The 115343-nt window shown below is 38.8% G+C and carries 115 protein-coding genes, 3 pseudogenes and 1 other annotated feature (2 of these 119 only partly in view); of the genes and pseudogenes, 90 read left to right on the top strand and 28 right to left on the bottom strand.

Features of this window, described 5'->3' with window-relative positions; all coding sequences use genetic code 11:
- The 9 genes from GPW69_RS06565 to GPW69_RS06525 form a co-directional block, all read left to right on the top strand.
- Window positions 1–22: the final stretch of a ZIP family metal transporter gene (locus tag GPW69_RS06565; RefSeq protein WP_024410284.1), read on the top strand. Its footprint begins 803 nt before the window's first position; only the last 22 of its 825 coding nucleotides appear in the window; its start codon lies off the left edge, out of view; its stop codon occupies window positions 20–22.
- A 97-nt stretch (window positions 23–119) separates the two neighbouring features.
- Entirely contained in the window at window positions 120–989 is an 870-nt protein-coding gene (gene rfbA / locus GPW69_RS06560) for a glucose-1-phosphate thymidylyltransferase RfbA (RefSeq protein WP_015646663.1), read from the top strand.
- On the top strand, window positions 989–1582 hold the full coding sequence (locus GPW69_RS06555) for a dTDP-4-dehydrorhamnose 3,5-epimerase family protein (RefSeq protein WP_024414854.1): 594 nt from the start codon (window positions 989–991) through the stop codon (window positions 1580–1582). The genes rfbA and GPW69_RS06555 overlap by 1 nt, the downstream gene beginning before the upstream one ends.
- On the top strand, window positions 1582–2067 hold the full coding sequence (locus GPW69_RS06550; RefSeq protein ID WP_074391873.1) for a phosphoribosylanthranilate isomerase: 486 nt from the start codon (window positions 1582–1584) through the stop codon (window positions 2065–2067). Before GPW69_RS06555 ends, GPW69_RS06550 begins: the two co-directional genes overlap by 1 nt.
- Window positions 2068–2243: 176 nt before the next feature.
- Complete coding sequence (gene rfbB / locus GPW69_RS06545) at window positions 2244–3290, top strand: dTDP-glucose 4,6-dehydratase (RefSeq protein WP_024411830.1); 1047 nt, start codon at window positions 2244–2246, stop codon at window positions 3288–3290.
- A 54-nt stretch (window positions 3291–3344) separates the two neighbouring features.
- Complete coding sequence (rfbD, locus tag GPW69_RS06540; RefSeq protein ID WP_074391874.1) at window positions 3345–4196, top strand: dTDP-4-dehydrorhamnose reductase; 852 nt, start codon at window positions 3345–3347, stop codon at window positions 4194–4196.
- Window positions 4197–4212: 16 nt separating this feature from the next.
- Window positions 4213–5256: an LPXTG cell wall anchor domain-containing protein gene (locus GPW69_RS06535; RefSeq protein ID WP_074391875.1), complete on the top strand. Its 1044-nt coding sequence runs from the start codon at window positions 4213–4215 to the stop codon at window positions 5254–5256.
- A gap of 37 nt (window positions 5257–5293) precedes the next feature.
- Window positions 5294–8401: a GBS Bsp-like repeat-containing protein gene (locus GPW69_RS06530; RefSeq protein WP_156697655.1), complete on the top strand. Its 3108-nt coding sequence runs from the start codon at window positions 5294–5296 to the stop codon at window positions 8399–8401.
- A gap of 68 nt (window positions 8402–8469) precedes the next feature.
- Entirely contained in the window at window positions 8470–8907 is a 438-nt protein-coding gene (locus GPW69_RS06525) for a glycoside hydrolase family 73 protein (protein WP_253182536.1), read from the top strand.
- Window positions 8908–8966: 59 nt separating this feature from the next.
- Here the strand turns inward: GPW69_RS06525 and GPW69_RS06520 are convergent, their stop codons facing one another.
- Entirely contained in the window at window positions 8967–11516 is a 2550-nt protein-coding gene (locus GPW69_RS06520; RefSeq protein ID WP_024389876.1) for an LTA synthase family protein, read from the bottom strand.
- A 213-nt stretch (window positions 11517–11729) separates the two neighbouring features.
- On the opposite strand from GPW69_RS06520, the gene cps2T reads away from it, so the two are divergent.
- The 15 genes from cps2T (at window position 11730) to GPW69_RS06445 (ending at window position 28095) form a co-directional block, all read left to right on the top strand.
- Window positions 11730–12878: a beta 1-4 rhamnosyltransferase Cps2T gene (gene cps2T, locus GPW69_RS06515; protein ID WP_074391878.1), complete on the top strand. Its 1149-nt coding sequence runs from the start codon at window positions 11730–11732 to the stop codon at window positions 12876–12878.
- Window positions 12875–13804, top strand: coding sequence for a glycosyltransferase family 2 protein (locus GPW69_RS06510; protein ID WP_024389878.1), 930 nt, complete (start codon window positions 12875–12877; stop codon window positions 13802–13804). The genes cps2T and GPW69_RS06510 overlap by 4 nt, the downstream gene beginning before the upstream one ends.
- Before the next feature lie 2 nt (window positions 13805–13806).
- Window positions 13807–14613 (top strand): ABC transporter permease, encoded by an 807-nt coding sequence (locus tag GPW69_RS06505; protein ID WP_024389879.1) that lies wholly within the window; start codon window positions 13807–13809, stop codon window positions 14611–14613.
- Window positions 14613–15830 carry an ABC transporter ATP-binding protein gene (locus tag GPW69_RS06500; protein ID WP_024389880.1) on the top strand — a complete coding sequence of 406 codons (1218 nt, stop codon included), beginning with the start codon at window positions 14613–14615 and terminating at the stop codon, window positions 15828–15830. The genes GPW69_RS06505 and GPW69_RS06500 overlap by 1 nt, the downstream gene beginning before the upstream one ends.
- Entirely contained in the window at window positions 15812–17575 is a 1764-nt protein-coding gene (locus tag GPW69_RS06495) for a rhamnan synthesis F family protein (protein ID WP_232051791.1), read from the top strand. The genes GPW69_RS06500 and GPW69_RS06495 overlap by 19 nt, the downstream gene beginning before the upstream one ends.
- Window positions 17576–17607: 32 nt before the next feature.
- Window positions 17608–18867, top strand: a complete 1260-nt coding sequence (locus tag GPW69_RS06490) for an MATE family efflux transporter (protein ID WP_074391880.1) — start codon at window positions 17608–17610, stop codon at window positions 18865–18867.
- Window positions 18864–20171, top strand: coding sequence for a DUF2142 domain-containing protein (locus tag GPW69_RS06485; protein ID WP_024384363.1), 1308 nt, complete (start codon window positions 18864–18866; stop codon window positions 20169–20171). The genes GPW69_RS06490 and GPW69_RS06485 overlap by 4 nt, the downstream gene beginning before the upstream one ends.
- 22 nt (window positions 20172–20193) lie before the next feature.
- Window positions 20194–21183: a glycosyltransferase family 8 protein gene (locus tag GPW69_RS06480; RefSeq protein WP_024384364.1), complete on the top strand. Its 990-nt coding sequence runs from the start codon at window positions 20194–20196 to the stop codon at window positions 21181–21183.
- A 2-nt stretch (window positions 21184–21185) separates the two neighbouring features.
- Window positions 21186–22166 (top strand): glycosyltransferase family 2 protein, encoded by a 981-nt coding sequence (locus tag GPW69_RS06475; protein WP_024389884.1) that lies wholly within the window; start codon window positions 21186–21188, stop codon window positions 22164–22166.
- A gap of 9 nt (window positions 22167–22175) precedes the next feature.
- Window positions 22176–24236 (top strand): rhamnan synthesis F family protein, encoded by a 2061-nt coding sequence (locus tag GPW69_RS06470; RefSeq protein WP_044669876.1) that lies wholly within the window; start codon window positions 22176–22178, stop codon window positions 24234–24236.
- Window positions 24236–25489: a glycosyltransferase family 4 protein gene (locus GPW69_RS06465; RefSeq protein ID WP_074391881.1), complete on the top strand. Its 1254-nt coding sequence runs from the start codon at window positions 24236–24238 to the stop codon at window positions 25487–25489. The genes GPW69_RS06470 and GPW69_RS06465 overlap by 1 nt, the downstream gene beginning before the upstream one ends.
- A 102-nt stretch (window positions 25490–25591) precedes the next feature.
- Entirely contained in the window at window positions 25592–26308 is a 717-nt protein-coding gene (locus tag GPW69_RS06460) for a glycosyltransferase family 2 protein (protein ID WP_044669874.1), read from the top strand.
- The gene (locus GPW69_RS06455) at window positions 26308–26664 is read left to right on the top strand and encodes a DUF2304 domain-containing protein (protein WP_074391882.1); all 357 of its coding nucleotides are present in this window, start codon (window positions 26308–26310) and stop codon (window positions 26662–26664) included. The genes GPW69_RS06460 and GPW69_RS06455 overlap by 1 nt, the downstream gene beginning before the upstream one ends.
- On the top strand, window positions 26654–27424 hold the full coding sequence (locus GPW69_RS06450) for a glycosyltransferase family 2 protein (protein WP_024401409.1): 771 nt from the start codon (window positions 26654–26656) through the stop codon (window positions 27422–27424). The genes GPW69_RS06455 and GPW69_RS06450 overlap by 11 nt, the downstream gene beginning before the upstream one ends.
- A 182-nt stretch (window positions 27425–27606) precedes the next feature.
- Window positions 27607–28095, top strand: a complete 489-nt coding sequence (locus GPW69_RS06445) for an EbsA family protein (protein ID WP_014637746.1) — start codon at window positions 27607–27609, stop codon at window positions 28093–28095.
- On the opposite strand, the gene GPW69_RS06440 is transcribed toward GPW69_RS06445, so the two are convergent.
- Window positions 28084–28278 (bottom strand): ferredoxin, encoded by a 195-nt coding sequence (locus GPW69_RS06440; RefSeq protein ID WP_044669890.1) that lies wholly within the window; start codon window positions 28276–28278, stop codon window positions 28084–28086. The genes GPW69_RS06445 and GPW69_RS06440 overlap by 12 nt on opposite strands.
- A gap of 50 nt (window positions 28279–28328) precedes the next feature.
- Here GPW69_RS06440 and GPW69_RS06435 point away from each other — a divergent pair, with 50 nt between their 5' ends.
- From GPW69_RS06435 to GPW69_RS06410, 6 genes are all read left to right on the top strand, one after another.
- On the top strand, window positions 28329–28811 hold the full coding sequence (locus GPW69_RS06435) for an SAG1386/EF1546 family surface-associated protein (RefSeq protein WP_044669873.1): 483 nt from the start codon (window positions 28329–28331) through the stop codon (window positions 28809–28811).
- 9 nt (window positions 28812–28820) lie between these two features.
- Window positions 28821–29498, top strand: coding sequence for a (d)CMP kinase (cmk, locus tag GPW69_RS06430; RefSeq protein WP_014637749.1), 678 nt, complete (start codon window positions 28821–28823; stop codon window positions 29496–29498).
- A gap of 26 nt (window positions 29499–29524) precedes the next feature.
- Window positions 29525–29653, top strand: a sequence feature (ribosomal protein L20 leader region).
- A 40-nt stretch (window positions 29654–29693) separates the two neighbouring features.
- Window positions 29694–30200, top strand: a complete 507-nt coding sequence (gene infC / locus GPW69_RS06425; RefSeq protein ID WP_002940606.1) for a translation initiation factor IF-3 — start codon at window positions 29694–29696, stop codon at window positions 30198–30200.
- Window positions 30201–30226: 26 nt separating this feature from the next.
- On the top strand, window positions 30227–30427 hold the full coding sequence (gene rpmI, locus GPW69_RS06420) for a 50S ribosomal protein L35 (RefSeq protein ID WP_012027223.1): 201 nt from the start codon (window positions 30227–30229) through the stop codon (window positions 30425–30427).
- A gap of 39 nt (window positions 30428–30466) precedes the next feature.
- A complete protein-coding gene (rplT, locus tag GPW69_RS06415) occupies window positions 30467–30826 on the top strand; it encodes a 50S ribosomal protein L20 (protein WP_012028296.1) in 360 nt (119 codons plus the stop codon).
- 226 nt (window positions 30827–31052) lie between these two features.
- Window positions 31053–33548 carry a pneumococcal-type histidine triad protein gene (locus GPW69_RS06410; RefSeq protein WP_074391883.1) on the top strand — a complete coding sequence of 832 codons (2496 nt, stop codon included), beginning with the start codon at window positions 31053–31055 and terminating at the stop codon, window positions 33546–33548.
- Window positions 33549–33741: 193 nt separating this feature from the next.
- Here the strand turns inward: GPW69_RS06410 and GPW69_RS06405 are convergent, their stop codons facing one another.
- Window positions 33742–35922 (bottom strand): LTA synthase family protein, encoded by a 2181-nt coding sequence (locus GPW69_RS06405; protein WP_074391884.1) that lies wholly within the window; start codon window positions 35920–35922, stop codon window positions 33742–33744.
- Window positions 35923–36037: 115 nt separating this feature from the next.
- Here GPW69_RS06405 and GPW69_RS06400 point away from each other — a divergent pair, with 115 nt between their 5' ends.
- From GPW69_RS06400 to GPW69_RS06350, 11 genes and pseudogenes are all read left to right on the top strand, one after another.
- Complete coding sequence (locus tag GPW69_RS06400) at window positions 36038–37201, top strand: class I SAM-dependent rRNA methyltransferase (RefSeq protein ID WP_044757876.1); 1164 nt, start codon at window positions 36038–36040, stop codon at window positions 37199–37201.
- Window positions 37198–37872, top strand: a complete 675-nt coding sequence (aroD, locus tag GPW69_RS06395; protein ID WP_074391885.1) for a type I 3-dehydroquinate dehydratase — start codon at window positions 37198–37200, stop codon at window positions 37870–37872. The genes GPW69_RS06400 and aroD overlap by 4 nt, the downstream gene beginning before the upstream one ends.
- 2 nt (window positions 37873–37874) lie before the next feature.
- Window positions 37875–39041 carry a chorismate synthase gene (aroC, locus tag GPW69_RS06390; RefSeq protein WP_002940623.1) on the top strand — a complete coding sequence of 389 codons (1167 nt, stop codon included), beginning with the start codon at window positions 37875–37877 and terminating at the stop codon, window positions 39039–39041.
- 7 nt (window positions 39042–39048) lie between these two features.
- A pseudogene (locus tag GPW69_RS06385) lies at window positions 39049–40152 on the top strand (prephenate dehydrogenase).
- Window positions 40153–40161: 9 nt separating this feature from the next.
- The gene (locus GPW69_RS06380) at window positions 40162–40500 is read left to right on the top strand and encodes a YlbF/YmcA family competence regulator (RefSeq protein WP_024401417.1); all 339 of its coding nucleotides are present in this window, start codon (window positions 40162–40164) and stop codon (window positions 40498–40500) included.
- A 262-nt stretch (window positions 40501–40762) separates the two neighbouring features.
- Window positions 40763–41908: an N-acetylglucosamine-6-phosphate deacetylase gene (gene nagA / locus GPW69_RS06375; protein ID WP_074391886.1), complete on the top strand. Its 1146-nt coding sequence runs from the start codon at window positions 40763–40765 to the stop codon at window positions 41906–41908.
- Window positions 41909–41931: 23 nt separating this feature from the next.
- Entirely contained in the window at window positions 41932–42933 is a 1002-nt protein-coding gene (lacD, locus tag GPW69_RS06370; RefSeq protein WP_074391887.1) for a tagatose-bisphosphate aldolase, read from the top strand.
- Window positions 42934–43575: 642 nt separating this feature from the next.
- Window positions 43576–44535 carry an ABC transporter substrate-binding protein gene (locus tag GPW69_RS06365; protein ID WP_024400040.1) on the top strand — a complete coding sequence of 320 codons (960 nt, stop codon included), beginning with the start codon at window positions 43576–43578 and terminating at the stop codon, window positions 44533–44535.
- Window positions 44536–44558: 23 nt separating this feature from the next.
- On the top strand, window positions 44559–45533 hold the full coding sequence (locus tag GPW69_RS06360) for an ABC transporter substrate-binding protein (RefSeq protein WP_044684205.1): 975 nt from the start codon (window positions 44559–44561) through the stop codon (window positions 45531–45533).
- Between the two features lie 55 nt (window positions 45534–45588).
- Window positions 45589–46482, top strand: a complete 894-nt coding sequence (locus GPW69_RS06355) for an ABC transporter permease (protein WP_074391888.1) — start codon at window positions 45589–45591, stop codon at window positions 46480–46482.
- Window positions 46483–46494: 12 nt separating this feature from the next.
- The gene (locus GPW69_RS06350; protein ID WP_002940641.1) at window positions 46495–47295 is read left to right on the top strand and encodes an ABC transporter ATP-binding protein; all 801 of its coding nucleotides are present in this window, start codon (window positions 46495–46497) and stop codon (window positions 47293–47295) included.
- Between the two features lie 353 nt (window positions 47296–47648).
- On the opposite strand, the gene aroB is transcribed toward GPW69_RS06350, so the two are convergent.
- The 4 genes from aroB to GPW69_RS06325 are packed head-to-tail and all read right to left on the bottom strand — an operon-like array spanning window position 47649 to window position 51716.
- Window positions 47649–48716: a 3-dehydroquinate synthase gene (gene aroB / locus GPW69_RS06340; protein WP_044763564.1), complete on the bottom strand. Its 1068-nt coding sequence runs from the start codon at window positions 48714–48716 to the stop codon at window positions 47649–47651.
- Window positions 48717–48728: 12 nt separating this feature from the next.
- Window positions 48729–49598 (bottom strand): shikimate dehydrogenase, encoded by an 870-nt coding sequence (locus tag GPW69_RS06335; protein ID WP_044763566.1) that lies wholly within the window; start codon window positions 49596–49598, stop codon window positions 48729–48731.
- Between the two features lie 45 nt (window positions 49599–49643).
- Window positions 49644–50669 carry a 3-deoxy-7-phosphoheptulonate synthase gene (locus GPW69_RS06330; RefSeq protein WP_074391890.1) on the bottom strand — a complete coding sequence of 342 codons (1026 nt, stop codon included), beginning with the start codon at window positions 50667–50669 and terminating at the stop codon, window positions 49644–49646.
- A 9-nt stretch (window positions 50670–50678) separates the two neighbouring features.
- Entirely contained in the window at window positions 50679–51716 is a 1038-nt protein-coding gene (locus GPW69_RS06325; protein WP_024395871.1) for a 3-deoxy-7-phosphoheptulonate synthase, read from the bottom strand.
- A 264-nt stretch (window positions 51717–51980) separates the two neighbouring features.
- Here GPW69_RS06325 and aroA point away from each other — a divergent pair, with 264 nt between their 5' ends.
- From aroA to GPW69_RS06290, 7 genes are all read left to right on the top strand, one after another.
- Window positions 51981–53261, top strand: coding sequence for a 3-phosphoshikimate 1-carboxyvinyltransferase (aroA, locus tag GPW69_RS06320; protein WP_074391891.1), 1281 nt, complete (start codon window positions 51981–51983; stop codon window positions 53259–53261).
- 8 nt (window positions 53262–53269) lie between these two features.
- Entirely contained in the window at window positions 53270–53761 is a 492-nt protein-coding gene (locus GPW69_RS06315) for a shikimate kinase (protein ID WP_074391892.1), read from the top strand.
- Window positions 53752–54579 carry a prephenate dehydratase gene (pheA, locus tag GPW69_RS06310; protein ID WP_002941297.1) on the top strand — a complete coding sequence of 276 codons (828 nt, stop codon included), beginning with the start codon at window positions 53752–53754 and terminating at the stop codon, window positions 54577–54579. The genes GPW69_RS06315 and pheA overlap by 10 nt, the downstream gene beginning before the upstream one ends.
- Window positions 54580–54590: 11 nt before the next feature.
- On the top strand, window positions 54591–55913 hold the full coding sequence (locus GPW69_RS06305; protein ID WP_074391893.1) for an LCP family protein: 1323 nt from the start codon (window positions 54591–54593) through the stop codon (window positions 55911–55913).
- Window positions 55914–55979: 66 nt separating this feature from the next.
- Entirely contained in the window at window positions 55980–57338 is a 1359-nt protein-coding gene (gene rlmD, locus GPW69_RS06300) for a 23S rRNA (uracil(1939)-C(5))-methyltransferase RlmD (protein WP_074391894.1), read from the top strand.
- A gap of 652 nt (window positions 57339–57990) precedes the next feature.
- The gene (locus tag GPW69_RS06295) at window positions 57991–58515 is read left to right on the top strand and encodes a GNAT family N-acetyltransferase (protein ID WP_024418928.1); all 525 of its coding nucleotides are present in this window, start codon (window positions 57991–57993) and stop codon (window positions 58513–58515) included.
- A 36-nt stretch (window positions 58516–58551) separates the two neighbouring features.
- Window positions 58552–58836 (top strand): hypothetical protein, encoded by a 285-nt coding sequence (locus tag GPW69_RS06290; protein WP_232051790.1) that lies wholly within the window; start codon window positions 58552–58554, stop codon window positions 58834–58836.
- A gap of 83 nt (window positions 58837–58919) precedes the next feature.
- On the opposite strand, the gene GPW69_RS06285 is transcribed toward GPW69_RS06290, so the two are convergent.
- The 5 genes from GPW69_RS06285 to GPW69_RS06265 form a co-directional block, all read right to left on the bottom strand.
- Entirely contained in the window at window positions 58920–59219 is a 300-nt protein-coding gene (locus GPW69_RS06285) for a DUF5960 family protein (RefSeq protein WP_074391896.1), read from the bottom strand.
- A complete protein-coding gene (locus GPW69_RS06280) occupies window positions 59206–59574 on the bottom strand; it encodes a hypothetical protein (RefSeq protein ID WP_074391897.1) in 369 nt (122 codons plus the stop codon). Before GPW69_RS06280 ends, GPW69_RS06285 begins: the two co-directional genes overlap by 14 nt.
- Window positions 59571–60986 carry a Y-family DNA polymerase gene (locus GPW69_RS06275; RefSeq protein ID WP_074391898.1) on the bottom strand — a complete coding sequence of 472 codons (1416 nt, stop codon included), beginning with the start codon at window positions 60984–60986 and terminating at the stop codon, window positions 59571–59573. Before GPW69_RS06275 ends, GPW69_RS06280 begins: the two co-directional genes overlap by 4 nt.
- Window positions 60987–61108: 122 nt before the next feature.
- On the bottom strand, window positions 61109–61336 hold the full coding sequence (locus GPW69_RS06270; protein WP_074391899.1) for a hypothetical protein: 228 nt from the start codon (window positions 61334–61336) through the stop codon (window positions 61109–61111).
- A gap of 2 nt (window positions 61337–61338) precedes the next feature.
- The gene (locus GPW69_RS06265; protein WP_074391900.1) at window positions 61339–62028 is read right to left on the bottom strand and encodes a helix-turn-helix domain-containing protein; all 690 of its coding nucleotides are present in this window, start codon (window positions 62026–62028) and stop codon (window positions 61339–61341) included.
- Between the two features lie 269 nt (window positions 62029–62297).
- Here GPW69_RS06265 and GPW69_RS06260 point away from each other — a divergent pair, with 269 nt between their 5' ends.
- The 3 genes from GPW69_RS06260 to GPW69_RS06250 all read left to right on the top strand — a co-directional run bounded on the left by GPW69_RS06260 (window position 62298) and on the right by GPW69_RS06250 (window position 65811).
- The gene (locus GPW69_RS06260; RefSeq protein ID WP_074391901.1) at window positions 62298–63497 is read left to right on the top strand and encodes a phospholipase D family protein; all 1200 of its coding nucleotides are present in this window, start codon (window positions 62298–62300) and stop codon (window positions 63495–63497) included.
- A gap of 104 nt (window positions 63498–63601) precedes the next feature.
- On the top strand, window positions 63602–65317 hold the full coding sequence (locus GPW69_RS06255; RefSeq protein ID WP_074391902.1) for an N-6 DNA methylase: 1716 nt from the start codon (window positions 63602–63604) through the stop codon (window positions 65315–65317).
- 128 nt (window positions 65318–65445) lie between these two features.
- Window positions 65446–65811, top strand: coding sequence for a restriction endonuclease subunit S domain-containing protein (locus GPW69_RS06250; protein WP_074391903.1), 366 nt, complete (start codon window positions 65446–65448; stop codon window positions 65809–65811).
- 144 nt (window positions 65812–65955) lie between these two features.
- Here GPW69_RS06250 and GPW69_RS06245 read toward each other — a convergent pair whose 3' ends face one another.
- The 3 genes from GPW69_RS06245 to GPW69_RS06235 are packed head-to-tail and all read right to left on the bottom strand — an operon-like array spanning window position 65956 to window position 68978.
- Window positions 65956–67599, bottom strand: a complete 1644-nt coding sequence (locus tag GPW69_RS06245) for a DUF2326 domain-containing protein (protein ID WP_029185875.1) — start codon at window positions 67597–67599, stop codon at window positions 65956–65958.
- On the bottom strand, window positions 67583–67813 hold the full coding sequence (locus GPW69_RS06240) for an ABC-three component system middle component 7 (RefSeq protein WP_029185874.1): 231 nt from the start codon (window positions 67811–67813) through the stop codon (window positions 67583–67585). Before GPW69_RS06240 ends, GPW69_RS06245 begins: the two co-directional genes overlap by 17 nt.
- The gene (locus tag GPW69_RS06235; RefSeq protein WP_074391904.1) at window positions 67797–68978 is read right to left on the bottom strand and encodes an ABC-three component system protein; all 1182 of its coding nucleotides are present in this window, start codon (window positions 68976–68978) and stop codon (window positions 67797–67799) included. Before GPW69_RS06235 ends, GPW69_RS06240 begins: the two co-directional genes overlap by 17 nt.
- 363 nt (window positions 68979–69341) lie before the next feature.
- On the opposite strand from GPW69_RS06235, the gene GPW69_RS06230 reads away from it, so the two are divergent.
- On the top strand, window positions 69342–69947 hold the full coding sequence (locus GPW69_RS06230) for a hypothetical protein (protein ID WP_074391905.1): 606 nt from the start codon (window positions 69342–69344) through the stop codon (window positions 69945–69947).
- Window positions 69948–69986: 39 nt separating this feature from the next.
- Here GPW69_RS06230 and GPW69_RS06225 read toward each other — a convergent pair whose 3' ends face one another.
- The 5 genes from GPW69_RS06225 to GPW69_RS10800 form a co-directional block, all read right to left on the bottom strand.
- Window positions 69987–71942 carry a DNA polymerase gene (locus GPW69_RS06225; protein WP_074391906.1) on the bottom strand — a complete coding sequence of 652 codons (1956 nt, stop codon included), beginning with the start codon at window positions 71940–71942 and terminating at the stop codon, window positions 69987–69989.
- 240 nt (window positions 71943–72182) lie between these two features.
- Window positions 72183–72731, bottom strand: a complete 549-nt coding sequence (locus tag GPW69_RS06215) for a DUF2815 family protein (protein WP_046391433.1) — start codon at window positions 72729–72731, stop codon at window positions 72183–72185.
- Window positions 72732–72735: 4 nt separating this feature from the next.
- Entirely contained in the window at window positions 72736–73857 is a 1122-nt protein-coding gene (locus tag GPW69_RS06210) for a DUF2800 domain-containing protein (RefSeq protein ID WP_074391907.1), read from the bottom strand.
- On the bottom strand, window positions 73850–74173 hold the full coding sequence (locus tag GPW69_RS06205; protein ID WP_074391908.1) for a hypothetical protein: 324 nt from the start codon (window positions 74171–74173) through the stop codon (window positions 73850–73852). Before GPW69_RS06205 ends, GPW69_RS06210 begins: the two co-directional genes overlap by 8 nt.
- A complete protein-coding gene (locus GPW69_RS10800) occupies window positions 74148–74282 on the bottom strand; it encodes a hypothetical protein (RefSeq protein ID WP_269472420.1) in 135 nt (44 codons plus the stop codon). Before GPW69_RS10800 ends, GPW69_RS06205 begins: the two co-directional genes overlap by 26 nt.
- A 310-nt stretch (window positions 74283–74592) precedes the next feature.
- On the opposite strand from GPW69_RS10800, the gene GPW69_RS06200 reads away from it, so the two are divergent.
- The 36 genes from GPW69_RS06200 to GPW69_RS06020 all read left to right on the top strand — a co-directional run bounded on the left by GPW69_RS06200 (window position 74593) and on the right by GPW69_RS06020 (window position 108803).
- Window positions 74593–76878: a phage/plasmid primase, P4 family gene (locus GPW69_RS06200; protein ID WP_074391909.1), complete on the top strand. Its 2286-nt coding sequence runs from the start codon at window positions 74593–74595 to the stop codon at window positions 76876–76878.
- A 283-nt stretch (window positions 76879–77161) separates the two neighbouring features.
- Complete coding sequence (locus GPW69_RS06195) at window positions 77162–77443, top strand: VRR-NUC domain-containing protein (RefSeq protein WP_074391910.1); 282 nt, start codon at window positions 77162–77164, stop codon at window positions 77441–77443.
- Complete coding sequence (locus tag GPW69_RS06190) at window positions 77424–78800, top strand: DEAD/DEAH box helicase (protein ID WP_074391911.1); 1377 nt, start codon at window positions 77424–77426, stop codon at window positions 78798–78800. Before GPW69_RS06195 ends, GPW69_RS06190 begins: the two co-directional genes overlap by 20 nt.
- Window positions 78793–79296, top strand: coding sequence for a hypothetical protein (locus GPW69_RS06185; RefSeq protein WP_000361943.1), 504 nt, complete (start codon window positions 78793–78795; stop codon window positions 79294–79296). Before GPW69_RS06190 ends, GPW69_RS06185 begins: the two co-directional genes overlap by 8 nt.
- Before the next feature lie 188 nt (window positions 79297–79484).
- The gene (locus tag GPW69_RS06180; protein ID WP_074391950.1) at window positions 79485–79667 is read left to right on the top strand and encodes a DUF6900 domain-containing protein; all 183 of its coding nucleotides are present in this window, start codon (window positions 79485–79487) and stop codon (window positions 79665–79667) included.
- A 47-nt stretch (window positions 79668–79714) separates the two neighbouring features.
- Entirely contained in the window at window positions 79715–80752 is a 1038-nt protein-coding gene (gene metK / locus GPW69_RS06175) for a methionine adenosyltransferase (RefSeq protein WP_074391912.1), read from the top strand.
- A 1-nt stretch (window position 80753) separates the two neighbouring features.
- Window positions 80754–81119: an HNH endonuclease signature motif containing protein gene (locus GPW69_RS06170; RefSeq protein ID WP_074391913.1), complete on the top strand. Its 366-nt coding sequence runs from the start codon at window positions 80754–80756 to the stop codon at window positions 81117–81119.
- Window positions 81120–81417: 298 nt separating this feature from the next.
- Window positions 81418–81879, top strand: coding sequence for a hypothetical protein (locus GPW69_RS06165; RefSeq protein WP_074391914.1), 462 nt, complete (start codon window positions 81418–81420; stop codon window positions 81877–81879).
- Window positions 81851–83104: a site-specific DNA-methyltransferase gene (locus tag GPW69_RS06160; RefSeq protein ID WP_074391915.1), complete on the top strand. Its 1254-nt coding sequence runs from the start codon at window positions 81851–81853 to the stop codon at window positions 83102–83104. Before GPW69_RS06165 ends, GPW69_RS06160 begins: the two co-directional genes overlap by 29 nt.
- Complete coding sequence (locus GPW69_RS06155; RefSeq protein ID WP_074391916.1) at window positions 83104–83694, top strand: HNH endonuclease; 591 nt, start codon at window positions 83104–83106, stop codon at window positions 83692–83694. Before GPW69_RS06160 ends, GPW69_RS06155 begins: the two co-directional genes overlap by 1 nt.
- On the top strand, window positions 83691–84950 hold the full coding sequence (locus GPW69_RS06150) for a DNA cytosine methyltransferase (RefSeq protein WP_074391917.1): 1260 nt from the start codon (window positions 83691–83693) through the stop codon (window positions 84948–84950). The genes GPW69_RS06155 and GPW69_RS06150 overlap by 4 nt, the downstream gene beginning before the upstream one ends.
- 93 nt (window positions 84951–85043) lie before the next feature.
- The gene (locus tag GPW69_RS06145; RefSeq protein ID WP_024409992.1) at window positions 85044–85292 is read left to right on the top strand and encodes an Nmad4 family putative nucleotide modification protein; all 249 of its coding nucleotides are present in this window, start codon (window positions 85044–85046) and stop codon (window positions 85290–85292) included.
- A 1-nt stretch (window position 85293) separates the two neighbouring features.
- Window positions 85294–85506: a DUF4314 domain-containing protein gene (locus GPW69_RS06140; protein WP_024407635.1), complete on the top strand. Its 213-nt coding sequence runs from the start codon at window positions 85294–85296 to the stop codon at window positions 85504–85506.
- 281 nt (window positions 85507–85787) lie between these two features.
- Window positions 85788–86261: a phage terminase small subunit P27 family gene (locus tag GPW69_RS06130; RefSeq protein WP_074391919.1), complete on the top strand. Its 474-nt coding sequence runs from the start codon at window positions 85788–85790 to the stop codon at window positions 86259–86261.
- The gene (locus GPW69_RS06125; protein WP_074391920.1) at window positions 86258–87850 is read left to right on the top strand and encodes a terminase large subunit; all 1593 of its coding nucleotides are present in this window, start codon (window positions 86258–86260) and stop codon (window positions 87848–87850) included. The genes GPW69_RS06130 and GPW69_RS06125 overlap by 4 nt, the downstream gene beginning before the upstream one ends.
- 70 nt (window positions 87851–87920) lie before the next feature.
- The gene (locus tag GPW69_RS06120) at window positions 87921–88178 is read left to right on the top strand and encodes a type II toxin-antitoxin system Phd/YefM family antitoxin (protein WP_044679088.1); all 258 of its coding nucleotides are present in this window, start codon (window positions 87921–87923) and stop codon (window positions 88176–88178) included.
- Window positions 88175–88546: a type II toxin-antitoxin system death-on-curing family toxin gene (locus GPW69_RS06115; protein WP_024399328.1), complete on the top strand. Its 372-nt coding sequence runs from the start codon at window positions 88175–88177 to the stop codon at window positions 88544–88546. Before GPW69_RS06120 ends, GPW69_RS06115 begins: the two co-directional genes overlap by 4 nt.
- Before the next feature lie 140 nt (window positions 88547–88686).
- Window positions 88687–89970 (top strand): phage portal protein, encoded by a 1284-nt coding sequence (locus GPW69_RS06110; RefSeq protein WP_074391921.1) that lies wholly within the window; start codon window positions 88687–88689, stop codon window positions 89968–89970.
- Window positions 89963–90658, top strand: coding sequence for a head maturation protease, ClpP-related (locus GPW69_RS06105; protein WP_074391922.1), 696 nt, complete (start codon window positions 89963–89965; stop codon window positions 90656–90658). The genes GPW69_RS06110 and GPW69_RS06105 overlap by 8 nt, the downstream gene beginning before the upstream one ends.
- An 18-nt stretch (window positions 90659–90676) precedes the next feature.
- A complete protein-coding gene (locus GPW69_RS06100; RefSeq protein ID WP_029173174.1) occupies window positions 90677–91882 on the top strand; it encodes a phage major capsid protein in 1206 nt (401 codons plus the stop codon).
- 2 nt (window positions 91883–91884) lie between these two features.
- Window positions 91885–92142, top strand: coding sequence for a head-tail connector protein (locus GPW69_RS06095; RefSeq protein ID WP_074391923.1), 258 nt, complete (start codon window positions 91885–91887; stop codon window positions 92140–92142).
- Entirely contained in the window at window positions 92142–92480 is a 339-nt protein-coding gene (locus GPW69_RS06090) for a head-tail adaptor protein (protein ID WP_074391924.1), read from the top strand. Before GPW69_RS06095 ends, GPW69_RS06090 begins: the two co-directional genes overlap by 1 nt.
- The gene (locus GPW69_RS06085; RefSeq protein WP_074391925.1) at window positions 92473–92841 is read left to right on the top strand and encodes an HK97 gp10 family phage protein; all 369 of its coding nucleotides are present in this window, start codon (window positions 92473–92475) and stop codon (window positions 92839–92841) included. Before GPW69_RS06090 ends, GPW69_RS06085 begins: the two co-directional genes overlap by 8 nt.
- Window positions 92842–92847: 6 nt before the next feature.
- Window positions 92848–93174 carry a hypothetical protein gene (locus GPW69_RS06080; protein ID WP_074391926.1) on the top strand — a complete coding sequence of 109 codons (327 nt, stop codon included), beginning with the start codon at window positions 92848–92850 and terminating at the stop codon, window positions 93172–93174.
- 1 nt (window position 93175) lies between these two features.
- Window positions 93176–93745, top strand: coding sequence for a major tail protein (locus GPW69_RS06075; protein WP_018374763.1), 570 nt, complete (start codon window positions 93176–93178; stop codon window positions 93743–93745).
- 11 nt (window positions 93746–93756) lie between these two features.
- Complete coding sequence (locus GPW69_RS06070) at window positions 93757–94176, top strand: hypothetical protein (protein WP_074391927.1); 420 nt, start codon at window positions 93757–93759, stop codon at window positions 94174–94176.
- 182 nt (window positions 94177–94358) lie between these two features.
- Window positions 94359–97217: a phage tail tape measure protein gene (locus GPW69_RS06065; RefSeq protein ID WP_074391928.1), complete on the top strand. Its 2859-nt coding sequence runs from the start codon at window positions 94359–94361 to the stop codon at window positions 97215–97217.
- Window positions 97214–97936 (top strand): phage tail protein, encoded by a 723-nt coding sequence (locus tag GPW69_RS06060; protein WP_024412683.1) that lies wholly within the window; start codon window positions 97214–97216, stop codon window positions 97934–97936. The genes GPW69_RS06065 and GPW69_RS06060 overlap by 4 nt, the downstream gene beginning before the upstream one ends.
- Window positions 97936–102417 (top strand): phage tail spike protein, encoded by a 4482-nt coding sequence (locus GPW69_RS06055; protein WP_074391951.1) that lies wholly within the window; start codon window positions 97936–97938, stop codon window positions 102415–102417. The genes GPW69_RS06060 and GPW69_RS06055 overlap by 1 nt, the downstream gene beginning before the upstream one ends.
- A 12-nt stretch (window positions 102418–102429) precedes the next feature.
- Complete coding sequence (locus GPW69_RS06050; protein WP_014636351.1) at window positions 102430–102636, top strand: hypothetical protein; 207 nt, start codon at window positions 102430–102432, stop codon at window positions 102634–102636.
- 5 nt (window positions 102637–102641) lie between these two features.
- A complete protein-coding gene (locus GPW69_RS06045) occupies window positions 102642–103010 on the top strand; it encodes a hypothetical protein (protein WP_014636352.1) in 369 nt (122 codons plus the stop codon).
- Complete coding sequence (locus GPW69_RS06040) at window positions 102988–103383, top strand: phage holin family protein (RefSeq protein ID WP_014636353.1); 396 nt, start codon at window positions 102988–102990, stop codon at window positions 103381–103383. The genes GPW69_RS06045 and GPW69_RS06040 overlap by 23 nt, the downstream gene beginning before the upstream one ends.
- A 6-nt stretch (window positions 103384–103389) precedes the next feature.
- Window positions 103390–104859 carry a LysM peptidoglycan-binding domain-containing protein gene (locus GPW69_RS06035; RefSeq protein WP_074391929.1) on the top strand — a complete coding sequence of 490 codons (1470 nt, stop codon included), beginning with the start codon at window positions 103390–103392 and terminating at the stop codon, window positions 104857–104859.
- A gap of 222 nt (window positions 104860–105081) precedes the next feature.
- Window positions 105082–106323 (top strand): recombinase family protein, encoded by a 1242-nt coding sequence (locus tag GPW69_RS06030; protein ID WP_074391930.1) that lies wholly within the window; start codon window positions 105082–105084, stop codon window positions 106321–106323.
- Window positions 106226–107578 (top strand): recombinase family protein, encoded by a 1353-nt coding sequence (locus tag GPW69_RS06025; RefSeq protein ID WP_171841480.1) that lies wholly within the window; start codon window positions 106226–106228, stop codon window positions 107576–107578. Before GPW69_RS06030 ends, GPW69_RS06025 begins: the two co-directional genes overlap by 98 nt.
- Window positions 107579–107903: 325 nt before the next feature.
- On the top strand, window positions 107904–108803 hold the full coding sequence (locus tag GPW69_RS06020) for an AraC family transcriptional regulator (RefSeq protein ID WP_074391953.1): 900 nt from the start codon (window positions 107904–107906) through the stop codon (window positions 108801–108803).
- 326 nt (window positions 108804–109129) lie between these two features.
- Here the strand turns inward: GPW69_RS06020 and GPW69_RS06015 are convergent.
- The 7 genes and pseudogenes from GPW69_RS06015 to GPW69_RS05980 form a co-directional block, all read right to left on the bottom strand.
- A pseudogene (locus tag GPW69_RS06015) lies at window positions 109130–109555 on the bottom strand (zeta toxin family protein); the annotation flags it as partial.
- 1 nt (window position 109556) lies between these two features.
- Window positions 109557–109829 (bottom strand): antitoxin, encoded by a 273-nt coding sequence (locus tag GPW69_RS06010; protein WP_002326825.1) that lies wholly within the window; start codon window positions 109827–109829, stop codon window positions 109557–109559.
- A 17-nt stretch (window positions 109830–109846) separates the two neighbouring features.
- Window positions 109847–110062 (bottom strand): peptide-binding protein, encoded by a 216-nt coding sequence (locus GPW69_RS06005; protein WP_001835296.1) that lies wholly within the window; start codon window positions 110060–110062, stop codon window positions 109847–109849.
- A 91-nt stretch (window positions 110063–110153) separates the two neighbouring features.
- Complete coding sequence (locus tag GPW69_RS06000) at window positions 110154–111050, bottom strand: ParA family protein (protein ID WP_002304405.1); 897 nt, start codon at window positions 111048–111050, stop codon at window positions 110154–110156.
- A gap of 74 nt (window positions 111051–111124) precedes the next feature.
- Window positions 111125–111385: pseudogene (locus tag GPW69_RS05995) on the bottom strand (topoisomerase DNA-binding C4 zinc finger domain-containing protein); the annotation flags it as partial.
- Between the two features lie 169 nt (window positions 111386–111554).
- Complete coding sequence (gene erm(B) / locus GPW69_RS05985) at window positions 111555–112292, bottom strand: 23S rRNA (adenine(2058)-N(6))-methyltransferase Erm(B) (protein ID WP_001038796.1); 738 nt, start codon at window positions 112290–112292, stop codon at window positions 111555–111557.
- Between the two features lie 124 nt (window positions 112293–112416).
- Entirely contained in the window at window positions 112417–112500 is an 84-nt protein-coding gene (locus GPW69_RS05980; RefSeq protein ID WP_001814874.1) for a 23S rRNA methyltransferase attenuation leader peptide, read from the bottom strand.
- A gap of 818 nt (window positions 112501–113318) precedes the next feature.
- On the opposite strand from GPW69_RS05980, the gene GPW69_RS05975 reads away from it, so the two are divergent.
- Window positions 113319–114290, top strand: a complete 972-nt coding sequence (locus tag GPW69_RS05975; RefSeq protein WP_074391211.1) for a Gfo/Idh/MocA family protein — start codon at window positions 113319–113321, stop codon at window positions 114288–114290.
- Here the strand turns inward: GPW69_RS05975 and GPW69_RS05970 are convergent.
- Entirely contained in the window at window positions 114265–115035 is a 771-nt protein-coding gene (locus tag GPW69_RS05970; RefSeq protein WP_074391210.1) for a helix-turn-helix domain-containing protein, read from the bottom strand. The genes GPW69_RS05975 and GPW69_RS05970 overlap by 26 nt on opposite strands.
- Window positions 115036–115082: 47 nt before the next feature.
- Between GPW69_RS05970 and GPW69_RS05965 the strand changes: the two genes are divergently transcribed.
- A protein-coding gene (locus GPW69_RS05965) for a DUF2271 domain-containing protein (protein ID WP_074391209.1) crosses the window boundary here: on the top strand, window positions 115083–115343 show its 5' portion. It continues 399 nt past the right edge of the window; only the first 261 of its 660 coding nucleotides appear in the window; its start codon is at window positions 115083–115085; the stop codon falls past the right edge of the window.

Below are 115343 nucleotides of genomic sequence, written 5' to 3'. Positions count from 1 at the left end.
TTTGGATGTTGCCTTAGGATAATTTGTTAAAGTCTGTTGTTACAGGCTTTTTTCTTATGACAATATCTTTAAAAATATGGTATAATGAACTGATATTAATTTAGGGAAGGTACTCTTATATGAAAGGTATTATTCTAGCTGGTGGGTCAGGTACACGCTTGTATCCTTTAACGCGCGCAGCTTCAAAACAGTTGATGCCAATTTACGATAAACCAATGATTTATTACCCATTGTCAACACTTATGTTGGCTGGAATCAAAGATATTTTGATTATTTCAACTCCGCAAGATCTTCCACGTTTTAAGGATATGTTAGGAGATGGTTCTGAACTTGGAATTTCACTTTCATATGCAGAACAACCGAGTCCAGATGGTTTGGCGCAAGCCTTCATTATCGGTGAAGAATTTATCGGTGATGACAATGTTGCCTTGATCCTTGGTGATAACATCTACCACGGCAATGGATTGACCAAGATGTTGCAACGTGCAGCCAGCAAAGAAAAGGGAGCGACTGTCTTTGGTTACCAAGTAAAAGACCCAGAACGTTTTGGTGTTGTTGAGTTTGACGCAGATATGAATGCCATCTCTATCGAAGAAAAACCTGAAGAGCCAAAATCGAATTTTGCTGTTACTGGTCTTTATTTCTATGACAATGATGTTGTGGAGATTGCGAAAAATATCAAGCCTTCACCTCGTGGCGAGTTGGAAATCACAGATGTCAACAAGGCTTACTTAGAACGCGGCGACTTGTCTGTTGAGCTTATGGGCCGTGGATTTGCTTGGTTGGATACAGGTACGCATGAAAGCCTCTTGGAAGCTGCACAGTACATCGAAACGGTTCAACGTTTGCAAAACGTTCAAGTGGCTAACTTGGAAGAAATTGCCTACCGCATGGGCTATATTACAAAAGAACAAGTCCACGAATTAGCACAGCCACTTAAGAAAAATGAATACGGACAATACTTGCTCCGTTTGATTGGAGAAGCCTAATGACAGAAAACTTTTTCGGTAAAACACTAGCAGCTCGCCCAGTTGAAGCTATTCCAGGAATGTTAGAATTCGATATTCCTGTTCATGGCGACAACCGTGGCTGGTTCAAGGAGAACTTCCAAAAGGAAAAAATGTTGCCTCTAGGCTTCCCTGAAAGCTTCTTTGCAGAAGGAAAATTGCAAAATAATGTTTCCTTCTCTCGCAAAAATGTTCTTCGTGGTCTTCACGCAGAGCCTTGGGATAAATATATCTCCGTAGCGGACAGCGGTAAGGTTTTGGGAACTTGGGTCGATCTTCGTGAAGGCGAAACCTTCGGTAATACCTATCAAACAGTTATCGATGCTTCAAAAGGTATCTTTGTTCCACGTGGCGTTGCCAACGGTTTCCAAGTTTTGTCAGATTTCGTGGCTTACAGCTACTTGGTCAACGACTACTGGGCTTTGGAACTCAAGCCTAAGTATGCCTTCGTCAACTACGCTGACCCTAGCCTCGACATCCAGTGGGAAAACCTAGAAGAAGCAGAAGTTTCAGAAGCAGATGAGAATCACCCACTCCTCAAGGACGTTAAGCCTTTGAGAAAAGAGGACCTCTAATGTTTCAAGCCTTTTTGGAAATAGCAGAGCAGTTAAACAAGTTAGGACTCACTCCCTTGTTAATGGGCTCAGTTGGTTTGGAAAGGCGCACAGGGAAGGACTGGCAGGCAGGAGATTTAGATATTCATGTTCCAAGTGATCCACGTGGCTGGGAAGCCCCAGACGACGAACGGATTTACCGTGCAGATGAGCTGATTGCCATGATGAATCAACTCGGCTATGTCCTGGTTGACCGTCACGAACATGAATTTCATAAAGATGGCTTATCTGTTGAATTCGGAGGCCTACATTCACTGCCTGAATTTGCTGGTGTAGAGCTAGAAGATTTGGAAGAACTAGAAACAGCAGGTGTTCGCTATTACCTACCGACACTTGGACAATACCTAAAAATCTACCAAGCCTCTTCAAAAGATTCCTACCGTGCAGAAAACAATAATCAAAAAGACTTTGCCAAGATTGCTTACTTGAAGGAAATCTTGAAGTAAAGAAAGCGAGCCAATCGCGATAGTTTCCGCCGTAGTGAAAGCAAGATTACGTTTTACGTAATCTTGCAGGGAAATTTTGAAACCTTAGGTTCAAAATTTAGCCATGAAACCGAAGGTTTGCTGGCGTCCCCACTACCTAAGGAAACTATCAAAATAATAAAAATTCGGAGAAAAAAATGTCTCAATTTAAAAATATTATCGTAACTGGTGGAGCTGGTTTCATCGGTTCAAACTTTGTACATTATGTTTATAACAATCATCCAGACGTTCACGTAACTGTTTTGGATAAACTTACTTATGCTGGTAACAAAGCTAACATTGAAGCCATCCTTGGTGACCGTGTTGAGCTAGTTGTTGGCGACATTGCAGATGCTGAGTTGGTTGACAAATTGGCTGCTAAGGCAGATGCGATTGTTCACTATGCAGCAGAAAGCCACAACGACAACTCCCTCAACGATCCAAGCCCATTCATCCATACCAACTTTATCGGTACTTATACTCTTCTTGAAGCGGCTCGTAAATACGATATTCGTTTCCACCATGTATCGACTGACGAAGTATACGGAGACCTTCCTTTGCGTGAAGATTTGCCAGGTCATGGCGAAGGTCCAGGTGAGAAATTTACTGCAGAAACCAACTACAACCCATCATCACCATACTCATCAACCAAGGCTGCTTCAGACTTGATTGTTAAAGCATGGGTGCGTTCATTTGGTGTCAAAGCAACGATTTCAAACTGTTCAAACAACTACGGTCCATACCAACATATTGAGAAATTCATCCCACGCCAAATTACCAACATCTTGGCAGGTATCAAGCCAAAACTTTACGGTGAGGGTAAAAACGTCCGTGACTGGATTCATACTAATGACCACTCGACTGGTGTTTGGGCAATCTTGACAAAAGGCCGTATGGGTGAAACTTACCTAATCGGTGCTGACGGTGAGAAAAACAACAAAGAAGTGCTTGAATTGATTCTTGAAAAAATGGGTCAACCAAAAGATGCTTATGACCACGTGACTGACCGTGCAGGACACGATTTGCGCTATGCTATTGACGCAAGCAAACTTCGTGATGAGCTTGGTTGGACACCACAGTTTACCAACTTCTCTGAAGGTTTGGAAGAAACAATCCAGTGGTATACAGACAACCAAGATTGGTGGAAGGCTGAAAAAGAAGCTGTTGAAGCCAACTATGCTAAGACACAGGAAGTTATTAAATAAGACTATTAAAGGCTAGGGCTCTTGCCCAAGCCTTTCTTGAAATAAGGAGCAAATATGATTTTAATTACAGGTGCAAATGGTCAGTTGGGTACAGAGTTGCGTTATCTCTTGGATGAGCGTGGTGTTGAGTACGTTGCCGCTGACGTAGCAGAAATGGACATCACGGATGCCGACAAGGTGGATGCCTTTTTTGCAGAAGTTAAGCCAAGCGTTGTTTACCACTGTGCAGCCTATACAGCTGTTGATATGGCAGAAGATGAAGGCAAAGAACTCAACTACAAGATTAACGTAACAGGCTCTGAAAATGTTGCCAAGGCAGCAGCAAAATACGGTGCAACCCTTGTCTATATCTCAACAGACTATGTTTTCAACGGTGATTTGCCAGTCGGTCAAGAGTGGCAAGTAGATGACCAACCAGATCCTCAATCAGAATATGGTCGTACCAAGCGTTTGGGTGAAGAAGCAGTTGAGAAGTTTGCAGACAAGTTCTACACAGTGCGTACGGCTTGGGTCTTTGGTAACTATGGCAAAAACTTTGTCTTCACCATGCAAAATCTTGCTCAAACACGAGACACTTTAACAGTAGTCAATGACCAACACGGTCGCCCAACCTGGACACGCACACTTGCGGAATTCATGGTACACTTGGTGGACACCAAGCAAGCATTTGGTTACTACCATTTGTCAAACGATGCAGTAGAAGATACGACTTGGTTTGACTTTGCTACGGAAATCCTCAAGGATACTAACACCAAGGTATTGCCAGTGGATTCTAGCCAATTCCCAGCCAAGGCAAAACGTCCATTCAACTCAACCATGAGCTTGGACAAGGCAAAGACGACAGGCTTTGTCATCCCAACTTGGCAAGAAGCTTTGGAAGCATTCTATAAACAAGAAAAGAAATAGTCTACAGGAGATGTGTATGAAAAAGAAAGCGATTGTTAAGCCGTTGTTGACGTCAGCAATCCTTCTTGCTTTACTAGGAAGTGCTATATTACCGTCCGGATCTGTTCCAGTTGTAGCAGCAGAGACAAGTCAAGGTACGACCTATCATTTAACTGATGATGAAAAAGTTGCCGTACGTGAATATATTCAAGCTAAAATGACTATCGATATGCAAGAATATAGATTGGCGTTTCTTGAGGGAATGATGGAAGAAATGGCATCGGGTAGTGCTGAAGCTGCATGGGATGAAGAAATTGCAGACTTGAAGGCAAGCTTAACAGCAGAGCAAGTTGTTGTTTTAGATGAACTTAAAGCAAATTTAATTGGTAGCATAGCTCAACATTATCATTACTTATTTGAGACACTTACAGTCGCTGGAAAAAGCGGAAGAGAAGAAGCAGCGGCTATAGTTTCTAAGTACGAGTCTGAAGATGATGCAAGTACTCCTGAAGCCGAGTTGGCTGCATTGAAATACGCTAGAGAAGTTATCGTTGAACTACTGAATAAAGAGTCGGCAGCGATTGATAATTATATTGCTTATGCAGAAGCAACTGGACAAGAATTAGCTGGATTGTTGGAAAGTGGAAACTCTAATTTAGAATCTATTACATCTGCAACTATAGGATATGGTCAAGCTCTTGCAACTGCTTCGCAACCAAAATTTCCGTATGATTTTTCAGAAATAGACCGACAGATTGCAGAACTAACTGCTAGTCTACAATCAAAAGTCGAGGATAAAAGTACAGCTAATATTGAAAATACTGGGGCACAAACAAGTCAAAGCGTTTCAAATGACTCAAATGATTTGCAAGATGTTTCAGGTCAAGTGGATGGTCAGATTTCTGATGTAGCTACAGGAAAAGGTAGTATTTCCGAAGCAGATAAGAAAAAGGTTATACCAAATGATAAAGCTAAGGTACTACCAAAAACCTCAGGGAAATCTGGTCTTCCATTAACTGTACTAGGACTCATAATAATTTTTGCTGGTTGGCTATTGACAAAGAAGCAAGAAGAAAAATAAAGGATTAGTGTAATTACATCTATTTTGAGAAATATAGTTGTTTTTACATGTGAAATACATAAAGGAGATATTTGTGAAAAAAAGAACGTTGTTATTTCTTTCTTTGTGTGCATCCGCGTTGAATGCTCAGCTTGTTCAAGCGGATATGGTAAATGCCCCATCTAGTCAAGTTTCTTCATCTCAGGTTGCTGAAACTGGCGGGCAGCTATCTGTCGTTGATGAGGCTGGTCAGATTAAAGCTATTCTATCGAACATTCAAGGGGAAATTATTGGTGTTACAGCCCAGTTTAGCTCTGAAACAAATAGCGGCATTACTGTCACATTCTCAATGGATGAGCAGGGGAGATACGTAGCGGTTTTGGATCGGTCTACATTTGCGGAGGAAGACCAAGTCTTTTCGCTGAAGTTAACAGCACAATTAACAGATGGAAGTTTTCAGACCTTATCAGATTATAGTTTCGAGTGGAAGAAGGATGTTGTAAGCGCGGCTGAGAAGCCTACTGCTTTGAATAATAGCAATGCAATCTCGTCTAAAATTGAGGAGGAAGCAACTTCGGCTACTACAAGCTCAACGGTTAATTCTAGTTTGACAGCAGGTACAACAAGTAGTACTTCGAATTCGCTGACCAGAAGTTCTTCCAATACGATTGCAGGAAGTTCGAATGGCTCTACAAGTGTTCCAAGTGCTCGAGTCAGTACAGCTTCCAGTTCGGTCAATGTTACACAACCTACAGGCACCATCACAATTGAAAATCGTAACGATGCCCAAGGTACCTTCGATGTTCGTATTACTAATGTTTCGTCACCGAAAGATATAGCAAGTGTTATCTTACCCACTTGGTCACAGTCAGACGATTTACGCTGGTATGAAGCAAAGCGTCAAGCAGACGGAAGTTATAAATTAACTGTCAATAAGAAAGATCATAAATACCGCACAGGTACCTACACGGTTCATCTATATTATAAGGACTCAAGTGGTGGTTTGACAGGTGCAGGTGGTACAACGACTCATTTATCAGAAGTGAAGCCAACAGGTACCATCACAATTGAAAATCATAACGATGCCCAAGGTACCTTCGATGTTCGTGTTACTAATGTTTCATCGCCGAAAGATATAGCAAGTGTTATCTTACCCACTTGGTCACAGACGGATGATTTACGTTGGTATGAAGCAAAGCGTCAAGCAGACGGAAGTTATAAATTAACTGTCAATAAGAAAGATCATAAGTACCGTACAGGTACCTACACGGTTCATCTATATTATAAGGACTCAAGTGGTGGTTTGACAGGTGCAGGTGGTACAACGACTCATTTATCAGAAGTGAAGCCAACAGGTACCATCACAATTGAAAATCGTAACGATGCCCAAGGTACCTTCGATGTTCGTGTTACTAATGTTTCATCGCCGAAAGATATAGCAAGTGTTATTTTACCCACTTGGTCACAGACGGATGATTTACGTTGGTATGAAGCCACTCGTCAATCAGATGGCAGTTATAAGTTAACTGTTAATAAGAAGGACCATAAGTATCGCACAGGTACCTACACGGTTCATCTATATTATAAGGATTCAAATGGTGGTTTGACAGGTGCAGGTGGTACAATAACTCATTTATCAGAAGTGAAGCCAACAGGTACCATCGCAATTGAAAATCGTAACGATGCCCAAGGTACCTTTGATGTTCGTGTTACTAATGTTTCATCGCCGAAAGATATAGCAAGTGTTATTTTGCCAACTTGGTCACAGACGGATGATTTACGTTGGTATGAAGCAAAGCGTCAAGCAGACGGAAGTTATAAATTAACTGTCAATAAGAAAGATCATAAATACCGCACAGGTACCTACACGGTTCATCTATATTACAAGGATTCAAATGGTGGTTTGACAGGTGCAGGTGGTACAACGACTCATTTATCAGAAGTGAAGCCAACAGGTACCATCACAATTGAAAATCGTAACGATGCCCAAGGTACCTTCGATGTTCGTGTTACTAATGTTTCATCGCCGAAAGATATAGCAAGTGTTATTTTACCCACTTGGTCACAGACGGATGATTTACGTTGGTATGAAGCAAAGCGTCAAGCAGACGGAAGTTATAAATTAACTGTCAATAAGAAAGATCATAAATACCGCACAGGTACCTACACGGTTCACTTATATTATAAGGACTCAAGTGGTGGCCTAACAGGTGCAGGTGGAACAACGACTCATTTATCAGAAGTGAAGCCAACAGGTACCATCACAATTGAAAATCGTAACGATGCCCAAGGTACCTTCGATGTTCGTGTTACTAATGTTTCATCGCCGAAAGATATAGCAAGTGTTCTCTTACCTACCTGGTCTCAGTCAGACGATATACGTTGGTATGAAGCCACTCGTCAATCAGATGGCAGTTATAAGTTAACTGTTAATAAGAAAAACCATAAGTATCGTACAGGTACCTACACGGTTCACTTATATTATAAGGACTCAAGTGGTGGCCTAACAGGTGCAGGTGGAACAACGACTCATTTATCAACCCCGTCGGTACAGCGCTCCTACACAGTCTATATTGACCCAGGACATGGAGGGCGAGACTCAGGAGCTTCTTATGGAGGCGTACATGAAAAAAATCTTGCTTTGTCTGTTTCAAATAAGTTGCGTGAAAATCTCTTGAAATATGGAATCAATGTTTTGATGACCCGTACAGGTGATTATGATGTAGACTTCAAAACAGAGAGGTCACGAATGACGAATGCAAGCAACGCAGACTTATTTATTAGTATCCATTTTAATGCGACGGGTGCAGGAGTTTCGAATGCAACTGGTATCGAAACATACTGGTATCAATACGATCCGGAATACCAACCTAAAATTAATAAAGAAATGCATAATAACCCTACTCGTTTAGCTGAAAGTGATATTTTAGCTAACAAGGTTCAGGAGAGTTTAATTAAGGAAACAGGTGCAGTTAACCGTGGCGTAAGAAGAGAAACTTTTGCAGTCCTTCGCGAGACAGCAATTCCTGCTATTCTAGTGGAGCTAGGATTTATGGATAATCCTTCGGAGTTACAAGTTATCAAACAAGATTCTTATCACACTCGTCTTGCGAAAGCATTGGCACAAGGTGTGATGAACTGGTATGGTGCTGTAGAGGGAAAGTAGGAACTGCAGGTACAGGTATTGAAACAGGAAAGCTTTCTAATGATCAGAAAAGTTTCATAGCTAATCTAGTGCCTGCAATTGAGCAAAATTCAAAAGCGAATTCTATCCTTTCTAGCGTCATGTTATCTCAAGCCATCCTAGAAAGTGCATGGGGAACGTCATACTTGGCGACTCATGGGAATAATCTTTTTGGCATCAAAGCGAATGCTGCATGGACGGGGGATACAATTGAAATCATTACCAATGAATACCGTGATGGTGAGAAGAAGCAAGAAAAGCACTTGTTTAGAAAATATAATTCATGGAATGAAAGTGTAGCAGACTATGCTAAGTTCTTTACCTCTACTCCGTGGAGAATAAAAAATTACCAGAGTTTTAGGGAGGCAACTGATTATCAACAAGCGATTCTTGCGTTAAGACAATCAGGATATGCTACTGATCCGAAATATGGTGAAAAATTACGATCAATTATCGAGAATTACAAGCTTTATCTTTTAGATGATTAAGTTTTTTGGATGATTGATGATAAAATAGCCTTGCTCAAAAACGAGCAAGGCTATTTTTATCACTCATATAGATCTGTTAGAGGTCGTTTATCAACGGCACTATTGTATTCTAGTTGTAAGTAGGTTTGGTAAAGTGATAGGCTTGACATGTCTTCAATTTGTTGACCGCTATTATCGATGTTTCCCCAACTAGTAATGATAGGTGCTTCGATTTGCATATCGCTCAAAAATTGTTGGTAAGGTGATCGAGGAATGGCATAGTCGGATTCGGATAAAATATCCATCAAATATGGAACGAGATAGTTTGGGCTAATAGTTGTAGATTCACGTTCCTTAATATCAAAATTAGACCAAATCACAAAAGGGGTAGAATATTTAGCAGCAGGATTATTTTCATCCATAAACTGCGCGTAAAATTCTTGACTCAAACTAGGTTGGTGATCGCCGTACATGACGATGACCGTAGGCTCTTTGTAAGTGCTAAAGAAAGTAATTAAATCAGCAAATGCTTCGTCCGTCTTCTTCATGCTGGTCAAAAATTCTGTTTCAGCTAAGTATTCAGATGTTGAACCATTAATGCTGACTTCACGAGGGTAAATTTCTTCCGTACTTGGATAGCCTCCATGTCCTTGCATAGTGACAACAAAGCTAAATAGTGGTTGGTCTCCTTTTTGGGCATAAAGTTCTTTTATTCCGTTGAATAAGAATTGATCAGATGGCCAGCCGCGATTAATTGTTAGTGGTGCTAAGCTACTAATAGCAGGTTCCGAATCTAAAAAATAAGATTTATTAAACCCTAGTAGAGGATATACTGCATGACGGTTGTAATTATTTCCAGATTGAGGATGTAGAGCCACGGTCTCATAATTTTTATCTTTTAGATAGGATGCAAAACTTGGTCGTTCTTGTGTGATAATCTGTTGATATGGAAATAAATTAGAAGATAGTAAACTGATTGGGTTACTTGTCAGAACTTCATACTCTGTATTAGCTGTTCCGCCTCCAAATACAGAAACGTTTAATGTACCGTGAACAGCATTATCTGTTAAAGCATGTTGGTTTGAAAGTGGATCAGGCTCCATATTTAATCCCTGTAAGTTTGAAAAATCACTCTGTGATTCATTCTGTATAAAGATAATATTAGGCCGGATTGTTTGTTTTTCTGTTTCAGGAGAGTAATTCTCAAGAACTTCATTAAGTTTGGGAACTGAGTATCCGTCAGGCTTAGTTATTTTACTATCTTCATAGAAAGAGGCGAGCGAGAGTGGCAGCCCAAATTGACCGTAGGTCACGTACATTCTCCAGTAGTTCAATGATATATTTGCATTAGAGACGACAGTTTTATTAATCATTGGAACGATTGTTATTAAAGTTATATATCCTAGTAAGATTCTGCTGAAACGTTTCGGCCATTTGAAATCATAACTAGAATAGAACGTTCTAGAAGGTAGAAGTTTTGGTAAATATAATTTAGGGATAAAGAAAAAGAAGGTCAATAAAATATAAGAAAATACCATGCTTTGTAGCATCCGATTGTTGATATTAATCGCTACGCTAGAAGCTACATTTAATCCATCTGTGATTTGAAAAAGATTATAAAATAATAGAGGAGCACCACGGCTGTCAATCAAAAGTTGGTTACTTATACCAATAAATACTGAAGCGGACAGAATTAATAGGCTGGCAAATCGTAGGTTAGTTGTAAAGACCAGTATTAGGTAGAGGACTCCGATAATGATTAGATTGTTCCAAAGACTGTTTGGGGAAAGAGTAGAGAATTGTGAATAGCTATTTTCAATAATAAATAATGAAAAAATGGGAACTAGAAGATAAATCACTGATAGACTAATCGTTTTGAAGGCTTTAGAGATATGACCTCGGAGTTGTTTGTATCCCAAAAGACTAAAAAATATCAGGTAAGTCAGTGCAACTAATAGCTGTTGAGTTTCCATTTTATTAAAACTGGAATTAAATAGTACTAGTTCGTTGCGATATAAACGTGGGAATGTAAAAGTAGTGAATATATATTGAGTGATTAATAATATTGTTAAGATGCTGATATGTCTTCTCTTGATTCTCCGTGTTGATCCATTTAAGATAAAGCATGATAGGCCTAAAGCAAGAACTATTAAGTGGAGATACCAAAAATGATTATCTTTAGTTATCCGTAAAGTATAGGGAAGTTCAATAAAGGCTAAATTTTTATATTTATCTCCAGTTGATGTGTCAACGGATTCAACCAATTGTCCACCAACTTTAATTTTTACAATAGTCGGATTTTCACTAACAAAGTATTCAAATGATAAGGTTCTTACAGAAGAGGATGATTTAATTATGAGTGAATTTTCCTCACCTAGAGAAGAGAAGTTAGGAATTAAATCAGCATCATTGATTCCCCATTGGTTTTCTATAATTTCTGATGAATGAATATAGCGTCCATTTATTTGGATGCTGTCGATTACTTGGTTTGGTTGTTCTGCGATTATTTCTATAGTTCCATCATTTTTGGTAGAACCTAATTCGTTTTGAATGAGATGTGCATAGAGAAAAAAACTTCCAATCAATCCGATGGAGATTAGTATGTGAATAAGCTGTTTGATTAATTTCATATTTATTAACAATTCTAAGTTTTATATTTTTATGTAAAAGCCAGTACATATTATATCAAATTTTTCTTATTAACTCAAAATTTGTTTTTATCTATACTGTGGAGTTAGAAGTGTAGAAAAAGAAAAGGCTTTATAGCCAAACTAGGATAGAATTAGGAAAAAAAACTAAAAAATGGTATAATGAAAAGAACTGCAATTTGATGGAGAGGATTCATGAAACACGTTTTTATTATCGGTAGTCGTGGACTGCCAGCAAAATATGGTGGCTTTGAGACCTTTGTCCAACAATTGGTCAGTCACCAGCAATCTGAGAAGATTCATTACCATGTGGCTTGTTTATCGGATACAAGTCATCATCAACATTCGACCTACTTAGGTGCAGATTGCTTCACCATTAATCCACCAAAACTTGGACCGGCTCGTGTGATTGCTTATGATATGATGGCGATCGCTTATGCCCTTAAAATCATTAAGGAACAGCAGATAGAGAGACCAATTTTCTATATCTTGGGAAATACCATAGGTGGCTTCATAGCACCTTTTGCGAAAAAGATTCACTCTGTTGGAGGTATCTTGTTTGTCAATCCAGATGGTTTGGAATGGAAACGGGCCAAGTGGGCTAAGCCAGTCCAGAGGTATCTAAAATTTTCTGAAAAAATGATGGTCAAATATGCTGATTTGATTATTGCTGATAATGAGGGAATTGAGGATTATATTCAATCTGAATACTTAGCTACCAATACACGCTTTATTGCCTATGGTACAGATTTAAGTCCGACTAAGTTAACAAAAGAATCTGAACAAGTTCGCCAATATTTTACAAATTGGGACATTAAAGAGAAAGAATTTTATCTGATTATCGGTCGTTTTGTACCTGAGAATAACTATGTGACAGCAATTAGGGAGTTTATGGCAAGCAACACGAGACGTGATTTAGTCATCGTTGCAAACCATGAAGGCTCTGCCTATTTTCAAAAATTGAAAGATGAGACAGGCTTTATATCCGATAAGCGGATTAAGTTCGTAGGAACAGTATATGACCAAGAACTACTTAAATATCTGCGCCAAGAATGTCGAGCTTATATTCATGGACATGAAGTTGGAGGAACCAATCCTAGTCTCCTAGAAGCGCTGGCGCAAACCAATGAAAATTTGGTTTTAGGTGTCGATTTTAACCGCAAAGTTGCCCTAGAAAGTGCTCGGTATTGGAGTAAGGAGTCAGGTAGCCTGAGTCAATTAATTAACCAAATTGATGAGAATGCTGAAGCGGTGGAATTAGGAGAAATTGCGAAAAAACACATGAAGGATGAATACACCTGGGAAAAAATCGTCCAAGAGTACGAGGAATTATTTTTACAATGAAAGTAAACATACTCATGTCGACCTACAATGGTCAACAGTTCTTAGCTGAGCAAATTCGCTCTATCCAAGAACAGACTTACACAGACTGGACACTATTTATTCGTGATGATGGTTCCAGTGATCGAACAAGAGAGCTTATTAAAGATTTTGTTGAACAAGATCAGCGAATTCATTTCATAGATGTTGAGACAGATGAAAATCTCGGTGTCATCAAAAGTTTTCATAGGCTAGTTCATTATGATACTGCTGATTTCTATTTTTTCAGTGACCAAGATGATGTTTGGCTACCAAATAAACTGGAAGTTAGCCTGAAAAAAGCACAAGCCTATCCAACAAATTTGCCATTGATGGTTTATATGGACCTCAAAGTTGTCAATCAAAATCTAGAGGTTATGGCAGAAAGCATGGTAAAATCTCAATCTCATCATGCCAATACGGAATTGGTGCAAGAGTTGACTGAGAATACTGTGACTGGCGGTGTCGCCATGATTAATCATCATCTTGCTGAAATGTGGCAAGTAACTGAGGATATTTTGATGCATGATTGGTATCTGGCCCTGCTTGCGTCAGCCTTTGGAAATTTGGTATTTATTGATCAACCAGGGGAGCTGTACCGCCAGCATTCTGATAATGTTTTAGGAGCTCGAACTCTCTCAAAACGCTTTAAAAAATGGATTCGCCCTCATATTTTATTTGCTGTCTATTGGGATTTGATAAAAAATAGTCAAAAACAAGCCCGCCACTTACTACAAATGCCTCTATCTCAGTCAAATAGAGAATTAATTGAAGCATTTGTAACCATTATGGATAAACCAATGCTTGAACGATTCAGGATTTTAAGAAAATATGGATTGAGGAAAAATAAGGCTTTCCATACATTGGTATTTATAACACTCATTATTACAAAATTTGCTTATAAGGAATAGTTATGAACTTATTGAATAGAGAAAACCAGATTCTTTTGAAAGAAATGGTAAAAACTGATTTTAAACTGCGTTATCAAGGTTCTTTGATTGGACACCTATGGTCGATTTTGAAACCGCTAATGCTATTTACAATTATGTACTTAGTATTTGTACAATTTTTACGTTTTGATGATGGGACACCTCATTATGCAGTAAGCTTACTGCTTGGTATGGTTACTTGGAACTTTTTTACTGAAGCAACCAACATGGGAATGATGTCCATTGTTTCTCGTGGAGATTTGTTGCGTAAATTGAATTTTTCGAAAGAAATTATTGTCTTTTCTTCAGTTGCAGGAGCTGCAATTAATTACGCCATTAACTTAATGGTTGTGTTTGTATTTGCTGCTATTAACGGGGTTCCCTTTACTTGGTCCGTTTTAGTTATAATCCCACTGTTTTTTGAATTGGCATTACTAGCAACAGGTATAGCTTTCATCCTATCTTCTTTATTTGTAAGATTTAGAGATATTGGTCCAATTTGGGAAGTGTTCTTACAGGCTGGATTGTATGCGACACCAATTATTTATTCATTGACATTTATTTTACAGCGTGGGCAAGTAACATTTGCTAAATTGATGATGTTGAACCCTGTTGCACAAATTATTCAAGACTTGAGACATTTTATTGTTTATTCTGGGAATACTACAGTTAGTGAATTGATTGAAAATCCTGTTATTGTGGCAATTCCGTATATTCTTCCAGTCGTTGTTTACCTATTGGGTATAACTGTGTTTAGAAAAAATGCCAAAAAGTTTGCGGAGATTTTGTAATGGTAAAAAATAATAATAATATTGCTGTAAAAGTAGAACATGTTAGCAAGAGTTTTAAGCTTCCAACGGAGAGTAGTCAGAGTCTAAGAACTACTTTAGTCAATTTATTTAAAGGGATTAAAGGCTACGTAGAGTATAATGTTTTGCAGGATATCAGTTTTGAAGTTGAAAAAGGGGACTTTTTTGGAATTGTTGGTCGCAATGGTTCTGGTAAGTCGACACTGTTAAAAATTTTATCTCAAATATATGTTCCTGAAAGAGGGACTGTAGCTGTGGATGGTAAATTAGTTTCTTTTATTGAACTTGGTGTTGGTTTTAATCCGGAACTAACTGGTAAGGAAAATGTATACCTAAACGGTGCGATGTTAGGATTTACTGCAGAAGAAATTGATGCAATGTATGATGATATTGTTGAATTTGCGGAATTAAGTGAATTCATGAATCAAAAGCTAAAAAATTATTCTAGTGGTATGCAGGTACGTTTAGCCTTTTCAGTTGCCATTAAAGCTCAAGGAGATATTCTGATACTTGATGAGGTTCTAGCAGTCGGTGACGAGGCCTTTCAGCGTAAATGTAATGATTATTTTCTAGAGCGTAAAAAAAGTGGAAAAACGACCATTCTTGTCACCCATGATATGGGAGCTGTGAAAAAGTATTGTAATAAAGCTCTTCTTATAGAGAAAGGATACGTCAAGGCATTAGGAGAACCTGATGATGTAGCTAATCAATACAGTTTTGATAATGTGCTTGCCTCAATAAGCGAAGTTACAGAAAACGAAGAACCTCTGCATCAGAGTGATATTGTAAAAGATTTGCAGATTAACTTGGTCTCAAAAAATCAAATTGAACCAGATGAATCAATTGAAATCGAGTTTAGATATACGGTTTTAGAAGATATTGAAACACATGTTGCATTTACATTTTTAGATTTAGAACGTCATTTTGATGTATATAACGACAATTCTATGGATTTAAAAACGTTTGGCAAAGGCGAGAAGTTTTTCCGAGTGAAATGTAAGCTACCTTCAATTAATCAGGCAAAATTAAAAATGGCGGTGTCAGTACGAAATAGTAATAAGCAGCCGTTATTATTTGCCAAGACTTCTGACACACCAGCTATTTTTATTAGTAGGAAGTTTAGTACTGATAATATTGCAGAGGAAGACGCAGCAACCGGGTTTATTCAGAGAAATAGCCAATGGGAACTACTAGAATAATAAAATATAACGGAGGCAGAATGTCGCGTTTGTTGGTATATGTTCACTATAATAAATATAATGTTGTCAGTGAATATATTTATTATCAATTAAAGTCGATACGAAGTATTTATTCAGACATAGTTTTTGTTTCTAACAGCCATGTTTCAAAGGACATAGTACAATATTTACAGTCGGAACGACTGATTGATTTTTTTATCCAAAGAGATAATATTGGTTATGATTTTGCGGCATGGAAAGAAGGGCTGAATCAGGTAACATTTTATCAATATGATTCGGTAACTCTGATGAATGATACATGTTTCGGCCCCCTCTGGAACCTAGAGGATTATTATAGTCAATTTGACAGTGATGTTGATGTAGATTTTTGGGGGATGACCAATCACTTAGAGACAAAAATAGATAGTGTAGTTGTCCCGGAACATTTACAGTCATATTTTATGGTATTTAAAAAACGAATCTTGCAGAGTCAAGCATTTGTTGGTTTTTGGTCATCGGTAAGTGAGTTAACAGATATTCAAGATGTTATAAAATTATATGAGAGCCAATTGACAAAAATACTTTTATCAGAGGGCTATAGCTATAAGTGTGTATTAGATACGTCCATTTGTTGTAAAAGCCTTGAAAATAGCAACATTACACTAGAATATCCAGAAGTTATACTTAAAAATAATGTTCCATTCATAAAAATAAAGAGTTTTACCGAATATCCAGACAGAATATATTCTTTATTACATCTTATTAGGATGAAAACGAAATATCCAGTTGAATTAATCGAGAGGCATTTGAGGCAGATAATTATTCCGGGTACGAGTTTTATTCCTCAAATACGGGTTTCGCAAACAACAGAAACCGCTCGTTATTCGACATCGGTGCTTCTTCGTATTCACATAGAATCAGTGTCTATTTTTGAAGAGTATATTGAAGAGTTATGCAAAATAGCCGATAGGTGCCAGTTACTAATAACATTGCCAGAAACTGATTTTTCAAATAATTTTAGTATAGTTGAGAGATATTTATTCACCTACCAATTGAGAGCACAGATTGTAAAACTCACAGATGAATTGCATTTTTTTGAAATAGTAAATAACTATATGGGAGATGCCAAATATCTTGCTCATATAACTGTCAAACAAACAAACGAAATAAAATATTCTGTAGAGGATATTATTGACAGGTATCAGTTGAGGAAAATGTTTTTTACATCATTTGATGCAGTGATTTCTAATTTTGAATCACAATCTAATTTGGCTGTAGTTATTCCAGACTTAACAACTAATCAAAGATATGATAGAAAAAGCCTTCGTGAGGCCAATCCAGAACTTATTCGTCAATTGAATATACTCTATGAATCACTTGCGAGAACTAAGAAAGTTAATTTTTATAAAGTGCCTTATATAATCGGAGAAGAAGTAAGTTGGTATTGGATAAAAACAGAACACTATAAAAAGATTGAGGAGAAATTTAGAAACATTGATTTTTCAAAAGAAGATAGATTATTGCTGGTTCCAATATTATTTATTTATAGCGCGTGGGATTTATCAAATGATTATGCAGTGGTCGAGAATACTGAAAATGTGAGTCCAATATTGGAAAAGATTAGTTTTTCCAGCGAAAGGGAATTGCGTTTGATTATTGAAGAGAAGGAATTTTTACAAATTGGACTGAGAAGGACACTAAAGATAATATCTGTTGGGATTGTGAGTGTGTTTAAGATGATAAAGAAATCTCTATTAAAAAATTAGGGATAACGGATGACAAACAAGGGGAAGATAGTGTGAAGAGCAAAATAGTATCACCAAAAACAATATTTATTTGGAATTTATTAGGAAGTATTTCTTCAGCAGCAATATCAATATTTTTATTGTTACTAGTAACACGTTTGTTGACGGAATTAGAGGCTGATATTTTTAGTTTTGCTTATGCAGTAGCAAATCTTTTTGTAATCATTGCTAGTTTTCAGGTAAGAGATTATCAAGCGACTGATGTTTCGAAAAAGTTTTCGTTTAGCCAGTATCTTGCAACAAGGCTTATAACAATCACTATTATGCTATTACTTGCCTTAAGCTATATTTTTCTGTCTAAATATGAATTTCAAAAATCTGCTTGTATTTTCCTAATATGTTTGTATCGTGGAAGTGATGCTCTATCGGATGTTTTTCAAGGATTGTTCCAACAAAATGCTAGGCTAGATATTGCAGGTAAATCACTTTTTTTGAGAAACTCTATTGTGATTTTGACATTTGGACTTGGTTTGTTTATAACCAATAACCTGCTACTCTCATTAATCTATCTAGTAATTGGCTCATATTTATTTGTTTTCTTTTTTGATGTTCCGAATTTGTTTCAATTTACGAGGATTATCAAAGAAGAAATTAATTTGAAAGCCATTAAAAATATATTATTAGAATGCTTGCCGTTATTTATTAATGCATTTTTACTTGTTACTATCTATAATCAACCTAAATATGCTCTCAATACTTTTTTTGAGAGAGGTGTTATAGGAACAGGTGTTCAAAGAGATTTTAACATTTTATTTATGCCTGTTTTTTCAATGAATATTTTATTGATTTTGTTTAGACCCATGATAACTCAGTTGGCAATATATAGAAGAGCTGGGGACTATAATCAATTTAAACAATATCAGAAGCGTATCGTTAAAATGGTTGTCGGGTTGGCTGTGTTAGTTTTGGTTGGGGGAATGGTATTGGGGATTCCGGTATTAAATATTCTCTATGGAACGAATCTTAATAAATACTGGCTAAGCTTTATTATAACAATGCTTGGGGGAATTGCGAGTACCTTTGCAACCATTTGTGATAACATGCTTACTGTTTTGAGGAAGCAAAAGTATCTCGTAATTTCATTTGCAGTTTCTTGTTTATTATCCATATTGATTTCTAATCCACTGGTAGAATATTATGGAATATTGGGGGCAGCTATTGCTTTTGTTAGTTCGATGTGGACTTGGTTTTTAATTTCTTTAGTAATATATCTAAAATTGCAAAAACATTTGAATTGGGAAGTACAAGAATGAAGATAGAAAAATTATTTTTAAGGTTAGCAATCCCCTTTTTGTTAATTTCAATATTTGTTATGCCTGTGACAAAGGTTCCTGATGAAGCAACACATGCTTTTATGTCGTGGAATATATTATTTGATTCTCCGACAAGTAGAGATACAGAGGCAATGAATGAATTACGGACAGCAGATTTTACGTATTCAGAACCGGAGATTCATGCAGTTGATTCTACAGAATATTCAAACCTTTTTACCAAAATTCGTGATTTTTCAAAGGATAAATTATCTATCGATTTTTCACTGAAATCGTTAATGAGTACACCTCAGCTAATTGGTCTAGTTGTAGGTAAATTGATTTATCCGTCATATGGTATGATGGTCACTATAGGGCGCCTTTTTAATACAATAGTCTATATTATAGGTATCTACTATTTGATAAAAAAAATAAAGTATGGGAAGATGACGCTGTTTTTTGTCTCGCTTTTACCTATGATGATTCAGCAGGCTGGTTCACTGTCTTATGATGTGGTGAACTATCTGGCTGTTGTTGCATTTTTTGTTTTTTATGTTAACTTATTGGTAGACAAGGTGCTGACCACCAGGAAATTTATTAATTTAATATTATTATCCTTGCTATTATATTTAACAAAAGCAAATAATATTTTACTTTTGGCACTATTGTTTTTTGTTGATTTTGAATTTGAAGGTGTCTTATCTAAGTTTAATTCGATTTTAAAATGGATTCAAAAGAGAAGATTACCAATTCTTATTTTGGGATTAGGACTAGTTTTACTTGTTAGCTATCTATTCCTACATAATAGAGGTGGTGTCGTGCACTTTGTTAAAGTGATGATAAACAGTTTATTTATCAACAATAGAAATGATCATCTTAATGGTATTTTAACGGTTGGTATTTTTGGTTATTTTGGCTGGTTTGTCACTCAATTACCTCTTTGGTTAATTTTCATAGATATTTTCATTTTTACGTTATTATTGTTTAATGATGGAAATTTAAAGATAAGTAAAACAGAAGGTCTTGCTTCGTTATTTGTACTCCCTGTTCAGGTAGCTATCATTGTAGCGGGCATGTATTTTGCATGGACACCGACAGCTATTGGACCAAATGCAATAATTTCTCAGGGGGCACAAGGAAGATACTTTACTCCGTTTTTAGTCTATCTATTTCCGGCATGTTTAATATTAAAAGAGCAGGTAAGTGTATCGGTAAAACAGAAATATTTGATACGGTTGATCACTGGCACAGTAGTCATTAACTTTATCATGTATCTATTTTTGATAGTGGATTATTATTGGTTGTAAGAAGATAGTGGAAGAGGGAAACGTGAATATATTATTTACATTGAATGATGCTTTTGTTCCGCAAGTAGCAGCTTGTATGGGCTCAATCATGCGAACATTAAACGAAGACGATACATGCCATTTTTATCTTTTCTCAGATGGTATTAGTCAACAGAATAAAGAAAAACTTCATCAATTTGTTACCGACGGAGGAAATAAATTGACAATCGTTGAATTGGAAAACTTGGAATCATATTTTGATTTTGAAGTTGACACAAATGGTTGGGCTTCGGTTGTACTTGCAAGATTACTTGTAGATAAATTACTGCCCGAAGAAGTTGATAGAATCATCTATTTAGATGGAGATACTTTAGTTTTAGAAAATATTCGGGAGCTATGGGAAGTAGATTTGGAGGGGAAAGTCCTTGGAATGTGCCCAGAACCGACAGCTTCGTCTGAGAGAAGAGAAGGCTTAAATTTGGGTACGTATACATATCATAATGCGGGAGTTCTTCTAATCGATTTGAAACGGTGGCGTTCAAAAAGTATAGGAACAATTATTTTTGGGTATTATAAAGAAAAAAATGGAGAGCTTTTTGCTAATGATCAAGATGCACTGAATGGAGCGTTGAAAGAAGAGATAAAAACACTCTCAATCACTTATAATTATTTTAATATTTTTGATGTTTATCCATATCGTACATTGGAAAAATTAAGTAGGCCTTCAACGTTTATTTCAAAAGAAGAATTTGTAAAAATTCGTAAGCAACCACGTATTGTTCATTTTTTAGGCGAAGAACGTCCATGGAGAATCGGGAATAAACATCGATTTAGAGAGGACTATGTTTCTGCATTAAATCAGACGCCATGGAAAGGTACTCAATTTGAGAGTGGTTGGCAGCTTTACTTTTTCTGCTTTAATCTTTTTAACATGGTTATGAAGCCTTTTCCTATGTTGCGCTATAAAATTATTACAGTCTTAATTCCTGTATTCATGAAATATAGGAAAATTAGATTACAAAAAGGAGTCTAGGTGTGAAGTTTTCCGTTATTATCCCAGCGTACAATGTTGCTGATTATCTGGAAGAATGTGTGTATAGTGTACTGAATCAGACTTATGAAGAATTTGAAATATTGTTGGTAGATGACGGTTCTACAGATGGTAAAACCTCCAATATATGCGATAAATTAGCAGCTAAAGATGATAGGGTGAAGGTATTTCATCAGTCTAATGGTGGGCAATCAATTGCGAGAAATACAGGAATAAAAAATGCTAGTGGTGATTATATTTTATTCCTAGATGGTGATGATTTTTGGACTGATGTGCATTTTTTAGATGAAATCAATGATGAACTACATTCTCACGAGGAAGTGGTAGATGCAGTAATTTATCCATTTTCATACTGGTATGGTAATGCTGATATAAGAGTTCGTGATTTCCCTCAAAAATTACCTAGACATGAAATTATTACTGATTCTGTTCTACTTGTAGAAACAGGCGCATTGATTGCTCCTGTTTGGAACAAGTGTGTCCGCAGAGAACTATTTGCAGATTCTTTGATGTTTCCAGACGGGTTAATGTACGAAGATGGTATTTGGTGTGCAGACCTATTAAAAATAATAACTTGTTGTTGTGTCATTGAAAATTCTAATTATATGTATAGACAAAATAGAGATGGAAGTTTTACTAACAAAATTACACAAAAAAAAGTCTATCATGCCTTTAGAGGAATTGAAGAAAATTTAAAGAATTTTAAACAACTATCGAATGAGAAACAAGAAGCACTTTTGATTTATTTATCAAATTCTTATATTTCCATCATGCCATTTGTTTTTCCATATCTGAATAATTCTGATATAAAAATGTTTGTGAAAAAATTTAGATATTTGCTAAAATATTCACATAGGGTAGAACTTGTTTCGTTTAGAATCTCAGGTTTAATGACCAGAGTTCTGGGGATATATGTATCAACATTTATTCAAAACAAACTTTTGAAAATTTATAAAAGTAGATAATAATAGAAAGTGATTGGTAACACTGTGAAAAGGTGGATTAGAAATTTCACAACGCGATTATTTATCTTATCAGGTAAATACAAGCTATTGTTTTATATATTAGAGCTTACCAAAAATATTGCAAAGTTTTTCTGGAGAATTCCAAAATATATAAAGCGAACTCTACTAGCTTTACAACGTGATAAACAACGTAGAAATAATTATTCAGATATCAAAAATCGTTACTTGATTTACACAATTTATGAACATCAATCGTCTTTACAGGACTATAAAGTAATTTTTTTAGAGGCATTGGCTAAAATTTCTCGAGATGTTTTAATTGTTGTAAATGGTAAACTTCCACAGGCTGATATAAATCGTTTAGCACAATATGGTAAGGTTGTGGAAAGAGAAAATGAGGGGTATGATGTTGCGGCTTTCCGACATGGGATAATACATACTGGAAAAGAGACGTTACAACAATATAATCAGCTCATCTTGGTTAATGATACGAATATTGGTCCTTTTAGAGATTTGGAAGAGGTTTTCTCTGAGTTTAATTCCGATCAGCTAGACTTTTGGGGAATTTCGATGGGTGAGGAGCAGCTAGACTTTACTGGTTATAACCCTTATGGTAAAATTCCTAAGCACTTACAATCATATTTTGTTGTTGTTGAAAATAGCTTGCTTAGGTATGAAGGATTTTATGATTATTGGGAAAAGCTCTCTGATACGGATTCTCGTAATAAGGCAATTGGAAAACATGAAACTGTGTTTGCAAAATATTTTTATGATCGAGGCTTTAAGTATGATGCATTGATTAAAGACACGAAAGATAGTGCATTGTATATTCATCCGCTTAAATTATTAAAGCAAGGTTGTCCATTAGTTAAGTATTCGGCCTTTAGAAATTATGACAGAGAACAATATTTTTGGCATGGTTTAGAAAGAGAATCTGAGATTCCGGATTTGATGGAGTATATTGCTAAGGAAACAGATTATCCGATTGAAGTGGTGTCTTCTATATTAGAAGATTTTAAAACTAGAGAAAATCAATCTTATATTTTGATTATTGATGGTGTCGAAAATATTATTCCACAATGTACACGTTATCGTGTGTTAAATAAGGCTGAGCAATTGCGAGAACTTGGTTATACAGTTCGAGTGATAAATAATTCTCTTGTACAACTTCAGGATGCACAGTTTGCTAGTCATATTATTATTTATAGAGCTCCATTCAATGATATGCTGAAAGAAATTTGTAGGGCGGCACACATAAAGAACAGACCTGTTTATTTTGATATTGATGATTTGGTTTTTGATACAAAATTTACAGATGAACTTGAATTTACCCAAGGTTTGAGCAAGAGAGAGAAAAAAGGCTATGATACAAGTGTCTTAGCTTACAAAAAAATGCTTTCTCTCTGCGACTATGCTATCACATCAACTTCGAAATTGAAAGACGAGCTTGAACAATATAAAAACAAGGTTATCTTGAATCGCAACGTCATGTCTAAAGAATTAGTTGAGCGTAGTTTACAAGTTAAGAAAAATTCGAACGACAATAAAGTCAAAATAGGATATTTCTCAGGGTCAATTACACACAACGAAAATTTTGATTTAATTAGTCAAGCATTGCTACATCTGCTTCAAAAGTACCCGCAAGTGGAATTACATATAGTAGGATATTTAGACATTCCTAAACCATTCCAAAAATTCAAAAAACAGATTGTGAGTCATGAGTATGTTGATTGGAGAAAGCTTCCAAATTTAATTTCACAAGTTGATATTAACTTGGCGCCGCTTGTAACCACAACTTTTAATGAAGCAAAGTCGGAAATTAAATGGATAGAAGCGGCAGCAGTTAAAGTTGTGACCGTTGCAAGTAATCTCGGAGCATTTGAAGAAATGATTCAAGATGGAGTGACTGGAGTTCTAGCAGATGATAACGAATGGGAAAGTAAATTGGAGAGATTGATTCTTGAACAAGACTTGAGAGAACAAATAGCAGAAAATGCTTTTGAATTTGTAATGAATCATTGCACTACAGCAAATAGAATTAATGATTTTTTGAAAGAAGAGTTAGTCTAATGAAACGTATTTTGTTTATTTCTCCTACTACTAGTATGGATAATGGTGCGGAGAAGTCTGTTTATTATCTAATGAAGTACCTTATTCAACTGGGACACACAGTTATAAATGTTACTCATGCAATAGGAGGGGAACCACAAGATAAGCATGAGCAACTTTATAAAATGATAGGGGTTAAGAATTACTATTTACCAACTGTCAAGTGGTGGTGGCCGGATGCACCAGGTGGAGAAATCCTTAATAGAGAAGAGGCTACAAGCTACTATCGCCAGAATGTTCAAGACATAGCTGAAATTATTGAGCAAAATGAGATAGACTTGGTTATTTCAAATACTGTTAATGTTTTTCAGGGAGCAATTGCTGCCTCATGTCAAAAGGTTCCCCATTTTTGGCTAATTCATGAATTCCCTAAAAATGAGTTTGCTTATTATGCTGATAAAATTGACTTCATAGAAGAGTATTCTTCAGAATTATTTAGTGTGACTGGAGAGTTAAATAATTTTTTAACACCACTATTTAATAAGAGAGTCCATCCGTTTATTTCTTATACTGAGCAAGAAACAAAAGATTTAAAAAAAGGCAACCAAGTTAGAATTGTTTCTGTTGGTCGATTAACAGAAGGAAAAAATCAATTAGAACTTATAAAAGCATATAAGACACTAAATAGATTAGATATTGAATTGGTTTTTATTGGAGGATGGGATAGTAAATACAAAGCTATTTGTGATGAATATATCCATGAAAATAAATTACAGAAAAATGTTAGATTTTTAGGTAACTTAGATAATCCTTGGGAAGAAGTAACTGATAGAGATATCTGTGTTTTCCCCTCATCTATGGAAACTTTTGGCTTAGTCTATGTTGAAGCAATCTTAAGAGGGCTTCCAGTAATTCTATCAGATAATTTAGGACATTTGACGGCATTTGAAATATTCTCAGCAGGTCAAATTTATAAATTGGGCGATATAGAAGAGTTGGTGACTAAGTTAGAGCAAGTGCTTGAATCCTTTAGGGATTTTTCAGATAGGGCTCGGCTTGATGTGGAACGTTTACGTACTCTATATACACCGGAGGTTGCCTATAAAGAAATACTGAACGGCATCAATCACTTAGAATATACTGGACACCAAAATACAAATTTAAGTCACATAAAAGAGTTACTGACTTTAAATATGCATCCAACAAGATTGGAGCGTTATGCAAGATTGATCAGCAATATCGCGATAAAAATCAGACATAAACTTCGACTTTAATGAATAATAGGATAGCTATGCTAAAATATTTATATTACAGTTTCTTCAAATGAATAGTAGAATCTGAAAAATTATATAGAATTCTAGTTTTAGAGAGAAAAAATGAAAGTATTAATGATTATCCCTGCCTACAATGAAGAAGAAAGTATCCTTCAAACTGTTCAGGGAATTATAGATTATAGAAATAGTGTGAATTTCCAATTGGATTATGTTGTCATTAATGATGGCTCAACGGATAGCACTAAACAAATTTTGATACAAAATAAATTAAATTCTGTTCACCTAGTACAAAATTTAGGTATTGGTGGAGCTGTTCAGACGGGATATAAATATGCCTTGGACAATGACTATGACGTAGCAGTTCAATTTGATGGTGATGGTCAGCATGACATTCGTTCATTAAATAGCTTAATTCAGCCAATCTTAGTTGGTCAAGCTGATATGGTGATTGGCTCACGCTTTGTTGGTGAAACCTTGTCAGAATTTCAAACCAGTTTTATGAGAAGATTTGGAATAGGTGTTATTTCAAATATGATAAAAATAACAACTGGAAAACGCATTTGGGATACAACATCTGGTTATCGTTTGGGAAATAGAAAAGTAATTGCTCAATTCGCCAGACGATACCCTACGAAATATCCGGAACCAGAATCAACTGTTCATTTACTAAAGCAAAATTTCCAAGTAGTAGAAGCACCTGCTAATATGTTTGAGAGAGCAGGAGGGGTTTCTTCGATTACTCCATTTAAGTCCATCCGCTACATGGTAGAAGTTTGCTCATCTATTTTGATTGCTTCGCTTATGAAGGAGGGGGAATAATGACTATGCAAGCATTAGCTATGTTTCTTGCCTCACTAGGTTTTTTGTATTTTATTTTTAGGAATATTAATAAAAATAAGATTTTATTCGAACATGCCTTTATGTGGATTGTTATTGGCTTCGGACTGATTGTTTTTGCACTCTTTGATGTTATTCCTATTAAATTGGCTTATTTATTCGGGTTTGGTCTGACTTCCAATTTCTTGTTATCTGTGGCAATTTTTGTTCTCTTGGTGATTGGATTTTTGCATAGTATGGCTTTATCTCAACAAAAGCAGCAGATTAAAAATTTAATTCAAGAAGTATCAATGGCTAAAAAAAGAATCTCTGAGTTGGAGGAGCATCATGCAGAATAACCATACATTTGTTATCTGTGCTTATGGAGATAGTAAGTATCTAGAAGAATGCATCCATTCGTTAAAGCAGCAAACACTTCAATCACAACTCATCCTATACACTAGTACTCCGAGTGAATATATAGAACAAATTTGCCAAAAGAATGCAATCGTAATGCATACCGCGCAAGGAGGTGGTATTGGAAAAGATTGGAATTTAGCACTCTCTTTTGTAACAACCCCTTATGCTACAATTGCTCATCAAGATGATATTTATTTACCAGACTATTGTGAAAAAATAATGTCTCAGATGACAGAGGAAACGTTGATTGCTTATTCAGATTACCAGGAAGTTAAGGAAGGTGTGGCTATTCCCTTAACTTCAAACTTGAAAATCAAGCAACTCATGTTACGGACAATGGCCATGTTTCCCAAATGGAAGTTTTGGCGGAATAGGGTTTTAGCTTTTGGTAATCCAATTTCTTGTCCAGCTGTGACCTATAATTTGAAGAAACTGAATGATTTCAAGTTTAATGAAGCAATGAAAGTTTCTCTTGATTGGTTTGCTTGGTATCAGATTGCACAAAAAAATGGTAGCTTTACCTTTGTAGATGAGAGTTTGATGTATCATCGCATTCATGAAGAATCTGAGACGACAAATAGCATTGAAAACAATATTCGTACAAAAGAAGACTATGAAATGTATTTGTTGTTCTGGCCAAAGTTTATTGCCAAGTTTCTCCTGAGTTACTATGTTAAGAGTCAAGAGACGAACGGCTAAAATATTTTGGTTGTTAATCATTGTGTTCCCACCAATTCCTACTCAAAATATTTCAAAATCGTTTCAGAAGTTTTACAAACCAACTAATATTGTCATGTAAATGTAATAAAAAATTTCAAAAGATAGAGGTTTTCATAGGAAAATCTCTTTTTTTGTGCTAGAATAATAGATGGAGGTCCGATATGATCAAAATTTTTGGTAAAATTCGTTACCATTGGCAACCGGATTTATCATGGGCCATTATTTACTGGTCACTTACCTTCACGCCTATTTTCATTGGCATGACACTTTTATTGGAAAAGTTGAGAGTGTCAAGATTATTTATCTTACTTCTCTCTCTCTTTGCTGTATTAGTAGTGCTTGGCTTACATCGCTATTTCGAGATAAAAGAAAAGCATTTACGGATTGCTTCGGCTAATCCTTTTGCAGTACAGAAAATTGAAATTGCTACCATAGAAAAAATTGAAGTTTCTTATCTAGCTATTCGCATATTTTCACAAGAATTTCCCAATGGGCAGGTGTATCACATGCGCAAATGGCCGAAAAAATACTTTATTAACCATTTAGCTATTCATAATTGCTTCAAGGGTGAGATTGAATTAATAGACCATTTAATAAAACAGGATTATTTTGAAGAGTATTATACAAAAAAAGCCAAATCAATCCGTTGAAATGGCTTTTGTAGGACATGATTTGATGGCTTTGAGAATATCTGGATTGGGTTCAATCGTTTTCTCAAATTGTGAGTCGTCTGAAAAAACAACGATACCGTCGTCATCATAATCGAATATAGATGAATAGGTTTGGCAGAGCCCGCAGGCAATGCACCGTTCAGGAATAAGTTTTATTTTCATATTAGTATTGTAATCATATTTTAATAAAAATACAAGGAGTTTTCTCGATAATGTCACAAGAGCCATGGAATGAAGAAGTTTATCAAACAGAAACAGTTAGTCGAAAAGAACGTTTAAACAAGGGAGTAGCAAGTACAACAGTATTTACAGTCTTGGCAATTATTTTCTTTGTTATCGTACTGATTATTGGTATCACTGCCATCTATTTGTCGGTTGGAGGAAGTAAAACAGATTCAACTAAAGAATTCTATAATCCAAGCTCCGCAGCAGTTGTAGCAGAAAGTTCAACTTCAGTTGCAGAAACACAGGAGTCTACTTCTACTGATGTGACAGAAACAGAAACAACGGAAACAAGTTCCAGTCTAGCAGAAGCTACGGATGGCTCTACCCTTACTGTTCAAGCAGGTGAAGGTGTTGGACAATTAGCCGCACGTGGCGGGATTTCAATTGCTGAGCTAGAGCGATTAAATCCAGAGAAAATGACAACAGGGTCTTGGCTTGCACACCCAGGTGATGTAGTTCGTATTAGATAAAGAGGAGTTATGAAATCAATTCAAATTGCAATTGACGGTCCAGCTTCAAGTGGGAAGTCAACGGTTGCTAAAATTATTGCTAAAAATTTTGGATATACTTACTTAGATACAGGCGCTATGTATCGCTCGGCTACCTATCTAGCCTTGACAAACGGCATAGAGGTCACAGATCAAAATAGAATCGTGGCCTTGCTTGCTCAGTATCCTATTCGATTTGGGCGTGATGAAAATGGCCAACAATTAGTTTTTGTGGGGGATGAAGATGTTACTTTGCCAATTCGTGATAACCAAGTAACAAATAATGTGTCGGCAGTAGCAGCACTTCCTTTAGTACGGGAAGAATTGGTACGCCTGCAACAGGAAATTGCCCAGGCTGGTGGTATTGTCATGGATGGTCGCGATATTGGAACAGTTGTTTTACCACAGGCAGAACTCAAAATATTCCTTATTGCCTCTGTTGAAGAGCGGGCCCTTCGTCGATTTAAGGAAAATACGGAACGTGGCATTGAGACCGACTTGGAATCTCTAAAGCAGGAAATTGCGGCTCGTGACTATAAAGATTCTCATCGAGAAGTTTCTCCTTTAAAGGCGGCAGATGATGCCATTACCTTTGATACAACAGGAGTATCCATCGAAGGTGTAGTGAAATTTATTTCCGAAAAAGCGAAAGAAATTCTTGACAAGTAGTTTTAGACATGTTAGAATAGTCGTATTGAGAAAAGCAGAAGTGAGAGCTTCTCGCCTTGCGACTAACGTTGTCTGGCTCTACGGATTAAGATTTCTTCGGAAAGAATAATGGTGTAGTGCGGACTTGTTTAGCAAGTCCGTTTCGTTTTTCTCGAAAAATATAAAATGAGGTGAAAAGCCATAGCAAAGCAAGATTTGTTCATCAATGATGAAATTCGAGTGCGTGAAGTTCGTCTTATCGGTCTTGAGGGTGAACAGTTGGGAATCAAACCGCTCAATGAGGCTCAGGCCATTGCTGATAGCGCCAACGTGGATTTAGTATTGATTCAACCACAAGCTAAACCACCAGTAGCGAAAATTATGGACTACGGTAAGTTCAAATTTGAATATCAGAAGAAACAGAAAGAACAACGCAAAAAACAAAGTGTTGTCACTGTAAAAGAAGTGCGTCTAAGTCCAGTTATTGATAAAGGGGACTTCGAGACAAAACTTCGTCATGCCCGTAAATTCCTTGAAAAAGGAAATAAGGTTAAGGTTTCGATCCGTTTCAAGGGTCGTATGATTACCCACAAAGAAGTTGGAGCGAAAGTATTAGCTGAGTTCGCTGAAGCAACCCAAGATATTGCCATTATCGAACAACGCGCTAAGATGGACGGACGTCAAATGTTTATGCAATTGGCCCCAGCTTCAGATAAAAAATAAGCTTTTTAAGCAAAAGGAGAATTAACATGCCAAAACAAAAAACTCACCGCGCATCAGCTAAACGTTTCAAACGTACAGGTTCTGGTGGATTGAAACGCTTCCGCGCTTATACTTCACACCGTTTCCACGGTAAAACTAAAAAACAACGTCGTCACCTTCGTAAAGCAGGTATGGTACATGCTGGTGACTTCAAGCGTATCAAATCAATGCTTACAGGTTTGAAATAAGCCGACTACTAGAATTTAGATTATTTGGAGGAAAATTAAATGGCACGTGTTAAAGGTGGCGTTGTTTCTCGTAAACGCCGTAAACGTATTTTAAAATTAGCTAAAGGTTATTACGGAGCTAAACATCTCTTGTTCCGCACTGCGAAAGAACAAGTAATGAACTCTTACTACTATGCATACCGTGACCGCCGTCAGAAAAAACGTGATTTCCGTAAATTGTGGATCACTCGTATCAACGCGGCTGCTCGCATGAACGGTTTGTCATACTCACAATTGATGCACGGTTTGAAATTGGCAGAAATCGAAGTAAACCGCAAAATGCTTGCTGATTTGGCAGTAAACGACGCAGCAGCTTTCACAGCTCTTGCAGATGCTGCTAAAGCAAAGCTTGCTAAATAAGTATATAAAATAAAGAGTTTGGTCTGTGTACCAAGCTCTTTATTTTGTTTTAATTCGCTCATAGCTTGCTAAATTTCAATTTGAATGATATACTTAACTGGTAAATTAAAAAGGCGACAAATTTTATTTTATGAAGTAAATGGATATGGCGATGCCATTCTACAATGGTAGAATCCATTTATCATGTCAATAATATAAATATAATAGTAAGGAGAGAAACAGTGATATGAAACAAGGTAAGACTTTGCTTTATGTAGCAGGAGTATCGCTTATTTGTGCTGTAGTATTGGTAACCTATCAAGTGTCTAATTATAAAGAGCAATCGAGCCATCAAAAAATAACAAGCATAGAAACATCGCAATCAAAGCAATCAAAAGAGATTCCTTCAGATTCGAAAAAGGAAGTTCCAGGGATTGATAAAGCGACAGATGATGGATTTTTACTCACTGATGAGTCACAAATTGAGGAAAAAACTGATTTAGGAATTATTGTCAATCATGGCGATCATAAGCACTTTTTCTTTTATTCAGATTTAAAGAATACAAAATGGGCTTATTTAATTCCTGAAAACTATCAAGAAAAAACACATTCTTCACAACCTAATAGAAGTCAATTATTGTCAGGATCGAAACAGACCGAAGATGAATACGTTTTTGATCCTAAAGATATTGTCGCAGAGGATGCCAATGGCTATACTGTTCGGCATGGGGATCATTATCACTATATTTTAAAATCAAGCTTAGGTGGCACGACACACAGGCAATTGACCTCTGATAGTCGTCAATCACCAACTCTTCCTATCGTTCACCAACAGGAAGGGATTCCGGGGATTGATTTTCAAACGAGTGATGGTTTCTTGTTTGATGGGCAAAATATCAGCGGTGTAACGGAAAATGGGATTCTAGTAAGGCATGGGAAACATTTGCATCTTATTCATTTTGAAACATTGAAAAAGAGTAAATGGTCTTATCTTGTAAATCAGTATAAACCAAATGTTGAATCGGATAAGAAGTTACAACCTGAGGTAGAAAATATTGAGTATCAAACCAAATTGGACTATTTAGCAAAAGAACTGAATTTAGAGCCGTCACGTCTTAAGAAAGTCATCGTTGACGGTCAAATTGGATTAGAGTATCCGCATGGAGATCACACACATATTGTTTTATTAAAGGAAATTGATACAAGGAAGCCGTTTGAAAGTCCGGAGGATCGTATTCTTAAGCAAAAGGATGGAGAAACTCTTGAACAGAGAAAAGAACGTCTCATTAAGCAGTACATGGAGCGTTTTAAAGTAAAACGTGAGGACATTACAATTGATGGGAACTATATGAGTGTACGCCATGGGGACCATGCGCACGTTTATAAAATTGATCCTAGTTTGCCAGATGATCCTGAGCGTGATGTTAAGACCGAAACGGTAAATCTTGCTATTGAGAAACAATCGGTATATGGGCCTTTTTATACAGAAGGTTCAACAGAAAATTTAACACGTAATGGTGTCCATCAAAAGTATCATCCAGAAGGGCTTCAGGATATTAAAAATTTCATTCTGGTAACATTCAGTACAAATAGTGTTTTTGGTGATTTTGTCGTTAATGGTAAAAAAACGAAGAGAGTTTATTATTTGGTTCGTAAAGATTTAAACTGGGAAGATTTGAATATCACCTATCCGCAGATCCTTCAACAAAAGGGACGCGTCTTTAACGGTTGGAATGCTACTTTGCCAAAGTCTGGCAAGATGGCAAGAGAACATCAAAGTTTTTATGCTGATTTTGATACTGTTTATCGTAAGCCGACAAAAAATATTTACACTCCAAGTGATGATGTTTCAAATATTGATTTATCAGACTATGTACCTGTTAAATATAGTGCGATAGCCAATGGGCGTTTAAAATTAAATGGTGAGATTCGAGCAGGGTTCATATACTTTGTGAAATCTGACTTAACTTGGAAACAAGCTAAGGAGCAGGGGCTTGTTGTACCAGAACCAGTTCCAAGTAAAGATTATGAATTTATCGAGTTTAGGACAGTTATTACCGGTGGAGAAAAAGATACAGATTATGTTAGTGCCACAACGAGCTTGGCAGCATTTGGGACAACAGCTCCTCGTATAGGGCCATATATTGCCGAAAATACGGATAATCCAACGGACATCAATGATCCAAGTAGACATCCAAATTACTATTGGCATGATCCAAAGAATTATGTAGCCCTCGCATTTCGAGCAGGTGAAGGCGGTCAACTTCAGACCCATTTGGGAACTAGTAAAACAGTTGTTTACCTTGTCAGAAAAGGGTTAACATTGAACCAAGCTGGAATTTTTCCGCCATCTTTGAAGAGTGATACCGGTTATAAACGAGATTATACAAAACCGATTATTCCAAATGTAGCATGGGACACACCTATTTTGAAAGATACTGTCCACGATATTCATTTCGATAAAGTTGAAAGTGATAGCAAAGATGGGACAGTTGAGAAAGGGAACACTTGGTTGCCTGGAAATCCACTGCCGAATACTCCAGATGTCTCTAATGGAGAAGAGAACGCAGATAGCTGGTTAGATGATTTGTTGACACCTAGCCCAGAAGTAGAAACTGTAACAGACATTGAAACTACAACAGAAGATACAAAAGCAACTGAAAGTAGTACTGTTGCACCCATAGATGTCCCTAAGAATCCATCAGCATGGGAAGAGCCTAGTGAGGATTCTATATTTCCTTGATGCAATAGATATGAGCGATTTGAAATAGTGGTCTAATACTCTTCGAAAATCAAAATCAGACGTTGTTGACTTGATTTGATGAACTTCAGTTCTATCTGCATCTGCGTCGCCTAGCCTGTTTTTGATTTTCATTGAGTATAAAAAGGCTTAGAATCAATGTAGTAACTGACATGATTCTAAGCCTTTTAGTGTATTACTGCGAATTTGAACTGGTACTTGTTGAGCTAGTGCTTGTACCAGTATTTGGTGTGCTAGTAGCAGTTGTACTAACGTGAAGTTCTAGGTAGCTTGGTGCTTTAAATAGTTCAATTGTTGATTTATTGCCGTTTTTACTATACAAACTTGTCGATTGTGTACCAAGTTTATTCTCCAGTGAAATCTCGGCAGCCAATGAGTCAATGTAGTTATATTGGCTTGAATCCAAGGCTGGCAATCCATTGTCGAAGAATCGGATAAGATCACCAGTTTGAATGGCATCGCTAGTCGCTAGTTGTGCTGCAGTAGCTTCTTTAATTGCATCAATTTCTTTTTGAGTTGTCTCATCTGGATTTGTAATTTCAAGACCAGTTTCTGTATAGTAGATTTTACCTTCGTAGCTAGTGTATTTTGGTGTGATGAAACTGCCAGCGGTTCGAAGAGCCACAATTTGGCTGTGTTGGCTGGAAAGTAGGTCTTGACCAACTTGGAGATAGTTATCGGATTTGATTCCTAAAAGATGTTCGAGAGTAGGAAGTGCATCAATCTCACCACCATAGGTATCAAAAATCCCACCGTTGGTCATTCCAGGTACAACAATCATATATGGAACACGTTGCATCATGGCATTGTCAAAATCTGACCAAGTCTGTGAATCTTTTCCAATCAACGGTGCCAAGTCAGGATTGCGTGAATTAGAAATCCCATAGTGATCACCATAGAGAACGATGACGGAGTTTTCGTACAAGCCAGTCGCTTTTAAGTAATCGAAAAATGCCTTTATGGACGCATCGAGATAGTTGGCAGTAGCAAAATAGCCATTAATGGTTTCATCATCTGTATTGGCTAATGGAAAGCCGATTTCATCCCCAATCAAGCTGGTTGTATAGGGGTAGTGGTTGGAAACCGTGATAAATTTGGTATAGAAGGGTTGCTGTAAATGTTCAAGGTATTGGATAGAGTCGGCAAACATGATTTTATCATTCAGACCGTATTGGAATGAATTTTCAGCAGTGGCTTCAGAGAAGTAGGATTGATCAAAGAAGTAATTGTAACCCCACTGTTTATAGGTGTTGTTCCTATTCCAGAAACTGGCTGCGTTACCGTGGAATACAGCAGATGTATAGCCGCCATTTTGAGAGAGAATATATGGTGCAGCTTGCTGGGTATTGCTTCCACCATATTGGACCATGAAAGAGCCTTGATTGAGTCCAAAAAGTGAGGTTTCAATCATGGTTTCGGCATCAGAGGTTTTACCTGCCTTCACTTGGTTAAAGAAATTAGAAAAGGCGAGAGTAGAGCTAGAATGATACAGAGAATTGAGGAAAGGTGTGACTTCGTATTCGACACCGTTGACGTTCAACTTATAGTCAATAACAAATTGTTGTAAGCTTTCTAGGTGGAGATAGATAACATTTCGTCCTTTGGCAATACCGAAGTAGTTGTCATTCGGTTGAGCATAATGTTCTGTAATATATTGTTTTACAGGCTCCAGGTCTGAGGCAGTGGCCCCAGAGCGATCCCTATGGGCATTGTAGGTTTGATTAGCATTGTAGCCAAGGAAAGCTGGTAACCCAAGGGCTCTGACGATATAAGTATTAGAAAATCCTCTTGTAAGTAGCTCAGGTCTATCAATTTCTGCTAAAAAGAGATTGATAGAGAACAATAATACTGAAAAGGCTGTGATGGCAAAGCTAGATTTTTTATGAAATGGAGTTTTGTCCCAGTGAAATGCCTTACGGTAGACTAAGAAACCAAAAGCTATAAAATCAAGAAAATAGACAATATCCCATAGCCTAAATAACTTAAGAGCTGCTTCTCCTAGTCCAGCAGATACGCTAGAGGTAGCCATCATGGTAGAAATGGAGATATAATCGGAAAATTCTCTATAATAGACTGCATTTGAAAAGAGCCAGGCGAAAAGAACAATATAAATGGTCATCGCTACACTATAGAATGCTTTCGTATTCTTTATATAAAGCGAGAGACCAAGCAATAAAATCCCTACTGGTAGAGGATTTATAATAGCGATAAAATTTTGGAAAAATCCTTGGGTATCTAAATTAAAATCAACATAGTAGGCCCAGAGTGTTTTGAGCCAGTAAATGATTAGCAAAATCAAGACGAAGCCAAGTCGAGTTTGTCCGCTCTTCTTGACGTAGTCAATTAGTTTTTTCACAATAAAACCTCATGGTCCTTTCTAAAAGCTTAGTTCATTATACCATAATTTTAAAATAAGCCTCAAAGTTTAGAGTTTTTTTGGCATATATGAAGAAACATGTTATAATAATTCTATGAAAATAAAGGTAAACCGTATTGCAGAACAGAAAATAAACAGAGGGATTCAACTCTTGGATAGCGCTGATTTTTCAGGTTTTTCGTTTGATGAAGACAGGCTGGCTGTTTTGTATTCAGAATCTGGAAGCTATTTAGGTCAGGCTTATTTGTCTAAGCAGAATAAGGGAATAGGCTGGCTGTTTAGTAGAAGCAACCAAGACTGGACGATGGATTTTTTTGTTAAATTATTCGTGGATGCTAAACAGAAACGTCAACATTTTTATCAATCTGAGATGACGAATGCTTTTCGTTTATTTAATCAAGATGGAGATAATTTTGGTGGAATGACGGTTGACTTGTATGATGAATACGCAGTTTTTTCATGGTATAATACCTTTATTTATTCTGTCAAAGAGATGATTGTTGCTGCCTTTCAACAGGTATTTCCCGAAGTAAGAGGAGCTTATGAGAAGATTCGTTTTAAAGGTTTGGCCTTTGAGTCTGCTCATCTTTATGGAGAAGAAGCCCCTGAGTATTTCACTGTGTTGGAAAATGGAGTTCACTATCAGGTCTTTATGAATGATGGACTGATGACGGGAATCTTTTTGGATCAGCATGAGGTACGTGGTTCCTTGGTGGATGGCCTGGCGGCAGGCAAGTCACTTTTGAACATGTTTTCGTACACGGCAGCATTTTCTATTGCTGCTGCCATGGGCGGAGCAGGGGAAACGACTTCTGTCGACTTAGCCAAACGCTCGCGAGAACTTTCTAAAGCTCACTTTAAGGTTAATAGTTTAGACTTAGATAATCATCACTTTGTAGTAATGGATGTATTTGAATATTTCAAATATGCCAAACGTAAAGGCTTGACTTATGATGTGATTGTCTTGGATCCACCAAGCTTTGCACGAAATAAGAAACAAACCTTTTCAGTAGCCAAAGATTACCACAAGTTGATTTCTCAATCTTTGGAAATACTAAATACAGGTGGAACTATTATCGCTTCGACCAACGCTGCAAATGTTTCTGTTGAAAAATTTAAGCGGCAGATTGAAAAAGGTTTTGGTGTTAGAAAACATCGTTATGAGGCAAGTTATCGTTTGCCAGCCGATTTTGTAATCAATAAAAATGATGAAAGTAGTAATTACCTAAAGGTCTTTACGATACAGGTAGATAAATGAAAATAGTAGTTCCTATTATGCCTAGAAATCTGGAAGAGGTAGAGGCCATTGATGTAGAACGTCTAGCAGAGGCAGATATTGTTGAATGGCGAGCAGACTATCTTCCGAAAGATGATATTTTAAGAGTAGCACCTGCTATATTTGAAAAATGTAATGGTAAGGAAGTGGTTTTCACCATTCGGACAACACGTGAAGGTGGCCACTTGGATTTGGACGATCAAGAATATGTCAATTTAATCAAAGAAGTTGCAGCGCTTTATCAGCCAGATTATATTGATTTTGAATATTATTCTTATACGTCGGTTTTTGAGCAGATGTTGGAGTTTCCTAATCTTGTGTTGAGTTATCATAATTTTGAGGAAACACCGTCTAATTATATGGAAATCATGTCTGAACTGACTAGCCTGTCACCAGCTGTTGTTAAAATGGCTGTAATGGCTAAGACAGAGCAGGATGTCCTAGATGTTATGAATTATACTCGTGGTTTTAAATCGCTGAACACCGAGCAGACATTTGCGACAATCGCTATGGGTGAACTAGGGAAGTTAACGCGTATTGCAGGTGTGATTACAGGATCCTGCTGGACTTTTGCCAGCTTAGATGAAACATCTGCACCTGGACAGATGTCTTTAGGCAATACTCGTAAGTTTTTGGAAATTTTGGAGAATTAAGTATGCGTTATTTAACAGCTGGTGAGTCTCATGGACCACGTCTAACAGCCATTATTGAGGGAGTTCCAGCTGGTCTTCCTTTAACAGCTGAGGATATTAATGAAGATTTAAAACGTCGCCAGGGGGGATACGGTCGTGGTAGTCGGATGCAGATTGAAACAGACCGCGTAGAGATTACGGCTGGTGTTCGTCACGGTAAGACAACCGGTGCCCCGATCACATTGAATGTGACCAATAAAGACCATCAAAAATGGTTGGATATTATGGCAGTTGAGGACATCGAAGAGAAGCTCAAAAGTAAGCGTCGTATCAAACATCCACGACCAGGACATGCTGACCTAGTTGGTGGTATGAAATATCGCTTTGATGATTTGCGTAATTCCTTGGAGCGTTCTAGTGCGCGTGAGACAACTATGCGTGTAGCTGTTGGTGCGGTTGCCAAACGGATTTTGGCTGAGTTGGATATTGAAATTGCTAACCATGTAGTCGTTTTCGGAGGGAAGGAAATTGATGTCCCAGATGGTTTAAGCGTAGCAGAAATCAAAGAGCGTGCCGCTCAGTCAGAAGTATCCATTGTCAACCAAGAGCGTGAAGAAGAAATCAAAGCCTATATTGATCAAATCAAGCGAGATGGAGATACTATTGGTGGAGTGATTGAGACTGTTGTTGGAGGAGTTCCAGCTGGCTTGGGGTCATATGTGCAATGGGATAAAAAGTTAGATGCAAAATTAGCGCAGGCTGTTGTTTCAATCAATGCTTTTAAGGGAGTAGAATTTGGAGTAGGCTTCCAAGCTGGCTATCTCAAAGGGAGCCAAGTTATGGACGAAATTCTCTGGTCCCAAGAAAAAGGATATACACGCCGAACCAATAATCTAGGTGGTTTCGAAGGTGGTATGACCAATGGCGAGGCTCTGATTATTCGTGGTGTTATGAAACCAATTCCGACCCTCTATAAGCCATTGATGTCGGTTGACATTGATACCCATGAGCCTTATAAAGCTACTGTGGAGCGTTCAGATCCAACGGCTCTCCCAGCAGCTGGTGTTGTCATGGAATCAGTCGTAGCTACAACTCTAGCGACAGAAATCCTAGAGAAGTTCTCTTCCGATAATATGGAGGAATTGAAAGCTGCAGTAGCCAGTCATCGTGACTATGTCAAAAATTTCTAGGTAATTAATGAAAAAAACGATTTTAATTGTAGGTCTAGGGTTGATTGGAAGTTCACTTGCGCTCTGTATTCGCAAAGACCATCCTGACTATCACCTCATTGGCTTTGATCCTAACGAACAATCATGCCAAATTGCCTTGGGCAAGGGGATGGTTGATGAGGTGTCAACGGAATTGGAGGGTGTGGCAAAGCAGGCTGATGTGATTCTTCTTTGTGTTCCAATTCAAGTTTCTTTGCGTTTAATTGAAGAATTTAGTACCCTTGAATTGAAGGATACGGTCTTGATTACAGATGCAGGTTCAACGAAGTCTGCAATTGTGGCTGCTGCAGAGGAACATTTGGCGCCAAGACAAATTAATTTTATCGGTGGCCACCCTATGGCAGGTAGTCATAAATCTGGTGCCAGTGCAGCAGATCTCTATCTATTTGAGAATGCTTACTACATTATGACACCGTGTCAGGCTACCAAGCAGGATGCGGTTCCCCGATTGACAGATTTATTATCTGGAACGGGGGCACGTTTTGTTCAGATTGATGCAGCAGAACATGACCGTGTGACCAGTCAAATTTCACATTTTCCACACGTATTGGCTTCTAGTTTGATGCATCAAGCTGGAGAGTTTGCGCAAGAACATCCCTTTACGAATAATTTTGCAGCTGGAGGATTTAGAGACATGACACGGATTGCGGAAAGTGAGCCGAGCATGTGGACTAGCATTTTGCTGACCAATGCAGATTCTATTCTAAATCGAATCGAGGAATTTCAAGAACGTCTTTCAGAAATTTAAGATGTGCTCAGATCTGGCAATCAAGAAGCAATTTGGGACTTTTTTGATAAGGGACGTCAAACTCGTAAAGCCATGGAAATTCACAAGCGTGCAGGTGTTGATTCTTTCTACGATTTATTCCTTAGTGTTCCTGATGAGGAAGATACGATTTTGAAGGTTTTGGAAGTCTTACGGGGTATTTCCATTGTCAATATTCGTATCAATGAAGAGAACCGTGAAGATATACACGGTATTTTACAAATTACGTTTAAAAACAAGGGAAATTTGGAAGACGCTGCGAAACGTTTAAGAGAGCAGACGACTTACAAAATTCATTTAGATTAGGAGAAAATTATGTCAACAAATATCTATGATATAGCAAATGAATTGGAACGTGCAATCCGTAACCTGCCTGAATATAAGGCGGTGGAAGCCGTTAAGGTCTCAGTTGAGGGGGATTCAGAAGCCAAAGAAATATTGGAAAGTTATATTTCTTTCCAAAAAGAAATCCAATCTAAATTGCAGGCTGGTGAAATTCCTACTGAAGCTGACCAAAAGAAAATGTTGGATTTCAACAAGAAAGTTCAGGGAAATCCACTTTTGACGGAATATTTCAGCAAGCAACAACAGTTGGGAACTTATGTAGCTGATTTGGAACGTATCATCTTCAAGCCTCTCAACGAATTGTTGTAATATATTTATATTTGATAGGAGCAGGGTGTTAGGTCATGGATTGACGCCTAGTATACACTGCTTACGTAGAGTTCTTATCTCCAAGTACAGATTCAGAAACGGTACTTTGGGGAGTAAGAACTCTTTTTTCTACCTTCTCACAGCATCCATTTCTTATAAAGTTATGGTAATTACTTGACATTTTCTAATAGAAGTTCTACAATATATTTAGTATATGGTTATAACCAGTTTGATAAGTATATATATCAATAAAGGAGATAGTATGACAGTATTTATAAAAGCAAAATCTATTATTTTACCAGAGAGTGAGGTCAAATCAGCCTATTTGGAAATTACTGACAATGGTCAGTTTGGACGGATTGTGACTGAAAAGCCTGAAGGGGAGATTGTTGATTATTCTGACTTTCATTTAGCACCAGGGCTAGTTGATACACATATCCACGGCTACGCTTCTCACGATGTTATGGACAATGATTTTGAAGGGATCAAGGTAATTTCAGAAGGCCTCTTGTCTTGTGGGGTAACCTCTTGGCTTCCAACGACCTTAACAGATACGACTGAAAATTTAGATGCAGTTTGTGAAACGATTGGGACTTATGCAGGGCAGGAAACAGGCGCCAAGATTCAAGGTATTTTCTTAGAAGGTCCCTTCTTTACGGAAAAATACAAGGGAGCACAAAATCCTAAGTACATGAGCGATCCATCCATTGAAAAGTTGGACAACTGGCACAGCTTATCGAAAGGTTTAGTCAATAAAATTGCTATTGCTCCAGAACGTGAAGGTGTCAAAGAATTCATCGAGTTTGCTAACAGCAAGGCAATTCATACTGCCTTGGCTCACAGCGATGCGACCTATGCGCAAGCGGAAGCGGCAGTAGAAGCTGGTGCCAATATCTTCGTCCATGTTTACAATGGGATGAGTGGGCTTCATCACCGTGAACCAGGTATGGTCGGGGCTGCTTTGAATTTAAAAAATGTCTATGCGGAAATGATTTGTGATGGACACCATGTTCATCCAGCTGCGGCAGAAATCGTGGTCAAAGCACGTGGAGCAGAGGAAACTGTTTTGATTACGGACTGTATGCGAGCTGGCGGTATGGGTGAAGGGGAGTCCCGCCTCGGTGAATTTGAAGTTGTTGTAAAAGATGGAACTGCTCGTTTAAAAGAAAGTGGTAGTTTGGCAGGTTCTATCTTAGAATTGATCGAAGCAGTGCAGAACGTTGTGAAATGGGGCTTGGTGTCCCTACCTGATGCCCTTCGTATGGCCTCTCTGGCACCAGCTCGCTCTGTCAATATTGACCATATTTGTGGTCGGATTGCAGAAGGCCGAGCTGCAGACTTTATCGTCGTAGATGATGCAGGACGCTTACAAGCGACCTATCTAGATGGCGTGAAACGATTTGGTTAATAAAATTCCTTAGGAGGAAACTAATGACAAAATTACAACTTTCTCAGGCTAAATTCAATCACATGACCCGCTTGTCAAACAGCGAACAGGTGATTGCGGCCTTGGCGATTGACCAACGGGGGGCTTTGAAACGCTTGCTTGCTGCTGCAGCAGGTGGTGGCGAATTTGGAGATGACATTTTGATTGATTTCAAGAAAGTCATTTCAAGCGATTTGACCCCTTATGCAAGCTCTATCCTCTTGGATGCTGAGTATGGTGTTCCAGCTTCAGAATTACGTCATGCAGATTGTGGCTTCATTGCTGCTTATGAAAAAACAGGTTACGATGCGTCCACACCAGGTCGTTTGCCAGACCTTTTGCCAAACTGGTCTGCAAAACGCATCAAAGAATTGGGAGCGGATGCCGTAAAAATCTTGCTTTACTATGATGTGGATGACAAGCCAGAAATCAACGACATTAAGCATGCCTGGGTAGAACGCATTGGTAGTGAGTGTATCGCAGAAGATATTCCTTACTTCGTCGAAATCTTGACTTACGATGCCAGCGATATGGATGTGACTTCTCGTGAATACGCAGCCCTCAAACCACACAAGGTCAATGGAGCCATGCGTGAATTTAGCAAGTCACGTTATAATGCCGACGTGCTCAAGGTTGAAGTGCCTGTCAATATGAACTTTGTAGAAGGCTACACAGATGAAGACCCAGTCTACACAGTTGAAGAAGCTAAGGCCTTCTTCAAGGAACAAACAGACAGTACTCACTTGCCCTTCATTTATTTGAGTGCAGGTGTGTCTGCTAAACTCTTCCAAGAGACACTTGTCTTTGCCAAAGAAGCCGGTTCAAGCTTTAATGGTGTCCTTTGTGGTCGGGCGACTTGGAAGGATGCAGTAGCCATCTTTGCAAGCGAGGGTGAAGAAGCAGCCAAAGCTTGGTTGGCAGATCAAGGCCGCCGCAACGTAGAAGAACTCAACGAGGTTCTAGCAACTACAGCGCGTCCTTGGACTGAAAAAGTTGAAGTAAAATAATTGTTTTAGTAGGGTCTGGGCTTAGGTTCAGACCTTTTTGTGACATCAAATATAGTCATTTATACCCTTCGAAAATCAAGATTAGTCGTCGTTGACCTGATTTTGCACTCCGCTCTTATATCTCCCACCTTGAACAGTTCATTTACTTTGCAAGCAATCTAGGAGACTGATTCAAGTCAATGCTAGAAATTGAGTTATAGCTGCGGCTGTTGACAGATCGTTTTATAGCTAATAATATAGGGGGTTATTTTTAGAAAAATTCAAAAAAACTTGAAAAATCTGAAAATTTACGCAATTTCCTATTGACAAATAATTTGAAAACAGTTATGATAGTTACAAATAAATGAGAAAGGGAAACAGAGATGTTACAAATGTGTCAAAATCATTCAGCTAATCATACTTATTTCTACGGCTATTTTAGATAGTGTTTGTAGACATGGTAAACATGGATGCAAACACGGGAACGTAAAGTTTGTATCTATGTGGCTGTAGCTATTTTGACATGTGCCCATAGATGATACATCTAGATGGCACGGATAATTCATTCTGTTTTCCTATACAGATGAAATATAAGGACCGTTTAGAGTGTAGTCTAAGCGGTCCTTTCTTGTTTGCAATTATATTTATAAAAGGAGAATAATCATGGGATTTAAAAAAATTATACTTAGTTCAGTGGCACTTTTGTCAGCAGTAACGCTTGCTGCATGCAGTTCCAATTCGTCAGATTCAAGTTCAGTCAATGTTGGTATTATTCAATATGCTGAACATGAAGCATTGACCTCAGCTCGTGAAGGCTTTGTAGAGGCACTCGAAGAAGCAGGCTACAAGGAAGGTGAAAATCTGACGATTGATTTGCAAAATGCCCAAGGTGATCAAGCAAACTTACAGACAATGGTTGAGAAATTGGCAGGGAAAAATGATCTTAACTTTGCCATCGCAACACCGGCAGCCCAAGCCATGCTTAATGCAGATAGTGAAACATCAAGTGTATTTACAGCTGTCACAGATCCAGTTGAAGCAGGTTTGGTTGAATCATTGGAAAAACCAGGTGGGACCATGACAGGATCTACTGATGCAACTGATGTGGAAGGTCAAATCGAGATGTTGCTCAAAGTTGTACCAACTGCGAAGACTGTCGGTATTTTCTACAATTCTAGCGAGGTAAACTCAGAGGTTCAAGCTGAGCAGGCTAAAAAAGCACTCGAAGCAAAAGGTGTAAAGGTAGAAGTGACAACTGTCACGACGACAAACGATGTTCAGCAAGCTATTACTTCACTTGCAGGAAAAGTCGATGCTATCTATCTTCCAACTGATAACACAGTTGCCTCTACAGCTTCAACAATCGGTGATATTTTAAAAGAAGCAAAAGTTCCAGCTATGGGAAGTGACGCAGCAGTTATTGACGCAGCTCTATTTACCTACGGTGTCGACTACCATGCTATCGGTGTTCAAGCTGGTGAATTGGCCGTGAAGATTTTGAAGGGTGAAAAGCCAGCTGACTTAGCAGTTGAAAAACCAAATACAGCGGCTATTACCGTCAATGAAGAAATGGCTAAAGCTGTTGGTATTGATGCAGCGACTATAAAAGCATTAGAAGAGTAAAATATTTAGGAGAAGAAACGTTTATGTATTATAAGCTAGTAAAAAAATTGGCAACTATTTCAGTAGCAAGTATGTGTTTGCTAACACTTGCAGCTTGTTCCTCATCATCAGAACAAGCTTCCTCAGATGTGGTCAAAGTTGGAGTTCTCCAATATATGGAGCATGAATCATTGACAGCTGCCCGTGAGGGTTTTGTGGCGGAATTAGAAGCAAATGGCTATAAAGAGGGTGAAAAATTGGTTTTGGATTATCAAAATGCCCAAGGTGATCAAGCTAACCTTCAAACCATTTCAGAACAATTAATCGATGGAAATGATATTGTCTTGGCAATCGCTACGCCGTCTGCCCAGAGTTTAGCGACTGTGTCTACTGAAACGCCGATTGTCTTTACTGCGGTTACAGATCCCTTGTCAGCTGACTTGGTAGAATCCATTGAAAAACCAGGTGGACTGTTGACAGGTACTTCTGATCAAGCTCCAATTGACAAACAGGTTGAATTGCTAGGACAAGCTGTTCCTGATGCTAAGACAGTTGGTATTTTGTACACTACTAGCGAACGTAATTCAGAAGTCCAGGTAGAGCAAGCTAAGAAATTGCTAGAAAAAGCAGATTATAAGGTAGTGGTAAAAGGAATCACTTCGACTAATGAAGTACAAGATGCTACAACAAGTTTGATGAAGGATGTAGATGCTCTCTTTATTCCAACAGACAATACTGTCGCTTCAACCATGACCATGATCGGTGAATTATCTGTGGAGCATAAGGTTCCAGTAATCGGTGGTTCAACGGACATGGTGGATGAAGGAGGTCTTTTGACTTACGGTACCAACTATGAAGCTTTAGGTCGTCAAACTGCAAAAATGGCTATTAAGATTATCGAAGGAGCCAATGTGTCAGAAACAGCGGTAGAATACCCAGAGACCGTCAGTCTTCACGTTAATGAAGAAATGGCTCAGAAATTAGGTATCGATACTTCTAAGCTTGCTGTATCTGAATAAGATCGGTAAGTATAGAACCTAGTATTGACTACGAATTTAGAAAAAGGAGAAAATCGTGGATATTATTTTATCAAGTATCTCGCAAGGCTTGCTTTGGTCAGTTATGGCGATTGGTGTTTACTTGACGTTTCGTATTTTAGATATTGCTGATATGACAGCTGAGGGGTCTTATCCGCTTGGAGCTGCTGTTTGTGCGACAGGGATTGTGAACGGAGTGAATCCCTTGCTGGCAACCTTTATGGCTATGGTAGCTGGTATGGGTGCAGGATTGATTTCTGGTTTACTTCATACAAAACTAAAAATTCCAGCCCTTTTGACCGGTATTGTAACCTTGACGGGACTCTACTCCATCAACTTGAAAATTTTGGATAAGGCCAACGTAGCCCTGCTCAAACAAGAAACACTGGTGACCCAATTGCAGGATTTCGGTTTGACAAAAACCAATGCTGTTTTGGTCATTGGTCTGGTCTTTGTACTAGCAGTTGTGGGCCTATTGACGCTCTTGCTCAATACACAAATTGGTCTAGCCATTCGTTCAACAGGGGATAACATTCCAATGAGTGAGGCCAACGGTATCAATGTAGATAATATGAAAATCTACGGCTATATGTTGTCGAATGGTCTAATTGCCCTTTGTGGAGCTCTTCTTACTCAGAATAATGGCTATGCAGATCTCAATTCAGGTACTGGTACCATTGTTATCGGTCTAGCATCTGTCATTATTGCAGAAGTTATCTTGCGTAACTTACGCCTGGGTTGGAGACTCCTATCGGTTGTTCTCGGTGCAGTTGTTTACCGTTTGATTATCTTAGCGATTTTGGAAATTCCAGGTATGGATGCAGACCTTGTTAAACTCTTCTCAGCTATCCTTCTGGCAACCGTTCTCTATGTGCCAGAATTGCAGAAGAAATTGAATATTCGTCGTCCAAAATTGAATGGAAATGCTTAGGAGGAGGAAGTCATGTCTACAATTTTATCAATTCAAAATATTCATAAAACCTTCGAAGCTGGAACAGTTAATGAGAACCATGTCCTTCGTGGGTTGAACTTAGATGTAAAAGAGGGTGATTTTATCTCCATTATCGGTGGTAATGGTGCTGGTAAATCAACTTTCATGAACTCACTTGCAGGTGCCTTGACGGTTGATTCGGGCGATATTTTGCTTGAAGGTAAATCCATTAAGCATGTCTCAGCAGCCAAACGTTCTAAGGACATCAGCCGTGTCTTCCAAGATCCTAAGATGGGAACAGCTTCCCGCTTGACCATTGAAGAAAACATGGCTATTGCCTATCGTCGTGGATTGTCACGTGGTCTTGGCTGGGGTGTTAAGGATAGTGAACGTGCTATTTTTAAGGAAGCCTTGAAAGAGCTTGGTCTGGGACTAGAAAACCGTATGAAGGTTGACACGCAATTTCTTTCAGGTGGTCAACGTCAGGCCTTGACATTGATGATGGCTTCGCTGGTTAAACCAAAGGTTCTACTCTTGGACGAACACACTGCAGCCCTTGATCCCAAAACTAGCGATATGGTCATGGAATTGACCAAGAAGATTGTCGAGAGTCACCAGTTGACAGCTCTGATGATTACGCATAATATGGAAAACGCCATTGAATATGGTAATCGTTTGGTCATGTTGCACCGTGGTCAGATTGTTGTCGATGTAGAAGGAGAAGAGAAGAAGAACTTGACCGTTCAAAACTTGATGGACCTTTTCTACAAAAACAGTGGTGAAAAGCTAACTGACGATGAGATGATTTTATAAAAAATAAGACTACTGATGATTTTGAATCAGTAGTCATTTTTCTTATCTCGTCATTTAGTTGACTTTTATTACTTCGACGTAAGAGGAAACTCCATTTCCTTATTTCCAACTTCAAACACTCTACTGGATTGTTTGAACTCGCCTTGCCTGATTTTGCAAAAGCGACTTGCTTCGCTCTTTTATCTCCCACCTTGCACAGTCCATTAACTGTGCAAGCAATCTGGGGGATACGAATAGTCCAGTGGACTATTCGTACCTGAGCCTGAGAACAAAAAAGCGAAGTACATCAGCTGGTCGCCTAGAAACAAGAAAGCATTGAGTTATACCTGCGGCTTTTGATGTGAACTAAAAGACTATACTTGTAGAAATTCTAGCATTTCTTCCATTGGAATTTGATGGATGGCAGCCTGTCCCGATTGAGGGACGATGACGAGTTTGATGGTCTTGCCACGTGCTTTTTTATCGTGAGTTAGGGCGGCGTATAATTCATCTACATTCCAAGGTTGGTGTGTAGTCGGCAAGCCGAATTTTTCACACATGGCGATAATCTTTTCTGTCATACCAGCTGGCATCAGTCCTTTTTTCTCAGCTGCGCGTGAGATTTGTACCATACCGATAGCAACAGCTTCACCGTGCATGACCTGGCCGTAGCCAGCGGTCGCTTCAATAGCATGTCCAATCGTGTGACCGAAGTTGAGGTAGAGTCTGACACCGTTGTCTAATTCATCTTCGACAACAACCTTGCGTTTGACTTCACAGGAGTGGTAGACGATATAGTCAGCATGCTCCAGAATGCTCTCGACAGAGCCGTCTAATTGGTCTAGGGTTTCCCAGAGCTCCACATCATCTATTAAGCCATATTTGACAACCTCGCCCATTCCTTCAATCAATTCTCGTTTGCCGAGTGTTTTGAGGGTATCAGGGTCGATGAGAACGCCGTCTGGTTGGCAGAAGGTCCCCACCATATTTTTGGCAAATGGGGTGTTCACGCCAGTTTTTCCCCCGATAGAAGAATCGACTTGGGCAGTTAGGCTGGTTGGGATTTGTAGGAAATGGATACCACGCATATAGGTAGAAGCGACAAAACCTGCCAAATCGCCAACGACTCCTCCGCCGAGAGCAATGATTCCATCACTTCGTGTCATACCATTTTTTACGAGAAATTCGTAGGCCTGGTTGACGGTATCAAGATTTTTTGAGGCTTCACCTTCTGGAAATTCAAAAGCAATGGTTTCAAAACCAGCTTGTTCTAAGCTTGACTGGACTGTTTCACGGTAGAGTGAGCCAACGTGGTCATCTGTAATAATGGCGATTTTCTGAGGTTTCCAAAGTTCTTTGACCCATGCACCTGTCTGTGCTAAACTTCCTCTTTGGATAAGGATGTCGTAGGGAGTGTTGGGAAGATTGACGGTCAGTTTCATCAGATTTCCTCTCTATTTGATGTCGTATTTCTGGACTAATTGGTCCCAAATCAAGTCAGTCGGCATTTCCTTACCAGTCCAGGTTTGGAATGCTTCAGCCGCTTGGAAAAGGAGCATGCCCAAACCATTGATAGTTGGATTGCCTTGAGATTGGGCTAGTTTTAATAAAGGTGTTTCGAATGGTTGATAGATCACATCCGCAACCAAAAGATTTTCAGGAAAGCGAATGGTAGAAGGAACAGGTTGAGAATACCCATCCATGCCTACACTGGTTCCGTTGACTAGTAAGTCGGAGTTGGTAATATGTTCCTGTAGTAATTGGCTATCTTCGAGCGCTAGGACCTGCATAGGAACTCCAGTTGCTTGAGCAATAGGTGTAAGACTCGCCTGTGTTCTTTCCAAGCTTTGTTGGCGGCAGAAAATAGTAATTTCCTTTGCACCATCCAATGTAGCCTGAGCTATGATAGCAGTAGAAGCACCACCACCACCTAGAATGGTCAGTCGCTTGTTGCGTACTTGGAATCTTCTTAGTTTTTCTAAACTTTTGAAGAATCCAATGCCATCGGTATTGTGACCGATTAGTAAGCCGTTCTGATGAATGACAGTATTGACAGCGCCAATCAGGCGTGCAGAGGCTGTTAAATCATCTAGATAAGGAATGACAGCTTGTTTATAGGGCATGGAAAGATTGATGCCAAACATATCGTAGCGTTTGATATTTTCAAGAGTAGCAGCCAAATCCTCTTCTGGAATTTCCAAAGCGACATAGACACCGTTTACCCCTGTTTCCTTAAAAGCCAGATTATGAATGAAGGGGGAAATGGAGTGTTTGATTGGCTTTGCAACAACGGCAGCAAGACGAGTGTAACCATCAATGTTCATAGCTTACCTCCAAATTATTTATCCTATAAAAAATTAAGGAAAGAATTAGACAGTTTGATGAATTTCACGAATCAGAGCTTCCGTTTTTTCCCAACCTAAGCAAGGATCGGTAATGGATTTGCCGAATACCTCAGGGCTATCTTGACGGCCGTCTTCTAAGTAGGATTCAATCATGAAACCACGGACATATTTGCGAATGGATTCATTCCAATCACGGTTGATGAGGGTCTGACGGACGATACGGATTTGTTCCAGGTAGTTTTTACCAGAATTGTCGTGGTTGGTATCAATTACGATAAATGGATTTTTAAGACCAAATTGTTCATACTGTTTGATGGTTTTCAAGAGAATATCATAGTAGTAGTTTGGCTCATAACCGCCCTTTTCAGTATTGGCACCACGAAGGATAGCATGAGCTAGAGGGTTGCCATCTGTATCAACTTCTGCATCGCGGTAAATAAAGTTCTGTTTGTTTTGTGCGGCGTAGATAGCATTGAACATAACGGTCAAATTACCAGAAGTTGGGTTTTTCATACCAGTTGGCATATCGACACCTGATGCAACAAATCTGTGTTCTTGGTCTTCAACCGAACGTGCTCCGATAGCATGGTAGGACACCAAGTCTTCCACAAGAGGGTAGTTGGCAGAGTAGAGCATTTCATCAGCAGTTGTGAGTCCGGTCTCAGTAATGACACGGTAATGCAAATTACGAACGGCTGCAATTCCGTTAATGAGGTCTGGTAATTTAGAAGTATCTGGCTGATGAACCAGTCCTTTATAGCCTTCCCCATTGGTACGTGGTTTAGCTGTGTAAACCCGCATGACCATGAAGATTTTATCTTTGACTTCCTCTTGAAGCTTAGAGAGACGACGTGCATATTCTAGAACGGCCTCTTCATTATCTGATGAGCAAGGGCCGATAACCAAGAGCAGACGGTCATCTTCACCTCGGATAATTCTTTTCAGTTCTTCATCGCGCTGATTTTTTGCAGCTAGAAATTCTCCTTCTAACTTGGAAAGTTCCTTTACTTTATCAATGTCTAAACTGGTGCTACGTTTGTGGATTCCCATAGTATTTTCCTATCTGTTGTAAATTTCTCGGATGAGTTCTTGTGTTTTTTCCCAGCCTAAGCAAGGGTCTGTGATGGATTTTCCATAGACATCTGGATTGTCTTGGCGACCGTCTTCAATGTAGGATTCAATCATGAAGCCGCGAACGTAGTTACGAATGGATTCGTTCCAGTCACGGTTGATTAAGGTTTGACGGACGATACGGATTTGTTCCAAATAATTTTTCCCAGAATTGTCATGGTTGGTATCGATAATAATAAATGGATTTTTCAAGCCAAATTGGTCATAGAGCTCAATGGTTTCTAGAAGATTATCATAGTAATAGTTTGGTAGGTATTTACCATTTTCATTGACTGCGCCACGAAGGATAACGTGAGCAAGTGGATTGCCAGATGTTTCAACTTCAGTATTGTTGAAGAGGAAGGATTGCTTCTTCTGAGCAGCAAAAAGACCGTTGAACATGACTTTGAGGTTACCAGATGTTGGATTTTTCAAGCCTGTTGGAACATCGATGCCTGACGCTACAAAGCGGTGCTGCTGATTTTCAACCGAACGAGCTCCGATAGCGATGTAGGAAACCAAGTCATCAACCAAAGGCAGGTTTTCAGGATAGAGCATCTCGTCAGCAGTAGTTAAACCTGTTTCCGTAATGACACGATAGTGGAGGTTACGAACTGCTTTGATTCCGTTGATGAGGCTTGGTGCAGCATCTGTATCTGGTTGGTGCATGAGTCCTTTATAACCATCACCATTGGTACGTGGCTTGGCAGTATAGACGCGCATGACCATGAAAATTTTATCTTTGACCTCTTCTTGGAGCTTGGCCAAGCGGTGAGCATAATCTAAGACAGCCTCTTCATTGTCAGAAGAACATGGCCCAATTACTAGGAGAAGACGATCATCTTCACCTTTTAAGATAGCTTCAAGTTCACGGTCACGAGCTTGTTTTTTAGCAAGTGTTTCTGGAGAAAGTTTTGAATGTTCTCGTACTTGATTGATGTCAATTTTTTCGCTGATTGGTGTAAACAATAGGTCTTCCTCTTTCATTTATAGATTTCTCAATTATACCATTATTTTTAAGAATTTAAAACCAATATTCATGATTTTGTGTGAAATTTACAGTAAATTCTGAATATTTTATATAAAGAAAATTTAAGAAATTTTACTTACAATAGGTTAACGATTTTTGATTCATACACTTTGGATAAAAATGTAATGGAAATCGATTTTTTTGCAAGTCATTGTCATAAAAATCAGAAAATATTTAATAAATATGATAGAATGGAAGTAATACTAGTTTGGGGTAAGGATATGAAATTAAGAAAAAACGTAGAAAAACTACAGGGTGTGATTCGTGTCCCAGGTGATAAATCAATCAGTCATCGTTCTATTATTTTTGGTTCCCTTGCAAAAGGTGTTACCCGTGTCCACGATATTTTGCGTGGAGAAGATGTCTTGTCAACCATGCAGGTCTTTCGTGACTTGGGTGTAAAAATTGAAGACAATGGTGATATTGTTGAAGTACACGGTGTTGGCTTTGATGGTCTTCAAGCACCCAAAAATGATTTGGATATGGGAAATTCTGGAACCTCGATTCGTTTGATTTCAGGCGTTTTAGCAGGTCAAGATTTTGAGGCGACTATGTTTGGTGATGATTCCTTATCCAAACGTCCTATGGACCGAGTGACTATTCCACTCAGTCAAATGGGAGTAGAGATTTCTGGACAAACTGAACGCGACCTACCTCCGTTGACCATCAAAGGGAATAAGAATTTAAAACCAATTCGCTACCAACTCCCTGTAGCCTCTGCCCAAGTAAAATCAGCTCTGATTTTTGCTGCCTTGCAGGCTGAGGGAGAGTCGGTCATCGTAGAAAAAGAGTTGACTCGAAACCATACAGAAGATATGATTGTCCAGTTTGGTGGACAGTTGGAAGTCAATGGCAAGGAAATCCGCATCCAAGGTGTTCAGGAGTTTATTGCTCAAGAGATTACAGTTCCAGGAGATATTTCAAGTGCTGCCTTTTGGTTGGTTGCTGGCTTAATCGTACCAGGTTCAAAAATTGTCCTTGAAAATGTGGGAATCAATGAAACTCGGACTGGTATTTTAGATGTCATTAAAGCCATGGGCGGTAAAATGACTCTTTCTAACATAGATGAACTTGCAAAATCTGCTACCATTACAGTTGAAACGTCGGAATTGAAGGCTACGGAGATTGCAGGCGAATTGATACCTCGTTTGATTGATGAGTTGCCAATTATTACCTTACTAGCGACTCAAGCACATGGAACAACGATTATTCGTGATGCTGAGGAGTTGAAAGTTAAAGAAACGGATCGTATTCAGGTTGTTGCAGATGCTCTAAATAGTATGGGAGCAACTATTGAACCAACAGAAGATGGTATGATTATTCACGGACCAACTGCTTTACATGGTGCTGAAATCAATACATTTGGTGACCACCGTATCGGTATGATGACTGCCATTGCCGCCTTGTTGGCCAAAGATGGAGAAGTTGTATTGGAAAGAGCAGAAGCTATCAATACTAGCTATCCTGCCTTCTTTGAACACTTAAATAGTTTGATGGATTAGGAGAATGTATGCCAATCGTTTTACTTGGATTTATGGGAGTTGGAAAAACAACAACAGCACATTTGTTAAATCTCCCCGTTTACGATATGGACCATATCATTGAAGAACGGATTGGTATGCCTATTGCTGACTATTTCAGTCTTGAAGGAGAGGCTTCGTTTAGACAACTGGAGACAGAGGTGTTGAAAGAATTGCTGGACTTACCTAGTAATTGTATCGTGTCAACTGGTGGTGGTGTGATTAAATCTGAAGTAAACAGGAAATTGCTGTTGGCAAATAGGGAGGACAATGTACTTCTTACTGCCTCCTTTGAAGTTTCCTATCAGAGAATTCGTAAGGATAGACAGTCGCAAAGACCTCTCTTTTTACAGTGTAGTAAGGAAGAGTTTGAAGCCCTTTATCGTGAACGAATGGCACTTTATCAAGGTTTAGCCGATACTGTAATCGATACAGATAAACTGAATCCAGAACAAGTAGTAAGGAAAATTTTATGCAAGTAGCCTATCTAGGACCTCGTGGTTCTTTTACACATCAAGTGGCCCAGCAGGCCTTTCCGACTGCGGATTTGCAGGCTTTTGAAACGATTACAGAGGTTATCAAGGCCTACGAAACGGGGGAAGTTACCTATTCCGTTATTCCAGTAGAGAACTCGATTGAAGGTAGTGTTCATGAAACGATTGACTATCTCTTTCATCAGGCGGAGATTCATGCGGTTGCAGAGATTGTTCAACCGATTGCCCAACAACTGTTAGCCACGAGTGCCGATAAAGCTGTAGAGGTTATCTATTCTCATCCGCAGGCAATTGCTCAGGGGAAGAAATATATTCAGGAACATTTTCCTCAGGCTCGTATTGAAATAACAGCTAGTACAGCCTATGCTGCTCGCTTTGTGGCAGAACACCCTGAACAACCATTCGCGGCAATTGCTCCGCAAGCGGCAGCAGTTGAATATGGACTGGAGGTAATTGCGCAAGACATCCAGGAAATTAGCGAGAATTTTACACGCTTTTGGATTTTGGGGGATAAGGCTCCGTCTATTGCACTGGAACAAGTAGCTAAAAAAGTCAGTCTTGCACTGACATTGCCAGATAACCTGCCAGGAGCCTTGTATAAGGCCATGTCTGTTTTCTCATGGAGAGGAATCAGCTTAACAAAAATAGAAAGCCGACCCCTGAAAACGGCTTTGGGTGAGTATTTTTTCATACTGGATCTTGATAATCAGTCTGAGGAATTATTAGCCTATTCTCAAAAAGAATTGACTAGTTTAGACATAACCTATAAAGTACTAGGGAATTACCTGGTCTATATGACCAGCTAGGATGAAGACAGATGAATAAAAACAATAATATCCTAACCCATCATGAACAATTGAGGTTAGATTATTTGCAAAAAAATATCCACTACTTAAATGACAAAGAAAGTCGTGAGTTGGATTATCTATTATATAAAAAAGAGCTGAGAGAACGGCATGGAAGTCCAAGGCAATCTCTACGTAGCTTCACACCAACGGCTTACGAAGATGACTTCGAGGAAGATTATTTTGAAGAGGATGATGAGCAAGAGGAACTGTTGCCTCGCTATCCTGAACGTAGATCCAGAAAAGCAAGACAAACCAAACCTCAACGGTTTCAGTCTCCTCGTATCGAGCCCAAAGCGAAAGTACCTAAACCTAAAAAAGCTCGTAAAAAGGGTGGTTTCAAGCGCCTTATTGGTTTCGTATTGCTTGCTATAGCGCTAGTGATTGTAGCGATGGGCTATAGTTTTTTCAAAGGTATGAATAGCGTGAGTGAGAAGCCAGTAGCTGAGGTCTTCAACGGCGTAGATACATCGAATGGGACAAATATTTTAATTTTGGGAACAGACGGTCGTGTTGGCGAAAGCTCAGGTGAAACTCGAACGGATACCATCATGGTTCTAAATGTGAATAACACGGATAACAAAATCAAACTTGTTAGCTTTATGCGGGATACCTTGGTGGATATTGAGGGATATGAATATAAACTCAATACTGCCTATACTTTGGGAGAACAGGATAATCAGCAAGGGGCTGAAGAAGTTCGGAAGGCGTTGAAGAATAATTTTGACATCGATGTCAAGTACTATGCGATGGTGGATTTTGCAACCTTTGCGACAACGATTGATACACTTTTCCCTGAGGGTGTAACGATTGATGCACAGTTTTCAACTATTAATGGTGAAGTCGTTAGCTCAGTAGAAGTGCCGAATGATTTACAGCTGGAAGAAAATGCTCCTGCTTATCAAACGATTCAGGTCGGTGTACAGCAGATGGATGGTAAGACCTTGCTTAACTACGCGCGCTATCGTTCGGATGATGAAGGTGATTTTGGTCGTACGAGACGTCAACAGGAAGTGTTATCTGCTGTTATGACACAGGCTAAAAATCCAATGAAACTATTCTCTGGCTCCGAAGCTATAGGTAAGGTTGTGGCGATGACTCCGACAACAGTGCCACAAAGCTTTATGTGGCTACAGGGACCAGGCCTTCTATTGGATGCGGCAAATGGTATCGAACGTGTTACAATCCCAGAAAATGGAGACTGGATTGACGACTATGATATGTATGGTGGTATGGCTCTTCGTGTTGATTTTGAAAAATACCAGCAGCGCTTGGCTGAGTTAGGCTTGCGTTAAGAAATATGGTATACTAGAAGTGACTTCGGTCACTTTTTTAGTGGTCCAAAAATAGAAAGTAGAATTATGTTAAAGAAAAACGATATTGTCGAAGTAGAAGTAGTAGATTTGACACATGAGGGTCAGGGTGTGGCAAAAATTGATGGTTTTGTCTTCTTTGTAGACAATGCTCTTCCAGGCGAGAAAATTTCCATGCGCATCTTAAAACTTAAGAAAAATATTGGTTTTGGTAAGGTGGAGCAATGGCAGAGCTTCTCGCCAGACCGTAATCAGGACTTGGATTTGACCTATCTAAGAACAGGTATTGCTGACTTGGGACATCTTACTTATCCAGCCCAACTAGCTTTTAAGAAAAAACAAGTTGAGAATAATCTACGTAAGATTGCAGGTCTGCCAGAAATAGCAGTAGCAGATACTTTGGGAATGGACAATCCTCTTGCTTATCGCAATAAGGCAGCTGTTCCTGTTCGTCGTGTGAATGGGCAGTTAGAAACAGGATTTTTCCGAAAAAATTCACATGATTTAGTTCCGATTGAGGATTTTTACATTCAACATAAGGAAATTGATGCCTTGGTTCTAGCGACACGTGACCTGTTGAGAAAATTAGACTTGAAGCCTTACGATGAGAAAGAACAGACAGGACTTGTGAGAAATATTGTTGTTCGTCGTGGTCATTATTCAGGTCAGTTGATGCTAGTTTTAGTTACGACTCGTCCGAAGATTTTCCGTGTTGAAAACCTTGTTGAGCGTTTGACAAGCCAATTTCCAAATCTTGTTTCTATCGTTCAGAATATTAATGACCAGAATACCAATACTATATTCGGTCAAGAATTCCGTCTTTTGTATGGCAGTGAAACTATTACAGATACCATGTTGGGCAATGAATTTGAAATTTCTGCACCGTCTTTCTACCAAGTCAACACTGAAATGGCTGAAAAACTCTATCAGACCGCCATTGACTTTGCAGAATTGTCGGCAGATGATGTCGTGATTGATGCCTATTCAGGTATTGGGACAATTGGTCTCTCCTTTGCAAAACAAGTTAAGCATGTTTACGGTGTAGAAGTCGTTGAAAAGGCTGTCCTTGATAGTCAGAAGAATGCTGCTCGAAATGGGATTGATAATGTTACCTATGTCTGTGATAGTGCAGAATCCGCTATGCAAAAATGGGTGGCAGATGGAGTCAAGCCAACTGTGATTTTTGTCGACCCACCACGAAAAGGTTTGACAGAAAGTTTTATCAAAGCAAGTACTTCTGTAAAACCAGAGAAAATCGTTTATATCTCTTGTAATGTGGCAACCATGGCGCGTGATATTAAACTTTATGAGGAATCGGGGTACAAATTGACGAAGGTACAGCCGACTGATTTATTTCCAAATACGCATCACATAGAAGTTGTGAGTTTATTGGAAAAACGCAACTAGATTGTCCAGCTTGCTCTCTCGTTTTTGGGCAAGCTGCTTCCAAGGTCCACAGGACCTTGGAACTCCCAAATACGCATCATATAGAGTGTGTTGGACTGCTCGTAAAAGCTTAGAAACCTTTGAACGAAAGGGATAATGAAAAGCCTTGGAGACAAGGCTTTTTGTATTGAGGTGGGGAAGTATCAGAGTGAGGAATTTTTTGGAGTGTGTAGAAGTGATAGCTAGAAATTTTCAGTTTCTATTTCCATTTACCCTGTGGGGACGTGTTTGTTTCCATTGACAAGGAGTTTGTGGGAATAGAAAACGTACCCACCTCTAATATCGCCTGAATGGGCGAATGAAGTGTGAGTTCTGAAATTGATACAATACAACTTAACTTTTTTTGAAAAAAATTCGAAAATTTATTTTGACTTGCGAATATAATAAGTGAGAGCAAGTTGCTTACTTATTAATGATGAAGAGGAAAAGTAGAATGACAACAATTTTTTTAACAAAAACAAACTGCACTAATTGCGGAAAACAAAGTACTTTTGAAAGATTTGATATGGCTTTTTGTGATTGGTAAAAGACTTTGAGGGTATGATATAATAGCGCAGAATTTTAGTATAATTAAGATGTAGAAAATTAATGGGAAAACAGCAGGAGAAGATAAATGATATTGAACACAAAGCGATTAAATATACGACCGTTTAGATCAGATGATATCGAAGATACTTTTGAAATTTATACTGATGCAGATGTATGTAGATACCTTTTAGAAGATGAATGGAATACTGAAGATAAAGAAGAGTTCGAAAAGAAAATTAAAAATAACAAATTAGAGGAGAACTCGAGCTTAAATCTTGCTGTAGTATTGGATAAAAAGGTTATTGGTGATATATCCGTTTGGTATACAGGCATGAAACAAACTGTAGAGATTGGATTTGTATTTAACCCAAAATTTTCTGGGAAAGGTTATGCAAATGAATCGGTTGAAGCCGTAATAAAAAAATTATTTGCTGAATATAATATTCATAGAATTCAAGCAAATTTAGATGCTAGAAACATAGCCTCTAAAAAATTATGTCAAAACCTTGGGATGAGACAGGAAGCACATTTCATAAAGGATTATTGGAATAAGGGTGAATGGACAGATAGCTTCGTATTTGGAATGTTGATTACAGATTTGAAGAAATAATTCGTAATACGTTACTCATCAGATTATAGCATGACGGTGAACAAGAACTTTGTTACATTTAGTAAAGGAATTGTCCAAGCTTTAGAATACCCTGCACATGTACTTGTTGCTTTTAATAAGGATACAAAGGTAATGGGTATACAAGTTTGTCGGGCAAAAACTAGGGGAGCATTTTCTTTTTCAAAACCTGTTGGGGAGCAAAAAGGTATTGTTCAGGTAGGTCATAAAAATTTAAAAGAAAACATATCAGGAAACTACCTATTGGATGGAAACCTTCCCCTGAGAAGATTGCAACAGCAAAAGAAAATGGTTTTGATCTAGGACCTGGGGAGACTTGGGTCGACAGTTATTGATTAATCAAATTTTTATATCATAAAAAATGGGAACAGTAAATCGAACTGCTCCTATTTTTGTGCTAAGTAAGTTGTTGTATTCTTGTAAGAATAGCGGTAGATTAGCGGATTCTCATCTATGGTACTTATCTCAAATAGGAAGAAGTGATCGCGGTTATCTTTAGACTTCTCTTTATTCAGGACAAAGTAATTCTTACGTGAAGTCGCCATTGTTTTGAGGATATCATCGGTCAGGAAGGTTAATGGAATATTCATGTTGGAGTAGCGGTAGAAGTCACGTTCAAAATCTTGGTAGCTCTCGCTGTAATAGTCCATTTGCAGGTGATTACGCTGAAACTCAAGCTGATTCATAATGCACCTCCTCAACAAGTTCAATACTCATAATATCTTTCAATTTCAAATTGATGTGACCTGTTGTAGTTTTTATCAAAATGAAATCTTTGGTCAGACTTGGTATAGTCCCAGTATAGGAAACATGCTTGTTTTTCTCAATCACATAAATGCGCGTGTGTAGCTGTCCAGCGTATACTTGGCTGAGGAGTAATAATTTCTTCTCTAGTGACAAATCTGACATGTACGTTACTTTGTTTGTATCATCTGAGAGTGCTGATGTATGCTCAGATAGGAAAAAGCCCATCCATTTTTGCATCTTTGTATCCTGGTACTCTCTTGCTGACTGAAATGGCAAGTATGAACGATCAATCATTTTAATCCCTCCAATCCACCAGCGGAATGACCGCCGATAAGTTTACTGCGTTCAATATTTCTGGAACCTTCGGTTAGGACGGTTCCTTTTTGAATAGCTAAAAAGCCAAACTGTTCTCTGACAACATCAATTGCTGTCTGAAGTCTATTTTCTTTTTCAATTTGTTCTACATCATCAAAAAGTGACAGTAGAGTAAAGTTTTCATCTACAAAGCCACCATAAGACACACCGATTTGCCTCACTGCACCAGAGGTGTATTTCTTTCGGAATAATTCAAGTACATGACCAACCATTGTTTTTGGAAGATTTGCTGGGTCAATTTTTTTCTGAGCATTAATTGATTTTTTCATCTCAGTTCTAGAATAGCCAATATGAATAGAAACGACAGTAGCTTTTTTATGTGCCGAGCGAAGACGGTTAGCAACTTGGTCAGCCATTTCAGCTAATACGATTTCAATTTCTCTTTGGGTTCTGTAATCTCTAGGAAGTACTTGAGAATTACCCAATCCTCGTGATTTTGGTTTATAGGGTTCATGGACGTTGCTCTCATCAACACCATTAGCATGAAACCATAGCTGAACACCGACTTTACCGAATTCTTTTTTGAGAATATCAGGATTGAAATTGGCCAGTTCTTTGATTGAATGAATACCAAGTTTTTGTAAATGAATCTCGGTTTTACTACCAATTCCCCAAAAGTCGGTTAATTTCGGAATGGACCATACCTTAGTTTCTACATCTTGGTATGACCAGTTAGCCCTCATTGTAGCGGTTTTCTTAGCTTCATTATCAAGAGCTAGTTTAGCTAGGAGAGGGTTGGAATTACTCATTCCCACAGTTGAGATAATACCTGTTTTACGGTAAATATCTCTCTGAATCATAGCCGAAACATTATCTAACTTACCTTTCCTTGACATTGACTTATCAGAAATAAAGTAAGAAAGTGAGCTAGTAAGGTCAATAAAGCCTTCATCGATTGAATAGGGGAGAATATCATCTGGAGCGGCATAGTCTTGAAAGATATGCTGAATCTCTAAATTCTTCTCAATATATCTGTCCATGCGTGGAGGAACAATAAGTGTACGCTTTGCCCAGTGTTCGATGAAAGATTTATACTTTGGTGTTACGTCAATCCCCTGTTTCCACGCATTCTGGTAGCTGAATTTACGAGTGTTTATGTCAAACGGTAAGTCGTAAGAACGCCCTACGTTTGCTTTTCCGAAAACTTTCTTAAACATAGGAGAAGAAGCCAATATTAATCCTGCTGCATTATCTGCTCGGCTCATGACGCATAATGATGTGTAGAGCGGATGCAATCCTCTATCCACACACTCTACCGAAGCGTAAAAGGACTTCATATCGAGAAAGGCTATGTCACTTTGAGGCTCTATAGAGTAGTCGATATAGCCCATAGGGTTATCTCCTTTTGAGTTTCTCTAACTCTTCAATAAGCTCACTAATGTAGTCTGTGATGTCGTATTCGAACTTATCGGGAGTAAAGATAATGCGTTCGTCCTTTATGTAAATCATTTCTTTAACATTCATTGGAATTCTCATCCTCCTCGGTCATAGCAATCAAAATAGAATCTTCTATCAAAAATGCGTAAGGATAGATTTTAGCATTCTCATTTTGAGGAATAAGAATTTCATCGAATCCTTCATTCTCTAGTCGCTCTTCAAAGTTGTCCATATTGAAAATTTCGACTTTACAGTCCGGATTGAAACCATACGTCCCAAGTTCTAAAATATCCTTTAGCTTCATGACTATACTCCCTCTACAGGCATGAAGTGGCCTACAACTAGACCAACAATTTTTGGTTCATCCTCATAAGGGATGAACTTTTCAGGATAGTCCTTATTCAGGGAAACCATTCTGAACCCATATTCTTCGCGGTAGAGTTTTTTGATATAAACTGAGTCATTCCATGATAATGCATAGACTGCTCCATCATAGTCGAATCCGTTTGAACGAATTAGTGCGACTTCACCACTCTTATAGATTGGCTCCATAGAGTCTCCCTCAATCCAAGCAGCAATGTCGTAACCGTATTGTTCCTCATCGGAGTAGACTGTTTCAGTTTCAAATTCGTCAAAGAATCCTTCTCCTAGACCAGCTGAGAGTTGGATATCTGATAGTACTTGTACTGAGAAGAGTGGAGTGACGTTTGAGGTTTGTTGTGAGAGAAGAATCTCCTCAACATATTCCTCTGCTTTTACCTGATTTTCGGGAGATAACTGAAGATAGTTATTGACGATATTGTATTCAGATTCGAAATAGGTGACGGGGACATCAAGAATAGTAGCAAGAGCAGTAAGGTTTTTTTGGTTAGGTACAGATTTTCCTGATTCCCACTTATTGTATGAAGCTCGATTAATATCTAAAAGATTTGCAAGCTCTGATTGAGAGTATTTTTTCTCGTTTCTTCTTTCTTTTAGACGAATCCCTGAAAACATGATGTATCACCTCTGTTGCTTTATTATGCAACAATTATACCTGAAAAAGAGTTGAACTTCAAGGATTTTTTTTATTTTGACTTTAGATTGCGAATTTCTACAGATTAAAATAAAAATCTGTAGTATTTTCCGGGATATAAAACACCTTTAAAGTTATAATATTCGAGTTTGGTTTGTTTTCTTTAAAATAAATCTGTAGCTTTTTGTTGTACAATGCTACAGATTTTTGATATAATTTTTAAAAATATATTTTGTGTCGAGGAGAAATTATGGCAAAAGTAGATTATTCAATTCAACGTTTAGATGATATAAGTTTTGCAGATATTGTTAAGGAAACACTGTGTAAGAAACATAACAAAGCAATTTATTATTCTGCGTTTCTAAGAGAGGACAGTGTGTTAGAAATACGGGAGTTACTTGAAGAGGAGACTGATTTTACTGCTGTTATTGGTATTAGAAATGGTTCAACTTCATCCCAGGGATTAAGAGCGTTAGTTGATACTGGCGTAAGTGTTTTTGTCGTTGATACGGGTTCGCAAACAACTATTTTTCATGCGAAATCATTGTTATTAATTGATGAAGAAAACGAGAGGGCTTATGCAGTAATTGGTAGTTCTAACTTTACCGTAGGTGGTTTTCATAGGAATATTGAGAATAACGTAAGTTTAGAGTTAGACTTAACCGATGATTCTGATAAAAAATTTTATGATGATTTTCTTAAAGGATATCAACAATTGTTGTCTTTTGTAGATGCTGAAAATGAAGATGGGGTAAACACAAGTAACGTTTTAAAAGTAGATAATAATAATCTTGTGGATGACTTGCTTTCAGATGGACGAGTAATTGACGAAACAATTAATAGGGTAAAAATTAGTTTAGGTAAATCTTCTATTCGTAGTAAGACTGTCAAACAAATGAAACTTACTCCTATTAAGAAAAAGCAAAATTTAACTAAGAATTCAAAAAATAATGATGGAGGTATTAAGGTTAATAAAACAAGTCCTGTTTTAACATCTACATTATCAGGAACAGTAAGTGAAGTATGGAAATCCAAAGAGCTGAAAGAAAGAGATTTAACAATTCCTTCTAATAGTAGAACTAACTCGACAGGTTCTATGCTAATGAAAAAAGGAGCGTATGATATTGATCAGCAGAGCTATTTCTACAATGAAGTGTTTAACCAACTTATTTGGTCGAATCGTGAAGGTAAACCGACATATAATTATTTTACAGAAGCTAAATTTCACTTCATTATAGAAGGAATTGAGTATGGACCATATACATTAACATTGAAATATGATGAGAGAACCGATACGAAGAGTTATCAGCAGAAACAACCGAATGTAAGTTTATCTTGGGGTGAAGCAAGAGATATTATAAAAAATCGTAATCTGTTAGGAAAAATAATGACTCTTTATAAAGTTGATGGAACAACGGATGAGTTCTTAATTGAAATTACTGGTGAATAAGTTTACTAATTTTCTTATGTGTTGATATAAATCCAAGCCTATGCTAATATCGTCACACAATAGAAATTGTGAAATATATGGATTTTTGAAAAGGAGCGAAGAAAGTGTTATTAAAAGAAAATGCATCAATTGAGAAGTTAAGTGGACGGTATTTTACCCCACAATTAATAGCAGATTTTGTTACAAAGTGGGTTTTGAATCAAGAAACTAATATCAAAAAGATCTTAGAACCGAGCGTAGGTGACGGAGTATTTTTAAGGAGTCTTAAATCTGAAAATGTAGATAAATCTTCTAGTATTCTTGCAATTGAAATAGATGAGGAAACTTCTCATATAGCAGCTCAGTTAAGTAGGTTTCATCATATTTCTGGTTGGCATCAGAAAAATCAAACAGAGGTTGATGGGGACTCATTAAATGTCGTGGTCAATGATGATTTCTATCATGCTTACAAGAATGGATTAGATAAGATGAGATTTCAAGGAATCTTGGGAAATCCTCCTTATATTAGATATCAATACTTAACTGAAGAACAGAGAGAAGAACAAAGTGAGATTTTAACTAAAAACAAAATGAAGCCCAATAAATTAATCAATGCCTGGGTTTCATTTACAGTAGCATGTATTAGTTGTATGGATAGTTCGAGTCGAATTGGGTTAGTCATTCCTGCGGAATTATTACAAGTAAAGTATTCAGAGGATTTGAGGAAATTTTTACTAACAGAACTTAATAGATGTACCATAGTTACATTTGATGATTTAGTGTTTGATGATATAGAGCAAGAAGTGGTTCTTCTTCTTGGTGAAAAAATAAAAGGTGACAAAGAACATTCTATAAAAGTTGTACCTTTTAAAAATGCAGATGATTTACAGGAACATTCATTAAATGAGTTTGAGTTTATGAATGTTGATAAAGAATCTAATAAGTGGACAAGATATTTTCTAAATAACGAACAAATTCACTTAATTAATACCATTAAGCAAAGTAATGAATTTGTTGAATTTTCAGATGTTGCTAAGTGTGAAGTTGGAATTACAACAGGTAATAATGCATACTTCTGTATCAATGAAGAAATTGTGGAAAAATATGACTTAAGAAAGTATTGTAAACCATTAATAGCTAGAAGCGTAAATATTAAGGGAGTCCAATTTCAAAAAGAAGATTGGGAAGAAAATATTGAGTCAGGGGCTAGAACATACTTATTGGATCTCAGTCCATATGAAAAAAGTGAATTTAAAGATGGTGTGAATAATTACATAAAATGGGGAGAAGAAAATAGCCACAATACTTCTTATAAAACGAGAATTCGTGATGAGTGGTACAAAGTCCCTTCGGTGTGGAGTCCAGATATTTTCTTTTTGAGGAGAAATTACCAATTCCCTAAAGTTATGTTGAATACAGAAGAAGTATCTGCGGTAAGCACAGATACAATGCACAGAGTTAGGTTGAAAAATCATGCTGATGGGAAAAGATTAATTGTTGCCTACTATACAACTGTTGGTTTGTTATTTTCAGAGCTTGAGGGGAGAAGTTATGGTGGAGGTGTACTTGAAATATTACCTAGTGAGGTCTCAAAGATAATGCTTCCGAATATTTTTGATGCTAAGAAAGTAACAGATGCTGAGATTGATATACTATTTAATAAAATTGACGAATTTATTCGTCAAAACGGGAGTGATAATATCGAAGTGCTAATAAATGAGTTAGATAATAAAATATTAGTTGAAAAGATTGGTTTAGAGATTAACTCTGTGATAGAACTCAGAAAAGCTTGGAAAAAATTACAAAATCGTAGACTTTCACGAGGAAGAACAGCACAGTAATCGTTCCTGATTACCTAAACTGTAGTTGTAGCTATGATATTGTTGTTGATAGTGATATTTTTACTGAATGTGCGAATATCAATGGAACCGATGTTCCAAATAGCTACATTCCATTAGTAAAAGGGAGTTTGAAAACTCCATATCATAAGCCTGAAGTAGATTGGTATATTAGATGGGATAAGAGTGAGATTAATGATTATCATGTTTTTAAAAAAGCACGATTTCAGAATAGTAGCTATTATTTCAAATATGGCATTGCAACTCCAATGCTTAAAAGTAAAAAAGTTCGTGCTTGTCTAATGGAAGACAGTGTATTTGATCAAAGTATTGTAGGTATTTTTCCAAAAATATCATCAGATTTACTATTTATTTTAGCATTGCTTAATTCTGCTATAGTCAATGAAATTATTCATTCTATTAATCCAACAGTGAATAATTCAGCGAATTATCTAAAACGTATTCCTATACCAAAAATAAACGAAATTGAGAGATAACAACTTAACAAACTTGTATTAGGTATTGTAGATAATCATGAGGACAATCAGAGGGAGCTTGATGAGCTCTTTGATAGACTATATGCTAAATTGAGATAAAAAAAGGTTGGGACTCCATCGAGAGTTCCCAGCCTTTTTTCATAGCTATTCTGATATTTTATTATTCCAAGCACTACCAAATAACTCTCCTCCATTTGGATATAACCTAAGTACCTCGGTTTGTTTTAGAATTTCTTGGCATTTTTTTGAATATGATTTTTCTTTATCAAAAGTGATGAACACTTGCTTTTTTTGTTCAAGATAGCATTGTAAGATGCCTTCCAGTCCTTCATCTTGAATTTGTTTTAGAAAGAATGAGTCATGACCAATAATCGGAAGGTTAGTAAGTTGTAGCATAGCTATATCAAAAAGAATAAGTCCTTTATACTCAGAACCAGTTCCCCTATCTTGTGGAGTGTAAAACTCATAGGATTTTGCTGATTTTAATGATATTTTAGGACTGGTTTTAGTACCATTATAGATTTTATCATTTATGGTAGACATTCTTGAATTGAGTCTTTCTTCAATATCATCCAGGATGGCTCTCATTAGTTGATTATAGGCATTATTTAAAGCGCGGATTTCATCCGACAGCTTTTCTTTTTGTTTAAAACTTTCATTGGAATCTCTAAGTTGAGTGATTTCTCGTTGTAAATAAGCATACTGTTCCAATATTGACTGAGAGACGTTTGATACGTTACTAATTTGGGATATTTTATCCTCTAATTGATTCACTTGAGAATTAGTTAGATTAATAAGGTTTTGTAATGTTTTAGCCGATTCTCTGTATTCTGCACTTAAAACGGATGTAAGTTGCTGATGGAAGGACTCAATTTCAGAAATCGTTTTGATGTCTACATTAGGAAAGAATTGTTGTAGCGATTCAAAATCTTTTTGAAATTGCTGCCTTTTAGGATTGCGTTCTGCTTCAAAGCTTCGTTTTTGAGACAATAAGCTAGAGCGCTGGCGTTTTGCATCAGATAATTGATGTCTAAGTTCTGATAATTGTTGTGCCTGAATAGAGTCTAAATCAACCAAACCGCTATCACTTTCTCTGGTAAGTTGATTTATTTCCTGTTCTAGTTCTTGTATTCTTTTTTCGTTGTCCTTATATTCAGTTTTATTCTGGACTGTAGCAATGAACTTATATTTTTGAGCAGCCACAAAGACTTTCTTTCTATCTTCAGCATCTTCGATATATTTTTTCTGCTGCTCTATTTCACTATATCTATTGAACAAACGTAATAGTGTATCGATACCCTGTTTATCTGGGGAGTCTTTTGCAGCTTTTAGTGGTTTCTTATTATCGATAGTTTCTCTGCCCCAAGCACGTATAAAGGGACTTATGGAGGCTCTAAACTGAATGAACGGATAGTTCATTTTATATTTTTGCTTTAGAAAGTGACAGTATGCTTCCTTATCTAAACGTTTAATAACCGTATAGTTACTGTCACATTTATTGAAGGTAGTAGAATTATCAGTTGAACGAGAGAAGTAGTATGACTGGTTATCAAAAACGAATTCATATTTAATTGTATGATGGCCTACGTTTTCAACAATATCGTAGGCTTCTTCGACATAGTCACTTCCTCCAAAAATAAAATCAACTATTAGAAGGAAAGTAGACTTACCAATAGAGTTAGCAGCATTTTCGCTACCCATGACTGTATTTAATCCAGGATGAAATACGATTGGCTCTCTAATTTTTCCTTTTTCTAAAAATTTATCACAACTAATTTGTTTTAACATAATACAGCATCCCGTTTTCATTCATATCGATTTTCTTAAGAGCATATAGACAGGTCACTGCATCAGTAAATAGCGTGATACTGTCTATTTTTTTATAGAGTTTTATATAGAGTTCTCTTGGAGAATAATCATTATTTCGTAGTGCTTCTAAGATGATGGGAAAGAGAGGCAATATGCTTTTCTTATAAGAAACTGCTTTATTCGGTAATTTCATTGAACACCTCACAATTTTGGATAAAGTAAGATACGATAATTTTACATGCGTCTAAATGTCCATTGCTCAGTTTTGATTGATTTAAGAGCCAATTGGCAAGATTTTCTACGATCTCTGGTTGTGAGAGATTGGTATTAGCTAATTGAGTAAAAACTTTTTTTATATCACATTGAATCATTATGAAATTACTATTTTCAGCAAACAAGTCTTTTATGTATGAGAAATAAGTAAGTACGTGATATTGAACTGTTCCCCTTAAAACACTGTGCTCAGGTAAGATTTTCTGATTGAGTTTAAGGGCGGTCATATTCAGGGTTGTTGAGCTTGAGCTTCCAGTATAATCGTTTAGTGCATCTATGACTTCGGTGATTTGTGTTTCAAGATTTCCGTGATTCATAACTTCTTGAATCTCAGTTAACTTCTGAATTTCTTGTTTAATGGACAGTAACTTTTCATATTCGTCAATATCAGCATAGTTTTCATACTCGTTAGCGTCTTGAATACATAAAGGGATTTTATTATCGTATGAATCTAATTTAGCTGGCGGGGGCATGAAATTCTTAAATTTATCTGCAGTATCCTTGTCAAGATTGGAAGAGAATATCTCTACTATTTTGTATGCTCGGATTGTAGTGTCTTTTTTTTGACGTGTTAATGGTTTCTGACAGAGAGGACATTTATTACGAACCTGTTGTAAAAGCTCAATATCCTCAATTCTAGGTGCAGAATCAGTCATCTTATTCGTCTTGTTAAGGGCATATAGAAAAGAATAAGTTAAAAACTCAACTTCTTGCCCATTTTCTAAGTATCTTGCTAGTTCATCATACTTTTTCGGAGATGCTTCTGAATCACTGTTGATGCACTTTAATATGTTGTCGAAAATATCTTGCTTATTATGTATGCGTAAGTCAGAACAGATATTCTTTTCAAAATTTTTTAGCGTTGCTTGGATAATGTTGTAATCGTTTGAAGCTTGGATAAAAGCACTATCAACTTCAATTTTTCTTTGTACGAGGCGAGTAATTTTTCGATCATCTATTGATGTTGTAATACCGTTTAAATTAGATAACGGCTCAAGTAGTGTTATACCGAGCGGCCCCTGCTTTAAAGTTGTCATCCCAGGTAACAGAAGTTTTAAATATGAGGAAAAATTAAATTCTTGCAAATAATATTCTCCTTTCAATGAAAAAATTGGTCAAAAATTGGTCAAAAAGAGGACAAATACTTTTTGATTTCATTATCTTACAATAGCAATGTAAGTAAGTTACTCGAGATTTCTAGTTTTCTCTTATTATATCACGAAACTTTCATAACTTGTGAAATTTCTTTGTAATGGCTTACATTTGCATGAAACCTATATTCGTTTGCTAGCACGACTTGAGGTGTAGGTATCAAAATTCAAATATCAGTATTTCAAGTCTACTGATTGTATATTAAGCAAAGGAAGTGCTTATGCAATCAGAATTAAATATTTTTGTTGAGTCTATTGTCTCATTTTCTTTGCTATGCGATGAAAGCGAGACAAAATATGGCAAACCAAGTAAACCATAGTCAATCTAACAATAATCCCTACCGTTATGAATCCCAGAAATCATATGATGGTCGTCCTTGTCTGTCGGGAGAAGTGCTAGCACCATTTGTGATTAAGGATAAAGTGATGCTAAGTGTGCTGAAAATCAATCGTAATAATTTAAGAACCTTTAAATTTGGAGGTAAATCAGTATTAGTTGGTTTTGTACCAGTTACTCTAGAAGAGTTTGATATCACTATGAAAATATTCAATGCTGATGTTCATGAGTATCTAAGTCGCCATTCTAGGAGTAAACTTGATACAACATCACTTGAAGAAATGATGGAAAGCAAGGATGATATGAGGTCGTATGGCTATGATCCTTCAGCTATTTCATCCTATGAAGAAACACTTATGCTGAATGAAACTTTGAAGGAGTTGATTGAAGAAGTATATCAACGTAGTCCTAAGCATGGCAAAATTTTAAAACTGATATATGGTAATTATGAGATTACCAAGCAAGAAATCATCGCCAAAATGGGGATGAAAAAGACTCAAGGCTATGCTGCAATCAAGAAAGCACATGCACTCGCAAAGGAGGTATATAAAGAACTAAATCAATAATTGAAAATCGCCATCTCGTATTGAGGTGGCGATTTTTTGCTAATCTTTCTGATAGAATAAGCATTCGTATCCGTCGGCGCGTAGATTAATGTCGGACATCCAGTCTGGTGCAATTCCCATTAATGATGCAATCTCATCAAGTTTTTGTTCCATAGGACATTCGATTATTACTTCATCATGGACATGGCCAACAATTTCAAACTCTTTCAGTTGCATCAAGGAGTAAGTAAGAATGTCTCTACTGATAGCTTGGACAATGTTCTCCACAAACTTTGGACCGTAACTTTCTAGTCTCTCCCAACGTTTGGCAGTTCCAGTCCCTTCGTAGGTGACAGATTCCCCTCCGAATTGGTTCTCACCAATTTTAGGTTTGACGTAGGCGAGTTGATGACCAGATGGTAGGGTGATGAATAAAATGCCACTTTTAACTTCAAATTGAATACCGTGAGTTGATGTTGGATTTAGCTTTTTAACAGCAGTTTTAACCGCCCTGTCTACATCCCACCAGAAGAGAACGATATTCGGATTGGCTTGCCGCCATGAACTTACAAGTGGTTGGAGTTCTTCCTCAGATAGTCCCATGTCAATGGCACCCATGGCTTTGAGTGCCCCGACTGAACCACCATAGCCACATGCAAGCTCCGCAATTTTCCCTTTTTGTCTGAGTTTGGAATTTTGTCCATGCTTTTCAACTGGTACTCCAAACATCTGAGAAGCGGACATACAGTAGATGTCTTTCCCTTGTTCAAATACTTTACTGCGCCATCTCTCTCCAGCTAAGTGGGAGAGTACACGAGCTTCGATTGCTGAAAAGTCGCAAACAATGAATTTCTTTCCTTTACTAGGGATAAAGGCTGTTCGGATAAGTTGAGATAAGGTATCTTGTGTGTCGTAGATTAGCTCAGTAGCTTCTAAGTCACCGGTTTTGAAAAGTTTTCTAGCTTCCCCAAGGTCAGGAAGATGGTTCTGTGGTAAGTTCTGAAGTTGCACTAAGCGTCCAGCCCAACGCCCTGTACGGTTAGCTCCATAGAATTGAAACATTCCTCTTGCTCGACCGTCTTTACAAACACAGTTCATCATGGCCTGGTATTTGGAGACACTTGATTTGGCAGCTTGCTGACGAAGTTTGAGAACTTGAGCAGTTGTTTCATCAACCGTTTTGAGAAGTTCTTTCACAGTTTTTTTGTCGAGTGAATCTGTAGTTACTCCGTGATCACGTAACCAGCCAATCATCTGCAGGACTGAGTTAGGATTTTCAAGACCTGTTAAGGCTTTTAGTTCTTCTTGGATTTTAGCTTTGCTCTCTCCGTCTATTTTGATAGCAGCTTTGACAAAATCAATATCTATGCCAATACCACGGTCATTGATAATCTGATCCTGGTGGTACTCATTCCAAACGAAGCTAGGTACTGGGAAGTTTTTCACCCGTTCCTTAATGGCCAATTCGACCTCAACATCACGTCTGTTGTAATTGATAAATGTAGACCACTTGTTAGGTGCGTGATGAGGAAAGTTACGAATTCGTCCCCCATTGACTTTTGTTGGCTTACAAGGCACGCAGAAGTAGCGAATGAGGTCAGCCCCCTCTCTCATCTTTTTGTCTTTGAGTTTGAGAACTGTTCCAACCCCTTCTAATGAAAGTGGGAGTCCTAAATATGCGGACCAAATCATGCTACACCGCCATGAATTGGGCGAGAGAAATCCATCTGATAAGAATTCAGGATGATATTTCTTGAGCCAGTTGGATAGGCAAATTCGCTCAAATGAAGCGTTGAATGCCCATTTAATGACACTATCATTCACCAAGGCCTCAAGGATATCTTGTGGAAAATTCTCTTTCGTTAAGTCATATACAGTCACTGGTCCATTATCGACAGAAACCGCAATTAAAAGGAGTTCAAAACTGTCATCTTCCGCATAGCGATATACACCAGATTTTCGTAAGTCAATTTCACAATAGGTTTCGATGTCAATGCTGAGTTCTTTAATCGGCATAGTTTGTCCTTTCTGAAAAAAGTGACAGAAGTACTGCCACCTAAAGTTTTATTTATTTTTCCGACTGAGTGGCGTTTGGCTAAGTTTTTCTTTATTTTGCTTTGCCCTACGTTCAATTTCATTTCGAATGTCATCTCTTATGGTCATATACCCGAAGTATAGTCCGATTAGCACCCAGAGTCCCATAATTGTACAAGTTAAAATAGTATACATAATCAATCTCATTCTCCATTTCTAGTTCTAGTTCAAAAAGTCATCATCATCTTCAGTCGCAAAATCATCCTCAGCACGAGTACGACCACCGAGTGGCTCGCCATCACGCAATTTTTGCAAGTTATTCAAACCGCAAGCAATACCTTTATTACCATTGGAATTAAATGCGTAGAAGGTGATTGAAGCACGACCATAGATACCAGAGTACAATTCTGAGGTATCAATGATTTCTTGACGATTACCATCAACTACACCAGGTTTGTGAGGTGAGTTGGCATTTACAAAGTATGCATTTTTGTATGCTTCATCATCAGGGCGTTCAAGGTCACCGTCACGTAGGGGAGTTTTCAGAGTAGATAGAGCAGGTACAGATTTACCGTTGCCCTTTAACTTTGACTCACCTTCTTTATAGGCTTGTTCAATAGCAGCCTTGATTTTGTTAATGGTGACGGTATCCTCTTTTGGGATGATGAGAGAGGCACTATACTTGGGAGTGCTACCATTGATAGATTTTGGTTCGTTGGCATTTAAGTAGCTGAAGCGAGTGTTTGGTCCTGTTATTACTTTAGTTGTCATATAGTTAATCCTCTTTAAATTCATTTTTTGCAAGGTTCATCTCTTGACGGCCATCGTCAATTGGAACGAGTGTTGGTTTACCACTTGGTTTTATTACGAGACCACCAAGTAGGTCGTTAAAAGTTTTCTTGCCAAGTAACTTAGTCATGGCAGTGATAGTGAGCAGTTTCTTCTCATAAGGGTCATAGCCTGCTTCAATCACTGCTTGGCTAACGGCTGACTCATTTGAGAATTTACGAACAGAGCGACCTTCAACCAGTTTGTATCCTGGGATAGGATGTCCATCTGTTGCTTGATTTAAAGCATAAGCTTTGATGTCGTTTGCCCATGAAATCAACAAATCTAGTTTAGGCAAAATATCAGCGATATCCTCGTTATCAAGGGAAGCTGGATCCGCAAACTCCATCTTGGCTAGTGCCAAATTATCCTCAGCACGCTTTCGACAGACATTCTTGAGTTTACAGAATTGGCAGTGTTTACCAGATTGTATCTCCCCCTCACCTTTGAATGCAAGTTCAGCTTTTGGAGCGAGTACGTTTTCAGCCCATTCAAGCAACTCAGCTTTTTCCATCTCAAAGGTAGAAATGTTATGTTTTCGTGGTTGAAAGATTGTCATGGTAACTTTATCGAAATCATAAAGTCCATCAAACATCTCAAGTGCTCCAAGTGCATAACACATCATTTGTGGGTTATGGACTGCATCAACTAGAACACCAAGCCCGTGCTTGTAGTCAATTACCTGAAGAAGTCCGTCTGCTACGATGAGGCAATCCCCAGTTCCAAAGCCATCAGGCACCCATTTGGAAAAGTCAAGTCGTTGTTCGATAAGAACTGTGGGGTCACGAGAGTAGCCTTTGGCTTTCTCAACTTGTTCCATGACATAGTTGCGGTATTCTTCTGCGCAATTCTGCATTTCATCGTTGTAAAATGCTAAATCCTCAGTTGGATCACGCGCATTCCTCCCTAAAGCTTTCTCGACTAGATAAGCACACAACTCGTGAGCATCAGTACCTTCAAGAGCAAACTCAGATGTTGTGCCTGGTAGTTCCTCTGTTAGGCGAACAGATGGTGGGCAGTTCAACCAACGATGTGATGCAGATGCGGATAGAATGGCGTGGTTAGTCATTACCAATCCCTCCTGCTTCTTCAAGTACTGCCGCAAAGTGTTTTGGATCAAGTGCTGATAGAGAAGAAGCACCGTAAGCGTTTAGAAGAGCACGGACATCTTCCTTATAGCCATCTTTTGCTTTCGAGGCAAGTACAGCACGGATATCCTCTAATTGAATTTCCTTTTGTGGTTCTGGTTTAGATTGATCAGGTTTTGTTACTGTTTCTTCCTCAGAAGAGAGGAGTTTCTTGAATTCATCTACCAAGCGAAGGTAGTATTTTGCGGTTTCCTCCATTTCATGAATTAGTCTATTCAGTTCTTTCATTTTGCTCATTGCTTTCTTCCTCCTTTATCTTACGAGCGAGTTGCTTTGAGATGACGCTGATGGCGGTGAGTGTATCGACCAGTTCATCATTATGATTCACAGTTATTTCTTGAGTCATTTTGTGACCTCCTATCTTATTAGGTAGAGATGTGAACAGAAATTCCGGTTTTTATGAAAAATTTTTTGAATCGATGTTTTTCATCCCTTACACATATATAGGTAATACTGGGATGTAATTTTCCGCTTTTTTATAAATATTTTTTTAATTTGTTATACATAAAAATAATCTCCCTCTGGCTATATAAAGGAAGATTATTTTTTTTTGAAAAAAGTTTTATTAAGGGGCGGAAAAATCAGCCGTAGTTCTACCTAATAAGGTAGGAGGGAAAAATCTCCACACATCATTAATTACATTTGGAGGGTATATAATGCAATTTACCTTATCTCATTCTGGACAGACTGGGGTTCAGACAACCACGGTTTATCCCAATCAAGTAACTATTACTGATGAAATATCGCTACAAACTGTTGTGCAATTCGACCATGTGGCAGGGCTGTTTTTAAACAATACACGCTCAAATACCAATTTCATCCAGTCGAACGTTTTGGTCATGGATATTGATAATGACCATTCTGAAAATCCAGAAGAATGGATAACTGTAGAACGATTAAAAGAAATCTTTGCGGATTACAATTTTGCCTTGGTAACCAGTAGAAGTCATTTGAAGGCTAAAGGTGGCAAAGCACCTAGACCCAAGTTTCATATCTACTTCCAAATTAATGAGGTAACAGATAAAGACATCTATGTAGCAATGAAGGAAGAACTCTGTAATCAATACAAGTTTTTTGATGATCATGCCAAGGATGCGGCAAGGTTCTTCTTTGGAAATCCAAATGCGCAGGTTATATGGCATGATTCATGGCTAACTATTGATGAAGATTTGTTTCAAGTTGTTTCTATTGAAGACGAGGAAGATTTCGATGCAGACTTCTATACTCCTCCAAGTGGACCGATCCAGCAAGGGAGTCGTAATTCAACGATGTCTGTATTTGCTGCGAAAATTCTCAAACGGTTAGGCGTGACCCAAGAAGCTAGGTATGGTTTTGATGAGCAGGCACAGAAATGTGTACCACCACTTGATAAAGCAGAGTTAGATTCCATCTGGGGTAGTGCTGTGCGATTCTACAATAGAACTATAAAAACATCCAAAGGCTACGTGGCTCCAGATGCTTTCAATAGAGAAACATTAAAACCAGATGATTACTCTGATGTTGGGGAAGCAGGAGTTCTTGCAAGAGAGTATGCGAACAGGCTCGCTTATACCAACGCAACAGACTATCTTTACTATGACGGAACTCACTGGCGTGAAAATAAGCAGTTAGCATTAGGTGCAGTTGTACACTTTACCGATGAACAACTTGCTGAAGCGAATGCACTCTTGGAATCTGCAGATAAGCAACTTCAGTCTTCAGGTATTGATGAATTGACCATTAAGGCTGGAGGAAAGCGATTAGAAAATGCAGTTGAAACTCCACTTCAGTTGAAATATTTAAAAGCCTATCTAGCTGCTAAAGAGTTTCATAAATTTGTTATGAAACATCGTGACTATAAGAATTTGATGGCTGTCTATAATACAGCTAAGCCAATGCTTTCAGTAGAATTGTCAGAATTAGATAGTGATGACTTATTACTCAATACCCCAGAGGCTACCTATGATTTACGAAAAGGAATAAATGGGTCACAAGAACACAATCCTGAAGATTATATAACTAAAATGACAGCAGTCTCTCCTAGTGATCAGGGAATGGGCTTATGGCAGGAAACTTTAGCTACCTTTTTCTGTAATGACCAAGAATTAATTGATTATGTTCAAGAAATTATTGGTATGGCGGCAATCGGTAAGGTCTATCAGGAACACATGATTATTGCCTATGGAGGCGGAGCGAACGGCAAGTCTACTTTTTGGAATACCATTGCTCGAGTGCTAGGTAGCTACTCAGGGAAATTATCTGCGGATGCTTTAACCATGTCAAACAAGCGAAATGTCAGTCCAGAGCTTGCTGAGCTTAAAGGAAAACGACTGGTCATTGCTTCTGAGATGGCTGAGGGTATGAGACTCAATACAGCCGTTGTTAAGCAGATTACCTCAACTGATGAAATCCAAGCTGAGAAAAAGTACAAGGATCCTTTTCACTTTGTGCCATCACACACGCTAGTTCTTTACACTAACCATCTGCCTAAAGTAGGGGCGAACGATGATGGAACTTGGCGACGTTTGGTTGTTATCCCCTTTAATGCCAAAATAACTGGTCGCTCTGATATCAAAAACTTTGCGGATTATCTGTACGACAATGCAGCACCAGCCATCATGTCTTGGATTATAGAAGGTGCAGAAAAAGCCATCAAAGCGAACTTCAAAACAAAAGTACCAACTGCCGTATCAGCATCCGTCAAAGCCTACCGAGAAGCAAATGATTGGTTAGGACACTTCCTTAGTGACTGTTGTCAAGTTGGTGATCAGTTGTCAGAAAAATCAGGAGAACTTTACAGTCAGTATCGTGCCTATTGTGCCAAAAACATGGAGTACACACGCAGTACGACCGATTTTTATTCTGCTCTTGATCAGGCAGGTTTTAAACGAAAACGGACAAGTAAAGGTAACCTCATTCTTGGTTTGAAATTGGTTGATGATGGATATGATTTCTTAGATTAATGACCGACATTTTTAGCCAACTTACCTCCACAAGACTGGTGCTGGACTAATTTAGGTGTGTAGGTCGTTGAATGAATGGTTGGAACTTATTTTGAATGATGTTTCAGAAAGATGTTTAAAACGACCAGCATGAATAACATTTTTTGATTTTGTGTAGGTCTATTATGGTCTTTTCTAAAACTATCCTATAAGCAAAAATTACTATAAAAAAGCCTATAAGGGGAGTTTTGGAAATGACTGCACTAGACCTACACACTTCAATTTGACGAGAGGATTTAGAACGATGAGAGAAAAGTACGTTGAGCAAGCTTTGGTGAAGTCTGTAAAGGCTCGAGGAGGCATTTGTCCTAAATGGGTATCACCATCTTTTTCTGGTGTGCCAGATCGCTTGGTGTTTTTACCCAATGGCAAGTTTGGCTTGGTGGAAGTAAAAGCTCCTGACCAAAAGCCAAGGATGTTACAAGTGTCAAGACATAAACTGTTCGAGCGGTTAGGCTTTACGGTTTATGTGATTGACCGAATTGAGATGATTGGAGAGGTGCTAGATGAAATTGACATTACATAACTATCAAGTAGTCGCCAAGGACTTCATCATAGGTCACCCTTATGCAGCAGTCATCTTAGACATGGGGATGGGAAAGACGGCTACGACTTTATCCGCTGTGAATGAATTGATGTTTGACCGATTTGAGGTTACAAAGGTTTTGGTTATTGCCCCACTTCGAGTCGCAAATACAGTATGGAGTGATGAGATTGAGCAATGGGCGGAGTTGCGTCACTTACGGTATTCGAAAATTGTGGGAACACCAAAGCAACGAAAAGTAGCTCTTCAGAAAGATGCGGATGTCTATATCGTCAATCGTGAAAATCTCCCTTGGTTGGTGGAACAATGTAGTCCCTATTTCAAGTGGGATATGGTAGTAATTGATGAATTGAGTTCTTTCAAGTCATGGCAGTCCAAGCGTTTCAAAGCTTTCATGGCTATGCGACCTTACATGAAGCGAGTGGTTGGACTAACAGGAACACCGAGTTCTAATGGACTGATGGACTTGTTCGCAGAGTTCAAGGTCATTGACGGGGGAGAACGACTTGGTCGATTCATCGGTGAGTTTCGTAGTCGCTACTTTGAAGAAGGTCGTCGCAATGGCAATATTGTCTATGAGTACATCCCCATGGACTATGCGGAGTGTCAAATTCAAGACAAGATTAGTGATATTACCATTTCTATGAAAGCCTTAGACTATCTGGATATGCCCGAATTAATTTCAACCAAGAAACTGGTGCGTATGACAGAAAAGGAAAAAGAAAAATACATTCAGTTTAAGAAAGAGTATATCTTGTCAGAGTTAGACGGACTAGAAGTAACTGCCGCAAATGCTGCAAGCCTTACGAGCAAGTTAGTTCAGTTGTCCAATGGAGCCGTATATTCTGATGATCATTCGGTTGTGGCATTACATGAACAGAAACTAGATGCCCTTGAGGATATCCTCGAATCCGCGAATGGAGAACCTGTCTTAGTTGCCTATTGGTTCAAACATGACTTGGCTAGGATTATGGGTCGTTTAGAAAAACTCAAGGTAAAGAGTCGGGTGTTGAAAACAGAAGAAGATATTCGTGAATGGAATAAGGGGAATGTTCCAGTTGGCTTACTTCATCCAGCTGGAGCAGGTCATGGTTTGAATCTCCAAAAAGGCGGTCACCACTTGGTCTGGTTTGGTTTAACATGGTCTTTGGAACTATACCAACAAACCAATGCACGGCTTTGGCGACAGGGACAAGAGTCTGAGACTGTTGTTATCCAACACATTGTAACTGAAGGAACGATTGATGAGGAAATCCTCAAGGCACTAGAAAACAAAGATGCACAACAAGAACGGCTGATTGAAGCTGTTAAGGCACAAGTAGGAGGGGCAGATGGATAAGGTGGAATATATAGCTAAAAACTATCGTGACATGAAAATGAAGTTACATTTAGTTCAGGAGAAATTGCTCAACTATCGACCTATCTCAGAGAATAGTGTGATTCAGTCACTGGTATTTGAGAAGTCAGAGCATGAAAAGGTCAAGAAAAGTAAAAACCATGGTCGTAGTGAGCTGATTTCTCTTAGTTTTAGAGAAAAACAAGAACAAGAAAATCAAGAGTACCTCAGTAGTTTGCTTAATACCTACTACTGCTTAAAAATGGATCTTTACTACTTTGAGTTCGTTATGGAGCTAATACCTGAGGATTTGAAGCCATTAGCCAAGGATTTAATTTACTTAGGCAAGAGTTGGACTGAACTAGAAGAGATTTATGAAATCAGTCATTCAACACTTGCTTATCGTAGGCGTAAGATTCTAAAACAATTACGCAAGTGTTATCGTTGGACTTCAAAAAGTCTTGAACTTAAGGTGGAAGATTATCACATCCCTATCTAGTGATGGTTGAGTGCACTAAATTGGTACTAAATTAGCACTAAATTTGTACTGGTTTAGTACTGATTTTCAACCTAGACCTGTGATATACTTAAGATGTCAAAAAAGATAAAAAAATACCCAGTAATAACTGGATATATCTCCACTTTAGAGTTAATATGTACACAACAAAAGAAGAGGAGAACAATACAATGACAAAACGCCAACAAGAAAAACTCAATGCCCTTTTAACAGAGATTGCTAAAGAAGAACTTCAAGTTGAAACTTTGGAAAAACGTTGGAGCGACAATCTGGACTTCTACGATGTTTCGGTATGGGGTATCAAAAGAGCATTGGAGAGAGCCTACGAAGCAGGCCAAAAATCAGTAAAATAAAGTAAAGCCTAGCCTCATAAAGGTTGGGCTTTTTGCGTGGAGGAATTATGATTATTTCTAGTGAACAAGTTTCAGTTGGACACCCAGATAAAATCTGTGATCAGATTTCAGATGCCATTTTGACGGAGTGTCTAAAGTATGACAAATCAAGTCGTGTGGCAGTTGAGACTTTAATCAAGGATAACCAAGTTGTGGTAGCTGGTGAAATTTCAACTAGACATTACTTTAATCTCGAGAACATTGTTCGTCAGGTTGTCGAGCCACTTGGTATGAAGAATGTTCGGGTAACTAACCTACTTGGACTCCAAAGCGCAGATATTGCACAAGGAGTAGATAATGGAGGTGCTGGTGATCAAGGAATGATGTTTGGTTATGCGACAGACGAAACACCTGAGTACCTGCCACTTCCTTATGTTCTAGCAACCCGAGTCCTTGAGAAACTGATGTCGCTTGGTCACCCCTTACTTGGAAAGGATGCAAAAGCTCAGGTGTCCTACGACTACAAGAAGAAACGAATTGATACCTTTTTAGTTTCCATCCAACATACTGAAACGGCCGACCTTGCTAAAGTGAAACGAATTGTGACTGAAGCTATGATGGCAGTAGCTCTTCGTTACCGTCAGAATCTAGATTTCAAAGTTCTAGTCAATCCAACAGGTCGCTTTGTACTTGGTGGTTCTTTTGCGGATGCAGGAGTTACTGGTCGAAAAATTGTGGCAGATACCTATGGTGGTTTCGCACATCATGGTGGCGGTGCTTTCTCTGGAAAAGACCCAAGCAAGGTTGACCGCTCAGCCGCATACATGGCACGAAAGATTGCAAAGGACATTGTTCGTGAAGGCTATGCGAAACGATGTGAAGTACAATTAGCCTACGCCATTGGAGTTGCAGAACCTGTGTCGGTGCATGTAGAAACCTTTGGAACCAGCCGCTACACCACACAACAACTGGAAGGAATGATTCGTGAGCGGTATGATTTAACACCAGGAGGTATCATTAAGAAACTTCATCTCTTGGATGTAGACTACACCGAGACAACTTGCTTTGGACATTTCACAAAAGCCTATCTTCCTTGGGAGAAGTAAGATGCCAAGAAGACCAAGCACACCTTGTAAACAAAATGGTTGTCCTAACCTAGTACCTTATGGGCAGAAGTATTGTGAGAACCATAAAGCAAACTACCAACTGGATAACAAGTCAACCAAAGCCAAAGGATACAATGCCCAGTGGAATAAAGCACGACTTCGTTACTTAAAAGTTCATCCACTCTGTGTTCAATGTAAAGTCAAAGGTCGATTGACCAAGGCAATAGTGGTTGACCATATTACACCCCACAGAGGTGACCAAGAACTCTTTTGGAATCAATCTAACTGGCAAGCACTTTGTAAGTCTTGTCATGATAGGAAGACCAAGACGACTGACCGATATGTGGAGTATACGTATCGATTTTAATCTTGGAGTTTCGTTACAAAAGTATCTCATTTTTCACTCATTGGGGGAGGGGGGATGAAATCTCTAAACCCTTGGGAGACTAAGACCGACGCCCCCTCAAACGTGCAATTTCGCAAAATTCGCAAGCGGGTACATTAAAATTGCTCAATTTTGACGTTCCTTCCCACCGTTATCACGTTTCTAATGTGGGGATGTAGCGTTCCCTAGTATGTAATTTTGGTAATAAAATAGTGAAAAAGGCTAGAAACAATGTAGATAATAGTTGTTTTTAGTCCTTTTTTGCTGGAAAGGAAAACAAATGGACGAAAGTCAACGCAAACAAATCTGGAAAATGCGAGCAGAAGGTCTTGGTTATGGATTCATCGGAAAGGCTACAGGTTTATCTAGAGATTCCGTTAAGAAATACTGTAAACGAAATCCAGCATTGCTTGGACATGGTGCTGCTACAAAGCAGATGGCAAAAGCCGACCAGAATGATGGACTTCGATGCCCACAGTGTTATCAAGCACTTAAAATTCATAAAATAGGTAGACCAAAGAAGTTCTGTTCGGATAAATGTCGTAAGGTTTGGTGGACAACTCATTCTGACGAACACAATAAATCAAAAACCGCATATGAAGATTTGACTTGCCAATATTGTGGCAGGTCATTTTTATCTTATGCCAATCCGAATAGAAAATATTGTAGCCATTCGTGTTACATTCAATCACGCTTTTATAAAGGAGAAACCAATGACAAGTCAACCAACAATGGAAATTAGAGAGATTCGATTATCTGAACTACACCCAGCCTCTTACAATCCTCGGAAAAAACTCAAAAAGGGTGACAAAGAGTATGAAAAGATTAAGCAAAGTCTACTAAAGTTTGGTTACGTTGACCCCATCATTGTCAATAAAGACCTGACGGTAATTGGTGGGCATCAACGATTGACTGTATTGAAGGACTTAGACTATGAAATCGCCAAATGTGTCATTGTCGATTTATCTAAGGAAGATGAAAAGGCCCTAAACATTGCCCTTAACAAAATCACCGGTCAATGGGACGACCAGCTTTTGGCGGATTTGCTTTTGGATTTACAGGAGTCGGATTTCAATCTCGACCTGACTGGTTTTGAACCACCAGAAATTGATGACATTCTCTCCAACATTCATGACAAGGAGTTATCTGAAGATGACTTTGATGTGGACGAGGAGTTGAAGAAACTGACAGTAGCAAGACGTGGGGACATCTGGCAACTTGGTAAACACCGAGTGATTTGTGGTGACTCCACTAAGGCAGAAACCTACGACCAACTTTTAGGTGATAAGAAAGTCAATCTTGTTGTGACAGATCCGCCGTATAATTGCGATGTTGAAAAGACGGCAGGTAAAATTCAAAATGACAATATGGGTGATTCTGAATTTTATCAGTTTCTTTTAGCTATGTTTACTCAAGTTGAGAACCACATGGAAGCTGACGCCTCAATCTACGTATTTCATGCGGATACGGAAGGATTGAACTTCCGTAAGGCATTTAAGGATGCTGGTTTTTATCTCAGTGGATGTTGTATTTGGAAGAAGAACTCATTAGTGCTTGGACGTAGTCCTTATCAATGGCGACATGAGCCAGTCTTATACGGGTGGCGTCAAAAAGGCAAACACCAATGGTTCAGTGACCGTAAACAGACGACCATTTGGGAATACGACCGTCCTAAGTCCAGCAAAGACCATCCAACCATGAAGCCGATTCAGCTCATGGCTTACCCTATTCAAAATTCATCCATGAGAGGGACTTTGGTATTGGATCCTTTCCTTGGGTCTGGGTCAACCCTCATTGCGGCAGACCAGACAGGACGTATCTGTTATGGGATTGAACTTGATGAGAAGTTTGTGGATGTCATTGTGAAACGCTACATGGAAGCAACGGACAATACAGATGTGACGGTAGTCCGTGAAGGTCAATCAATCAGTTATGAAGAAGCAGTGAAACAGTTAGGGGGGATGTAATGTCTAATGTTCACTATTCATTTATTGGTTCAATTGGTATAGGAACTTTGAAAGATGGCACTCAATTTAGGTTTGATAGAGACAGATTCTCACTTATAGAAGATATTAACTTCTACCGAAATAAAAATGACGATGAAGATGCAAAGTCGTACATTATTTGTGCGAAAGGCAAATATCTTCATCGTTATTTATTTGGTCATCGCCATGGATATGAAATCGACCACATTAATCTAGATACCTTTGATAATCGTTCTGAGAATATTCGTTTTTGTACGCATCAACAAAACCAAATAAATCAAGGTCTACAATCAAATAATACTTCTGGAGTAACAGGGGTTAGTTATTATAAACCAAGACAAAAATATCGTGCCAGAATCAAAATCTCTCAACGTGATATTCACCTGGGTTATTATGATACATTCCTAGAGGCAACCCAAGCTAGGAATGTTGGCATTGAATTGTTGTTTGGTGAGTACGGTCGTTATAACAAAGTTCCTGAAGTACCAAACTGGATTCGTAATAAAGTTGAGAAAATATGTAGGAATTATAAGTCATTCGCTTTAACAAATTATAGGGAGGAGACGGTATGACCTTAACTTTTCTTGATTTCTTTGCAGGAGTGGGTGGTTTTCGTCGTGGTTTGGAATTAGCTGGTTTCAAATGTATCGGTTACTGTGAAAAAGATAAATTTGCAAGAAAATCTTATGAAGCAATGTACGACACGAAAGGAGAATGGTTTCATGACGACATCACAAGCATTGACCCAACACAACTTCCAAAAGCAGATTTATGGACTGCGGGAAGCCCTTGTCAAAATGTGTCTATCGCAGGAAAGCGAGCAGGCCTATACGGTGAGCGAAGTGGACTCTTTTTTACATTTGTTGACCTCCTCCAAAGCCAAGAGGAAGAAGATAAACCCGAGTGGATACTCCTTGAAAATGTTAAGGGACTTTTATCAAGTGGCGGGGGACGAGATTATCTCGACTATCTCACTATCCTGGATGAAGCAGGGTACGACCTTGAGTGGCAAGTGTTCAATTCAAAAGACTACGGAGTTCCCCAAAATCGAGAACGCATCTACACTCTCGGACATCTTAGAAGCAGAGGTCGACGAAAAGTATTACCTATCAGCGGAGAAAGCGGTAGCCATCTTAAGCAACTTGTAGGTGGTATTCAAAGCTATCGTGTCTACGACCCTAGTGGAATTGCCACAACCCTTGTTGGTGAGGGTGGAGGACTGGGTGCTAAGACAGGTCTTTATCTTATTGACCAATCTTTGACAGAACCAAAGTTGACAGATGAGGCACGATGTATCACCGCACGATATACTGCTGGAGCTACAAAGCGGACAGCGATGAATTCTGGAGTACTCGAAATTCAACCTATTCTGACACCCAATCGAATCAATAAGCGTCAAAATGGACGTAGGCTCAAGAAACAGGATGAGCCAATGTTCACATTGACCTCTCAAGACCGCCATGGTGTTCTTGAAGGAATCAAGGTCAGAAATGGTACGAAGCAAGGTTATCAAGTTGCTGAGGTAGGTGATTCAGTGGATTTATCTTATCCCAACTCTCCAACGAGACGAGCAAGAGTTGGGAAAGGAATCGCCCATAACCTATCCTGCGGTGGTCAAATGGGTGCTGTGGTTTGGAATGATCGAGTGGTGAAAATTAGACGTTTAACCCCTAGAGAATGTTTTCGACTACAAGGTTTTTCGGATGATTTATTCGAGAAAGCCCAAGCAGTAAACTCCGATGCCCAACTGTATAAACAAGCTGGAAATGGTGTGACGGTAACAGTTGTCTATGCCATTGGATGTGCCATTCTAGCAAGTGAAAAATAGTCGAAAATACCTTCAAAATAATCTATAAATGACTGGATATAAGTCTCCTTTAGAGTTAATATGTACACAACAAAAGAAGAGGAGAACAAAACCATGACAACAACACTTGAAAAACTCTATGAAATCTACCCAACAACTGCAAGCATCATTCCTTACAAGGAATGGGTTATCGTTGCATCCAAAGGAAACAAAGAAACAGTAGTTGAGATTTACGAAATCGTTGATAGCCTTGAAGAATTTGAACTATTTGAATGCCGACTTAACCGCATATACAAGGAATCAATAATTGTTACGGATCTTGGTCACGCTGTCAAGTGGGCATTCGATATGTTTGGAGAATAACATGGACGCAAAAATTTTCAATAACCTAAAGACAATCTATCCGGTTGGTACAAAGGTTAGATTAGTTAAAATGGATGACCCCCATCCAGTTCCCAAAGGAACTCTTGGAACGGTAATTGGAGTGGATGACATTGGTTCACTCTTAGTTAAGTGGGAAAATGGCAGTTGCCTGAATGTTTTATATGGAATTGATATAGTAGAAAAGGTAATGTGAGATGTGGGAAATTATGACTCGAACAGTTGGAGACAGACATTACGTTTGTGAGTTTCTCCGTGAAGACACAACAGACCCTAGGAATATAGACGGTGCTTGGATTAGAATTCTGACAATAAAACGTGATGGTGAATATATCTACCGATATAGATATGGAAACGAAATAGATAACATGGACGACATTGATAGAACAGTTTGTCAGGCTGTTCTTGAAAACTTTAATGAACTTTAGGAAGGAACTTGAATTGAGTTCTTTTTTTTACTCTAAAGGAGGTGAGATTGTGGCAATCAGGGGGCGAAAACCAAAGCCAACGAATATGAAAATACTTGAGGGAAATCCTGGTAAGCGACCACTTCCTACGAATGAAGTCAAACCTAAACAAAAAGCCCCACGTTGCCCACAGTGGCTAGAAGATGATGCAAAGAAGGAGTGGAAACGGATGGGAAAAATTCTCGAACAGATGGGAATTTTGACCGAAATGGACATGACTGCATTTGCAGGATATTGTCAAGCTTACGCACGCTGGAAAGAGGCGGAAGAATTTCTTACCAAGCACGGCTCCATTATCAAAACCCCGAATGGCTATCTACAACAAGTCCCTCAAGTCTCTATCAGCCAGACTAACTTAAAAATCATGCTTAAATTCTGTGAACAGTTTGGTTTAACACCATCAGCACGTAACCGTTTAGCGACTATGGATGCGGCAGTTGGTACTGGTGATGAAATGGAAGATTTGTTAGGAGGGATTTTATGAGCTATCATTATGAACCAAGTCCATTCATGCTTCCAACCTCACACTATGATGAGGCAAAGGCTGACAGGGCAGTAACATTTATCAATAACCTCTCCCACACCAAAGGTAAGTGGGCAGGAAAGCGATTTGATTTGTTGCCGTGGCAAGAACAGATTGTTCGTGACCTATTTGGGATTGTGAAAGAAGATGGTAACCGTCAGTTCTTAACTGCCTATATTGAAATTCCTAAAAAGAATGGTAAGTCTGAGCTAGCAGCAGCAATCGCTCTTTATCTACTTTATGCGGATAATGAAGCCAGTGCAGAAGTTTATGGTGCGGCTTGTGACCGAAACCAAGCGTCAATCGTATTTGATGTGGCCAAGCAGATGGTGCAGATGAGTCGCCCTTTGGAAAAGCGTTCTAAGATAATGGGTGCTACCAAGCGTATTGTAAATTATTCTAACGCTGGATTTTACCAAGTTCTTTCTGCAGAGACTGGGACAAAGCATGGACTTAACGTATCTGGCTTGGTCTTTGATGAAATCCATGCTCAGCCTAATCGTCATTTGTACGATGTATTAACCAAGGGGTCAGGAGACGCAAGGGAACAACCCCTCTTTTTTATTATCACAACAGCTGGAACGGATAGGAACTCCATCTGTTATGAATTGCATACTAAAGCATTGGATATTCTGAATGGTAGAAAGAAGGACACTTCTTTCTATCCGGTGGTTTACGGATTATCCGATGAAGATGATTGGAATGATGAAGCAAACTGGAGAAGAGCCAACCCTTCACTAGGGCATACTATTGGGATTGACCGTGTTAGAGAAGCCTACCAACAAGCACTTGACAATCCTGCGGAAGAAAATGTCTTTAAGCAGCTTCGTCTAAATATGTGGACAAGCTCAAGCGTTGCTTGGATTCCTGAACATGTCTATGCCAAGGGAAATGATCCTATTCAATATGAAAGCCTCAAGGGTCGTAGTTGCTATGCAGGGCTAGACCTGTCTAGTACGTCGGATATAACAGCTTTTGTCTTGGTATTTCCTCCTAGATTTGAAGAGGAAAATTATATCGTACTGCCATACTTTTGGCTACCTGAGGATACATTGGAACTGCGGTGTCGACGTGACCATGTTCTGTACGATGTCTGGGAGCGTCAAGGCTACATCAAAACTACAGAGGGTAATGTTGTTCACTACGGTTTTATCGAAAAGTTTATTGAAGACTTATCGGAAATTTATCATATCAAGGAGATAGCCTATGACCGTTGGAATGCGACACAGATGGTTCAGAATCTAGAAGGTATGGGTTTGACCATGGTGCCTTTCGGTCAGGGATACAAGGATATGAGTCCACCTTCAAAGGAACTCTATAAACTGATGATGGAAGGTAAGATTCAACATGGTGGGCATCCAGTTCTTAAATGGATGGGACAAAACGTAGTCATGAGACAAGACCCTGCTGGTAATATCAAGCCTGATAAGGAAAAGTCAGTCGAGAAGATTGACGGTATTGTAGCACTCATTATGGGACTGGATCGTTGTATTCGTCATCAAACCGATGAAGGAAGTGTTTATGATGAACGTGGTATTTTAATTTTTTAGGATAAAAACAACCTAAATAGGTTGAATATATCCTAAAAAGTGGTAGAATAGAGAAAAGGAGGATATTGCCATGCAAATCAATATTGAAAACTTAGTCTCTATTTCTGAAGCAAATCAAAACTTTTCTAAGGTAGCTCGTATGGTCGATACGAATGGTACTGCAGTAATATTGAAAAATAATACGCCAAAGTATGTATTAGTGGACTATCAGAGTCTAATTAAAGAGGAACAGGCAACCCCTACGATTGTTGAACAATCAACATTGGATGAAGTTGCGACTTCAGTTTTATCACGCCATCTTGATGCATTTAAGGAATTGGCAAAATGAAAGTATTAACTGTTGAACAGGTTATTGAATTACACACTAGGTTAATTCAAGCTACTGGGGGTTTAGATGGTGTTAGGGATGTTGGTTTAATAGAATCTTCACTATCTTCAGCTTTTAGTACATATTTTGGTGTTGAGAAGTATCCAAGTATTGAAGAAAAGGCTGCTAGACTTTGTTATTCGCTAGTTAATAATCATGCCTTCCTTGATGGGAACAAGCGAATTGGAGTTTTTGTCATGATTATTTTCCTAGAATTAAATGGCATCGTGTTAAATCAGACTGATGATGAAATAGTGAAGCTAGGACTTGGAGTAGCTTCATCAGAATTAGATTATGATGCAATTTTAGAATACATTCGGAATCATTAAAACTTTTCTTAATGAGGATATAACTTCAAGAAAGTGATTGAACTTGGTATCTTCTTGAAGAAGGAAAGATGAAAACCATCTAAGAATAAACGATAAGCACTTCAATTGAGGTGCTTTTTTCGTACTCAAAAGGAGGAAGTATGGGACTACTAGATTTACTGGGACGTAAGCGTGCTAGAGATAAACCACATAATAGTTATGAAGGTCAGGACTTTTCATATCTGTTTGGACGAACGACCAGTGGGGAGAATGTGGATGAGTTTAAAGCTATGCAGACGACAGCTGTTTATGCTTGTGTCCGTATCTTAGCTGAAGCAGTTGCTTCATTACCCATTCATGTATATGAGAGAACGGCAACTGGAAAGGAGAAGAAGGTGGAACATCCCCTTTATTTTCTCTTGCATGATGAACCTAACCCTGAGATGTCATCCTTTGTCTTTAGAGAAACCTTGATGACCCATCTATTGATATGGGGCAATGCCTATGTCCAGATTATCCGAGATAGGAGTGGACAGGTAATTAGTCTTTACCCACTTTTACCAGATAAGATGTCAGTACATCGAGATGAGAGTGGTAAGCTCTATTACAAATACAAGCGTCAGTCAGAAGAAAATCCTAACTTTAAGGAAAAGGGTGATGCTATTTTGAGAGCAGAAGATGTTCTCCACGTTCCTGGTCTGGGTTTTGATGGATTGATTGGCTATTCTCCAATTGCCCTTGCAAAAAATGCTATCGGTATGACCTTAGCTACGGAAAACTATGGAGCTTCATTCTTTAAAAATGGTGCAAATCCTGGAGGTGTTTTGGAACATCCAGGTATTCTCAAGGATCCCAAACGAGTGAGAGATTCATGGAATGCAGTCTATAATGGGGTAACCAATGCCCATAAAGTGGCAGTTCTTGAGGAAGGGATGAAATACACTCAAGTAGGTATTCCACCTGAAGAAGCCCAGTTTCTCCAAACTAGAAAATTCCAAATCAATGAAATTGCAAGGCTCTACCGCATTCCACCTCATATGGTTGGCGACTTGGAGAAATCCTCATTTTCAAACATTGAGCAACAATCTCTAGAATTTGTTAAATATACCTTAGACCCTTGGGTAGTTCGTCTCGAACAGGCTTTCAAGAGGTCTCTTTTTTTACCCGAAGAAAAGAAAACCTACTTTGTGAAGTTAAATGTAGATGGTCTTCTTCGTGGTGACTATCAGAGTCGAATGAATGGTTATGCGATTGGGAGACAAAATGGCTGGCTATCGACAAATGATATTCGTGAACTTGAGGACTTGAATCTCCTTTCAGATGAGGAAGGAGGCAATCTCTACTTGATAAATGGAAACATGACGAAACTGAAGGATGCGGGTGGCTTTATGAAACAAGCAACGTTAGAACAAGAAACTCAATATGAGGAGGATATGGATGCATAAGTTTTGGAATTTTACAGAAGATGATAGTGGTCGAACACTTCGTATTGAAGGACAGATTGCTGATGAGACGTGGTTTGGCGATGAAGTCACGCCACAAGTATTTAAAAATGATTTACATGCAGGAAGTGGAGACATCACCCTCTGGATTAATAGTCCAGGGGGTGATGTTTTTGCGGCGGCTCAAATCTATAACATGTTGATGGATTACAAAGGTGATGTCCATGTCGTAATTGATGGCTTAGCCGCAAGTGCTGCTAGTGTCATTGCCATGGCAGGTACAACGGTTTCTATGAGTCCAGTTGCCATGATGATGATTCACAATCCTTGGACAGTCGCACAAGGTGAAGCCAAGGATATGCAGAAGGTCATTGAAATGTTGGGAGAGATTAAGGAATCCATCATCAATGCCTATGAACTAAGAACAGGACTGTCAAGAACTAAGCTTTCGCATCTAATGGATTCGGAGTCGTGGTTCAATGCCAAAAAGGCTGTTGAACTGGGCTTTGCGGATAAGATTCTCTTTGACAAACAAGAGGAACATGGAATGGAGACTGAGAGTTATTCTTTCAGTCGAACTGCTGCCCAACAAGATTTACTTGTCAAAATGCAGGCGAAACTTGAAGTCCAACAACCAAAGAAAACAATCCCAATCAATCTGTTGGAAAAACGATTGAATTTGCTCAAATAACGAAAGGAAAATGAACTGATGTCTACATTACTTGAATTGAAAGAAAAACGTAACCAAGCTTGGCAACAAGCAAAAACCTTCCTTGATTCTGTTCGAACAGAAGATGGACTTGTATCTGAGGAAGATTCCAAACGCTATGATGATATGGAAGCAAAAATCAACCTCTACAATCAAGAGATTGCTCGATTGGAGCGACAAGAAAAGATTGACCTTGAACTTGCTCAACCAGCCTCACAGGCTTTAATTGGGCAACCCACTACAGTTTTGAATGACAAGACTACTGAAGAGGAAAAGAAAGGTGTCGCTTCAGATAGCTATGCCAAGACTTTTTGGACAAGTGTTCGTAAGCGTCACTTCTTTGATGTCAAAGATGTCCTTCGAGTTGGGGAAGATACCGAAGGTGGTCATCTGGTTCCTGATGAGTATGAGAAGAAACTAGTTCAAGGATTACAAGAAGAGAATTTCTTCCGTAGCCTTGCGACTGTTATCAAAACATCTAGTGGTGAGCGTAAGATTCCTGTTGTGACAGGACATGGTTCAGCCTCATGGATGGATGAAAATGGTTTATATCCAGAAACAGAAGAAACCTTTGGTCAAGTGACACTCGACTCTCATAAGATTGGTACTGCCATTCGCATTTCAGAAGAGTTGCTAAACGATTCAGTCTTTGACCTTGAATCCTATATGACAGCTGAATTTGCTCGTCGAATTGGTACGGAAGAAGAAAAGGCATTCTTGATTGGGGATGGTTCTAAGAAACCGACAGGTATCTTTACTCAGGCAGAAGTTACAGGTCCAACGACTGCTACAAAGGATATTACCTTTGATGACATGATTGAACTGTATCATTCTCTACCAGCACCCTATCGTAAGAACGCAGTTTGGATTTTACATGATACGACTGTCAAAGCTATCCGTAAACTCAAAGATAATAATGGCAATTACATTTGGCAGCCATCCACTCAAGCTGGACAACCAGATTTGATTCTAAATCGTCCATATTATACCTCAACCTTTGCCCCACTTCCTGAAGCAGGAAACAAGGCCATTGCATTTGGTGATTTCTCATATTATTGGATTGCGGACCGTCAAGGTCGTACCTTTAAACGTCTGAATGAACTCTATGCCAATAATGGACAGATTGGTTTTCTTGCTTCACAACGTGTTGACGGTAAGTTAGTCCTACCTGAAGCCGTGAAGACACTAACAGTAAAGGCTAAGTAGTCATGGTTAGTTTAGTAGAAGCAAAACAGTATCTCAAAGTGGAACACGATGATGAGGATGGACTGATTGGGCAGTTGCTTGAAACCAGTCAACAACTCTGCGAAGATATTTTGCGACAATCAATTTATTCAGACGTTCTAAAGACGGCAATCCTTTATGGGGTTGCCTATCTTTATGAACACAGAGAAGATGCCAATCATAAGGAGTTGAAAGAGACACTCTATCATTTGTTGTTGGCCGAACGAAAGGATGTGTTCTGATGAAGATTGCACCGTTGAGGGAACGCTTGTCATTTCAGATTCGACAGATTGTTCAAGATGAGATTGGCAATGAAACTTCGACATGGATACCTTTATTTGACCGGTGGTGCTCTTGTCGTCCTCTCACCTTGACCGAAAGGGATGGGAGTGTGACGAAACTGGAACAAGAGAAAGTCCAGTTCACCCTCAGGTATGAAAAGGCAATTCTTGGACTTCATTCCTTAACGACTCACATTCAATTTCGTGGTCAAACCTATGAGATTGAGTCTATTGATGGAGATACAGTGCGACGTCAACTGATTTACATCGTCGCCATTAGGGAGAATAGTTATGACTAGAGTTGAACTAGATTCACTAGAAACTGCCATCACATATGAGCTGGCGGAATTTGTAGAGGATACAACAGAGGTGATGCGTGAAGTTGTAGAGGAAGTCACCCAGGAATCCATCGTAACCTTGAAAGCAACGTCTCCTAGAAAGAGTGGTTCTTATGCCAAAGGGTGGAAGAGTAAAGCGACGATTGATACCAGTACAGGACTAACCAAGACCATTCATAATCGAACGCCAGGTCTGACACATCTCTTAGAAAATGGTCATGCCAAAAGCTCTGGTGGGCGAGTTGAGGGGATAAAGCATATCGCTCCCGTTGAGAAACAAGCGATACAATCCTTAGAAGAAAAGCTGAGAAAGCGAGTGTGATAGGACATGTTACTGAGTGAAATGTACTCCATTCTCAAAGAATTACAGCTCCCACTCGCCTACCATCATTTTGAAGAAGGGAGTCGTCCAAGACCACCGTATCTAGTATATTTGGTGACTGATTCAGAAAATCATGGTGCAGACAATTGGTCTTATCATAAGCAGACTAACCTGCTAGTGGAACTCTATACCACTAAGAAAGATTTAGCAATTGAACAAAAGGTGGAGTCATTATTTGACAGCCACCTTATTTATTTTGAAAAAGTAGAGACCTATATCTCATCAGAGAAACTCTACCAAATAACCTATTACATCACATTACATGGAGGATAATATGGCTGAAAAGAATAAGGTCACCTTTGGACTACAAGATGTCCATTGGGCAGAAGTTACAAGCGAAGGTTCTGATGGTACGTTGACATACGGCAATGTAGAACGACTTCGTGGTGCTGCAGAATTAACCCTCGAACCAACAGGAGATAAGGGTTCTTATAAGGCAGACAATATCAATTTTTATACAACAGAGTCAAATGATGGCTATGAGGGAACACTAAAAGTTGCCCTTCTAACGCAGGAATTTTTGACACGAGTCCTTGGAGAACAGTTGGATGCGACGACGAACACCATTTCAGAGATCGCAAACAGCGAAAAGAAAAATTTTGCGTTGATGTTCCGTTTTGAAGGGGATAAAAAAGAAACATTACACGTTTTGTATTATTGTTACGCATCTCGTCCGACTGTTGGTTCAAAAACCAAGTCTGGTTCAGATATCAATGAGGTAGAGTTGACCTTTACTGCCAGTCCTCGCCCACTTGATAAGGTTGTACGTCGACGAACAACAGAGGAAACGAGCGATGAGATTCGTGAAAACTGGTTCAAGGCAGTTTTTGAGCCTCGTAAGTAAGGGAGAAGGCAATGAGAGAAAGTATTACCATAGCAGGCACGACCTACGAGTTAGCAACCAATGCCTATACCCCAATCGCTTATAAAGAGCAGTTTGGTAAGGACTATTTTCAGGATCTCTTTTCTATGGTCAATAGTCAAGCTATCTTGGATAAGCTAGACCAGCTGGAGGAAGGGGAAGAACTCAAGGCAAGTCAGGTTGATGTGTCTATCTTATCTGATTTCGATATGACATTTTTCCATCGAATCTTTTGGGTCTTTGCGAAGTCAGCCAATCCACGAGTGAAACCATTTGTGGATTTTTATATGGAGATGGAAGAATTTCCAGTGCAGGATGTAGCCCCTGTCTTGATGAATATGTTGAACCAAGGGATGTCAACCAGAAAAAAGCAGATGAAACAGAAACAGCGAGTGAAGAAATCTTCACAGTAGAGAGTTATTTCTCCTGTTGTAAGGAGACTGGTCTGACCATTGACGATTTAAAACATATCTCTATTGGGATGGCACTTGACTACCAAACGGACTATGTGGAGATGCGTACTCGAGAAACTTCTCAAACACGCCGGGCAACTCAAGCTGATTTTGATAATTTCTGATGGTAGAAAGGAGGGTCTATGGCTGGAAACATCAAGGGAATTACGATTGAAATTGGTGGCGATACCCAACCCTTACAAGATGCACTTAAGGGTGTAAACAAACAAGCATCTGAAGCTTCCAAAGAACTAAGACAGATTGATAAGGCTCTCAAGTTTGATACTGGCAATGTCACTCTTCTGACGCAAAAGCAGGAAGTCTTGGCAAAACAAGTCGAGACAACCAAAGAAAAATTGTCAACGCTCCGTCAAGCCCAATCACAGGTGGAAGCTCAATTTAAGGCTGGGGATATTGGGGCAGACCAGTACCGTGCCTTTCAACGTGAGGTGGAAACTACTCAAAGGCTGTTAACGTCCTATGAAACTAAGTTAGCTGATGTATCATCAACACTTGAGAATCACGGTCGAGCTAGTAGTTCAGCGGCTCACCAATTAGATAAACTCCAAGTGGAGCAGGGGCAGCTAGCAAGTGAGATGAACAAGGTCACGTCTCAATTTGAGTTACAAGAAAGTGCTTTGTCATCCAATAGTTCCGAAGCAGAACGCAATGCCATAGCCCAACAAAAGATTGGAGCACAGTCAGAAATTGTTTCTAAACAAATTTCCAATCTCGAAAAGCAACTAGCCCTGACAAAGAGTGAATATGGTGAGAATTCCATTGAAGCCAATAAGATGGAAGCTGAGTTGAACCAAGCAAAGACCGCACTCAATAACCTGAACAATGAGATGGATGAGACCAAATCCTCTGCCGATGGTGCTCAGGATGGCATGAAAGCCATGTCTGACACCATTCGGGCTGAGGCACTTCAAGCGACCAGTGAGAAGCTAGCAGACATCTCTCAGAAAATCTTCGAAGTCGGAACAGAGTCCATGTCTGCGGCAGCTCAACTTCAAGCCAGCAATGCCCAATTCTCTACCGTATTTGGGGATATGGAGAATGCTGCTAAGGTTGCCCTCAATAAGATTGGGGAAGAGATGGACATTGTTCCAGAGCGTCTTCAAGGCTCCTTCACTCAAATGGCTTCCTTTGCCAAAACCTCTGGGATGGATACGGCTCAAGCTTTGGATCTGACCACTCGTGCCACCAGAGCAGCGGCTGATGGGGCAGCATTTTACGACAAATCCATCGAAGAAGTCACCGAAAACCTACAGTCCTTCCTCAAAGGAAACTATGAAAATGACGCAGCTCTAGGCATTTCTGCGACAGAAACCACTCGTAATGCAGCGGCGAACAAACTCTATGGAAAGTCCTTCAATGAACTATCAGAAGCTCAGAAGCAGTTAACCCTCCTTCAAATGGTAGAGGACGGCAATGAACTCTCTGGAGCCTTGGGACAAGCTGCAAGGGAATCAGACGGACTGGAAAACGTTCTGGGTAACTTAAGACAGTCTGGAACTAATGCTCTAGCAGCAATCGGTCAACCGATTCTGGAGATGCTTATTCCAGTCTTTCAAAGTTTGGCAGACATTGTTAGTCAACTAGCGACTTGGTTTACCAACTTATCCAGTCCCATCAAGGAAGTCGTCATTATCTTCACAGGTATTTTAGCCGTGGTAGGGATGTTACTTCCTGTTTTCTTGGGCTTACAGGTTGCGGCAGCTGCTATGGGGACAACCGTTGTTGGAATGATAACGGCATTTTTGCCGATTGTGGGGATTATTGTTGGTATTGTAGCTGCCATTACCTTGCTGATTGTTGGGTTAAAAGAACTCTGGACGAATCACGAAGGCTTTCGAACGGCTGTGACGGAAATCTGGAATAGTATCTATGCCTTTCTGTCCATGATCATCCAGCAGATTTCTAGTTTTGTTATGTCCATCTGGGGAACGCTAACCACATGGTGGACTGAAAACCAGCAATTGATTCTAAATGCTGCAACCACGGTATGGAATGCTATCACTACGGTTATTCAAACGGTGATGACTATTCTTGGACCGCTCATCCAAGCAAGTTGGGAGAATATCAAACTCATCATCGTAGCCGCTTGGGATATGATAAAGATTGTGGTCGAGACTGCTATCAATGTGGTACTTGGTATCATCAAGGCAGTCATGCAGGCTATCACTGGTGATTGGACTGGCGCTTGGGAAAGCATCAAACAGGTCTTGTCGATGGCATGGGAGGGCATCAAGTCCCTTATTTCCTTAGCCCTCAATTTTATCACCCAGTACATCTCAACTGCTTGGACAGGCATCAAGAATACCATCTCAAATGTACTATCTGCCATTAGTTCTGTCATTTCATCAATCTGGTCAGCTATTCAGTCGATAATTTCTAGTGTCCTGTCTGCGATTGGTTCAACAGTATCAACCATATGGAATGGTATCAGTAATACCGTATCCAACATTCTGAATGGGATATCCAATACAGTTTCATCTGTTTGGAACGGTGTGAAAAATACCATTTCAAGTGCTATCAATGGTGCAAGAGATGCCGTGAGTAATGCCATCAATGCCATTAAAAATCTTTTTAACTTCCAAATCAGATGGCCACATATTCCCCTTCCTCATTTTCGAGTATCAGGTTCAGCCAATCCACTCGATTGGTTGAAGGGCGGAATTCCAAGAATTTCTATAGATTGGTATGCCAAAGGAGGAATTTTAACCAAACCAACCGCATTTGGAGTAAACGGCAATAGCCTAATGGTAGGTGGTGAGGCTGGAAAAGAAGCAGTCTTGCCATTGAATGAACAAACGTTAGGTGCAATTGGTCGAGGAATTGCAAAGACCATGACAAGCAATCTACCGACCATTCACATCACTATTACAGGTAACACAGTAAGAGAAGAGACTGACCTTCATCGACTAGCGGAGATGGTTGGAGAGAAACTAGTATATGAATTAGAACGTCAGCAAGGATTGAGAGGAGTGAAACCATGATTAGACATAATGCATTAACCATTGGTGGAGTGTCCACGAGTTCTTTTCCTTTTAAGGTAATCGTGGAAGATAGTCCTTCAATCACAGTAAGTGAAAGTAAGACGCAATTGATAGAACACCAAGGCCTGTCAGGAGCGGTTCTTCAAACCAATCCTCGCAGAAGTGTCATGGAACTGATCTACACCCTCTATCTTGTAAAACCTAGTGAAGAACAGTTATTATCCTTTTTGAAGCTATTTTTGAAAGAAGGATTTTGGCTTGAGAACGCTAGTTTCAAGACCATACGCTTTTGGTGTTACAAGGTACACCATACTCCAGTTCAAAAGGATAAGCTGGGGGTGTATGAGTTTAAGGTTACATTTTCTTGTCACCCAACCAAGTGGTTCAAAACGACGACCTCGCAGGTGTTTAGGACTAGTGGTACTTTGAGAAGTCAAGGTTCAGCCATTGCTTTTCCGAAGATTACCATAAGTGGCAACTCGACTAGTGAAACTAGCTTTACGATTGGGGATGATGTCATACGCTTGGAGCGATTACAAGAAACACTCATTATGGATAATAATCCTAGTCAGCCAAGTTTTAAGACACAGAGAGGTCAGCCTGTAAAATGGTCTGGCGATTTTATTTCCATTGATGCGGCCAGAAATGACTCGGTTGGAGTTGTCTTAGGTGCTGGCATCACATCATTAACAATAGAAATGAATTGGGGGTGGGCTTAGTGTTATCATTATTGGACAAAACTGTTCGAACGGCAAAATGGCATGGAAAACCACTTCCTGAAACCATTAAGGCAAGTGTCAAGGAAACCTTGAATGGGGATTTTGTTTTGACCTTTACCTATCCAATTACGGATAGTGGTTTGTATCGTGAGGTTAAAGAGGATTATTTGGTTCGAAGTCCAGTACCAGTATTAGGACACCAGTTGTTTCGAATCAAGAAAATTATTGAAGGTGATTCAACTCTAGAAGTGACAGCTTATCATATTTCAGATGATGTCATGACTAGAATTGTTTCTCCTTTTTCTTGTGAACAAGTTGCCTGTGCAACAGCTCTCTCTTCTCTAGTCATGGCGAGCAAGTCTCCACTGGGAGATTTTTCTTTTACAAGTGATATTGTCAAGAACAGAACCTATACAACAGACAAGGAACAGACGCTTTACTCCACACTACTGGATGGTAAACACTCTATCCTTGGAACTTGGGAGGGAGAATTGGTTCGAGATAACCTTGCCCTATCAATTAAAAGTGAGCGAGGACAAGACCGTGGAGTTGTTATCTCTACTCACTACAATTTGAAAAAGTATCAACGAACCAAAGAAAGTTCACAGGTTATCACTCGTATCCATGCCACTTCAAGTTTCAAACAAGAGGGGGAGGATAGGGAGACTGTACTTCAAGTCACTGTAGATAGTCCGTTGATTAACTTCTATCCTTTCATCAATGAAGTGACCTATACAAATAATAGCGTCAGAACTCGTCAAGAGTTAATAGAGTGGGCTAGTAGCAAGTTTCGCTTAGAGGGAATTGATAAACCAAAAGATGCCATCATCATTGAGGCATTTGAGTTAGATGGTCAAACGGTTCATCTAGGCGATACAGTGACTTTAAAAAGCAAGCTACACGGGATTGATGTGAGGAAGAAAGCCATCGCCTATGATTATGATCCTTTAGCTAAGAATTACCGCTCTATCACATTTGATGATAAGGCAAGTATCGGAACAGGTAAAACTGGCGGTAGCTTAAGTACACTAGCAAATAATCTACTTGATGGGAATAAGCGGAGTGAGGATGTTGCCGTTGAAATTGCTCTTGAGAATGCCAATAGAGCCTTTGATGCGGAATTTGAGAAACGTCAAGTAGCCATTGATAACGCTATCGAACAGGCTCAAAGTCATGGTGAGGTCTATGCGGATCGATTAAAGGCTAGAATTGATAGTGAACTTTCTATTATTCACCAACAGATGCGACAACAGGAAGAGGAGCAGCAACGCACAACTCGTGATTTATTGGCAAAGGCTGGGATTAACACCAACCTAGCTACAGAAGCCAAACAAAAAGCAGAACAGGCTCAAACTGGGGCGACTGAAGCCATCAGGAGGGCAGAACAAGCCAAGCTTGATGCCATTCAAGAAGCTAACCGCTTGACTGTAACGGAGCGTAGTCAGATAGAGTCCAAAATTGCGACAGCAAAATCACAAGCTATCTCTGAAGCTAGTCGATTGGTTGATGTAGCAAAATCACTGTTGAGTGGACAGTTGGCAACTGTCAGTACCAATCTCTCGCAAACCAAGGAGGAAATAAAACTTCTTGCGAGTAAGCAACTTGTAGATAGTCTGACTGGTCGAGTAACCGGTGCAGAATCCATGATTCAAGTGCAAGCAGACCAAATTTCCCAGCGTGTTAAAACCAGTGATTTTAACCAAGCAAAACAGAGAATCGAAACTGCCGAGTCGTCTATTACGCAATTGGGGAATCGGATAACGACTGAGATTCGAGAGACCATAGCTAAGATTCCAGTTGATTTTGGTGGTCGAAATTACATACTAAAAAGTGATACTTATATTACATCCGGGAGTAAGTTTCTGGATAGTGCTTCGGACTTTATCGACTATGCTCAGGCAGGGAAGTTTGTGACGATCAGCGTTGATATAAAGGGGGAAAATCTGTCGCCTGATGAAAGGGGACAGTCTAGGATAGGCTGCGAGCTACGCTTGACTTTATCCAATGGCAATCCTCTCTATCTAAACTGCTATAAAGTTGTTTCAGCAACCCAACCTCGCGAGCGGATATACCGAACGGTTCGTATTCCTGATGGTGTATCGGTTGTTAGTGTAGCAAAGCTCAATCTTTTTGTGCAAGTCAGAGGAAATGCCTTAGCTGGAAGACCAAAGTTTGAACTTTCTTCTATGCCTACAGACTGGTCACCTGCTCCTGAGGACTTAATCACAGATCTTAGCCAAACCAGAACGCTAATTACTCAGACAGCTGAGGGACAAACTCAACTGTCTACAAAGGTCATTCATACTGAGAATAAAATGATGAATGCTGAAACCCAAATCAGGCAATTGTTGGGTGATGTGGCTAGTAAAGTATCAAAAACGGACTATGACAATCTCAAGAGTACAGTTGAGAATCATACGACAAGTATTAATCAGACGTCCCAGTCCATTTTACTTAAAGCGGACAAGACTTTTGTGGACGGTGTGAAATCTACGGCAGAAACCGCCCTTTCAAAAGCAACTAGCAATGCGACAATGATTAGTCAGACTAAGTCTGAGCTAACTGTTGCCACTGATGCCATCTCACAGAAAGTCGCAAAGACGGATTTTAATAAATTGACTGGTCGAGTAGCAAGTGCAGAATCCACTATACGTACACAGGCTGGGCAAATTGAACAACGACTAACAAGTACACAAGTTGAATCAGCTATTAACTCAAAAGGTTACCAAACCAAGTCACAGGTCGATTCCAATATTACTGGTCGTGGCTATCTAACCAGCAGTTCTCTCCAACCCTATGCGACGACAACTAGTGTGCAGAATTTGGTTAGAACCACCTCTGATAGTTTTACCCAGCGAATCAGTCAAACGGAAAGTAGAATCCCTACCTCAGTTTCGCATCGCAACTTGATAGCTGGTACTTCGGATAGATGGAGTGCTTATCAGACGATAAATGCCAATAGTAACTGGATAGCATCATTAGGAAGAGTTCAATTTGGAGATAGTAGTGGTATCTATGTTGGATCAAAAGTTCATTTATATGTTCATGTCTCAGCGGATGAGATTACATTTGACCCTGCGGTGACGACTCGTTCTATGAAACTCCAAGGTCCAATCTTAGATAATCAAAATTCTTGGACATGGACCAACTGGAATTTGTATCACCCTTTCTACAATAAGTGGAGCAGTAATCTGACAACAGGTAACAACTATCGCTTGATAAAATTGACCGCTACCGTCACTCAAGAGATGTACCAACACTCTAAAGGTTTTGAACTTCAAGTCAGAATCGATGGAGTTAAAACTGGTAAGTTCCATGTGAGAGCCTTAATGGTTTCAACTGGTGATATCTTTCCAGACTATTGGACACCATCGTTAGAAGACTTTACGACTTTAACCGCATTTCATGAAGTGCGGGATACTGTAAGCAGTCACACTCGAACAATTGGAGATCACACCAATCAAATCAGTCAGGTTGTTCAAACGGCTACTGGGATTGTGACACGAGTTGGCAATCTAGAAACAAGTCGAGCGACAACGGCTGCCGTCAATGCCATTCAAACTCAAGTTTCAACTCTTGCAGGGGCGTGGTCGGTTCGAAATCTGACCAGTGCAGGCACAGTTTTGAGCCAACTTAATCTCAATAAGGATGGGACGGTCAAAATCGATGGAAAACTCGTCCAAATTACAGGCACTACCTATATCCAAGATGGTGTCATTGCGAGTGGTAAGATTGCCAGTCTTGATGCAGGCAAGATTACGACAGGTATTATCTCTGCAGCTCGAATTGGAGCAGAAGCAATCACCGCGGATAAACTAAAGGTTGACCAAGCATTCTTTACCAAGTTTATGGCTACAGAAGCCTATCTCAAGCAGTTGTTTGCCAAATCAGCCTTTATAACCCAAGTGCAGTCAGTAACCCTATCTGCCAACAAAATTTCTGGTGGTATCTTGTCAGCAATCAACGGAGCCATGAAAATCAATCTGTCACTTGGAAACATCAAGTTCTTTACAAACTCTCCATCCATTTCTCGTGAGGTTAGTGGCTATCCTCACCAATGGGTTTCATTTGAAACAGGTACCTCAAACGGTAAGCCATGTGGTGTAACCATTATCGGTTCTAATCGATGGAACAACTGGAATGCCAATGACGGTGGCTTTGTAGGAATTCGAGCGTGGAACGGTACAGATACCGACCAAATTGATGTGGTAGGCGATAAGGTACGTTTAGCTAGTGCTCTATATACCAATCCAGATGGCTGGGAAATAGTAACGTTGCCTAACCGACTGAGTATTGATGCCTATAAAGCTTCTGACCGACCAAGTTCAATTTTGAATATCGGAGATATCCGCATCTATCGAAACAGTACAAGCTATGTCAGCTTGAAGGACGTACTTCATCAATTCAATCACAATTTTAAACACTTAGTAAACATCACTGGTCGAGGTGACGTCATCTTGACATGGGATACGATTAAATAAAGGAGTTCACAGATGAATCTAGAACAAATCAACCAATCACTAAAACTAACTATTCAGGAGCTTGTCACAAAGCTATCTGATGAAATTACCGCTAAGAACCTCATTGCCATCCAATTGGTGGAAAGGGATGAGGAACTTAGTCAATTGCGGAAAGAAAAACAGGAATTGACTGAGTTGTTAGAAGTTCAGACAAAACCTGAAGAAGGGAAAGGAGAATAGTTATCATGGCACTTCTCAATATTGACAAAGTAACAGAACCATTTGATTTGGAAACAGCTCTCGCTTACATGCGTAAGAATGGAGAGTTCATACGTTGTAGGACCGCAGAGCAGGATTTTTACATGTATCTTGAAGAAGTAAGGCGACCTGCCATTAAGAATGGAAAGCGGCAGTTGATTACAACTGAAACAGTTTGGGCATTTAATCAGTGGGGCAGTACCACATTAACACTGAACCTTTCTGATTTGTTCCATGATTGTTTCTATCTGATGCGGTTTGATGAGAACGGTCAACCAGATTGGTCAGACCCTACCATTGTGCAGGAGGGTTCAGTAGAAAGTGAGGTGACCGATGAAGGAATTGTTAACACTTAATAAGATTTTATTTTCCATGATTGGAGGCTTGATTGGTAGTCTATTTGGAGAGTTGGATGGCATCCTATATGCTCTACTGGTCTTCATTATTATTGACTATCTAACAGGAATTTTTGCGGCAGTTGTAGAGAAACAGTTGTCGAGTAGTATCGGTTTTCGTGGCATCTTTAAAAAGATAGCCATTTTATTTTTGGTTTCATTAGGTCATCTGATTGATACAGCTATTATCAAGCAGGGTGGAACAATTCGAACCATGGTCATTTTCTTTTATCTCAGTAATGAGGGGTTAAGTATCCTAGAAAATACCGTTCGAATTGGTCTACCAATACCTGAGAAACTACAAGCAATTTTAAAACAAATCAACGAGAGGTGAGAAGATATGGGAAAACATCTAGTCATTTGTGGTCATGGACAGGGGCGAACAGGCTATGATCCTGGAGCAGTGAATGCCAAACTAGGCATCACAGAAGCAGGAAAGGTTCGTGAATTAGCCAAGTTAATGGCTAAGTACAGTGGACAACAGATTGATTTTATTACCGAACAAAATGTTTATGATTATCGGAGTATTACTAGTATTGGTAAGGGATACGACTCGATTACTGAATTGCACTTCAATGCCTTTAATGGTAGTGCCAAAGGAACAGAAGTCTTAATTCAATCCTCCTTAGAAGCAGATAAGGAAGATATGGCAATCCTATCTCTGCTTTCACGTTACTTTCAATATCGTGGTATTAAGAAGGTAGATTGGCTCTATAATGCCAACCAAGCAGCGAGCCGTGGATATACCTACCGTTTGGTGGAGATTGCCTTCATTGATAATGAACAAGATATGGAGATTTTTGAAAACAAGAAAGAGGACATTGCGAGAGGTCTTGTATCAGCTATAACAGGAGTTGAAGTCAAGACAATAGTTCCCTCGCCCCCCAGTTCAACCGTTGGGAGTTCAGGAACTCCTTCAAAACCAATCTATCTTGTTGGTGATAGTCTTAGGGTGTTGCCTCATGCGACTCATTATCAGACTGGTCAGAAAATTGCCAACTGGGTCAAGGGGCGAACCTACAAAATCATCCAAGTGAAGAATGTTCACCAGTCCAACAGTAAGAGAGCTTATCTACTTGATGGAATCAAGTCATGGGTGCTTGAGCAGGATGTAGAAGGATCAACTAAAGGCCATAGTGAGCAGACCTATCAAGCACAGAAAGGCGATACGTATTATGGAATCGCTCGGAAGTTTGGTCTATCAGTAGATGCTCTTCTTGCATTAAATGGCTTGAAGAAGACGGATATTTTAAGAGTTGGACAAACTCTAAAGGTCAACGCAGCTTCAAGGACAACAACCGCTATTCCAACCAGTGTTGCCAGTCGTGTGGTTGCGTCAGCTTTATCTAAGGTCGGTCAAAAGGTGACTGTTCCATCTAACCCTTATGGCGGACAGTGTGTTGCCTTGGTGGATAAGATTGTTCAAGAACTTACGGACAAGAATATGTCCTATACTAACGCCATTGATTGTTTGAAGAAAGCAAAATCAAATGGTTTTCAAGTAATCTACGATGCTTGGGGTGTGAATCCTAAAGCAGGTGATTTTTATGTCATTCAGACGGCTGGTTTGGTATATGGTCACATTGGTGTCTGTGTGATGGATTCAGATGGAAAAAGTATTGATGGTGTGGAACAGAATATTGATGGATATTCTGACCATAATAAGAACGGAATCAATGACCAATTGGAAATTGGTGGCGGTGGTATCACTCGTCGTGTGAAACGTCAATGGATGGCGGATGGCTCACTCTACGATTCTACTGGAACAGTTAAACTTGGTAAAGTTGTTGGTTGGTTTAGAATTTCATAATTAAGATATAAGCCTGGTGGGAACATCAGGCTTTATTTTTTTGCCTTTTTTTCAAAAAGCGCGGAAAAATCGCTCCCAAACCTACCTAGTAAAGTAGGAGGAATATTTGTATTCCATGAACTATGGCATAAATTTATCAGGTCGAATTAGTTTGTCTGATAACTTGACTAATATCCTTTTTAGAGTGATATATAGTGTGCCATTACATAGGAAGGAGAGTAAATGTCCGTAAAGAAGATTAGAGTCAATAGACAAAAACATAGGAAGAGGGTCTGTGCCTACATTCGAGTTTCGACGACCAATGGAAGTCAGTTAGATTCATTAGAAAATCAGAAGCAGTATTTTGAAAACCTGTATTCCAATAGAGACGATATTGATTTTATAGGTGTTTATCATGACAGAGGTATATCTGGTTCTAAGGATAATCGTCCAAATTTTCAAGCAATGATTGAAGATTGTCGTAGAGGTAAGATTGATGTTATTCATACCAAGTCAATTGCACGCTTTGCCAGAAACACGGTTACAGTTCTTGAAATTAGTCGTGAACTGAAAGCGATAGGAGTAGACATATTCTTTGAGGAGCAAAACATTCATACCCTTTCAAGTGAGGGGGAAGTGATGCTTTCAGTATTAGCGAGTATTGCAGAGGACGAGTTAAGGAGTATGAGTGGCAATCAACGTTGGGCTTTTCAGAAGAAATTCCAACGAGGAGAGCTGGTCATTAACACCAAGCGATTCTTAGGATACGATGTTGACGAAAACGGTGAGTTGATTATCAATCCTGAAGAAGCCTTAATAGTAAGGGAAATATTTGCACTTTACCTTGCAGGAAATGGTACACATCGCATTGCCAAACAGTTAAATGAAAAGGGCGTTGGGACGGTCACAGGTGCTAAATGGCATGATACCACGATCCGTCAAATGTTAAGCAATGAAAAATACAAAGGTTCAGTCTTACTGCAGAAGTATTTCCATGATGGTGTGAATGGTCCTAAAAAATTGAACCAAGGCGAACTCGAACAATACTTTATAGAGGATAATCATGAAGCTATTATTTCCATGGAGGATTGGCAAACAGTCCAGGACAAACTAAGCAGTAGAAGATGGCAACAAGGTAGAAACAAAACCTATAAATTTACGGGGTTATTAAAGTGTCAGCATTGTGGTTCGACTTTAAAGAGACAAGTTTCTTACAAGAAAAAAATTGTTTGGTGCTGTTCCAAATACATTAAGGAAGGAAAAGCAGCTTGTCAAGGGATGCGTGTGCCAGAAGTAGATATTTCAAATTGGGAGATAACCTCAACTGTTACAGTGATAGAAAGGGATAGAAATGGGGAAAAGTATTACAGTTATTCCGGCCAAGAAAGTGCAGACCAGTGTTCCTCATCAGGTCAGAAAGAAAATCAATGTAGCCGCTTATTGCCGAGTGTCCACCGACCAAGACGAACAGCTATCAAGTTATGAAAACCAAGTTAATTATTACCGAGATTATATCTCCAAACACGAGGACTATGAGTTAGTTGACATCTATGCGGATGAGGGCATCTCAGCAACCAATACCAAAAAACGTGATGCTTTTAACCGGTTGATACAAGATTGTAGGGCTGGTAAGGTGGATAGGATTTTGGTCAAGTCGATAAGTCGATTTGCCAGAAACACCCTTGATTGTATCAAATACGTCCGAGAGCTGAAAGAACTTGGTGTTGGTGTGACTTTTGAGAAAGAGAATATAGACAGCCTGGATTCCAAAGGTGAAGTTCTCCTTACAATCCTTTCTTCCTTAGCACAGGATGAGTCACGCTCTATCTCAGAGAATGCGACGTGGGGAATTCGTAAGAAGTTTGAACGTGGCGAGGTGCGCGTGAATACCACTAAGTTCATGGGTTATGACAAGGATGATAATGGTAGGCTTATCATTAACCCGCAGCAAGCAGAAACAGTTAAATTCATTTACGAGAAATTCTTAGATGGGTATAGTCCTGAGTCCATAGCTAAATATTTGAATGACAATGAAATACCTGGTTGGACAGGAAAGGCAAATTGGTATCCAAGCGCAATACAGAAAATGCTTCAAAATGAAAAGTATAAGGGTGATGCCTTATTGCAAAAGACTTTTACAGTTGATTTTCTGACTAAGAAACGAGTTCAAAATGACGGTCAGGTTAACCAATACTATGTAGAAAATAGCCATGAGGCCATTATTGATGAGGAGACTTGGGAGACTGTTCAACTGGAAATGGCTAGACGCAAAACCTACCGAGATGAGCATCAGCTCAAATCTTATATCATGCAGAGTGAGGACAACCCATTTACCACCAAGGTGTTCTGCGGAGCCTGCGGGTCAGCCTTTGGACGGAAGAATTGGGCAACCAGCCGAGGGAAACGTAAAGTTTGGCAATGTAACAACCGCTATCGCATAAAGGGTGTTGAAGGGTGTTACAGTAGCCATTTGGATGAGGCGACACTCGAGCAGATTTTTCTAAAGGCATTAGAGCTACTAAGCGAGAACATTGATTTGCTTGATGGCAAGTGGGAGAAAATCTTAGCAGAGAATCGCCTACTGGATAAGCACTACAGCATGGCATTGAGTGACCTGCTTAGGCAGGAGCAGATAGACTTCAACCCCTCAGATATGTGCCGAGTGCTAGACCATATCAGGATAGGACTTGATGGTGAAATAACCGTTTGTTTCCTGGAAGGAACTGAGGTAGATTTATAAAGCAAACGAAAGGCTGTAACTACAGGGGGAAACCATTGTGGTTACAGCCTTTTTTGCGTTTTTGTGGTAAAATGATGAATGAACAGTATCAAATCGTTATCGGCAAAATTTTACCCAAACGATATAGAAAGCTATATTGCTTATAAAGCACCATTCATAGAGAAAATTTACGCTGAAATAGGACTATGAAAAATCTAAGTTTATCGAACTTAGCAAACTATAAGTTTCTAAGAGATAAAACCTATAAAACTTGTACGGATATTGTAGGGTAGGAAATGAAATCTTCCTCTATACTAAAATAAACCGAATGAAAAGGGGGATCGAAGTGAATATTATCAAGTCGTTTAACAATACGATTGATTATCTTGAAACAGTTCTTGATGATGAAATTGACGAAAAGAAAGTAGCACAGCTATCCGGATATTCGTACTCGATGTTTAGTCGCTTGTTTTCTATTCTGACCGAAACAACGCTCTCAGAATATTTAAGAAGCAGAAGATTGACGGAAGCAGCCGTTATTTTAAGAGATACGGACGAAAAGATTATTGATGTTGCCTTCAAATTCGGATATGAGTCATCGGATTCGTTTGGAACAGCTTTTAAGAATTTTCATGGATTTACTCCTTCAGAGGTAAGAAACGGGAAACCATTCAAATTATTATCACGAGTGCAATTATCACTCAGTGTAAGAGGAGGAAGAAGTATGAATATTACAATTCAAAAGAAAAAAGCATTTACAGTTGCAGGGATCAATGAAAATAACATCAATTCATCATTATGTTCAGGTATATGGGGGAAATTGTTTTCTAAGGTTAGCCATGAAGAAATCTCAAAATTAGGGACAGGAGAATCTGTTGGGGTTTGCCACGATATATTAAACCTTGATAATCATGATGTTTTAGAATCCAATACAATTAGCTATATGGCAGGCTATATTGTTAATGATGTGGATAAAGCAAGAAGCATAGGCTTAGATGTTTTGGAAGTGGAAGAAGCAGAGTATGCTGTTGTAGAATTAATAGGATCTGTTCCGGATTGTATTCATAACGGATGGAAATATGCGTTGGAAGTTTTCTTCCCTGAGCATGGTTATGTTCATTCAGGAAAACCTGACTTTGAATATTATTATGAAGGTGATATGGATAGTAAAGATTATAAAATGGAGCTTTGGATTCCGATAACTAAAGCTAAAAAAATACCAGTTAATCTATCTGATACCTTTTAACGATATCTCGATAGGACTTAAAGGCGAAATCGCGGTTCGCTTCCTGGAAGGAACTGAGGTAGATTTATAGAGTAAAGAAAGGCTGTGACGACAGTGGGAAACCACTGTGGTTACAGCATTTTTTGCGTTTTTGTGGTAGAATCAAATTGTAGAACAATTTGGAGGTCATAAGATATTGCAGACACTGGTTGAATTTGTAGCAATTGCAGAGGAAAAAGTGGTTGATAATTTCGATAGTTACATGCTGGAATTTCAAACTTTTATGGTCCAATCAGGAGTAATTGATTATGACTATCCATTTTTATGTGATAGCTGCTGTAATTACTATAACGTTTTGTTTCATAATCTTTGGCTTGAAGCATTGTTGCGGTTTGAATAGGAACGTCTGTTGTTCGTCCTGTACCTTCAATCACTAAATTATACCCTTTATCTCTCAAACGGCTTATGATCGCTTCTGTCATGCGATTAGAATAAGGGGTAACGTATTTTACTACGTCTTTTTCATAAAGTTTCACTAGTTCATCAAAATTAGGGTGCTGTTGTTTGAACGTATCATTATCAATGATAACAACATTTCCTTGTGTCTCTTCGGAAATTGCCGATCGCAAACTAGTTTTACCTGATCCTGGTTGCCCACCAAGTAAAAAAGCGGTTGGCGATTCAACCGCTAGTCTATTTTTAGTTAGTCGTTCAACATTCTTTTCTAAACGATCTTCAAATTGCTTTTCGGTGAAGTCAGTAATATTCGCCATGTTAAGCCACTTTCTCTTTTGTCAAAATTTGTTTTGAATATTGATTCATTGACCGCCAATACTCATGAATAGCTTGTAATTCTTCAAATGGTTGTTGAAATAAATCAACTTCTTGTGCCACTTCTAATTGATTTAAAAGATTCACTTCTAGTAAACGAGTATTTTTAGTATCTAGTTCATGGTTCAAAACATAGTTTAATACTCGATTATAAACGCTTGCCGATAATTCGTTAATGATCTCTATTTCAAATGTTTTTTCATACGTAACTGCCATTTCATTTTCACTCCTTTTTAAAGTTTATCAGGTAAATATTTCCGTATATATTCTTCTAAGGCTTGATCCATAACTTCTTTTACGTTTCCGCCATTTTTTGCTGTTTCAATTTTTATAATATGGTGTAAGTCAGCACGAACACGAACCGTCTTATCTCCCATTATATCTTTTTTTGCACTGATTGGTGTATCATTTCGTTTTGCTTTTTGTGCGCCTAAATTTCCCACAATCACTCACTTCTTTCTATTTCTTCTTATTCTTATTTTATCATCAACAATCACAAATCACAAGTGATTTGTGATTAATCACTTGTGATTTGTGATTCTATTCTTTTTCGTTTTCTAATTGAATAATTCGCTCAAGCATTTCAAAAAATACGTTCTCATACATGGATAAAACTTTTTTGTCATAGCCTTTGTGTTCTGTAATTCCATTTTTAGACCAGGTACTTACTTTATTACTTCGCTTGATAATATTTTGGAAAACCAAGTTATCTTCTTTATGTTGCTTGTACAGTTCTTCCAGGTTTGATTTTATCGTTGCGCTGTCCGTATCAACTAAATAAGGAACAAAACCGATCATATCTAGTCCAGGGTTAAATTGTTCTTGTAAATCAATCAAATAGGAAATATAGTTTTGAATGTTGTTTGTACTTTCTTCTTCTGCTTGTAAAGGGATCATAACGTAATCACTCGCCACGATTGCATTATTTGTATAAACGCTTGGCGTTGGTACAGTATCAATAATAATGAGATCATAGTCACTTTTTAAAGGTGCTAAAAGAGTAGCAAGCAATCTACTTTCATTTTCAAAAGTCCATGAGCGAGTTAATTTTGGCAGTAACATCAAATCAAACGTGCCAGGGATCAAGTCTAAATTATCAGTCAAATGAACAATAGAAGAAGCCAAGTTTCCATTTTTCAGTCCTTCATAAAAATTAACACGTGGCAATTCTACCTTAAATGTTTTTGCTAAGTCTTTTGTCAATGTTGCTTGTAAGTCCTTATCGATCATTAAAACTTTTAAATTAAATTTGTCTGTCAAGTAAGCAAACATAGTCGATAATTTTGACTTTCCAACACCACCTTTAAAATAATTGTTTAAGATAACAATCGCTTCATTTTTACTGTTTAAAATACGTCTTAATTCTTCAAGTATTTTGAGTTCTTCCTTCTCCATAACTACGCCCCATTCTTTTTTTGTATAGTAATATTGTATCATTAGGAATCACTTGTGATTTGTGATAAGTGATTTGTGATTAATATATAAAAGCCCTCTTTAAAGGGCTTTTATGCTTATTTTGAAAAAGAGATAAAATCAATATATCCCTTTTCTCCGATTTTTACAACGGCATTGTAGGACTTTCTATCTTTCGTTTTGATTCCTTTTACCAGGGTTTCTTTTCCCTCTAGTAATTCTTTTACATTTGTTTTGGTGAGTTTTTTCTTTCTAAAATGTTCAGCTAAAGTGAAGGTACATTCAGGATAATTTGAACAACCATAAAACGATTTTTTTAATACAATATTGTTGCCACACTTAGGACATTTTCCTACAAGGGGTCCCGAGCGCTTAGTGGGAATTTGTACCCCTTATCGATACAAATTCCCCGTAGGCGCTAGGGACCTCTTTAGCTTCTTGGAAGCTGTCAGTAGTATACCTAATAATTTATCTACATTCCCTTTAGTAACGTGTAACTTTCCAAATTTACAAAAGCGACTCATAGAATTATTTCCTCCCGTTAAATAATAGATAACTATTAAAAATAGACAATACTTGCTCATAAGTAACGGTACTTAAATTGTTTACTTTGGCGTGTTTCATTGCTTGATGAAACTGATTTTTAGTAAACAGTTGACGATATTCTCGATTGACCCATTTTGAAACAAAGTACGTATATAGCTTCCAATATTTATCTGGAACATCTGTGGTATGGCGGGTAAGTTTTATTAAGACACTGTTTACTTTTGGTTTAGGATGAAAGCATTCCGCTGGCAGCTTAAGCAATTGCTGAATCGAGACTTGAGTGTGCAAGAGCAACCCTAGTGTTCGGTGAATATCCAAGGTACGCTTGTAGAATCCTTCTTCAACAATCAGATAGATGTCAGACGCACGGCTTTCAAAAACCACTTTTTTAATAATTTGTGTGCTTAAATGGTAAGGAATATTCCCAACAATTTTATACCTCTGTTTGTTAGGGAATTGAAACTGTAGAATATCTTGGTGAATTAAAGTGACACGAGTATTCAGTTTTAATTTTTCTGACGATAAGTTGAATAGATGACTGTCTAATTCAATAGACGTTACCTGTTTACTTATTTTAGCCAGTTTCGTCGTTAAATGCCCTTTACCTGTTCCAATTTCGTAAACGGTATCGGTTTCTTTTAAATTCAATTGTTTTATTATTTGGTTGAGTACTTTTTCACTCGTTAAAAAGTTTTGAGAATATTTTATATTTTTGTTCATGTAATCTCTCCTGAAGTGATTACATCTATAAACAAATACAGAAGTTAAACGATTTGTTTGTAATTTTAGTTATCTGTTTAAAAAGTCATAAGATTAGTCACTGGTAGGAATTAATCTAACGTATTTATTTATCTGCGTAATCACTGTTTTTAGTCTGTTTCAAAACAGTAGATGTTTTATCTACATTACGCATTTGGAATACCAACATGACGAATCCCTCCTTCTTAATTACAAATTTTTAGCATCTAATTTAACTTCAATTCCTATTATACAAAATTTTAAGATAACTTTCAATCCCTTTCGTCTATTAGTATAGAAGAAAGCTCTCAGCACATGTGGAGTGTGTTGCTCTGCTCGTAAAAGCCTAGAAACCTTTGAACGAAAGGGATAATGAAAAGCCTTGATTGTAAGGCTTTTTGCTTTGTGGTGGGAAAGTATCAGAGTAACTATTTCAGTTGAAGTAGTTGATGTGCTGGTGGATTTTAGAGGGATTTATTTCCGTAGACGCAAGGGGGGACATGAGATAAGGAGTATGAGGGAATAGATGTCCCCACCCCTTCCTAATTTGGAAATCAAGTAGAGTGTGTTCGAGGACAGTTAAAACAAGTTATATGGCATAGAATAAGAAAAATTAAGGTAACTAAGTTTATTATGTTATTGAGAAAAGGATTGATTTAAATGAGGTATGATGTTGCATTTGGGAGCTTTTGTTCTAGAGCCAGTCGGTTTATTGTTGGAACTGATTGAAAAAGAAAACAATCGTTGTTAACTTTGGCGAGTCCGACAGTTGTTTTAATATAACTTTGAGCTAGCCACCGTCTTAAACGGTTCTACTAGTGGGGTGAGTTTGAGCTCACCTCTTTTTCTATTTCCATATAACACCAATAGAAAGAAAAATAAAAAAAACATGGCCTTTATTCATAAAGTTGAAGATAAAGTTTCGTAGAATAGGATAAGTTTACCTTGGGTATTTTTCCTATAATAGTTGACAGAAAGGCATCCCAAAGGGGATGATGGGTATGTTTAATGAAGCTTGCAATTTTAGGTGCTGGTATGATTGTGAAGGATGTTCTGCCAGTCCTTACACAGATTGATGAGATTTCCTTGGAGGTTATTTTATCTAGTTCTCGGAGTTTGGAGGAAACAAAAAATCTTGCAGCAACCTACAAGATAAAAGAGGTGACGAGTGACTATGACAGCATTCTGTCCAATCCTGAGATTGACACCGTCTATGTTGCCTTGCCAAATCACCTTCACTATCACTATGCCAAGCAAGCCTTGGAGGCGGGGAAACATGTGATTTGCGAAAAGCCGTTCACACTGAGGGAGAGAGAATTGGATGAGTTGCAGGCAGTGGCTCAAGAAAAAAATCTATTCTTGCTGGAAGCCATCACCAACCAATACCTGCCGAATTTTCAGGTCATCAAAGACCAGTTGGCAAATCTTGGTGACATTAAAATTGTTTCCTGCAATTATTCCCAGTATTCTTCGCGTTATGATACCTTTAAGCGGGGCGATATCTTGCCAGCCTTTGACCCTCAAAAAGGTGGTGGCGCTTTGAGAGATATTAACATCTACAACATCCACCTGATGGTCGGCTTGTTCGGTCGTCCCAAGTCGGTCTCTTATGCGGCGAATATGGAAAAAGGAGTTGATACTTCAGGCATTCTTTCCCTTGATTATGGCGATTTTCAGGCCATTTGTATCGGTGCCAAGGATTCATCGTCAACCATTTCGTCAACGATTCAGGGAACGGACGGTTTTATCCGCATCGATGGACCGACCAACGAACTGCCGTCAGTCTTTGTCCAAACAGGAAAAGACAAGGGACAAGTTTTAGATAAAAATGCTGGTCAGCACAGGATGTATGCCGAATTTGTTGAGTTTAACCGAATCATTACTGAGCGTGATGTTGAAACGATGGCAAAGCAATTTGAGCATAGTCGTCAGGTGTTGGCGATTGTTGATGAGGTCAGTCCCTATCAGCTGGCTGATTGAGGAAGTAGTCTGGTCGACCGTGTTTGCGGTATTGACTGGGGCTGAGACCAGTTTGTTTTTTAAACTGCCGATTAAAATAGGTTTGGTTGCCGAAGGCTAAAATCTGACTGATTTCGGTAAAATTGTAGTCCGAGTAGCGAATCATATTTTCAGCTGTTCGAATGCGTTGGTTATTGATATAGCTTGTAATGGTCATGCCTGTCTCATCCTTGAAGAGTCGGGACAGGTAGTTAGGCGATAGATTGACCGAATCGCTCAGGTCTGGCACAGAAATCTTCTCATGGAGATGTTGGTCGATATAGTCCAGACAGGTCATGACTGGTTTTGAAAATATCCGCTGGTGTTGCACTTGTTTCACTTCCTTAAGGAAATAGGCAATCATTTTCTGCTGGATGCCCTTAATTTCTGTGAACTCCTTAGCCTCATCCATCTGGTGGATGAACAAATCACTAATATTGTACGCTTTTTCCGCCTCGACACCAGCTTCAATGACAAATCGAGTGGCAAGGGTGGCGTTGGCGATAAACATATAGCGACTACTTTGGAGGGTGTTCTTAGAGAGGCTGACAGAACGCATTTTTTCAAAGATGCGTTCCCCTTCAGTCAGGGCTTCGTCCTTACCTTGAGCAAGGAGATGGTATTGACGCATATCTTCCGAATAGGAATCGAAGTGCTTGAACTGATTCTCACGATTGAGATAGGTCATGTAGGCTAATTTGGCTGAGACGGAGTTTTTCTCTAACATAGCCCTATCATATCATAAATTATCAACAAACTAAAAAGAAAGGTTTTATGATGAAAAAATCACTCCCTGTATGGCTCAGTGTTGGTGCCTTTACCATTCTGACTTATCTTTCCATTTATACCAATTTTTGGAAGACGGATGCTGGTGGGACAGCAGTTGCGACTGGTCAGGTTGATATTGCTGACTCGGAAACGCATACTGATAGTCTAGATTCGGATTCAACCACTTCATCAAACCAAGTGACCATTTTACTGGATTACCAACGCATGGCGGGGTCGGCATCAAACCAGGTGGCAATCTGGGTCGAG

It is taken from the genome of Streptococcus suis (assembly GCF_902702775.1).
GTDB classification, from domain to species: domain Bacteria; phylum Bacillota; class Bacilli; order Lactobacillales; family Streptococcaceae; genus Streptococcus; species Streptococcus hashimotonensis.
The sequence above is the reverse complement of the archived record's forward strand: the minus strand, read 5'-3'. Positions and strand labels throughout refer to the sequence as shown.

Bases quoted from the DNA above. Each gene is read 5' to 3' on its own strand.
- GPW69_RS06555 (WP_024414854.1), top strand. From the start codon at position 989: ATGACAGAAAACTTTTTCGGTAAAACACTAGCAGCTCGCCCAGTTGAA.
- GPW69_RS06305 (WP_074391893.1), top strand. From the start codon at position 54,591: ATGAATAAAAACAATAATATCCTAACCCATCATGAACAATTGAGGTTA.
- GPW69_RS06245 (WP_029185875.1), bottom strand. From the start codon at position 67,599: ATGTTAAAACAAATTAGTTGTGATAAATTTTTAGAAAAAGGAAAAATT.
- GPW69_RS06265 (WP_074391900.1), bottom strand. From the start codon at position 62,028: ATGTTTTCAGGGATTCGTCTAAAAGAAAGAAGAAACGAGAAAAAATAC.
- GPW69_RS06080 (WP_074391926.1), top strand. From the start codon at position 92,848: ATGTTACTGAGTGAAATGTACTCCATTCTCAAAGAATTACAGCTCCCA.
- GPW69_RS06100 (WP_029173174.1), top strand. From the start codon at position 90,677: ATGTCTACATTACTTGAATTGAAAGAAAAACGTAACCAAGCTTGGCAA.
- GPW69_RS06070 (WP_074391927.1), top strand. From the start codon at position 93,757: ATGAGAGAAAGTATTACCATAGCAGGCACGACCTACGAGTTAGCAACC.
- GPW69_RS06195 (WP_074391910.1), top strand. From the start codon at position 77,162: ATGAGAGAAAAGTACGTTGAGCAAGCTTTGGTGAAGTCTGTAAAGGCT.
- GPW69_RS06280 (WP_074391897.1), bottom strand. From the start codon at position 59,574: ATGATTGATCGTTCATACTTGCCATTTCAGTCAGCAAGAGAGTACCAG.
- GPW69_RS06075 (WP_018374763.1), top strand. From the start codon at position 93,176: ATGGCTGAAAAGAATAAGGTCACCTTTGGACTACAAGATGTCCATTGG.
- GPW69_RS06270 (WP_074391899.1), bottom strand. From the start codon at position 61,336: ATGAAGCTAAAGGATATTTTAGAACTTGGGACGTATGGTTTCAATCCG.
- rfbD (WP_074391874.1), top strand. From the start codon at position 3,345: ATGATTTTAATTACAGGTGCAAATGGTCAGTTGGGTACAGAGTTGCGT.
- GPW69_RS05980 (WP_001814874.1), bottom strand. From the start codon at position 112,500: ATGTTGGTATTCCAAATGCGTAATGTAGATAAAACATCTACTGTTTTG.
- GPW69_RS06460 (WP_044669874.1), top strand. From the start codon at position 25,592: ATGAAAGTATTAATGATTATCCCTGCCTACAATGAAGAAGAAAGTATC.
- GPW69_RS06240 (WP_029185874.1), bottom strand. From the start codon at position 67,813: ATGAAATTACCGAATAAAGCAGTTTCTTATAAGAAAAGCATATTGCCT.
- GPW69_RS06050 (WP_014636351.1), top strand. From the start codon at position 102,430: ATGAATCTAGAACAAATCAACCAATCACTAAAACTAACTATTCAGGAG.
- GPW69_RS05975 (WP_074391211.1), top strand. From the start codon at position 113,319: ATGAAGCTTGCAATTTTAGGTGCTGGTATGATTGTGAAGGATGTTCTG.
- GPW69_RS06165 (WP_074391914.1), top strand. From the start codon at position 81,418: ATGGACGAAAGTCAACGCAAACAAATCTGGAAAATGCGAGCAGAAGGT.
- lacD (WP_074391887.1), top strand. From the start codon at position 41,932: ATGACAAAATTACAACTTTCTCAGGCTAAATTCAATCACATGACCCGC.
- GPW69_RS06325 (WP_024395871.1), bottom strand. From the start codon at position 51,716: ATGAAAGAGGAAGACCTATTGTTTACACCAATCAGCGAAAAAATTGAC.
- GPW69_RS06035 (WP_074391929.1), top strand. From the start codon at position 103,390: ATGGGAAAACATCTAGTCATTTGTGGTCATGGACAGGGGCGAACAGGC.
- nagA (WP_074391886.1), top strand. From the start codon at position 40,763: ATGACAGTATTTATAAAAGCAAAATCTATTATTTTACCAGAGAGTGAG.
- GPW69_RS06500 (WP_024389880.1), top strand. From the start codon at position 14,613: ATGGTAAAAAATAATAATAATATTGCTGTAAAAGTAGAACATGTTAGC.
- GPW69_RS06335 (WP_044763566.1), bottom strand. From the start codon at position 49,598: ATGAACATTGATGGTTACACTCGTCTTGCTGCCGTTGTTGCAAAGCCA.
- cmk (WP_014637749.1), top strand. From the start codon at position 28,821: ATGAAATCAATTCAAATTGCAATTGACGGTCCAGCTTCAAGTGGGAAG.
- GPW69_RS06150 (WP_074391917.1), top strand. From the start codon at position 83,691: ATGACCTTAACTTTTCTTGATTTCTTTGCAGGAGTGGGTGGTTTTCGT.
- GPW69_RS06380 (WP_024401417.1), top strand. From the start codon at position 40,162: ATGTCAACAAATATCTATGATATAGCAAATGAATTGGAACGTGCAATC.
- GPW69_RS06295 (WP_024418928.1), top strand. From the start codon at position 57,991: ATGATATTGAACACAAAGCGATTAAATATACGACCGTTTAGATCAGAT.
- GPW69_RS06330 (WP_074391890.1), bottom strand. From the start codon at position 50,669: ATGGGAATCCACAAACGTAGCACCAGTTTAGACATTGATAAAGTAAAG.
- GPW69_RS06090 (WP_074391924.1), top strand. From the start codon at position 92,142: ATGAAGATTGCACCGTTGAGGGAACGCTTGTCATTTCAGATTCGACAG.
- GPW69_RS06400 (WP_044757876.1), top strand. From the start codon at position 36,038: ATGAAAATAAAGGTAAACCGTATTGCAGAACAGAAAATAAACAGAGGG.
- GPW69_RS06185 (WP_000361943.1), top strand. From the start codon at position 78,793: ATGGATAAGGTGGAATATATAGCTAAAAACTATCGTGACATGAAAATG.
- GPW69_RS06170 (WP_074391913.1), top strand. From the start codon at position 80,754: ATGCCAAGAAGACCAAGCACACCTTGTAAACAAAATGGTTGTCCTAAC.
- GPW69_RS06445 (WP_014637746.1), top strand. From the start codon at position 27,607: ATGATCAAAATTTTTGGTAAAATTCGTTACCATTGGCAACCGGATTTA.
- GPW69_RS06110 (WP_074391921.1), top strand. From the start codon at position 88,687: ATGGGACTACTAGATTTACTGGGACGTAAGCGTGCTAGAGATAAACCA.
- GPW69_RS06285 (WP_074391896.1), bottom strand. From the start codon at position 59,219: ATGAATCAGCTTGAGTTTCAGCGTAATCACCTGCAAATGGACTATTAC.
- rpmI (WP_012027223.1), top strand. From the start codon at position 30,227: ATGCCAAAACAAAAAACTCACCGCGCATCAGCTAAACGTTTCAAACGT.
- GPW69_RS06190 (WP_074391911.1), top strand. From the start codon at position 77,424: ATGAAATTGACATTACATAACTATCAAGTAGTCGCCAAGGACTTCATC.
- GPW69_RS06095 (WP_074391923.1), top strand. From the start codon at position 91,885: ATGGTTAGTTTAGTAGAAGCAAAACAGTATCTCAAAGTGGAACACGAT.
- GPW69_RS06000 (WP_002304405.1), bottom strand. From the start codon at position 111,050: ATGATACAATATTACTATACAAAAAAAGAATGGGGCGTAGTTATGGAG.
- GPW69_RS06520 (WP_024389876.1), bottom strand. From the start codon at position 11,516: ATGAAATTAATCAAACAGCTTATTCACATACTAATCTCCATCGGATTG.
- GPW69_RS06225 (WP_074391906.1), bottom strand. From the start codon at position 71,942: ATGCCGATTAAAGAACTCAGCATTGACATCGAAACCTATTGTGAAATT.
- GPW69_RS06125 (WP_074391920.1), top strand. From the start codon at position 86,258: ATGAGCTATCATTATGAACCAAGTCCATTCATGCTTCCAACCTCACAC.
- GPW69_RS06145 (WP_024409992.1), top strand. From the start codon at position 85,044: ATGACAACAACACTTGAAAAACTCTATGAAATCTACCCAACAACTGCA.
- GPW69_RS06140 (WP_024407635.1), top strand. From the start codon at position 85,294: ATGGACGCAAAAATTTTCAATAACCTAAAGACAATCTATCCGGTTGGT.
- aroA (WP_074391891.1), top strand. From the start codon at position 51,981: ATGAAATTAAGAAAAAACGTAGAAAAACTACAGGGTGTGATTCGTGTC.
- GPW69_RS06505 (WP_024389879.1), top strand. From the start codon at position 13,807: ATGAACTTATTGAATAGAGAAAACCAGATTCTTTTGAAAGAAATGGTA.
- GPW69_RS06210 (WP_074391907.1), bottom strand. From the start codon at position 73,857: ATGACTAACCACGCCATTCTATCCGCATCTGCATCACATCGTTGGTTG.
- GPW69_RS06060 (WP_024412683.1), top strand. From the start codon at position 97,214: ATGATTAGACATAATGCATTAACCATTGGTGGAGTGTCCACGAGTTCT.
- GPW69_RS06180 (WP_074391950.1), top strand. From the start codon at position 79,485: ATGACAAAACGCCAACAAGAAAAACTCAATGCCCTTTTAACAGAGATT.
- GPW69_RS06115 (WP_024399328.1), top strand. From the start codon at position 88,175: ATGAAAGTATTAACTGTTGAACAGGTTATTGAATTACACACTAGGTTA.
- GPW69_RS06435 (WP_044669873.1), top strand. From the start codon at position 28,329: ATGTCACAAGAGCCATGGAATGAAGAAGTTTATCAAACAGAAACAGTT.
- GPW69_RS06230 (WP_074391905.1), top strand. From the start codon at position 69,342: ATGGCAAACCAAGTAAACCATAGTCAATCTAACAATAATCCCTACCGT.
- rfbB (WP_024411830.1), top strand. From the start codon at position 2,244: ATGTCTCAATTTAAAAATATTATCGTAACTGGTGGAGCTGGTTTCATC.
- GPW69_RS06030 (WP_074391930.1), top strand. From the start codon at position 105,082: ATGTCCGTAAAGAAGATTAGAGTCAATAGACAAAAACATAGGAAGAGG.
- GPW69_RS06065 (WP_074391928.1), top strand. From the start codon at position 94,359: ATGGCTGGAAACATCAAGGGAATTACGATTGAAATTGGTGGCGATACC.
- rfbA (WP_015646663.1), top strand. From the start codon at position 120: ATGAAAGGTATTATTCTAGCTGGTGGGTCAGGTACACGCTTGTATCCT.
- GPW69_RS06275 (WP_074391898.1), bottom strand. From the start codon at position 60,986: ATGGGCTATATCGACTACTCTATAGAGCCTCAAAGTGACATAGCCTTT.
- GPW69_RS06105 (WP_074391922.1), top strand. From the start codon at position 89,963: ATGCATAAGTTTTGGAATTTTACAGAAGATGATAGTGGTCGAACACTT.
- GPW69_RS06315 (WP_074391892.1), top strand. From the start codon at position 53,270: ATGCCAATCGTTTTACTTGGATTTATGGGAGTTGGAAAAACAACAACA.
- GPW69_RS06455 (WP_074391882.1), top strand. From the start codon at position 26,308: ATGACTATGCAAGCATTAGCTATGTTTCTTGCCTCACTAGGTTTTTTG.
- GPW69_RS06450 (WP_024401409.1), top strand. From the start codon at position 26,654: ATGCAGAATAACCATACATTTGTTATCTGTGCTTATGGAGATAGTAAG.
- pheA (WP_002941297.1), top strand. From the start codon at position 53,752: ATGCAAGTAGCCTATCTAGGACCTCGTGGTTCTTTTACACATCAAGTG.
- GPW69_RS06410 (WP_074391883.1), top strand. From the start codon at position 31,053: ATGAAACAAGGTAAGACTTTGCTTTATGTAGCAGGAGTATCGCTTATT.
- GPW69_RS06485 (WP_024384363.1), top strand. From the start codon at position 18,864: ATGAAGATAGAAAAATTATTTTTAAGGTTAGCAATCCCCTTTTTGTTA.
- GPW69_RS06350 (WP_002940641.1), top strand. From the start codon at position 46,495: ATGTCTACAATTTTATCAATTCAAAATATTCATAAAACCTTCGAAGCT.
- GPW69_RS06260 (WP_074391901.1), top strand. From the start codon at position 62,298: ATGGCAAAAGTAGATTATTCAATTCAACGTTTAGATGATATAAGTTTT.
- GPW69_RS06550 (WP_074391873.1), top strand. From the start codon at position 1,582: ATGTTTCAAGCCTTTTTGGAAATAGCAGAGCAGTTAAACAAGTTAGGA.
- aroD (WP_074391885.1), top strand. From the start codon at position 37,198: ATGAAAATAGTAGTTCCTATTATGCCTAGAAATCTGGAAGAGGTAGAG.
- aroB (WP_044763564.1), bottom strand. From the start codon at position 48,716: ATGAAACTGACCGTCAATCTTCCCAACACTCCCTACGACATCCTTATC.
- GPW69_RS10800 (WP_269472420.1), bottom strand. From the start codon at position 74,282: ATGACTCAAGAAATAACTGTGAATCATAATGATGAACTGGTCGATACA.
- metK (WP_074391912.1), top strand. From the start codon at position 79,715: ATGATTATTTCTAGTGAACAAGTTTCAGTTGGACACCCAGATAAAATC.
- GPW69_RS06205 (WP_074391908.1), bottom strand. From the start codon at position 74,173: ATGAGCAAAATGAAAGAACTGAATAGACTAATTCATGAAATGGAGGAA.
- cps2T (WP_074391878.1), top strand. From the start codon at position 11,730: ATGAAACACGTTTTTATTATCGGTAGTCGTGGACTGCCAGCAAAATAT.
- GPW69_RS06160 (WP_074391915.1), top strand. From the start codon at position 81,851: ATGACAAGTCAACCAACAATGGAAATTAGAGAGATTCGATTATCTGAA.
- GPW69_RS06510 (WP_024389878.1), top strand. From the start codon at position 12,875: ATGAAAGTAAACATACTCATGTCGACCTACAATGGTCAACAGTTCTTA.
- GPW69_RS06010 (WP_002326825.1), bottom strand. From the start codon at position 109,829: ATGGCAGTTACGTATGAAAAAACATTTGAAATAGAGATCATTAACGAA.
- GPW69_RS06360 (WP_044684205.1), top strand. From the start codon at position 44,559: ATGTATTATAAGCTAGTAAAAAAATTGGCAACTATTTCAGTAGCAAGT.
- GPW69_RS06465 (WP_074391881.1), top strand. From the start codon at position 24,236: ATGAAACGTATTTTGTTTATTTCTCCTACTACTAGTATGGATAATGGT.
- GPW69_RS06365 (WP_024400040.1), top strand. From the start codon at position 43,576: ATGGGATTTAAAAAAATTATACTTAGTTCAGTGGCACTTTTGTCAGCA.
- GPW69_RS05970 (WP_074391210.1), bottom strand. From the start codon at position 115,035: ATGTTAGAGAAAAACTCCGTCTCAGCCAAATTAGCCTACATGACCTAT.
- rlmD (WP_074391894.1), top strand. From the start codon at position 55,980: ATGTTAAAGAAAAACGATATTGTCGAAGTAGAAGTAGTAGATTTGACA.
- GPW69_RS06495 (WP_232051791.1), top strand. From the start codon at position 15,812: ATGGGAACTACTAGAATAATAAAATATAACGGAGGCAGAATGTCGCGT.
- GPW69_RS06155 (WP_074391916.1), top strand. From the start codon at position 83,104: ATGTCTAATGTTCACTATTCATTTATTGGTTCAATTGGTATAGGAACT.
- GPW69_RS06085 (WP_074391925.1), top strand. From the start codon at position 92,473: ATGACTAGAGTTGAACTAGATTCACTAGAAACTGCCATCACATATGAG.
- GPW69_RS06045 (WP_014636352.1), top strand. From the start codon at position 102,642: ATGGCACTTCTCAATATTGACAAAGTAACAGAACCATTTGATTTGGAA.
- GPW69_RS06200 (WP_074391909.1), top strand. From the start codon at position 74,593: ATGCAATTTACCTTATCTCATTCTGGACAGACTGGGGTTCAGACAACC.
- GPW69_RS06120 (WP_044679088.1), top strand. From the start codon at position 87,921: ATGCAAATCAATATTGAAAACTTAGTCTCTATTTCTGAAGCAAATCAA.
- rplT (WP_012028296.1), top strand. From the start codon at position 30,467: ATGGCACGTGTTAAAGGTGGCGTTGTTTCTCGTAAACGCCGTAAACGT.
- GPW69_RS06215 (WP_046391433.1), bottom strand. From the start codon at position 72,731: ATGACAACTAAAGTAATAACAGGACCAAACACTCGCTTCAGCTACTTA.
- GPW69_RS06040 (WP_014636353.1), top strand. From the start codon at position 102,988: ATGAAGGAATTGTTAACACTTAATAAGATTTTATTTTCCATGATTGGA.
- GPW69_RS06440 (WP_044669890.1), bottom strand. From the start codon at position 28,278: ATGAAAATAAAACTTATTCCTGAACGGTGCATTGCCTGCGGGCTCTGC.
- aroC (WP_002940623.1), top strand. From the start codon at position 37,875: ATGCGTTATTTAACAGCTGGTGAGTCTCATGGACCACGTCTAACAGCC.
- GPW69_RS06535 (WP_074391875.1), top strand. From the start codon at position 4,213: ATGAAAAAGAAAGCGATTGTTAAGCCGTTGTTGACGTCAGCAATCCTT.